Below are 113,973 nucleotides of genomic sequence, written 5' to 3'. Positions count from 1 at the left end.
ACATAATCATCGACGGTGTTTTCGTTGGGCGCCGAAGTAAACCAAAGTTCCCAGAGGCGCCCATCAGCGGCCGCCTCCACCAGCGCCGCCGCATGTTCTTTGCGCAGCGGGATCAGGCTGACGGTTTTGCTTTTCAGCTCGGTTTCGATAAGCCAGGATGAGTCAGACATTTGCCGCTATTTCCCCTTGCGTTCACTTTTCGCCGTTTTCACGCGACCAGTGTTTCATCTCTTCGCCAATAAAATAATTAACCAGGTCGCGATACATTTTTTCTATCACTTCTGGGCTTAAGCCCTGTTCATCGGCCCAGGCTCTTCTTTGTTGCAGCATGGCTTCGAAGCGCTCTTTGGCCCGCACCGCATCGGGACTGGTTTTGAATTTGGCGGCGGCCTTCACGTAGGCAAAGCGCTGGGCGATCAGTTTAATGATGTGTTCGTCCAGCATGTCGATTTCCGCGCGGATATCGCCCATGCCCGCACAGTCTTGCGGAGAAAGTTTATTCTCAATAATCACTCTGGGTTTCCCTTTTTTTAGCGCACATAGCCATTTTGTTGCAGGCGATCCAACGCCGGGCCATCGGCATAGACCATGCCGGTAGTCAGCTCGCGGAAGTGGTACTTTTTATAGAATTCCAGTTTGTCGGGTACCGAATAGATAAACACTTTACCGAGCGGCGCCAAATCCTGCATCACCCGATCCATCAGCAGCCTGCCCAGACCGCGGCCCTGATAGTGGGGATGGATAGCCACGTCGGCCAGGTAAGCGACCGAGGTCATGTCGCTGATGGCGTGGGCGGTGGCCACCAGTTCGCCGTCGAGGTATCCCCAATAGCAAAACTGGCTGTGCTGATAAACGCGCTGCAGCTGATGCGGATCACGCTGGCCCAGCCCGGCGGCGGCCAACAACGCGGCCAATTGCGACCAGTCGATGCGGTAGCGGTTTGGGTCGGTCACCATCTCCATGCTTCTCTCCTAGCCGATGCGGTCCAGATCGGCGGCGTATTGACGGATAGCGCGCTGATAGCTGCTGATGTCGCGATACGAGGAGGTTTCCGCCAACAGAAGCAACAGATCGGCCACCGCCTGTTTGGTTTCCCCCAGGTTGTACAGCGTCATGGCGCGGAACAGGGTGAGCTCTTTGGCCTGCGGGAACTCGGCCAGCCCATTGTCGAAGGCGGCCAGCGATTGCTGATACAGCCCGAGTGCGCGGTAGGTGCTGCCCAGACCAAGCCAGGCCTCCTGCCGCTGGGCCGCCGGCAGAGTGCGAGCCAGTGCGGAGAGGTAGCAGGGGATCGCCTGCTGCTCAAAACCTTGTACGTCGTACAGGCAGGCCAATTGGTAGTGCAGCGCGGCCTCTTCCGGTTTTTGCAGCAACTGTTGCTGTGCCAGTTCGGTCGCTTCCTGATAGCGGCCCAGCTGTTTCAATTGTTCGATAGTCAGCGTAGGGGACATGTTATGGCCTCAGAAAAGTGGAGGATTTTCTCCCCTTGGCACGCTACTACGGAAGAATTCATCCTACAAGAAATATAGGCATCAGAACGTGGTCGGCCCCGTTATCCGGGGCCGGTTTTTTAGGGCAGGACGATCAGAACTCGTGCTTCAGCGTCAGCATCAGATTACGCGGATCGCCATAGTTGCGGGTGCTGTAGAAATTCGCCTGCGAGTAGTATTTCTCGTCAAAAACGTTGTTCAGGTTAAGCTGCACTGAGGTCTGCGGGGTGAGTTTGTAACGTGCCATCGCATCGAACAGGACATAAGATCCTTGCTCGGCCTTGCGGTCCACAAACTCGCCGTTGTTGGCCCCGGTGACGTTGGCGTAAATGCTGCTCTGCCAGCGTGCGCCGCCGCCCAGCGTCAGATCGCGCAGAGCGCCCGTCAGCTGATAGGTGGTGAACAGGTTGATGCGGGTACGTGGCTGCTCGGTGTTGAGATTAACCTTGTCCTTGTCTTTCAGTGAGAAATGGGTGATGCCGAGCTGGGCGTTCCAGCCCTGCGCCAGTTCACCGCTCAGTTCGAACTCAACCCCTTTGCTGGTCGCGCCCTGGCTCTCATGATAGGTCTGTTCCAGCGAGTTCGGATCGCCGGCGTTCTCGTCCTGCACCCCAAGGTTGTCCTGCGTGATGCGGAACGCCGACAGCGAAACGTTGAGCCGGTCATCCAGCAGCGCGGCCTTGATACCCACCTCTTTATTCACCCCTTCAATTGGCGCCAGGTAGTGGCCGCTGCTATCGAGCAGGTTTTGATCCTTGAATATGTCGGTGTAGCTGGCATAGGCGGAAACCTGTTCGGTCAGCTTATAGACGGTTCCCACGAACGGAGTGACCTTGTTCGCGGTGGTGGTCGTGGTGTTTTTAAAGCTGTTGAAACGGGCGCCGAGCACCAGATCCAGCCGATCCGTCAGCGAGAAATCGGCGCTGCCGTAAACGCCGATCTGCCGCGTGCGGTAATCCATTTGCGGCATTTTATCCGACCACTCAGGCTCGCCCTGGCCGCCGTTCCAATCTCGCAGGCTACCGCTGAACTGCTGCGAGTAAGTGGCGCTGCGATAGGTGCTGTAACTGTGCTGCCAGGCGGAAGAGTTACCCACCACAAATTTGTGGCTGCGGCCCAGCAGGGTGAAGTCACCGTTCAACTTCATGTCTATCGCATGTTGATCACGGTAGCCTTCATAGCGCCCGGCATAAGGGTTTGAAGGTTGTACCGCCCAGGTTGCCGGATCGATCAGCCCGCCGAGGCTCATCGCCATTTTGGCATCGAACGCCTGGCGGCTGTGGGTATAGTTGACCACGCCTTTCCAGTCGTTATCGAACTCATGTTCCAGAGTGGCGAACTGAGTGGTCAGGGTGGTATCCCAGCTTGACCAGTCAGAGGCGCCGTTATAGTGCCGATCCCAGTTAATTTCACTGCCGTCGCTGAACCAGCCTGTCGGCAAAGCGCCGCCCCAGGTGGAGGTTTTCGGCCTGTTTTGCTGATAATCGGCCCCCAGGCGCAGCAGGGTATTGCTGCTCAGATCGGCCTCCAGCGTGCCGTAGACGGTGCCTTTGCGCTCCTGATGCCGTTCCATAAAGGATCGGCCGCGTTCGCCGGCCGCGGCGATACGTACTCTGACGGTGCCTTCGTCATTGAGCGGCGTCCCGACATCAACCGTGGTCCGGTAGCGGTCCCAGGAACCTGCGGAAAGTTCGGCTCGGGCAAAAGGTGAAAGGCTGGAGGCTTTCTTTCTGACCAGGTTGATGGCGGCGCCCGGATTACCGTTACCGTTCAGCAAACCCGCAGCGCCCCTGACAATCTCCACGTGATCCAGCGTGATTGCGTCAATCTCCGATTCTCCGCCGGAATAGCCGGAGTCAAAGAAGGTGGGGACGCCATCGTATTGGTAGTTATCAACGCTGAAACCACGGTAGTTGAACGAGGAGCGTTCGCTATCGTAATTGCTTTCGCTGACCCCGGTGGACCAGCGCAGGATTTCCTTCAGCGACGTCGCGTTGAGATCGTCCATTTGCTGGCGAGTTATCACCGAGACCGACTGCGGCGTATCCTTGATGCTCAGCGGCAACCCGGTCGCCGTGGTCATCTGTTTGGTGGTATAGGAGCCGGTGTTCTCGGTGCTGCCGTCATCGCTAAAGGGCGAGGCGACCACCTCAAGGGTATCTTCTTTCTGAGTGCGGGCGGTCCGCTCGGTATCCGCCGCTTGTGCAACCATGACCGGGAGGCACAGCAGCGCTCCCCCGGAAAGGCGAATCATAAAACTAGTCATGGATAAGTCTCACAGTCCGCCAAGGTTGATCTTAATCAGATAGTCCTGCTTCTTCTCCATCTCTTCTTTGGACTGCTTGATGCTGGCGAAGAGCGTATTGCCGTCTGCGGACAGCGCGAGGCTATTGGGCAAGGCGGTGGTAGTGATGCTGTTTTTCACCTGGTAGCTGTTGCTGTCAACGATGCTGATGCGCTTGGCTTCACGGTGGCTGATGTAGATCTCATTGCGCGCCGGGTTGAACAACACCGCCAGGGAATTGATCACGTCAATCTGGTGCAGGATTTTCCCGCTATTCACATCGACAACCAGCACCTTCGGCAGATCGGGATCGGTGATGAAAGCGCGGCCGGTTTTGCTGTCCAGATTGATGTTGAGGAAGAAGTGTTTCTTGGCGGGTTCAACCACCACGCGTTTCAGGATTTTGTGGCTGGCGGTGTCCAGGGTGATCAGTTCGCCACCGCCGTTGACGCAGTAGAGGCGGCCACGTTCGCTGTCCAGCGCCATGCCGGTAGGGTATTCGCCCATGTTGCTCAGGGTGGCGATTTTCTTCCGATTGGCGGTATCGATAACCCACAACACGCCTTTTTTCGCGGTGCCGGAGACATACAAACGCTGGTTTTTCTTATCGAGCACCATCTCGCGCGTTGGCGTGAACTGGTCTTCTTTCACGCTTTCATCGAGCTGAATGGTGGCGAGTTCTTTGCCTATCTGGGTGTCGATCACCGTCACCGATCCGTCCACGGTATTGCCGATATACAGCAGATGCCGTTGTTCATCCAACGCGGTGGCGAAGGCGCGGCGTTGGGTCTGAATATTGGCGTCGGTGGCCAGTGTGGCCGGGTTGACCCGATAGACGATACCGGTGTTTTTCCCTTTGGCGAATGACGGCGTAGAGGCGGCAAACAGGGTGTTGTTTTCGCCGTCAAAAGCCAATTCGTACAGGCCATATCCTACCGGTTTGGTCTGAAAATGACTTTCGGGCAGTTCGGCAGCCAGCGTTGAGCAAGACCACAGCAGCAGGGCAGACGTCAGGGCGCTGAGAGAAAAACCTTTGGTTGGGGCGATCAGGTGCATCGACATAGACATTCCTTTACATCAATTTACGATTTGTTGATGCTAATGATATTGATAATTAATATCAATATCATTTAATTAATCATTGATCTGATTTTGTTTTACTTATTGAAATAAAACGTGTTTATTTAAATGATCGAATTTTTTGTTCTGTTTGTTACGCCTTTTTTCTGCTTGTTTATTCATTGTAATGATTTTCATTTCGTTTTTATTGCTGGCAGATATCCGCTATATTCGCCCGGCTTTTGTTAAGAACTGTAAATAAAAATACAACATTCAGAAGTGGGTACAGCGCCGTGCGCAGTGGCGGTCAAGGCCGCGCCCGCGCTCTACGTTTGCCGCATTGGGCGCTTTGTGAGCTACAACACCAACCGGAAACAGGCTCGATTAGGAACAGTGATGATTTATCAACAATCCATGGGAAAACGCTCCAGCATCGCGACGGTCATTGCTCTGGCATTGATGGGCGCGCCTCAGGTTTACGCGCAGGAAGAGGGGGCCGAGAAGGAAAATAGCGCTTCGCAGGAAGACCAACTGGTGGTTACGGCCTCCGGGTTCAAACAGAACAAGAAATATGCGCCCGCCAGTATCTCGGTTATCGATAAAAAATCTTTCGAAAAGCAAAACAGCCGCGATGTCGCCGAAGCGGTGCAGGATGTCTCTGGGGTGTTCGTCAGCAGCGGTGCCGGCAGCGAGGTTTCAGGGGATATCATGATCCGCGGCATGGACTCGAGTTACACCTCGTTCATGGTGAACAGCATCAAACAAAATACCGGTGAGTCGCGCCCGTATGGCCAGAATATCGGTACCGAAGCCGGCTTTTTGCCGCCCTTGGCCGCCATTGAACGCATTGAGGTGATCCGCGGCCCGATGTCCTCGTTGTATGGCTCCGACTCCATTGGCGGCGTGGTCAACGTGATCACCAAAAAGCCGTTTGGCGTGCGGGAATGGATAGGGTCCATTGCCGGTAACAGTTTCCTGCAGCAACATCAGGATTTCGGCAATACCCAGCAGGCCAACCTGTTCCTGATGGGACCGCTGGTGCCTGACGTGCTGGGACTCAATCTTTCGGCAGATTATCTCGATCGCCGCGAAGATGAAAAACCCAACGCTTTCAGCAAGAACAACAAAAAGTCCCTCGACATGACGTTGGGCTTTGCCGCCAACGAAACCAACCTGTTCGACCTGAACCTCGCCAAAGGGGAGAAAAAGCGCAGTCGCTCGGCCAAAGGCGGCGGCACGCCCTGGGGATGGGACTTCGATCGCGACGCACTCAGCCTGACCCACTCGGGCTGGTATGCGGAAGATACCGTCGCCACCACCAGCTATTTCCAGTATGAGAAAGGCGAATCCACCTACCACAGCGCCCAACTGGCGCCGCAGCATATTCAGACCGAGAATTACGTTCTGAACAGCCAGGCCAAACTGAGTCTCGGCGAGCACAACCTGACTCTCGGCGGCAACTACAGCCGCGAAACGCTCAATGACGACTTCTACGCCGACAACAAACGGGCGCCGGGCATCGACCCGGTGACGAAAATTTCGCGTGACAGTTGGGCGCTGTTCGCCGAAGGGCAGTGGAACATCGATGACTTCTCGCTGACCACCTCGGCGCGCATGGACCGAGATAATTATTTCGGCACCCACATCAGCCCGAAACTTTACGGCAACTGGATGCTGGACGAAGCCTGGGCGCTCAAGGGCGGGGTCTCTTCCGGCTATAAAAAACCGTCGCTGCGGGAAAATTCGGATCAATTCATCACCCCGCGTGGCAGCAACCCGCCTTACCCTTACCTGTCGGTAGGCAACAGCGAGCTGAAGCCAGAAACCAGCCTGAATACCGAACTGGGGCTGTACTGGAATAACAACCGCGATCTGTCTTTGGACGGCACGGTATTTTATACCGATTTCAAGGACAAGATTGCTGAAGTCAATATCTGCGAGGCGAGCGAGAATACCCCTTGCGTGGTTAACGGTTACAGCGCTGAATCCATTGATAAATATTTCAATATCGGCAAGGCCAATGTTTACGGCGTGGAGCTCAATGCGGATTGGCAGGCCACGGATCGGCTGAACTTCAACGCCAACTACACCTTCAACAAAAGCGAGCAGAAAAACGGCGTCAACAAGGGTTATGCGCTGAATGACTTCCCGAAACACATGGCCAACTTATCCGTTAAGTGGGCGGCGGCTTCGGCGCTGGACCTGTGGTCCAAAGTCAATTATCGCAGCCGCAACGAGGATACCGGCGACCATACCCGTTATGGCGCTTATGCTCTGTTGGACGCCGGGGTCATTTACCGCCTGGACAAGCACACTCAGGTGATGGCCGGCGTGTATAACATTTTCGATACCGCCCCTAAGCGCACCACCAGTTGGGGCGAATATCCACAGCTTGAAGGACGCCGCTACAACCTTGGCTTGCGCGTGGACTTCTAAACGCTTTTGAGCGATTGATCTGGCCGCTTGCCGGTAGCGGTCGGTATTTTGCGGCGCAGCACCGGCTTTTATGCTTTCTGCACGCGGTAGCGATGACGCTTATCGCAACGGGGAATATGCCGAAATGCCCTGGGGTAGGATTAATACGAAAATGTGCGCCAACCCCGGTTTCCGTGGCCGGCATCGTTCCCGAAAGGCTTCACTTGCTCAAAAAACAGGCGTAGAATTCGCTTCGTCTAATAATTGAGGTTGTAAAGTATTATGGTTGATCGTGAATTAGGAAACTGGAAAGACTTCATCGATGAGATGTTAGGTAACTGACACTGCGCTGAAACTGAATACCCGTCGCATTTCAAATTGCAGCGTTGTTGGCTGCACTGGCTCACCCCAGTTACTTACCGGAGTAAGCGCCTGGAGATGAGCAAGCTGGCCGCCTAGCCGCAACGTGAAATTCATAGGGTATAGGGTATGGTTTATTTGTCGGTATTTGAAAACACCTTGGGAACGACATTCTCGTTCAAGATAAAAGCAGCATCGGTGTGCCGATGCTGCTTTTTTATGTCTGCTATTCGGCGTTTTCCGCGTTTGCTACCGGCAAGGGTTTACCCGGGAAGCGGCGCCTCACCAGCACAAAGAACAGCGGCACGAAGAAGATCGCCAGCAGGGTGGCGGATATCATGCCGCCCATGACCCCGGTGCCGACCGCATGCTGGCTGCCGGAGCCGGCACCGCTGCTGATGGTCATCGGCAATACGCCGAAGATAAAGGCCAGCGAGGTCATCAAAATCGGCCGCAGGCGCATGCGTGAGGCTTCCAGCGTGGCGGACATCAAATCCTGCCCTTTGTGATTCAGCTCGTTGGCGAATTCGACGATCAGAATGGCGTTCTTCGCCGACAACCCGATGATGGTCAGCAACCCAACCTGGAAGTAAACGTCATTCTCCAGCCCGCGCAGCCAGGTCGCGGCGACGGCGCCAATCACCCCGAGCGGCACCACCAGCATCACCGAGAACGGAATTGACCAACTCTCGTACAGCGCAGCCAGACACAGGAACACCACCAGCAGCGAGATAGCGTACAGCGCAGGTGCCTGCGAGCCGGAGAGCCGTTCCTGATAGGACATGGCGGTCCATTCCAGGCCGAAGCCGGTCGGCAGTTGGCTGACGATTTTCTCCATTTCGGCCATGGCGGTGCCGGTGCTGACGCCTTCCGCCGCCTCGCCGACGATCTCCACCGCCGAGCTGCCGTTGTAACGCTCCAGGCGCGGGGAGCCATATTCCCAATGTGAGGTCGAGAAGGCCGAGAACGGCACCATGCCGCCTGCGCCGTTGCGCACATACCATTTGTCGATATCGCCAGGCAGCATGCGGAACGGCGCGGCGGCCTGCACGTACACCTTTTTCACCCGGCCGCGATCGACAAAGTCGTTGACATAGGTCGAGCCCCAGGCGGTGGACAGCGTGTTGTTGATGTCATCGACGGCCACGCCGAGCGCCTGCGCCTTGCGTTGATCAATATTGATTTGCAACTGCGGGCTGTCGTCCAGGCCGTTATGGCGAACGCGAGCCAGCAGCGGGTTGTCCCCCGCCAGTTGCAGAAGTTGGTCGCGCGCCGCCATCAGCTTGGCGTGGCCCAGCCCGGCGTGGTCTTCCAGCTCCATATCGAAGCCGGCGGAGTTGCCCAGGCCGGTAATCGCCGGTGGGCTGCTGGCAATCACCCGCGCCTCGTTAATCTTGCTGAACGCATGGGTGGCGCGATCGATGATATCGAAAGAGGTATTGGCGCCGGAAGTGCGCAGATCCCAGTCTTTCAAACGGATAAACATGCGCGCCACGTTCTGCCCGTTACCGCCCGGCCCGGCACCGATGGTGGAGAACACCGACAGCACATCCTGCTTTTCTTTGGTCAGGAAGTAGTGCTCGACTTTTTCCACCACCTTGGCGGTCTGTTGCAGAGTTGAACCCGGCGGCAATTGCACCTGTACGGTGAATACCCCGCGGTCTTCCTGCGGCAGAAACGAGCTCGGTAGCTTGATGAACAGCAGCGCCATGCCGGCGAGCAGCAGCAGATAAATCGCCATATAACGCAAGCTGAAATGCAGCACGCGCGCCACGCCGCGCTCGTAGCGATCGGCATTGCGATTGAACATGCGGTTGAACCAGCCGAAGAAGCCGCGCTTGCCGTGGTGATGGCCCTTGGCGAGCGGCTTGAGCAGCGTGGCGCACAGGGCAGGGGTCAGGATCATCGCCACCAGTACCGATAGCACCATGGAGGACACGATGGTGATCGAGAACTGGCGATAAATCGCGCCGGTGGTGCCGCCGAAGAATGCCATCGGGATAAACACCGCCGACAGCACCATGGCGATACCGACCAGCGCACCCTGGATCTGCCCCATGGATTTACGCGTGGCCTCGCGCGGCGGCAGGCCCTCTTCGCTCATCACCCGCTCGACGTTCTCCACCACCACGATGGCGTCATCCACCAGCAGGCCGATCGCCAGCACCATGGCGAACATGGTCAGGGTGTTGATGCTGAATCCGAAGGCGGAAAGAATGGCGAAGGTGCCCAGCAATACGACCGGCACGGCGATAGTGGGGATCAGCGTGGCGCGAAAGTTCTGCAAGAACAGGTACATCACCAGGAACACCAGCACAATGGCTTCCAGCAAGGTTTTCACCACGTCTTTGATGGAGGCCTTAACGAACGGGGTGGTTTCATAGGCAACCTTCGCCTCCAGCCCGTGCGGGAAATACTGCGACAGCTCGGCGATTTTGTCCTTCACCAACTGATCGGTCTGCAGCTCGTTGGCGCCGGAAGCCAGCTTGATGTTCATGCCGGCGGCCTGCATGCCGTTATAACGACTGAGGAAGTCATAGTTTTCGCCGCCCAGCTCGATGGTGGAGACATCGCCCAGCGTCACCAGCGAACCGTCCTGATTGACCCGCAGGGTGATTTGCTTGAACTGTTCCGGCGTCTGCAGTTGCGACTGGGCGTTAATGGTGGCGTTAAGCGCCTGCTTGTCGACGGACGGCGTGCCGCCGAGCTGGCCGACCGCCACCTGGGCATTCTGGGACTTGATGGCAGTGACCACGTCCTCAGTAGTGAGCTGGTAACTGGTCAGCTTGTTGGGATCGAGCCAGATGCGCATGGCGTACTGCGAACCGTAAACGTCCATGCTGCCCACGCCGTTGATGCGGCTGAGCGGATCTTGCAGATTGGACACCAGATAATCGGCGATATCCTGTTTGTCCATGCTGCCGTCGGTCGAAACGAACGCCACCATCATCAGCGTGGTATCACCGGATTTTGATACCGTCACGCCCTGAGTTTGCACCGCCTGCGGCAGCCGTTTAATCGCCGCCTGCAGTTGGTTTTGCACCTGCTGCATCGCCTCGTTGGGATCGGTGCCGGCCTCAAAGGTCAGCGTCACCGTGGCTCGCCCGGTGTTGGTGCTCTGCGACGACATGTACATCATGTTGTCCAGCCCGGTCATGTTCTGTTCGATAATCTGGGTAACGGTGTTTTCCAGCGTTTGCGCAGAGGCGCCAGGGTAAGTGGCGCTAATGCGAACGTTCGGCGGCGCAAGGTCCGGATATTGTTCAACGGGTAGGGAAAAGATCGCCAAAGCGCCGGTCAGGCAAAGAATAATTGCCAAAACCCAGGCGAAAATCGGGCGATCAATAAAAAAATTGGCCATGCAGCGCGAACCTCGTTATGACTTGTTCTATCTTTAAGACGCATCTGGATTGCGTTTACCAGCGGCTGGGAAGGATTCCGGCGTTATTGCACTTTACTCGCGAAGGGGGAGTAAAGCGTGGAGAAAAAAAGGAGATAATGTAAATAACGGTAGTAGAAATCGGCAATGACGTCCCAATGCCAGTGAAAAACGTCATTAAGACAATTTTATGACTATCAAGGGCCTGGCCGATCAAGGTTCCCGGAAAACAATCAGGACTCACCGCAAAGCAGGAGCTTGGCATGGAAATTAACCCGGTATTTGCCCGTCGCCTTTATCTGTGTTGGCTGATCAGCCACAGTGAACGGCCAAACGTCCCGCGTCTGATGGAATTGACCGGCTGGCCGCGCCGTACGCTGCAAGATGTGCTGAAAGCCTTGCCTGGCCTGGGGGTGGAGTTGCAGTTCGTGCAGCAGGGCGTGCGCAATAACGACGGTTTTTACCAGTTGGAAAACTGGGGGCCACTCAACAAGAGCTGGATCCACCAGCATCATCAGGCGCTGTTTGCCGCCATCGAATAGACTTTCCCCGGCATGCCGGGGGAAGCATCATTGACTCTTGTGTTCCAGATACATCACCGTCGCCGCCACGCGTGAACGGACGTCCAGTTTGCGCAGCATGTTGCGGATATGCACTTTCACCGTTTCTTCGGAAATGTGCAGCTGTGCCGCCACCTGTTTGTTTGACATGCCGCGCGCCACTTCCCGCAACACGTCCAGCTCGCGTTCGGTCAGTTCGGCGAAGGGATCGTGCTGTTCGCTGCGGGATGATAGATAGTCCGCCACCGCATCGCTGATCACGTTCTGGCCTTCCGACGCCGCGCGAATATGTTCCAGCAGCTGTTCCGGTTCACTGTCTTTCAGCAGATAGCCGTCGGCACCGGCGTCGATCAGCGCATAGACGTCGCTGCGCGAATCGGAAACCGTCAGCACGATGATGCGCGCATCGACGGCCTCATTGCGCAGCGCTTTCAACGTGTCCAGACCGGACAGCCCTTTCATATTCAGATCGAGCAGGATCACGTCCGGCGTGTGCTGCAACGCGAGGGCAATGGCCTCGTTGCCGTCACTGGCTTCGGCCACCACGGTAAACCACGGGTCCAGCCCCAGCAGCTGTTTGATGCCGCGGCGCATCAGAGGATGGTCGTCGACGATCAATACTCGGTAATTCTTCATCACCATGACATATGCTCCCTGTAGCGAGTAAAGCCACTCAAACACGCTGTGCAGCGCGCTTCACAGTGGGACAGACTCTTGTAAAATAGTGGCAATCAACGTCCTGAAATAGCCTTCATCCCCGCCTAAAACGTAACGGGGGCGAATGGCCCCGATTTATGGCGGAAAAGTCAACCGGACTTCCGTGCCCTTGGGGTTACCTCGCTGGATGAGCAGCGTGCCTCCCAGTCGCGCAGCGCGTTCGCTCATGATGGTCAGCCCATAGTGACCTTCCGGCTCACTCAGGCTGGCGATGCCGCAGCCGTCGTCGACAATGCTGATGGCGTTATCACCGCCCGTGGTGACCTCGCAACGGATCACTATCTCCCGCGCATCGGCATGTTTGATGGCGTTGACCACCGCTTCCCGCACAATCTGCAACGCATGTACCTGTTGTTGGGCATCGAGCGCCTGGGAGGAAAGCCGACAGTGTAACTGAATCCGCGCGCCGGTTAGAACCTTTAATGGTGCCAGCAATTGGTGCAGCGCGGCGTTCAAATCGGCCTCCTGAATGTTCAGGCGGAAGGTGGTCAGCAACTCGCGCAACTGGCGGTAGGCGTCGGCCAGCGCGCGGTCAAAATCGTTAATGATCTCCTGCGCCTGCGGTGAACCGCCCGCCAGCGTGCGTTTAAGCAACGTCAACTGAATGCGCAAAAACGACAGCGCCTGGGCCAATGAATCGTGCAGCTCGCGGGCGATGGTGGCACGTTCGTCCATCAGCAAAAACTGCATGTGCTGTTTCTGCGCGCGATTGAAATAAACGCCGCGGCTCAGCATGTTAGCCACGCTTTGCATCAAATGCGGATGCGGCGGTTGATCCTGGTGTTGCCAACACAGTTCCCCCAGCGGCTTGCCGTCCTGAACGATGGTAAGCCGTTGCCAGGCCTGCGTTGGCGACGGGGTGCCGCTGGTCAGTTGCCATTCGCTGAGGCTGTCCGCCACGTTCAGCCGGATGCAGAGCAACTGCTCGCTCTGGCGCACGATGTGCAGGACCTGCTCAAAGGCCTGCCTGCCAATTTGCCGCACGCTCAGCGCCTGTGAGCAGTTGTAGAGTACTTCGAGCGTCTCGTTCGCCTGTTGCAAACGCTGGGTTTTCTCCTGAACCTTTAACTCAAGAGACTGATACAGCTTGGCCAGATCGTCCGACATGGCGGCAAAGGCCTGCGACAGCACGCCCAACTCGTTCGGCAGCGCAACATCCAACTGCGGGTGGTGAAAATCTCGCTGTTGCACGCGCTGGCTGGCATCCACCAAGTGTTTCAGCGGTGCCACGACCTGGCGGCGCATAAAGCGAATGCAAAACAGCACCAGCCCGATAATGGCGATATAACCCACCACGCTGATGGTCGCCACTATGGCCAGCTTGAGTTCGGAATAGCGTTGCAGCGCTAAAACGAAATGGTCAATCTGGTTAACGTAACCGGCGACGTTGGCCTGATAGTCAGCCGACTGTCCGGCCTGGATCTGCCGCGCCAGCCGTTGCCAGGTTTGCTGCAGCGACAGGTATTTCTCACGGACGTCGGCAGGCACGTAAAAACGATCCAGCTTTTGCAGCGCCGGGGCCTGCAGGGAGTGTTGATATTGCTGCAGATGCTGATCCAGCCCCGCAGCCTGTCGGGTGAGATCGTAAGCCAACCGATAACTCTGCATGCGCAGCGAACCGGCGATATTTACCGCTTCGGCGTCTCGCAGGCTGCCGGCGACGGTGGTCAACGCCAGCCCGGTGGAGATAACGGACAAAATAACGATGCAAAACAGCGCCTTGGCCAGGCTACCGGTCACTGAACGTTTAACAAGCAATCACGGATCCTTTTCTCACGGGCGATGCGCATCGTCAGGTTTCATTCGAAAGCAAAATTATAAGTTTTGCAACTAAAATTCGCCGGGTTTTATCTCAAGATGTAAGCAACGGAAAAAACGTTCGTTGTATAATTAAATAGATAGCGATTGAGTAAAAAGAGGGCGGCTAAATACCCTTAAGCACGGTAATAGATTGATCTGGCGCAAGCTACCCCCGCATTTACCCCTAAAGAGTGATTATATACCCCTTGGACTCCTCTTATGTTACCCCCGTATTTTTCAGGGTTTTAAATCCATAGGCTATAGCCGCTGCCCGCAAACTGGCGTGTGGGTATGTTTGCAACCTCAAGGATAAACAGCATGACCGTATTGTCGCGGCGCAGGCTGCTCGGCGGACAATGGCGTCTCTCTTCGGCGGCGATCCGCCCCCCGTGGTCGCATCAAGAATCCCTTTTTATTGCCGGTTGCACCCGCTGCCAGGCCTGCATTCGCGCCTGTGAAACCGGCGTGCTGATCGGCGGCAGCGGTGGCTTTCCCGAGATTGATTTCCAGCGGGCGGAATGCACGTTTTGCGGGCGTTGCGCACAGGCCTGCGAAGTGCCGCTGTTTCGCCCGCTGGCGGAAACCCCTTGGCGGCAATATGCGGCGTTTGGCGCCGATTGCCTGGCGCGCAGGGGCGTTGAATGCCGCAGTTGCCAGGACAACTGCGAGCCGCAGGCGATCCGCTTTCGGCCGCGGCTGGGCGAGATGGCGCAGCCGATGCTGGATACGGCGGCCTGCAACGGCTGCGGCGCCTGTGTCGCCGGGTGCCCGGCGAATGCCGTCACCCTAATCCGGAGCGAAAACAATGAATAACGAATGGCACGTAAGCGGGTTGGTGGTACAGGCCCGACCGGAAAAAATTCCACGGCTTGTCACGGCGCTGCTGGCGATAGCGGACACGGAAATCCCGGTGCAGGATCGCCCGCAGGGCAAGCTGGTGGTAGTGATGCAGGCGGCTTGCTCCCAGGCGCTGCTGGAAAAAATTGAGTCAGTGCGCAATCTGGACGGCGTGCTGGCGGTATCGCTGGTTTATCACCAGCAGGACTTGCAAGGTGAGGTAACGCCATGAAACTCAGTCGTCGAGACTTCATGAAGGCTAACGCCGCGGTGGCTGCTGCGGCGGCGGCCGGGCTGACAATTCCAACGGTAGCGCAGGCGGTGGCGGGCAGCGCGGATGCCATCAAATGGGACAAGGCGCCCTGTCGCTTCTGCGGCACCGGCTGCGGTGTGCTGGTCGGTACCCAAAATGGCCGTATCGTCGCCTCGCAGGGGGATCCGGATGCGGCGGTCAACCGTGGGTTGAGCTGCATCAAAGGCTATTTCCTGCCGAAAATCATGTACGGCAAAGATCGTCTGACCCAGCCGCTGCTGCGCATGAAAGCCGGCCAGTACCATAAAGAAGGCGAGTTTACCCCCATCAGTTGGGAACAGGCTTTCGACATCATGGCCGAAAAATTCAAACAGGCTTTGAAGGAAAAGGGGCCCGACGCTGTGGGTATGTTCGGCTCCGGCCAGTGGACGGTGTGGGAAGGCTATGCCGCTGCCAAACTGTTCAAAGCCGGGTTGCGCACCAATAACCTGGATCCGAACGCCCGCCATTGCATGGCTTCGGCGGTGGTGGGCTTCATGCGCACCTTCGGCATGGACGAGCCGATGGGCTGCTATGACGATATCGAGCAGGCTGACGCCTTCGTGCTGTGGGGCTCCAACATGGCGGAAATGCACCCGATCCTGTGGTCGCGCATTACCGATCGCCGTTTGAGCAACGAGAAGGTCAACGTGTCGGTGCTGTCGACGTATGAGCACCGCAGCTTCGAACTGGCGGATAACGGCATGGTGTTCACGCCGCAGACCGATCTGGCGATCATGAACTATATCGCCAACTATATCATTCAAAACAACGCGGTAGATCAGGATTTCCTCAATCGGCACGTCAATTTCCGCCGGGGAGCGACGGATATCGGTTACGGCCTGCGTCCGACCCACCCGCTGGAAAAAGCGGCCAGGAATCCGGGCAGCGATGCCTCGGAACCGATGAGCTTTGAGGCGTACAAGGCTTTTGTCGCCGAATATACGCTGGATAAAACGGCGGAAATGAGCGGCGTGTCGAAAGACCAACTGGAAGCGCTGGCGAAGCTGTATGCCGATCCGAACATCAAGGTGGTGTCGTACTGGACCATGGGTTTCAACCAGCATACGCGCGGCGTTTGGGCCAATAACCTGTGTTACAACTTGCATCTGTTGACCGGCAAGATCGCCAAACCGGGCTGCGGGCCGTTCTCTTTGACCGGCCAGCCTTCCGCTTGCGGCACCGCGCGCGAGGTAGGTACCTTTGCCCACCGTCTGCCGGCCGACATGGTGGTCACCAACGAAAAACACCGACAGACAGCCGAACAGAAATGGCAGTTGCCGGCCGGTATCATTCCGGCAAAAGTCGGGCTGCATGCGGTAGCGCAGGACCGTGCGCTGAAAGACGGCACGTTGAACGCTTACTGGGTGATGTGCAACAACAACATGCAGGCCGGGCCGAACATCAATGAGGAACGGATGCCGGGTTGGCGCGATCCGCGCAACTTTGTGGTGGTGTCGGATCCCTATCCGACCGTCAGCGCTCTGGCCGCCGACCTGATCCTGCCGACCGCCATGTGGGTGGAGAAAGAGGGCGCTTACGGCAATGCGGAGCGCCGCACCCAGTTCTGGCGCCAACAGGTGAAAGCGCCGGGCGAGGCCAAATCCGATCTGTGGCAACTGGTGGAGTTCGCCAAGCGATTCACGGTGGAAGAGGTGTGGCCGGCGCAACTGCTGGAACAAAACCCGCAATACCGGGGCAAAACGCTGTACGACGTCCTGTTCGCCAACGGCGAGGTGAATAAATACCCGCTGACGGAAATCCCGGCGGACCAGCTCAACGATGAGGCGCGCGCCTTTGGCTTCTATCTGCAAAAAGGGTTGTTCGAAGAATATGCCGGTTTTGGCCGCGGCCATGGCCACGATCTGGCGGCGTTCGATATGTACCATCAGGCGCGCGGGCTGCGCTGGCCGGTGGTCGACGGCAAAGAGACGCTGTGGCGTTACCGCGAAGGTACCGATCCTTATGTCAAAGCGGGGGAAGCGGTGCGTTTCTACGGCAAACCGGACGGCAAGGCGGTGATCTTCGCGCTGCCGTTTGAACCGGCGGCGGAAAGCCCGGACGGCGAATACGACCTTTGGCTGTCTACCGGCCGCGTGCTGGAACACTGGCATACCGGTTCGATGACCCGGCGGGTGCCGGAGCTGCATCGTGCCTTCCCTGAGGCGGTGCTGTTTATCCATCCTCTGGATGCCAAGAGCCGTAATCTGCGCCGTGGCGATAAGGTCAAAGTGTTGTCGCGCCGTGGCGAGGTGATCAGCACGGTCGAAACCCGTGGTCGCAATCGTCCGCCACGTGGGTTGGTGTATATGCCGTTCTTTGATGCCGCGCAGTTGGTGAACACCCTGACGCTGGACGCCACCGATCCGCTATCGAAAGAGGTCGATTTCAAGAAATGCGCGGTGAAGCTGGAGAAGGTGTGAGTGCGCCTTGGTGCGTTCAACACCCATTTTATTACCCGGGAGCCAAATAAAAATGAAAAGCCCTGTCGTGAAAAAGACGCTTGTCCTGTGGGCGGCGGCGTTGTTGCTGGCATTTGCCGGCCCGGCCTTTGCCGCCGGCGATGTCGATCTCAGCCCGTCGCCGGAGGTCTCCGCCACCGCCGTCGGGCCAATCTCCGCGCCTAAACAGCAGGAACGGATGGCGCTGAACTATGTCAATCAGCCGCCGATGATCCCGCACAGCGTGGACGGTTATCAGGTCAGCAAAAACACCAACCGCTGCCTGCAGTGCCACGGGGTGGAGCATTACCGCACCACAGGCGCGCCGCGTATCAGCCCGACGCACTTTATGGATCGTGATGGCCGGGTGCTGAGCGACGTCGCGCCGCGCCGTTATTTCTGCCTGCAGTGCCACGTGCCGCAAACCGACGCGGCGCCGATTGTCGGCAATGATTTCCAGCCCATGCCGGGCTTTGGGCGCTAAACGGAGGCCTTATGGCAGAACCTGATCACACCCCGACCGAAAAAAAAGCCGGCCCGTTGCTGCGGCTGTGGCGCTGGTGGCGCAGGCCCAGCCGCCTGGCCCTGGGCACGTTGTTGCTGCTGGGTTTTGGTTCCGGGATTATCTTCTGGGGTGGTTTTAATACCGGCATGGAAGCGGCGAATACCGAGCAGTTCTGTATCGGTTGCCACGAAATGCGCGAAAACGTGTATGAGGAATACATGGGCACGGTGCATTACAACAACCGCAGCGGCGTACGCGCCACCTGCCCGGATTGCCACGTACCGCATGAGTGGGCACCGAAAATGCTGCGCAAACTGAAGGCCAGCAAGGAGCTGTACGCCAAGGCGTTCGGCCTGATCGATACGCCGCAGAAGTTTGACCAGCACCGGTTGGCGATGGCCAGCAACGAATGGGCGCGGATGAAGGCCAACGATTCGCAGGAGTGCCGTAACTGCCATAACTTCGAGTATATGGACTTCACCGCGCAGAAAACCGTGGCGGCGAAGATGCATGACAAGGCGATAACCGAAGGCAAAACCTGTATCGATTGCCATAAGGGCATCGCCCACAAACTGCCGGATATGCGCGACGTTCCCAACGGGTTTTAAACCCTTCAAGATCCATAGCCCCGTCGCTCTCCCGGAGCCGCGGGGTTTTTTGTTGCAAATCCGTTGTCGCTTGGGGACTCAATCGCGGTATCATTTTTGCGATCCAGCTAACGGAAAAGAAGAAGGGTTCATGTCGGCGAAAATTGAGAATGTGAAGAAAGAGCTGCTGTCGAATAACTGGTATGTACTGCACAAGTACACCTTTGATTTGAAGCGCAAGGATGGCGGTTCCGTTCAGCAGATGCGCGAGGTGTACGATCGCGGCAATGGCGCCACCATTTTGCTGTATAACCGCGCCAAGGGTACGGTGGTGCTGACCAATCAGTTCCGCATGCCGACCTACGTCAACGGCAACGACAGCGGCATGCTGCTGGAAGCTTGCGCCGGCCTGCTGGATGCCGACTCTCCAGAGCAGTGCGCGCGCCGTGAAGCGGTGGAGGAAACCGGTTTTCAGGTCGGTGACGTGAAGAAGATTTTCGAGGCCTACATGTCGCCGGGCGGCGTGACCGAGATCGTGCATTTCTTTATCGCCGAATACCATGACGATGAGCGCCGTGCCGCCGGCGGCGGTATCGAAGACGAAGATATCGAAGTGGTGGAGTTGCCGTTCACCGAGGCGGTGGCGATGATCGCCGACGGCAGGATCAAAGATGGCAAAACCATTATGCTGTTGCAATACCTGCAAATTCACCGAATTATGGCATAAAAAAGCCCGGCAACTTTGCCGGGCCTGGCGTTGTCATGTTCAGGGCGCGGCCTGTGCCGCCCCCTGCCGTGACTTACTTCAGCAGCGCCTGTGCCCTGGCCACCACGTTGTCCACGGTGAAACCGAACTCTTTGAACAGCTGGTCTGCCGGGGCCGATTCGCCGAAGCTGGTCATGCCCACGATGGCGCCGTTCAGGCCCACATACTTGTACCAGTAATCCGCGATACCCGCTTCCACCGCCACGCGCGCCGAAACTGCCGCCGGCAGCACCGATTCACGGTAGGCAGCATCCTGCTTGTCGAACGCGTCCGTCGACGGCATCGACACCACGCGCACTTTCGTGCCCGCTGCACTCAGCTTGTCTGCCGCTTCCACCGTGATGCCCACTTCCGAACCGGTCGCAATCAAAATCACTTCCGGCGTGCCCGCACAGTCTTTCAGCACGTAGCCGCCGCGGTACACGTTCGCCAGTTGTTCAGCGTTACGCGGCTGCTGGGTCAGGTTCTGGCGTGAGAAAATCAGCGTGGTCGGGCCGTCGTTGCGCTCGATGCCGTACTGCCAGGCAATCGCCGATTCCACCTGGTCACACGGGCGCCAGGTGCTCATGTTCGGGGTCACGCGCAGGCTGGCGATTTGCTCCACCGGCTGGTGCGTCGGGCCGTCTTCGCCCAGACCGATGGAGTCGTGGGTGTAAACGAACACGTTGCGGATTTTCATCAGCGCCGCCATGCGCACCGCGTTACGGGCGTATTCCACGAACATCAGGAAGGTCGCGGAGTACGGCAGGAAACCGCCGTGCAGCGCGATGCCGTTGGTGATGGCGGTCATGCCGAACTCGCGCACGCCGTAGTGAATGTAGTTGCCCGCCAGGTCTTCATTGAGCGGTTTGGAGCCGGACCACATCGTCAGGTTGCTTGGCGCCAGGTCGGCCGAGCCGCCGAGGAATTCCGGCAGTACCTTGCCGAAGGCTTCCAGCGCGTTTTGCGACGCCTTGCGGCTGGCGATGTTGGCCGGGTTGGCCTGCAGCTGCTCGACGAATTTCTGCGCGTCGGCTTTCCAGTTGGCCGGCAGTTCGCCGTTCACGCGGCGGGTGAATTCGGCAGCCAGTTCCGGGAAGGCCTTGGCGTAGGCGGCGAACTTGTCGTTCCAGGCAGACTCTTTGGCCTGGCCGGCTTCTTTGGCGTCCCACTGGGCATAGATGTCCTGCGGGATTTCAAAGGCGGCGTATTTCCAGCCCAGGGCTTCGCGGGTGGCGGCCACTTCGGCGGCGCCCAGCGCAGCGCCGTGCACGTCGTGGGTACCGGCCTTGTTCGGGGAACCGAAACCAATCACGGTTTTGCACATCAGCAGGGACGGCTTGTCGGTGACCTTGTGGGCTTCTTCAATGGCCGCCTTGATGGCGTCCGGGTTGTGGCCGTCGACGTGGCGCACCACGTGCCAGCCGTAGGCTTCGAAGCGCTCGGCGGTGTCGTCGGTGAACCAGCCTTCCACGTGGCCGTCGATGGAGATGCCGTTGTCATCGTAGAACGCGGTCAGTTTGCCGAGCTTGAGGGTACCGGCCAGCGAACAGACTTCGTGGGAGATGCCTTCCATCATGCAACCGTCGCCCATAAAGGCGTAGGTGTGGTGGTCGACGATGTCATGGCCCGGGCGGTTGAACTGCGCGCCCAGGGTACGTTCGGCAATGGCGAACCCGACGGCGTTGGCGATGCCCTGGCCCAGCGGGCCGGTGGTGGTTTCGACGCCAGGGGTGTAGCCGTACTCGGGGTGGCCCGGGGTTTTGGAGTGCAACTGACGGAAGTTTTCCAGCTCGCTCATCGGCAGGTCGTAGCCGGTGAGGTGCAGCAGGCTGTAAATCAACATGGAGCCGTGGCCATTGGACAGCACGAAGCGGTCGCGGTCAGCCCAGTGCGGGTTGGTCGGGTTGTGGTTCATGTAGTCGCGCCACAGGACTTCGGCGATGTCCGCCATGCCCATAGGTGCGCCCGGATGGCCGGAATTTGCTTTTTGGACGGCGTCCATGCTGAGTGCGCGGATGGCGTTGGCGAGTTGCTTACGAGAGGACATTCATAACTCCAAAATAATTACAGTTCAGCGGCCAGCATGTCTTCCAGCTTCTGCTGGTCGACGGCGAACAGGCGGATACCTTCGGCCAGTTTCTCAACTGCCATGGCGTCCTGATTATGCAGCCAGCGGAATTCGGCTTCGGCCAGTGGGGCGGGTTGGTAGAAACCTTCGGTGGACGGCGTCAGTTTACGCTCGACCGGTTGCTCGCTGTGCTTGAGCTGTTCCAGCAGGTTCGGCGCTATGGTCAGACGATCGCAACCGGCCAGGGCCAGGATCTGCTCCACCTTGCGGAAGCTGGCACCCATGATTACCGTCTGGTAGCGGTGCTGTTTGTAGTATTCATAAATGGTGCGCACCGATTTCACGCCCGGATCCTGCTCGGCGTCGTACTCGGCGGCAGGCTGCTTGGCCTGGTACCAGTCATAGATGCGGCCGACGAAAGGTGAAATCAGGAACACGCCGGCTTCGGCACAGGCGCGAGCCTGGGCGAAGGAGAACAGCAGCGTCAGGTTGGTGTTGATGCCTTCTTTTTCCAGTTCCTCGGCGGCTTTGATGCCTTCCCAGGTTGATGCCAGTTTGATCAGGATGCGGGACTTGTCGATGCCCTGTTCCTGATACAGGCCAATCAGTTTGCGTGCTTTGGCTACGCACATGCCGCGATCGAACGACAAACGGGCGTCCACTTCGGTGGAGATACGGCCCGGCACACTTTTCAGGATCTCGACGCCAATGTTGACCGCCAGTTTGTCGCCGGCGTTAATCAGCTGGGTTTCTTTGCTGCCGCCCTGTTGGCGGGCATAGTTCAGCGCTTCGACGATCAGTGGCTTATATTGCGGTAGCGCCGCGGCTTTCAGGATCAGCGAAGGGTTGGTAGTGGCGTCCTGGGGTTCGAACTGGCGGATGGATTCAATATCGCCGCTGTCGGCCACAACCGTCGTCAGCTGCTTGAGTGCATCTAATTGGTTCATTTATACGCTCCTTGATCAGTGCCAAACATGTAGGGAAATGAGAACCTTTTTCATCATAGGGTGAACACACTGCATCATAAGCCTGATGAATAAAATGCGCTTTTTCTGATTGTTGCGATGGATAAGAACAATGGATCCCGTTCCGAACCAGGCCGGCTGCGGGTTGCACCTGCGGAAATGCGGTTTTGGCGTGGGGGAGCGACAAGAAGAAGAGGGGGCAACGGCAATAAAAAGGGTTCAGCCCGGCTGAACCCCAGGGGACTTCCTCCGATTATTTACTCAAATTCACGTCAATCGCCTGATAGAAGGCATTGGCGGTATCTGCTACATCCCACACGGCGAGGATCACATGCGAACCGCTGCGGTCTGCCGGTATGTTGCACTGGTGGGTGACCTGCGCGGCTGGGATCGCGCCGCCGTCGTTGTATTGGCAGAACGGCGTCAGGTCAAAGGAGGCACGGGTCAGCGGCTGCGACGCATCCCAGTTTGGCTTGGTAATGAAATAACGCCAGCCGGTGGTGCTGTGGCGGGCGGTCAGCCTCCAGGTAAAGGAGTTGGCGCCGGTGTGCAGATTGAGTTTGTTCCAGCGGGTTGGCGTTTGCTGATCCAGCTCGAAGAAGGTGCTCTTGTCGGCGCTGGCGATATGGCCGTCCACCGGACCGTTTTGCGGGAAGCCTTTCAGACCTTCGACGCTTTGCGGCTCGTACTGCACGCTGCCGCACTGGGTATTGAGTTGCAGCTTGCACTGGTAAGAACGGCTGGCCGGTGTTTCGACATAGCCGTGGGCGTTAGCCTGTTGGGAAACGCCAAACAGGGCGGCGCTCAGCAGACCGAGGGACAGAAGGGTACGAGAAGTATTGTTCATAAGTCACTCCGGACAGAAGTTATATTGTAAGTTGAGTGTATTTTCACCACTAAAATGAGAGGTCATTAACGAAATTAAAAAACATCATTATTGATGGCTTGTTTTATTTTTATCATTCGTGTCAGAGATTGGGATGGAATGTTTTATAGGCTATTAACTAAAATTATTATGATGAATGTCTTTTATTCTTTGATTGAATTTATTTAAACGTTGCTGTCTAAAAACGCAGCATCATGATGAATTTTACTTAATGGATTGATGAATACTCTTTCAGATGACGCTCTCCGATATGGAGTATATTGCTTGTGGTTTTGTTTACTCTTGTTTGACTTGAACGTTTTTACGCGCCAGTTACCTGGGAATTTAGTGTCAATTTTTCTTATTTTATGTCAAAGAGGAATTAGTATGACTAGATTATCCCTGGATGCGATTAAAATAATCAGCACCATAAAAAGTACCGGCTCTTTCTCGATGGCGGCGGAGGCGCTGCATAAAACACCTTCGGCGATATCCTACCGGGTTTCCAATATTGAAAGTAAACTCTGCGTGAAACTATTTCATCGAAATGGCCCGATGATTACCCTAACGGATGAAGGGGAATTCCTGCTGCAGGAGGGCAGTTGGATTTTAAATGCGGTGCAGGATCTCGAGAGCCGTGTGAGGAATATCCCGAAACTCGATAATAATATCCGCATCGTCGTCGATAAGTTCTTTCCGTTGGAAACGATCACCCAGGATATACGTGACTATATTCAGCACAGCCCGAACGCCAACATTTCGGTGCAGCGGGAAGCGCTGAACGGCACCTGGGATGCGCTGAAGAACAATCGGGCGGATTTGATTATCGCCATCGGCCAGATCCCGGACAGCGTACAGGCCAAGACGCTGATGCTCGGCAAGCTGAATTTCGTGCTGTGCGTTTCGCCTTCGCATCCCTTTGCGGCGCAGAAAAAACCGGTGGATAAAAATCAGCGGTTGAATGACATCGTGGTGGTGATTGCCGACAGCAGCCACGAACTGCCAAAGCGCAACCACGGCACGATGCCGTTGCAGCGCCAATTGGTGGTTTGCGATGTCGAGAGCAAGCTGGCGCTGTTGAAGCGCGGTATCGGCCACGGTTTTTTGCCGCCTTCGCTGATCGAAAAAGAGCTGGCGAGCGGCGAGCTGGTGACGGTGCCTGTCGATATGCAAAAAGGCGACGAAATGATTTGGCTGGCCTGGCACCCGGCCAGCAAGGGGACCGGTTTTACCTGGTGGCATGAACGCCTGACGCGTAAAAGCGACGTTTTCAGCTTGATGGGGCGCGAAGTGATTCGCGATGGGGGTTACCCTTGGTGCAATAACTGAGGGCAGCGATGCGCTAACGGCAAAGGAATGCGATCATTAAACGGTTAACAGAGTAAGAAACCCCGCAGCATCAGGCTACGGGGTTTTTTTATGCCGTTAAGCTACGCGGCCCACTTTCAGCCAGGCGCTGTCGGAGCCTGGTACGGAAGTGATAAAGCCCCACTTGGTCTGCCAGACATAGCCCTGATAAGACACCAGGGCGCCTTGTGGATAGGTGGTGCCCGCCACGTACGCCGGCGCGCTCATGATCGGCAGATTGCCGGGACCGATGCCGGTATAACGCAGGCCGGTACCCATATCCAGCTGGCTGTCGTCATAGTCGGCAGCGTTGAAATAGCGGTCCAGCGAGGCCAGCAGATCGCCGTTGCGGTTGTCCTGCCCCAGGTGCCAGAACATCACGCCGCCCAGTTGCTGCTGCTTGATGTACTTCGCCTTGTATTTGAAGCTTTCGACGTCGTCATAGGTCACGAACAGGCCGTTGGCCGCGTGGTACAGGTACGGTGTTTTGGTTTTGTCGTTCCACAGGCGCTGATAACCGTAGTTGCCGAGTAGCATCTGTTCCAGTTGGCGGTAAGAGGCGATACGCGGGTCCTTGTCGCGGATGCACTCTTCGCAGCCCACCAGCCAGTAATCGGTACCCGGGAACGGATCTTCCCCCGGCGTGCTGTGGCTGCTGTATTGGCCGCCGTTGCTGCCGCTGACGCCCTTGAACGCACGGCCGTAGAACGGCACGCCCATGACGATCTTGTTGCTTGGCACGCCTTCCAGCATCAGGTGTTGCTGTACGGCGGCGTCCACCGTCAGACTGAACGGGCTCGGGAAGGCGCGGGTCAGCTCTTCCCAGCTCCAACCCAGATTGGCTTCGCGCAGTGCGTTATAGAAAGTCGGCCCGGCGCCATCGCCAAACAGTGCAGCCTGATGGTTGGTGATTTTTTCCCATGGGCCGGCCAGATCGTAAGTCATCAGATTGATGTAATCGAGCGAGGCGACGATCTGCGGCAGCTTGCTGTAGTAGCGCGACAGGAAGAACGCGCCGCCGGCGCCGGCAATGGTCAACTGATAAGGCAGCGCCTGACGACCGTCGGTCTGGGTCTGCTGATTCAGCAAAGTGCGGATCTCCTGCAGCGCGGCGACAAAACCGTCCACCTCGCTGCTCTGCGGGTATTCCCAGTCAATGTCCACGCCGTCGAAGCCATAGTCTTTCATGATGCGCACGCAGGATTGCGCGAATTTGGTTCGCGCCGCCGGGGTTTTCACCGCATTCACGTAATTGGCGTGGGATACGCCCAAATCGTTGGAATAATACCAGCCCCCGATGGAGAACATGATGCGCAGGTTGGGGTTGTGCGCTTTCAGCGCGGTCAACCGACCGACCACGTCGCGTGCCTTGGCATCTATCGTTGCCGGATCCCAGGCGCACTCCAGATTGCTGTTAATGTCCAGGAACGAGAAGTTAATGTGGGTCAGCTGTTTGGCCTTGGCCGGCGTGATATTGGATACCGGGAAAGGCACGATTGAGGTATCGGTTTCGGTATAGTTATTAATTTGGTTGGTCGGAATAAAATAATAACCAATTACCGCTTTGCGTGCAGACATAGCATTTCTCCAGAGTTGAGGTTTTGTTATCGAGAGTGATTCTCTCGCCGCTATTAAATGTTTATTTTTCTGGCAAAGAGAAGTCGAAATAAATCACAGTAAAGATGAATTTTTTATCTGGTGTCAGCCATTATTCCTGGAAGCTGTTGTGCCAGTGTTGAGCGTGAATGAATTTGACCATAGACGCTGTTTTTATTCATTTGCTTTGTTATAGCATCCTTAACTAGATTCTGACTGTACCGATGTCCTGCCGGCCGTGATTGGCATTTAATTAAAATTAAAAATAGGAGAGTAGCTATGTCCAGCTTAGAGCCAGACGCTGTTGGCTTAATTATTCAGCGAGCGTGTGAATACCTTCAGCCGGCAATGAATGCCATTTTGGCCGGCATTATGGCGCTTTTGCATGGCGCCTATCGCAACGTAGGGATGCGACGTCGGTTATTAAATGCAGGTATGTGCGCGTTATTGGCCTGGACGGTGCGTGATGCATTGGCGTTGGCAGGCTTGGAATTAAAATGGGCGAATCTTGCCAGCGTGCTGATTGGCTTTCTGGGCGCTGATTATATTAGCGCATTAATTAAAAAAATCATTGGCAAGAAGACGGGGTTAAAAAATGTTAAATGAAATTGAGGAAATGCGCTTTACCGCACGCAGCGAGGAAAATTTAATTGGCGTACATCCGGATCTGGTGCGGGTGATGCGGTTGGCGTTGAATTATTCGCTGGTGCCCTTTTCCATCAGTGAAGGCGTGCGCAGCATGGCTCGGCAGCGTGACATGCTGCGCACCGGCAAAAGCCAGACGCTGAGGAGCCGGCATCTGACCGGTCACGCGGTGGACGTGGTGGCGATGCCGGCGGGCGTGGTGTCCTGGGAGTGGGATTACTACGCGCAAATTGCCGTGGCGGTGCGCCGTGCGGCGCGTGAATGCGCAGTCAGCGTCGAGTGGGGCGGCGAGTGGCGAACGCTGAAGGACGGGCCGCATTTCCAGCTCTCTTTCAAGGATTACCCGGCATGAGCGGTTGGCTGAATAAGCTGATACAGGGCGGGTTGCTGCTGCTGTTGGCGGTGGCGATTTGCCTCGGCGGTTACAGCTCGCTGCTGTCGCACCGGCTGGCGCTGGCGCGGCAGCAGGGGGCCGAACAGCAAAAGACCTTGGCGCAGCAGGCCGGGTTTATTGCCACGCTGCAAACCCAGGATGCGCAGAATCGTGCGCTGATGGCCGCTCAGCAGCAACAGGAACAACAGTTGCGCCGGCAAAGCGACGTTTACCAGAGGAAATACCGTGAAGCGATTAAAAATGATGCCTGCGCTGGGCAGCCTATGCCTGGCGCTGTGCTTGAGCTCCTGCGCCCAACCGCCGACGGCACCGACGCCCGTGATGCTGCTGCCCCCTGAATCCGTCTTCACGCCCTGCGAGCAGCCTCTGCTGCAGGGTGACACCTGGGGTGATGCCGTCAGCTATACGCTGGCATTGCAGACCGCGTTGCAAATTTGCGCGGGTCGGGTGGCGACGCTCAACGGCTGGCGAGCAAAACTGCCGTTGCATTAACGGCTGGTTTGTTATTTCCCGTTCAGGGGATCTGTTTTTTTGCTTTTATAAAACTATTTCGATCAAGGTTATGGCCCGCTTCAAAGTTTGTGACGTTTCTCTCACTATACTGGTCTAGCCTTAAAGGTTTACAAGCCTTACCTCAACATAAAAGCAAAAAGCAAAGGAACCCATAATGGACGAACAGCTCAAACAGAGTGCCCTTGATTTCCATCAGTTTCCGGTCCCAGGGAAGATCCAGGTCTCACCAACCAAACCCTTGGCAACGCAACGCGATCTGGCGCTGGCCTATTCACCGGGTGTTGCTGCCCCTTGCCTGGAAATTGCTGCCGATCCACTGGCGGCCTACAAATACACCGCTCGCGGCAACCTGGTCGCGGTGATTTCCAACGGCACGGCGGTACTGGGGTTGGGTAACATCGGCGCATTGGCCGGTAAGCCGGTAATGGAAGGCAAAGGCGTTCTGTTCAAGAAGTTTTCCGGTATCGACGTGTTCGATATCGAAGTGGATGAACTTAACCCGGACAAGCTGATCGACATCATCGCTTCCCTCGAGCCGACCTTTGGCGGCATCAACCTGGAAGACATCAAGGCGCCGGAGTGTTTCTACATCGAGCAAAAACTGCGTGAGCGCATGAAAATCCCGGTGTTCCATGACGATCAGCATGGCACCGCCATTATTACCACCGCCGCAGTGCTGAACGGCCTGCGGGTAGTGAAAAAGAATATCTCCGACGTGCGACTGGTGGTTTCCGGCGCCGGTGCGGCGTCGATAGCCTGTTTGAACCTGCTGGTGGCGCTGGGTCTACGTCAGCAAAATATCACCGTTTGCGATTCCAAAGGGGTGATCTACAAGGGTCGCGACGCCAACATGGAGCAAACCAAGGCGGCTTATGCCATCGAAGATAACGGCCAGCGCACGCTGGGGGATGCGATCCCCAATGCCGATATTTTCCTCGGTTGTTCCGGCCCGGGCGTGCTGACCCAGGACATGGTGAAAACCATGGCCAGGGATCCGTTGATCATGGCGTTGGCCAACCCGGAACCGGAAATTCTGCCGCCGCTGGCGAAAGCCGTGCGTCCGGACGCCATTATCTGTACCGGCCGTTCCGACTACCCGAACCAGGTGAACAACGTGCTGTGTTTCCCGTTCATCTTCCGCGGGGCGCTGGACGTGGGCGCCACCACCATTAACGAAGAGATGAAGCTGGCCTGCGTGCATGCGATTGCCGATCTGGCGCTGGCGGAACAGAACGACGTGGTGGCTTCTGCCTATGGCGATCAGGACCTGTCGTTTGGCCCTGAATACATCATTCCAAAACCTTTCGACCCGCGCCTGATCGTTAAAATTGCCCCGGCGGTGGCCAGAGCGGCGATGGAGTCCGGCGTGGCGACGCGTCCGATCGAAGACTTCGACGCCTACGTCGAGAAACTGTCCGAGTTCGTCTACAAAACCAACCTGTTCATGAAGCCGATCTTTGCCCTGGCGAAGAAAGAAATGAAGCGTGTGGTGCTGGCGGAAGGCGAAGAGGAAAGGGTGCTGCATGCGACCCAAGAGCTGGTGTCGCAGGGGCTGGCCTATCCGATCCTGGTCGGTCGCCCAAGCGTGATTGAAATGCGGTTGCAAAAACTCGGCCTGCAACTGACGCCGGGCAAAGATTTTGAAGTGGTGAACAACGAGTCCGACCCGCGTTTCAACGAATACTGGGGCGAGTATTACCAGATCATGAAGCGTCGCGGCGTTTCGCAGGAGCAGGCGCGCCGTGCGGTGATCGGCAACCCGACGCTGATTGCCGCCATCATGCTGCATCGCGGCGAGGCGGACGCGATGATCTGCGGCACCATCGGCAGCTACCATGAGCACTACGACGTCGTGAAAAACGTGTTCGGCTTCCGCGAAGGCGCGCACGTCGCCGGGGCGATGAATGCGTTGTTGCTGCCAAGCGGCAACACCTTTATTGCCGACACCTATGTCAACGACGATCCGACGCCGGAACAGCTGGCGGAAATCACCCTGATGGCGGCGGAAACCGTGCGCCGCTTCGGCATTGAGCCGAAAGTCGCGCTGCTGTCCCACTCCAGCTTCGGTTCCTCCGACTGCCCGGCGGCGCGCAAAATGCGCAAAACGCTGGAGCTGGTGAACCAGATGGCGCCGGAACTGGAGATTGACGGCGAGATGCACGGCGACGCCGCGCTGGTTGAAAGTATCCGCCACGATCTGATGCCGGACAGCCCGCTGAAAGGTGCGGCCAACGTGTTGATCATGCCGAATATGGAAGCGGCGCGCATCAGTTATAACCTGCTGCGCGTATCCTCTTCTGAAGGGGTAACCGTGGGGCCGGTGCTGATGGGGGTATCGAAACCGGTACACATCCTGACGCCAATCGCCTCGGTGCGCCGCATCGTCAACATGGTGGCGTTGGCGGTGGTGGAAGCGCAGACCGAACCGCTATAAGTCTTGAGTGACGACAAGCCCCCTGCGTCTGGCGCAGGGGGCTTTTTTTATGCCTTGCAGCGTGCGGCGATCTGGCGGATATCCTGCGGCGTAGTGCGGCAGCAGCCGCCAATCAACCGGGCGCCGATGTTTTGCCATTCCCCAATCTGGTCGATCAGGCTGCCATTCTCGCCCCCGCAGGCATGCCAGGTTTTGGTTACCGCGTCGTAATGCTCGCCGGAGTTCGGATAGACCAGCAGCGGTTTGTCGGTCAGTGTGGCCAACTGCCGCAACGCCGGGGTGACGTTTTCCAGCGCAATGCAGTTGATGCCCATCGCCAACACCTGCGGATTGCCGTGCAGTGCTGCCAGCACCTGCGTCAGCGGCGTGCCGTCGCTGAGATGTTGGCTGTCGCGCAGGGTAAAGGCGAACCAGGCGCCGAGCGTCGGGAACTCCTGCAACAATGTCAGTAACGCCTGCAGCTCGCTGAACGACGGCAGCGTCTCACAGGCCAGCAGATCGACCCCGGCCTCGGCCAGCGCGGCAATGCGCGGACGATGGAAAGCGATCATCTCTTCTTGCGGCAGCGAGTAATCGCCGCGGTATTCGGAACCGTCGGCGAGATAGGCGCCATACGGCCCCACAGAGCCTGCGATCAACAGCGGTGCGGCCTGCGGATGTTGCGCCAGATAGTCGCTGCGCGCCTGTTGCGCCAGTTGCACGCTTTTGGCGATCAGCGCCAGTGATTGCTGTTGGTTCAGACCACGGCGCAGGAAGCCCAGCGGCGTGGCCTGGTAACTGGCGGTGATGGCGCATTGTGCCCCGGCGTTGAAATAGTCGAGGTGAACCTGATAAATCAGCTCGGGATTTTCAATCAGCACTTTTGCCGACCACAGCGGATCGCTGAGGTCGCAGCCGCGTGCCTCCAGTTCGGTGGCCAGCGCACCGTCTAAAATCAGCGTGCGGTTAGCGGCCAATAAGGCGGCGACGGTATTGTTAACGGACATGATTCTCTCCCAACGAAGATTTCTGCCCGGCGCGGCGGGTCAGATAATAGGCGACGTAGCACAGGGCGACAAACGGCAGCCCGCAATAAAGCGCGATGCGCTGCGCCGGATCGAAAGCCAGCCCTACGCAGGCCAGCAGGCACAGGGCGAAACCGAGGATCGGCGTCAAGGGGTAACCCGGCGCACGGTATTTCAGGCCCTCGATCGGCTGACCGCTGCGCAGATAATGGCGGCGGAAGGCGTAATGCGCCGCGCAGATGCTCAGCCAGACCGCCACCACCGCAAAGCCGGAAATGGCAGACAGGGCGACAAACACCGTGTCCGGCGCGATAACGCTGGTCAGCAGCGCCAGTACGCCGCCGAGCATGCTGAAGGTCAATGCATTGACCGGGATGCCGCGTTTATTCACGCGCGAAAAATAGGCCGGCAGGGTGCGCTGATTGGCCAGCGACCACAACATGCGCCCCGAGGCGTACAGACCGGAATTGGCGGCCGACAAGATGGCGGTCAGGATCACGAAGTTAAAGATATCGGCGGCATAAGGTATGCCAATGCGTTCAAACACCAGCACAAACGGGCTTTTCACAATCCCGGCCTGATCCATCGGGATCAGCGCCGCCAGAATAAATACCGTGCCGATAAAGAACAGCATCAGGCGGATCACCGTGGTGCGTATCGCCCAGGGCACCACTTTTTCCGGGTTTTCGGTTTCACCGGCGGCAATGCCGATAAGCTCGGTGCCGGAGAAAGCGAAGTTCACCGCCACCATGGTCATCAGGATCGGCAGCGTTCCGTTCGGCAGCCAGCCGGAGGCGGTCAGGTTATGCAGGAACGGCGCAGGCGTGCCGTCTTTCATCGGCAGCAGGCCGAACATCGCGGCGCCGCCCAGAATGATAAAGGCCAGAATGGTGACGACCTTGATCAGCGAGAACCAGAATTCGCTTTCGGCAAAGAAGCGGGTAGTGATCACGTTGAGCAGGAAAATCGCCGCGCAGAAGATCAAACACCACAGCCACACCGGCGACTGCGGGAACCAATACTGCATGCAAAAACCGGCGGCAGTCAGGCTGGAGCCCAGCGCCACCGTCCAGGTCAGCCAATACAGCCAGGCGACGGTATAGCCGGTAGCCGGGCCAAGATAACGTGAGGCATAGACGTGGAAGGCGCCGGTTTCCGGCATCGCGACGGCCAGTTCACCCAGGCACAGCATCACCAGATAAACCACCAATGCGCCAATCAGATAGGCCAGCAGGGTGCCCAGTGCGCCGGTAGTAGAAATGATATAACCGGTGTTGAAGAACAGCCCGGTACCGATCACGCCACCCAGCGACAGCATCACCAGATGCCGGGCTTTCATGGTGCGTTTGAAGTGCCCTTCGGCGGGTTCAGGTGAGTGCATGATATTTCATCCGTATAGACGTCTAAGCAGCTAAATGGCTATTGGTTATACCCGTAATATTTCATGAAATCAATGTAAGACCAGAAGTCACAAAGTAAAAAATAGTTATCGATGTCTCAGGCGGGGTGTGTGGTCATATGCAAATGATAATTATTATCTATAATGTCGCTACTTTTGTTGCAGGGTAATGTCATGAGATTACTTGTTTTACTGGCCACCTTGGCGCTCGGTGCCTGTAGCCAGCCCCCGGTTTCCGTACCGAAAAACACCCTTGACGGCCTGGGGAAAATTACCGATTTACGCAGTGGCGAAACCCTGTTGCCTGAACAGCTGCTTGCCCGTCTGGCCACCGAGCCAAGAGTGATAGTCGGGGAAAAGCACGACAATCCCTATCATCATCAGATCGAACTGTGGTTGGTGCAACATCTGCCGCAGCGGCGGCCGCAGGGCAGCGTTCTGATGGAGATGATCACCCCGAATCAGCAGGCCAACGTGGATAAGGTCAAGCAGGCACTGCGGGGCAATTCTGCCATGCGTGATGAGCGCGTGGCGCAGTTGATTGACTGGCAGAAAGGCTGGAAATGGTCGCTGTACGGCGAGGTGGTGATGGCGACGATGCGGGCACCGTATCCGCTTTGGTCAGCCAATCTGGATCGCGATGAAATCATGGCGTTTTACCGGCAGCCGGTATTTCCGAAGGGGCAATTGTCGGTAAGCCCGGCAGTGCAGAAGGCGCTGGAAGACACTATACGCACTTCGCACGGCGGAAAAATCGAACCCCAACAGTTGCACGCGATGCTGGCAATCCAACAACAGCGCGATCGGCGTATGGCCGAGCGCCTGTTGGCTGCCCCAACGCCGGCGCTGTTGATTGCCGGTGGTTATCATGCCTCAAAATGGGTGGGTGTGCCGCTGCATCTGCGGGATCTGCAACCGGGCGCGCAGCCGACGGTGTTGATGCTGGCGGAGCAGGGCGCGCAGGTTGATGGCCAGATGGCGGATTACCTGTGGGTCACGCCGCCGGTAAAATGACGGCGTGCCAAGGGAAAGCGGTGCCGTTACTGCGCCCGCTTCGCCTGTTGCAGCCACTTGTCCAATTCGTTGGCGAACTGCTGGCGGTCGCGTTGGTTCAGGGTATTCGGGCCGCCGGTCTGGATACCGCTGGAGCGCAGGGTATCCATAAAATCGCGCATGTTCAGACGCTCGCGGATGGTGTCCGGCGTGTAACGTTCGCCGCGCGGGTTGAGGGCCACTGCGCCTTTTTCTATCACTTCGGCCGCCAGCGGAATATCGGCGGTGATCACCAGATCGCCTTTTTCGCAGCGGCGGACGATTTCGTTATCCGCCACGTCAAAACCGGCCGCCACCTGCAGGGTGTGGATGTGTTTTGACGGCGGCGTTCTCAGCGGTTGGTTGGCCACCAGCGTCACCGACATGGCGGTGCGCTCGGCGGCGCGGAACAGCACGTCTTTGATCACGTTCGGACAGGCGTCCGCATCGACCCAAATCTGCATTACTCAGGCTCCTTCAGCCAGTCGCGCACCGGCAGGAAATCACGGTACAACGCCGCCTCCGGGCTGCCCTCTGCCGGTTGATAGTTGTATTCCCAGCGCACCAGCGGCGGCATCGACATCAGGATGGATTCAGTGCGGCCACCGGTTTGCAGGCCGAACAGCGTGCCCCGATCCCACACCAGGTTGAATTCGACATAGCGGCCGCGGCGATAGAGCTGGAACTGGCGTTCGTTGTCGCCCCAGCTCAGCGCTTTGCGTTTTTCCACGATCGGCAGGTAGGCATCGAGGAAACCTTCGCCCACCGCGCGGGTGAAAGCGAAGCTGCTGTCAAAGCCCGGCGTGTTGAGATCGTCAAAGAACAGGCCGCCGATGCCGCGCGCCTCGTTGCGGTGCTTGATAAAGAAGTAGTCGTCGCACCACTTTTTGTATTTGGGGTAGATCTCGTCACCGAAGGGCGCGCACAGCCGCTCGGCGGTGCGGTGCCAGTGAACGGCGTCTTCTTCGAAACCGTAAAACGGCGTCAGATCAAAGCCGCCGCCAAACCACCATACAGGCTCTTCGCCCGGTTTTTCCGCAATGAAAAAACGCACGTTGGCGTGGCTGGTGGGGATATAAGGGCTGTGCGGGTGGATCACCAGTGACACGCCCATCGCCTGGAAGCTGCGGCCGGCCAGCTCGGGGCGGTGTGCGGTCGCGGAAGCGGGCAGGGTAGCACCGGAGACGTGCGAGAAGTTTACCCCCGCCTGTTCAAACACCGAACCCTGAGTCAATACGCGGCTGCGGCCACCGCCACCTTCTTCGCGCGTCCAGCGGTCCTCGTTGAAAACGGCACCGCCGTCGGCCTGGGCCAGTTGCGCGCAGATACTGTCCTGCAGCGACAGCAGGAAGGATTTTACTTCTGCGATGGTCGGTAAGCTCATACGGATAATTTACGCGTCTGACGAAACAAGGCGCAAAGTATACCCGTATTCGCTGCCGCTTATCAGCCGGTTTTTCGTTGGTGCGCGTCGTAGTAGCTGAAGAAACTGATCACGCCGTCGGCGATGGCGCGGGCGATTTTCTCGCGAAACGCGGTGGTGCCGAGCAGGCGTTCTTCCGCCGGGTTGGTGATGAATGAGGTTTCTACCAGCACCGAGGGAATGGACGGGGATTTGAGTACCGCAAACGCCGCCTGCTCTGTGCTGTCGCTGTGCAGGTGATGCACCGGGCGGATCTGGCCGAGCACGTGGCGGCCGAGTGTCAGGCTGTTATTGATGGTATCGGTCTGCACCAGATCGAACAGCACCTGCTGCAGATAGTTATCCTGATTTTTATATTTGCCGCCGGCCACGTCATCGGCGGCGTTCTCGCGGTTGGAGAGATAGCGCGCCATGGCGCTGCTGGCGCCGCGGTTGGACAGGGCGAATACCGAGGCGCCTGAGGCTTCGGGGCTGGTAAAACCGTCGGCGTGAATCGAAATAAACAGGTCGGCCTGATGCTGGTGGGCAATCTCAACCCGCTGGAACAGGGGGATAAATTCGTCTTCTTCCCGCGTCAGACGGGCTTCGACGTGATCGTGTTCATGCAGCATGCGGCGTACGTGGTTGGCGATCTCCAGCACCACGTGTTTCTCTTGCGAACCTTCGCTGCCGACCGCGCCGGAATCGATGCCGCCATGGCCGGGATCGATCATCACCAGCCGTTTGCTGCCGGTCGGTTTCGGTGTCGGTTTGGCGTGTTGATTGCGCAGCATGCCGCCGGACTCCGCTTTGGCAGGTTGGCTTTTACAGCCGATCAGTGCCAGCGCGAGGCCGGAGAGCAGTAATTGACGTCGCGTGGGGGAGGCGGAGAGCGGTTTAAAATTGAGGAATTGTTTAACCTGCTTTTTCATAACGCGACGCTCCATCGATAAATTCTATTTTGCGACGTTATATCGTATTGATAATCATTAATCGAACGGTTAACTATGTCCATTTATTACGCCAGTTACCGCAGTTTTCTGCCTGTTTGACGCGGGAAATCGCAGTTTGATATTGCTTAAGTGAATAATCCCGCGATAATCAGATAAACATCTTAATTAACAGCGGCGAACATCGATGGAAATTCGCGTATTTCGACAAGACGACTTTGAAGAAGTCATTACCCTGTGGGAGCGCTGCGATCTTCTGCGGCCGTGGAACGATCCCGAGATGGATATTGAGCGCAAACTGAATCACGATCCGGACCTGTTTCTGGTCGCGGAAGTGGGCGGAGAAGTGGTCGGCTCGGTGATGGGCGGCTATGACGGCCACCGTGGTTCGGCGTATTACCTGGGCGTGCACCCGGATTATCGCGGGCGCGGCATCGCCAATGCGTTGATTAGCCGTCTGGAGAAAAAGTTGGTCGCGCGCGGTTGCCCGAAGATCCAACTGATGGTGCGTGAAGACAACGACACGGTGATCGAAATGTACGAAAAACTCGGTTACGAAATCCAGAACATCACCAGCCTGGGCAAACGGCTGATCGAAGACCAGGAATATTGAGTCAATAAGGCGGTGAGCCTTCACCGCCCGTTGCTGAGCGTTACGGCAGCTTTTTGATGTTTTTCACATCGACTTCCACGCTGCTCCAGTCTTTATCCACTTTTCCTTCCAACTGCACTTTATCTTTCGGGGTGATGGTCTGGCCGTTCCAGCGCTTTTTGTCGATCTCCACCGTCAGGGTGCCGCTGGCGTCGCGGAAGGTATAGGTATCGTCGCCGACGCGCTGCTCGATGTTGCCCTGCAGCATCACCCAGGCGTCGTCGCTCATCGATTTTACCTTATCCACAGTGGTCAGTGCGGCGCTGGGGCCGGAGAAGCCGCCCTGCGGAGCGGTTTGCGTCTGCGGAGCGGAAGGGTCCAGGAACCCGCCTTGTTGTGCCAGAACCGGTGCGCTGCACAGGGCAATCAAAGCAGCCAGGGTATATTTTTTCATTTGAAGCTTCCTTATCTCAATCGAGAATCAAAGCCCTGCCAATCAGGACTGCTGGGGTGATGAGGTAAGTAAAACATAAAGATCTTAAGAGCTTCTTAAGCGGGTGCATTGAAAACAATCATTACGGATCCCATTTGATGGAGTAATGACAAAACAGGCAAGGAACCGACGTTGAAGCCACACCCGCACCGATTTTCCCCCGACGATTACGATCATCACGGCGTGCTGCGTCTACCGCTGTGGTTTTGGGGCGTCCTGGTTTTGCAGGCCCGCACCTGGCTCCTGTTTGTGATGGCCGGCGTTTCGCAGCAACAGGGGGAAGGGCTGCTGCAACTGTTTTACCCGGATACCCAAAGGTTCTGGTACGGCATCCTGCTGGGGTTGCCGGCCGCACTGGCATTTTTGATTGCCCCGCGCAGGCATTTGTGGCCACGGTTGTGGCGAGCCTGGCGTTGGGTGCTCAGCGCCTCGGTGCTGGCGGCGCTGGGTGGCTCCCTGTTCAGCCTGTGGCAGCAAGACGGCAATCTGCCGGCGCTGGATGGGGTTTTAGCGCTGCTCGATGCTTTGGCTCTGGCCTACCTGCTGTTGAACGCGCGGCTGAAGGCCTGTTTCACTGCACAGGAAGAGGCCGCTTAAATGCCGCACGCTGCGGCACTTTTCTCATTTTCCGCACTCCAATCTCGCAACCCATGGCGTAGCGCGAGCAGTTGTGAGAGGCTGGCACGCGGCCTGACTGAGCCATGCCTTTGATGTTAAGGAGCTATAAATGAATATTCGCCCACTGTTGTTAGGGCTCCCGCTGTTACTGACCGGCTGTTCGACGATGTCCAACTTCTCCTGGTCGAGCCTGTCTCCGTTTAACTGGTTTGGCAGCAGCCTTGAGGTCAACGCCAAGGGCGTTGGCGATATCAACGCCGGCACCCCGATGTCGGAAAGCGCGATCAACGACGGGCTGCACGGCGATTATCGTCTGCGCGGCGGCATGGCCACCGATAAGGGCCAGATTGTTTCTTACTATCAGGCAATGGACGGCAATGACGTGAAGCTGGTGATCACCGGCGAGCCCAAGGGCAACGTACAGCGTGTGGCCGTGATGGACAGCAAAGTGGCCACCGAGTGGGGCAATAAGCTCGGCACGCCGTTCAGCGACATGTACGGCAAGGCGTTTGGCGCTTGCAAACCGGCCGACGGCGACGACGCGGGCAAGGTGGAGTGCGTGGCGGAGCAGAGCAAGTACGTCACCTACATCTTCAGCGGCAAGTGGGCCGGCCCGCAGGACATCATCCCGCCGGACGACACGCTGAAAAGCTGGACGGTCAGCAAAATCATCTGGCACGCCAAACCGCAGTAAACCTGCCGTTTTCGGGCGCCCGCTTATGGTAGGGGCGCAGCCAACAACGCCGTAGCTTGCAAAGCGACGAGTAACCCTATTTTCTTTGCGTTCCGTTAAGGCAATCTTGCACGCATGCGTTATTATACCGCGCGTTTGTAACAGGAAACCCAAGCCTGTTACCCGATTGCGATACTGAGGATAACGACATGACACAGGTTCAGAGCGGCATTTTGCTGGAGCACTGCCGTTTCGCCATTTTTATGGAAGCTACCGTACAGGGCGAATTCGCTGATTTGCGTCAGGGCTGCAAGCAATTTTGCCAGCGGCTTATTGAGCTGCAGCAGCAGTTCCCGGATGCGCATCTGGGGGCGGTCATCGCCTTTGGCTACGACGTCTGGCACGATCTGTCCAGCGGCCAGGGGGCAAAGGAGCTGAAGCCGTTTACCCCACTGGGCAAAGGGCTGGCGCCGGCCACCCAGCGCGATTTGTTGATCCATATCCAATCCCTGCGTCATGACGTTAACTTCTCGCTGGCGCAGGCGGCGCTGGCAGCGTTCGGCAACGCCATCAAGATTGAAGAGGAAACCCATGGCTTCCGTTGGGTGGAAGAGCGCGATCTGAGCGGCTTTATCGACGGTACCGAAAACCCGCAGGGCGACCAACGCCCGGAAGTGGCGGTGATTGCCGAAGGTGAAGAAGACGCAGGCGGCAGCTACGTGCTGGTACAGCGTTACGAACACAATCTGCGTCAGTGGCAGCGCTTTACCACCGAGCAGCAAGAACAGATTATCGGTCGCACCAAGCACGACAGCGAAGAGCTGCCGTCGGATCAGCGGCCAGAGACGTCGCACGTCAGCCGGGTTGATCTGAAAGAAGACGGCAAGGGCCTGAAAATTCTGCGCCAGAGCCTGCCTTACGGCACCGCCAGCGGCAAGCATGGGCTCTATTTTATCGCCTACTGCGCGCGTCTGCATAATATCGAAAAACAGCTGTTGAGTATGTTTGGCGATCTGGACGGCAAACGCGATGCGATGCTGCGTTTTAGCCGTGCGGTGACCGGCAGTTATTACTTTGCCCCTTCGCTGACGCGCCTGTTGTCACTTTGATGCCCTCACCGGGGTCGGCCATGTCGGCCCCGGTGCGCTTTTCCCGCCCCAGCGAAACCGCTCCGCTCCTGCCTTATAGCGTTTGATGCTTGAAAATCACTAAACGGTATATAAAAGCGTTACAGCTCCGCGCCTAGTTATAAATACACTGGTCATCAATAAGGCGAAAGCCTGAAAGATTGACTCAGTGAGCTAAGGTGCAGAATGAAACAAATCCGGGTTAAAAATATCGTGCTGAAAGGAGGGTTGGCAGCGGCTCTGTTAGCCAGCGGCACCGTCTCGGCAACGGAATTGCTGAACAGCTCTTATGACGTATCCCGTGAATTGTTTTCCGCACTGAACCCTGGTTTTGAACAGCAGTGGAACCAGCAGCATCCGGGCGACAAGCTGACCATCAAGCAGTCCCACGCCGGTTCTTCCAAGCAGGCACTGGCTATCCTGCAAGGGTTACGCGCCGACGTGGTGACTTACAACCAGGTGACCGACGTGCAAATCCTGCATGAACGCGGCCAACTGATCCCGGCCGACTGGCAGGCCCGTTTACCGAACAACAGCTCACCCTTCTATTCCACCATGGCTTTCCTGGTGCGCAAGGACAACCCAAAGGGCATCCACAGCTGGAACGATCTGGTCCGTGACGACGTGAAGCTGGTGTTCCCGAATCCGAAAACTTCCGGCAATGGCCGTTACACCTATTTGGCTGCCTGGGGCGCCGCCAGCCAGGCTGACGGCAACGATCAGGCCAAAACCCGCGCCTTCATGACCCGTTTCCTGAAAAACGTGCTGGTGTTTGACACCGGCGGCCGCGGCGCGACCACCTCCTTTGCGGAACGTGGCCTGGGCGATGTGCTGATCAGCTTTGAGTCGGAAGTCAACAACATCCGCAAGCAGTACGGAGAAGACAAATACCAGGTCATCGTGCCGCCGGTCGATATTCTGGCGGAGTTCCCGGTGGCCTGGGTGGACAAAAACGTGGAGAAGAACGGCACCGCACAGGCAGCCAAAGACTACCTCAATTATCTCTACAGCCCGGCGGCCCAACAGGTGATCACCAGCTTCTACTATCGCGTTTACGACAAAAAGGCGATGGAAGCGGCGAAGGGCCAGTTCCCGGACACCAAGTTGTTCCGGGTGGAAGATCAGTTTGGCGGCTGGCCGCAGGTGATGAAAACGCATTTCTCCACCGGCGGCGAGTTGGATCAACTGTTAGCTGCAGGACATAAGTAATGTTGTCGTTGTCCAGTAAACGGGTTTTGCCCGGATTCGGCCTCAGCCTGGGGAGCAGTCTGTTTTACACCTGCCTGATTTTGCTGCTGCCGCTCAGCGCGCTGGTAATGCAATTGGCGCAGATGAGCCTGGCGCAATACTGGGAAGTGATTTCCAATCCGCAGGTGGTGGCGGCTTATAAGGTGACGCTGCTGTCGGCGGGCGTCGCTAGCCTGTTTAACGCGGTGTTCGGCATGCTGATGGCCTGGATCCTGACCCGCTACCGTTTTCCCGGCCGTACGCTGTTGGACGGCCTGATCGATCTGCCGTTCGCGCTGCCGACGGCGGTAGCCGGCCTGACGCTGGCGGGGCTGTTCTCCACCACCGGCTGGTATGGTCAATGGTTGGCATATTTCGACATCAAGGTGACCTTCACCTGGCTTGGGATCGCGGTGGCGATGGCGTTTACCAGCCTGCCGTTCGTGGTGCGCACCGTTCAACCGGTGCTGGAAGAGTTAGGGCCGGAATATGAAGAAGCGGCCGAAACCCTGGGCGCAACCCGCTGGCAGAGTTTCCGCCGCGTGGTGATCCCTGAGCTTGCACCGGCGCTGCTGGCCGGCACGGCGATTTCCTTTACCCGTAGCCTGGGTGAGTTTGGCGCGGTGATTTTTATCGCCGGCAATATCGCCTGGAAGACCGAAGTGACGTCGCTGATGATCTTTATGCGTTTGCAGGAGTTCGACTATCCGGCGGCCAGCGCGATTGCTTCGGTGATCCTGGCGGCGTCGCTGCTGCTGCTGTTTAGCATTAACGTTCTGCAGAGCCGCTTCGGCCGACGCATCGGGGGGCACTGATGGCTGATATCTCTGAGTTCAATGGCGTCGAACGCCCACGCGTCAACTGGGGAAAATGGACGCTGATCGGCATCGGCGTGCTGTTCTCGGTGCTGCTGCTGGTGGTGCCGATAGTGTCGATTTTCGCCGAGGCCTTTTCTAACGGCGTTGGCGCGATGTGGAACAACCTGATCGATCGCGACATGCTGCACGCCATCTGGCTGACGGTGTTGATCGCGTTGATCACCGTGCCGTTCAACCTGATTTTCGGCACGCTGCTGGCGTGGCTGGTGACGCGTTTCACCTTCCCGGGCCGCCAGTTGCTGCTGACGTTGGTAGACATTCCGTTCGCCGTTTCACCGGTGGTGGCGGGGCTGATTTATCTGCTGTTTTACGGCAGCAATGGCCTGCTGGGCGGTTGGCTGGATACGCACAATATCCAGGTGATGTTCTCCTGGCCGGGCATGGTGCTGGTGACCATTTTCGTGACCTGCCCGTTCGTGGTGCGTGAGCTGGTGCCGATGATGCTCAGCCAGGGCAGCCAGGAAGACGAGGCCGCCATTTTGCTGGGGGCATCCGGTTGGCAGATGTTCCGCCGCGTCACGCTGCCTAACATCCGCTGGGCGCTGTTGTACGGCGTGGTGCTGACCAACGCGCGCGCCATCGGCGAGTTCGGTGCGGTATCTGTAGTGTCCGGCTCTATTCGCGGCGAAACCTTCAGCCTGCCGTTGCAGGTGGAGTTGCTGCAACAAGATTACAACACCGTCGGCTCCTTTACCGCCGCCGGGCTGTTGACCCTGATGGCGATCATTACCCTATTTTTGAAGAGTGGCCTGCAATGGCGTCTGGAACGTCAAAATGCGCGCCTCGAGCGGGAGGAAAATCATGAGCATTGAGATTAGCGGTATCAACAAATTTTTCGGTCGTACCAAGGTATTGAACGATATCTCGCTCGATATTTCCTCCGGTGAGATGGTGGCGCTGCTGGGGCCATCCGGCTCCGGGAAAACCACGCTGCTGCGCATTATCGCCGGGCTGGAAAGCCAGAGCGGCGGCAAGCTGGGCTTCCACGGCACCGACGTCAGCCACGTACATGCACGCGATCGCCGCGTGGGCTTCGTGTTCCAGCATTACGCGCTGTTCCGCCATATGACGGTGTTCGACAATATCGCTTTTGGTCTGAGCGTGCTGCCGCGCCGTGAGCGCCCGAGCGCTGCGGCGATTAAACAGAAAGTGACCCAACTGCTGGAAATGGTGCAGCTTGGTCATTTGGCTAACCGTTACCCGTCGCAGCTTTCCGGCGGCCAGAAGCAGCGTGTGGCGTTGGCGCGCGCGCTTGCGGTAGAGCCGCAAATCCTGCTGCTGGACGAACCCTTCGGCGCGCTGGACGCACAGGTGCGCAAAGAACTGCGCCGCTGGCTGCGTCAGCTGCATGAAGAGCTGAAATTCACCAGCGTGTTCGTGACCCACGATCAGGAAGAGGCGATGGAAGTGGCCGACCGCATCGTGGTGATGAGCCAGGGCAACATTGAACAGGTTGGATCACCGATCGAAATCATGCGTGAACCGGCCAGCCGTTTCGTGCTGGAGTTTATGGGCGAAGTGAACCGTCTGAGTGGCGAAATCCGCGGTTCGCAGCTGTTTGTCGGCGCGCACCAGTGGCCGCTGTCGTTCCAGCCGATGCATCAGGGCAGCGTCGATCTGTTCCTGCGGCCGTGGGAAATGGAAGTGGGAACCGAGAGCAGCGAGCGCTGCCCGTTGCCGGTGCAGGTGCTGGAAGCCAGCCCGCGCGGCCACTTCTGGCAGTTGATCGTACAACCGATCGGCTGGCATCAGGAACCGATAAGCGTGGTGTTGCCAGAGGGCAACCCACCCCCGGTGCGCGGCGGCCGTTACTATGTTGGCAGCCTGAATGCGCGTCTGTACGCCGGCGATCAACTGCTACAACCTGTTGCGTTAGCTAAAAGCGCCTGATAGTTTAGGCTGTTTCCCGTAATAGGTCGTGGCACCGTCGCAGACCTAAAAGCCCGTAATCAAGGCGGAGGGGGCAGGGCATAGAGGTACTACGTCCAAGCCCGACAACGCTGAGTACGGGCTTTTGGGGCGCGACCCGAAGGGCTGGGGCCATTTGAGCGCGCACCTGTGTTACGAACCGCTTATTTGGCCCACCAAACCTCACGGCTCGCGCCTTGCTGCGCGCTAAAATGACCGCCAGCGGTGCTCACGCACTATTGCGGGACACAGCCTTATGGCCAATATTATTTTAAAGGCAACCCCAGGGTTGCCTTTTTACATTCCGCACTCCAACAGACAGGCAAAGATCGTGACAACGCTCGAACAATGCATCGGCAATACCCCGCTGGTAAAAGTACAACGTCTGGCCGCAGGACTGGGCAGCGAGGTCTGGCTCAAACTGGAAGGCAACAACCCGGCGGGCTCGGTAAAGGATCGCGCCGCGCTGGCGATGATCCAACAGGCGGAACTGCGCGGTGAAATAAAACCCGGCGACAAGCTGATCGAAGCCACCAGCGGTAACACCGGCATTGCGCTGGCCATGATCGCAGCGCTGAAAGGCTATTCCCTTAAGCTGCTGATGCCGGAAAACATGAGCCAGGAACGCCAGGCGGCGATGCGCGCCTATGGTGCAGAGCTGATTCTGGTCAGCCGTGAACTGGGGATGGAAGGCGCGCGCGATCTGGCGCTGGAAATGCAGCGTGAAGGGCAGGGCAAAGTGCTGGATCAATTCAATAATCTGGATAACCCTTACGCCCACTTCACAACCACCGGCCCGGAAATCTGGCAACAGACCCACCAGCGCATTACGCACTTCGTCTCCAGCATGGGCACCACCGGCACCATTACTGGCGTGGGCGGTTACCTCAAGAGCCAAAACCCGCAGGTGCAAATCATTGGCCTGCAGCCGGCGGAAGGCAGCAGCATTCCCGGCATCCGCCGTTGGTCACCGGCCTATCTGCCGGGCATATTCCGCCCGGAGCTGGTGGATCAGGTTCTGGATATTCAGCAAACCGACGCCGAGCAGACCATGCGCCAGTTGGCTCAGCGCGAAGGCATTTTCTGCGGCGTCAGCTCCGGTGGCGCGGTAGCCGGCGCATTACGCATTGCTGCGGCGAACCCAGGCAGCGTGATTGTGGCGATTATCTGCGATCGCGGCGATCGTTATCTCTCCACCGGCGTTTTTGACTGAAGGCTATTCCCTTTCCAACGCATGTATCGGATCCATCCCGGCGGCACGTTTCGCCGGGAAAAAGCCGAAAATCACCCCGATCAGCGTCGAACAGACAAATGCGGCGACGATCGAGGCCCCGGAATAGATCATGGTGAAGTTACTGCTGAATTGGCTGAACAGCACGCCGATCCCCAGTGACAGCAGCACCCCCAAAGCGCCGCCCAGCAAGCACACCAGCACCGCCTCGATTAAAAACTGTTGCATGATATCCCCGGCGCGAGCGCCTACCGCCATGCGCACGCCGATTTCGCGTGTGCGCTCGGTGACCGACACCAGCATGATATTCATCACCCCAATACCGCCCACCACCAGCGAGATCAACGCGATCATCGACACCAACAGCGTCAGGGTAGCTGTGGTCTTCTCAATGGTTTGGCGGATGCTGTCGGTGTTCATGACGAAGAAATCCTTGGTGCCGTGGCGCTGGCTCAGCAAACGGGTTACGCCGTCTTCGGCGCTGCCGAGGTCGATATCGTCGTTGACCCGCACGGTGATGCTCTTCAGGTAACTTTGGCCCAGCATGCGTTTCATGACGGTGGTGTAGGGGATCCAGACGTTCAGGTTTTCATCGCTGCCGAAGCCGCTCTGCTTTTTGGCGGCTACGCCGATAATCCGGCACGGCAGCGAACCGAGCAGGATCACTTCGCCGAGCGGATTGGCCCCGTTGGGGAACAGCTTATTGCGGGTATTCTCGTCGATCACCGCTTCCTGCATCAGGTTGTCGACGCTGTGGCGGTTGAACGCCATGCCGCTGTCGATGCTGTAGCCGCGCACCAGAAAATATTGCTCGCCTACGCCATTGACCGTACCGCTGACCGACTGATTGCCATAGCGAAAAGTGGTGCTGCTGGACAGTGTCGGCGTTACGCTGTGGACGTATCCTTGTTGCGCCAGCGCGTCGGCGTCGGTGGCGCGCAGCGTCTGGATCGTCGCAGAGCGCATATCGCCGAAATCCTTGCCCGGGTAGATTTCCAGCGTGCTGGTGCCCATGGCATTGATGTTCGCCAGCACCTGCTGCTGCGAACCTTTGCCCAGCGCCACCACCGACACCACCGAAGCGATGCCGATGATAATGCCGAGCATGGTCAATAGAGTACGCAGACGCTGTGACGTCATCGCCAACACCGCCATTTTGAAGGCTTCGTAAAAGCGGTCGCGCTGCGATTGCCAGCGGCTGCCGGGACTTTCCGGCACCTTCGGCAGCAGCGCGTTGGTCTGGGCGGTTTTTTGCCGATCGGCAACAACTTCGCCGTCGCGCAGCTCAATGATGCGCTGGGCATGTTCGGCGATCTGCATGTCATGGGTGACGATCACCACCGTATGGCCGCGTGCGTGCAGGTCTTTCAGAATGCTCAGCACTTCTTGTCCGCTGTGGCTGTCCAGCGCGCCGGTCGGTTCGTCCGCCAGGATCACTTCCCCGCCGTTCATCAGCGCGCGTGCGATGCTGACGCGTTGCTGCTGGCCGCCGGAGAGCTGGCTGGGCCGGTAGTTCAGACGGTCCGCCAGCCCGAGCCGCTGCAACAGATCTGCGGCACGCTGGCGGCGTGCGGCGCGCTGACGCCCGGCGTAGACCGCCGGCACCTCGACGTTGTCTTGCGCGGTGAGTTCCGCCAGCAGGTGATAGCGCTGGAAGATAAAACCGAAATGCTCGCGGCGCAGTTCGGCCAGGCTGTCGCGATCCAACCGCCCGGTGCTGCGTCCGGCAACCTGGTAATCCCCTTCGCTGGGGCGATCCAGGCAACCAAGAAGGTTCATCAACGTCGATTTACCGGAGCCGGAAGCGCCGACGATCGCCACCATTTCGCCCTGGCCGATGGTGAGATTGATATTGTTCAGCACCGTCACGCGTTGTTCGCCGGCCTGAAAATGGCGGCTGATGCCGCGCAGTTGCAACAGAGGAGGTGGGTTCATCAATCACATCCCCATCGGCGGTGGGCCCATGCGCCGCGTGTCGCTTTGCGTCGCCGCGCTGACCTGGCTGACAATCACTTTTTCGCCGGCCAGCACGCCGCTGATGATCTGCGCGTCGACGTTGTTATTGATGCCGACCTTCACCGGGCGGCGGGCGATATTGCCTTGTTCGTCCATCACCTGCACCCAGTCGCCCTGTAACGCGGTGGCGGGGATCACCACCGCACCTTTCGCCTTGGCCAGCACGATATATACCTGCGCGGTCATGGAAATGCGCAGCGCGCCGTCGGGGTTTGCCACGTCGAACAGGCCGTTATAGTAAATCGCGGTGCTGGAGGTGGAAGAACTGCTGGAACTGGTGCTGCTGGAGCTCGACGTGGTGGTCTCATCATTGATCGAGTCGGGTGCGGGCTCTATCGCCCGCAGCGTGGCGCGGTAGTGTTTGCCCGGTTCGCCGAGAATGGTGAAATAGACCGGCATGCCGGTTTTCACCTTCACCACGTCGGCCTCGGAAATCTGCGCTTCGATGGTCATGGTGTCCAGCCGGGCGACTTTGACGAGGGTCGGGGCACTTTGCACCGCATTCACCGTCTGGCCTTCTTCAACCGGCAGCGCGACGATGGTGCCGTCGATCGGGGAGGTGATTTTGGTATAGCCAAGGTTGACCTGCGCAGTATTCACCGCGATCTGCGCTTGCACGATCTGCGCGTCCAGTGCGTTGATGTCGGCGCGGGTGGCATCCAGCGTGGCTCTGGCGCTGTCAAAATCCGCCTGCACGCCGACGCCGCGCGCCACTAGGGTCTGTTGGCGCTGATAGGCGAGCTGATTGTTGCGCAGCGCCGCCAGTTTTGAGGCGCGCTGCGCCTGTACGTTCTTCAATGCCGCTTCTGCGTCCCTCAGCGAGTTCTGCTGGGTTAAATCGTCGATCTCGGCCACCAGTTGCCCTTTATGCACCTTATCGCCCAACGCCACGCGCAGGGCCTTTATCTGGCCGGAGACCTGCGCGCCGACGCTGACCTGTTTTTGCGCTTCAATGGTGCCATCGGCCAGCACGGTTTGTTCCAGATCGCGCGTTTGCGCTACCGCAGTGATATAACGGGGCGTTTCGGCGGTGCCTTGCGCTCTGAAGTAGAGAAATAAGGCGATAGCAGCCACAATGACAGTGGGCAACAGATAGCGTTTTGAGCGTTGAAACGATGGCATGACGAAGAGGTTCCCTGGCATAAAAGCGCGGCAAAAATCTATTTGCACTAATTTAGCGCGCCGTCGGCCAGGCTGCGGTTAAGTGGCGTTCAGGAATGTGTAAGGATTGAGTAAAACCGGCTGCGAAGCAGGCAAATAGGCGTAAAAATGACGAAAATCCGCGAAGGAGCAAGGCATGAAAATATTATTGGTCGATGACGACCTGGAGCTCGGCACCATGCTGAGCGAATACCTGACCGGCGAAGGGTTTAACGCCACGTTGGTGCTGACCGGCAAGGCGGGGGTGGAAGGCGCGCTATCGGGTGAGTATACCGCGATGATCCTCGACATCATGCTGCCGGATATGAGTGGTATTGATGTGCTGCGCGACGTGCGTAAAAAAAGCCGTATGCCGATCATCATGTTGACGGCCAAAGGCGACAATATCGATCGTGTTATCGGCCTGGAGATGGGCGCCGATGACTATATGCCCAAGCCGTGCTATCCGCGTGAACTGGTGGCGCGCTTGCGCGCAGTGTTGCGCCGTTTCGACGAGCGTCCGGAAGAAGTGGATGACGAGATTGCCATCAGCTTCGGTGAATTGACGCTTAACCCCTCTACCCGCAGCAGCGAATGGCGCGGCAAGGCGTTTGATCTGACCGCTTCGGAGTTCAACCTGCTGGAACTGTTGTTGCGCGCGCCGGAGCGTGTGGTGTCCAAGGACGAGCTGTCGGAAAAAGGATTGGGGCGCCCACGTGAAGCCTATGACCGCAGCGTTGACGTTCATATCAGTAACATCCGCCAGAAGCTGGGCGCGCTGACGGACAACGTGCTCAGTATTGAGACGGTGCGCAGCATCGGCTACCGCATCAGGTAATGCCCATGCGCGGAAGACTATTCTGGAAAATTCTGCTGGGCTTCTGGCTCACGTTTATCATCATGACCCAGGCGTTGTGGGTCGCTTTTTCCCTGTATGGCGATCGCTATGAACCTCCGGAAAATGCCATGACCCGGCGGCTTATCAATTTGCAGTTGGCAACGGCCGGCACTTTGCTGCGCAGCGGCGGCGAGCCCGCCCTGGAAGCCATGATGCAAGACTGGTCGGACGATGACCGGCGCTTTTTGTCGGTAACCCCGATGGCGCATCCGCCTGCGACGGTGGAGGGGCCTTTCGAGGTTCGTCGCATGCCGGAAAATATCACGGCATGGGTGCAAACCGGAGACAACAGCGGCTACCTGTTGAATTATGACGTGCGCACCCTGCGCGAACAATACCGCCCCAACAAGCGTTCGCATTTCTTCAACATTCCCGCGCCGATGCTGTGGGTTGGCGGAGTGGGCGGGCTGTTGTTCAGCGCCGTGCTGGCCTGGAACCTGACCCGGCCGATGCGCAAACTGAGCGCTGGTTTTGATCGCGTGGCGCAGGGGGATTTGTCTGTGCGTCTGTTCCCGGCGATGCGCCGGCGGCACGATGAAATTTCTGAAGTGGCGCGCGATTTCGACACCATGGCCGAAAGGCTGGAACTGCTGGTCAGCGCTCGTGAGCAGTTACTGCACGATGTTTCGCACGAACTGCGCTCACCGCTTGCCCGGCTGCAGTTAGCCATCGGGTTGGCGCGGCAGAATGACGGCAACGTAGAGAACTCGTTGCAGCGTATAGAGCACGAAGCGGGGCGGTTGGACAAGATGATTGGCGAGTTGCTTGCGCTGTCGCGCGCCGAGAGCAACAACCTGCCGGACGAGGAGTATTTCGATCTTTACGGGTTGGTGGATGCGGTGGTCAACGACGCACGCTACGAAGCGCAGATCCCGGGGGTAGAGATCGTGTTGCAGGCCAGTTCTGACGTGGAGTACACCGTCAAAGGCAATGCCGAACTGATGCGGCGTGCGGTGGACAACATCGTGCGTAACGCATTGCGTTTCTCCAGCCACGGGCAGCGGGTAACTGTGGTGCTGACGCGTATCGACCAACTGTTCCAGATCGAGGTCAGCGATCAGGGGCCTGGGGTGGAAGAGGCAAAGCTTTCCAGTATTTTTGATCCGTTCGTTCGGGTGAAATCGGCGATGTCGGGCAAGGGCTATGGGCTGGGGCTGGCGATCACCCGCAAGGTGGTGCTGGCGCACGGCGGCCAGGTTGATGCGCGCAACGGCGAGCAAGAGGGGTTAACCATTACCCTCCGGATCCCTCGCTGGGAGTAAAGCCATGCAGATTGTGTGTAATTATGTTGATTTGGAATTATACTTTGCTATGCTTGGTTAACGCGACATAAAAACTTGGAATATGGTGTTTTTTTGGTTTAAGTTAGCGTGATAATGATGTCGTTATGAGTTGATTTGATCACAGCTTAGCGGAGACAACATGAACCCAACGATTTGGCCAGTAAAACAGCGCGAACAGCAGTGCTACCTTTCTGACTCGAGCATTTGGAATGAGTTTGTTTTTCGTGGTGACGACATCATTATCGCTTCATCACCTAAAGCGGGTACGACGTTGACACAACAAATTGTGGCCCAACTGGTGTTTAATGGTGATGAGAACGTAGCTATTGCCGATATTTCACCTTGGTTGGATTTTCGTCTTCCAGGTCGACAAATCCTGCTTGAGTTATATGCGCAACAGCAACATCGGAGGATCATAAAAACGCATCTTCCGGTCGATGCATTGGTGTATTCGCCGAAGGCCAAATATATCTATGTCGCTCGTGACGGGCGCGATTGCGCCTGGAGTCGGCATAATGTGGAATTAAACCTTAGCGAACAATTTCGTCAAGGGCTCGATAATGCCGAAGGGCAGATCGCCAAGGCTCCGCCACAAGCGGCTGCGGACGTTAAACAGTACTGGCAGCAGTGGTTAAACCTGGAGGGTGAGGCATTTTGGCAGAACATCAAAAGTTGGTGGTCGATTCGTCATCTGCCCAATTTACTGTTGCTGCATTTTAACGATATTAAGCAAGATACGCCCGGTACCATCAGACGAATCGCCAGGTTTTTAGAGATCCCTATTCAAGACACGCATTGGCATGACATTGTACTGCATTGCTCGTTTGACTGGATGAAACAGAATGGGGAAAAGGTTGCACCAATGAACGGGAGTTTGTGGCAGGGCGGTGGCAATACATTTTTCAACAAAGGTGTAAATAAGCGTTGGGCAGAGGTGCTGTCCGCACAGGAATGCGCTGACTATGAGGCGAAAGCGAATCATGAGCTTGGTGAAGCCTGCGCGCATTGGTTGATCAATGGTGGTTGGCAAGCCCGCGAGGAGTGATTTTTCGCGGCAAGAATGACGTAAAAAAACGGCGCACTGGGCGCCGTTTATCTTTCACATTCGCAATTACTTCTTGATGCGGATGATCGGGGTTTCACCAACGATTACGGTACCGGACAGTTTGATCAGTTCTTTGATCTCGTCCATGTTGGAGATAACAACCGGCGTCAGGATAGACTTGGCTTTCTCTTCCAGCAGTGCCAGGTTGAACTCGATAACCACGTCGCCTTTCTTGACGCGCTGGCCTTCTTCAGCGATGCGTTTGAAGCCTTCGCCTTTCAGTTCAACGGTGTCGATACCGAAGTGGACAAACAGCTCGATGCCGCTGTCGGATTCGATAGAGAAAGCATGGTTGGTTTCGAAAATTTTACCGATAGTACCGTCAACCGGGGCAACCATTTTGTTGCCTGTCGGTTTGATGGCAATACCGTCGCCAACGATTTTTTCAGCGAAAACTACGTCAGGTACATCTTCGATGTTAACGATTTCGCCAGAAAGTGGAGCTACGATCTCGATAGTGCCCGTGTCTTTCTTGTCATCAGAAACCAGAGATTTCAGTTTATCGAACAAACCCATGATCTTCTCCTAAGCATTAAATTGGGCGGCGTTCCAGTGTCGTGGAAGTTTAGCAGAGCGTTTTTTCTTCGATGAATTTATTCACGCAATTCATCAGGTCTTGCGCCGTTGGCTGTGCCAAGGCTTGCGCTGCCAACGCCTTCACATCTTCGAAATTCGTATTACGAATAATTTTCTTGATGCGCGGGATTGAAATCGCACTCATGCTGAACTCATCCAGCCCCATGCCCAATAACAACAGTGTAGCACGCTCATCGCCAGCCAGTTCACCGCACATGCCGGTCCACTTGCCTTCTGCGTGAGATGCATCAATGACCTGTTTGATCAGGCCAAGCACTGATGGGGACATCGGGTTATAGAGATGAGAAATCAGCTCATTGCCGCGATCTACCGCCAGAGTATACTGGGTTAGATCGTTTGTCCCAATACTAAAGAAGTCGACTTCTTTCGCCAGATGGTGAGCAATCACCGCCGCAGCCGGTGTTTCCACCATTACGCCCACTTCAATTGTTTCGTCGAACGCCTTGCCTTCTTCACGCAGCTGCGCTTTCAGCGTTTCGAGTTCGCCTTTCAGATCGCGGACTTCTTCGACGGAAATGATCATCGGGAACATGATGCGCAGCTTGCCGAACGCGGAGGCGCGCAAAATGGCGCGCAGCTGGGCGTGCAGGATTTCTCTGCGGTCCATGGCGATACGAATGGCGCGCCAGCCGAGGAACGGGTTCTCTTCTTTCGGCAGGTTCATGTACGGCAGGTCTTTGTCGCCGCCGATGTCCATGGTGCGGACGATCACGGCTTGTGCGCCCACGGCTTCCGCAACGGCTTTATAGGCCTGGAACTGCTCGTCTTCGGTTGGCAGCGAGTCGCGGTCCATGAACAGGAATTCGGTACGATACAGGCCGACACCTTCAGCGCCGTTGCGCTCTGCACCCGCGACGTCGCGCACGGTGCCGATGTTGGCGCAGACTTCAACCTGATGACCGTCCAGCGTAATCGCCGGCAGATCTTTCAGCTTGGCCAGATCGTTTTTCTCGGTAACGTACTGGATCTGTGCGGCTTTCAGCTGATCGATAACGTCAGCAGTTGGGTTAACGTAAATTTTATTGTTAACCGCGTCCAGAATCAGGTAGTCGTCGTTCTTCACCTGCTTGGTTACGTCGCTGGTGCCTACGATTGCCGGCAGTTCCAGGGAGCGAGCCATGATAGAGGTGTGCGAGGTACGGCCGCCGAGATCGGTGATGAAGCCCAGCACTTTGTCCAGGTTCAACTGCGCGGTCTCAGACGGGGTCAAATCGGTTGCAACCAGGATCACTTCGTCCTGGATGGCGCTCAAATCGACGATAGCCAGGCCCAGAATGTTCTGCAGCAGGCGTTTACCGATGTCGCGTACGTCGGCCGCACGTTCTTTCAGGTATTCATCGTCCAGCTCTTCCAGCGCTTTCGCCTGGCCTTCGATGATGGTGTAGGCTGCCGCATCGGCAGAAGCCAGATCGTCTTTGATAAGGGCTATGATTTCCTGCTCAAGCTCTTCGTCTTCCAGCAGCATGATGTGGCCTTCGAAGATGGCTTCTTTTTCTTCGCCGAAGGTTTCGCCAGCTTTGGTCTTGATCGCTTCCAGCTGTTCGGACGCTTTCGCGCGGCCAGCCAGAAAACGCGAGACTTCCTGCTCTACATGGTCTGCAGAGATTTTCTTCCGGTTGATGACAATTTCATCTTCTTTCAGTAGGAGAGCCTTACCAAAAGCGATACCCGGTGATACTAAAATGCCTGAAATCATAACCCTACCTTACTCTTGACTGGTTTTAACTAAAAAGACGGGCCGATTACTCAAGCTCTGCCATCAGTTTTACCAAGTGCTCAACGGCTTTCTGGTCGTCTTCACCTTCAGCAGAGATGGTCACTACGGTCCCTTGAGTCAGCCCCAGAGTTTGCAGTTTGAACAGGCTCTTGGCGCTGGCGCTTTTACCGTTGGAAGTCACGGTGATGTCAGACGTGAAGCCTTTGGCTTCTTTAACGAACTGAGCGGCAGGGCGAGTGTGCAGACCATTCGGAGCGGTAATAGTAACTTCTTGCTGGAACATTGATGTTTCCCCAACTTATTGGTGTGTTGTGGAGCTAAAGTTTAGCCCAAGGGTATTACTTTAGCTTGTCTGGTTAGCGCCTGACTATGGTACAGGGGCGAGTATTGATGCAACAGAAAACGACGAATTTGGCCCTTCAGATCAAAAAAAATTGGCTTCTGCCGTCGTTTCAATCAGCTCTCCATTATGCCGTGTTTAACGCAGCTGCGACAAACGAGTAAATCGATTCAGCTTAAAACATGGGACGGAGGGTGATTAATTTTGTGCATCGAAATAATGCACCGTTAAATACTAAAGCTGGCGGGTAAAATCAATCTTCAACTGCTATAAACTTTGATCCAGTCCACAAAAAAGCACCCCGAAAGGTGCTTTTTTAGCTATTTGTGCACAGCTGGCACTACTGTTGCAATTCTTGCTCGGTGAACAAATCGGCAAACAATGCAGTGCTCAGGTAGCGTTCACCGGAGGACGGCAGAATCACAACGATGGTTTTGTCGGCGAAGTCGGCTTCTTCAGCGATTTTCACCGCCGCCGCCACGGCCGCACCGGAGGAAATGCCCGCCAGAATGCCTTCTTCGTCCATCAGACGGCGCGCCATGCTGATGGCTTCGTCGTTGGTGATTTGTTCTACGCGGTCAACGAGATCGAGATCCAGGTTACCGGGGATAAAGCCGGCGCCGATGCCTTGAATCTTGTGCGGGCCCGGTTTGATTTCTTCACCGGCCAACGCCTGCGTGATCACCGGGGAATCGGTAGGCTCTACCGCCACGGTGGTAATCGCTTTGCCCTTGGTGTTCTTGATATAGCGGCTGACGCCGGTCAGCGTACCGCCGGTGCCGACGCCTGAGATGAAAACGTCGACCTCGCCATCGGTGTCTTCCCAGATTTCCGGGCCAGTGGTTTTCTCATGAATGGCTGGGTTAGCCGGGTTGCTGAACTGCTGCAGAATGAGGTAGCGCTCTGGATCGGTAGCGACAATTTCTTCTGCCTTGGCGATGGCGCCTTTCATGCCTTTTGCGCCTTCGGTCAGCACCAGGTTGGCGCCCAGCGCTTTAAGCAGCTTGCGACGCTCGATGCTCATGGTTTCCGGCATGGTCAGCGTCAGTTTGTAGCCGCGTGCGGCGGCGACGAAGGCCAGAGCGATGCCGGTATTGCCGCTGGTCGGTTCTACCAGTTCTTTGCCGGCGACCAGGATACCGCGTTTTTCTGCGTCCCAAATCATATTGGCACCGATGCGGCATTTAACGCTGAAGCTTGGGTTGCGTGATTCAACCTTGGCCAGAATGCGTCCGTTGCCGATACGGTTCAGACGAACCAGCGGCGTATGGCCGATCGTTAATGAGTTGTCTTCATATATCTTGCTCATAGCCCGTCCTTTAACTCTATGAAAATGTGGGGAACATCGAAAGCATACGCTAACAGTACCGGCAGGGAAGTAAAGAATTGGTATATCGATATGTTATTAGGAAATAAGTTTTAAGCACAATGATAAGGGCGCAAATTGCGCGCCCTGTCGAAGAATTAATCGTAATGCGGGGAATGAAACGGCTCAGTAACGAACGAATTGTGTACGATAGCGGTCGACCCACATGGCGGTGGCGCCGCAAACCGCGACCGGCAGGATCACCAGATTAAGGATGGGGATCATGGTGAACAGGCTGACCATAGCGCCAAACTGCAGGTTGTCGGTTTTATGCTGACGCAGCGCACGACGCATATCGGCAAAGCTCACCTTATGGTTATCGAACGGGTAGTCGCAATACTGGATCGCCAGCATCCAGGCGCTGAACAGAAACCACAGCACCGGCGCCACCGTTTGGCCAATCCCCGGAATGAAATAGAGTATCAACAACAGCAGAGCACGCGGCAGGTAGTACGCCAGTTTGCGCCATTCACGCGCCATGATGCGCGGCAGGTCCTTCACAATGCCGAAGATGCCGGTGTCCGGCAGCGGCTTGCCGGTCAGGCTGCCCTCCAGATGTTCGGCCAGCAGGCCGCAGAACGGCGCGGCAATCAGGTTGGTGAGCGTGCTGAACAAATAGCTGAATACCAGCAGGACGGAAATGACCGCCAGCGGCCACAACAGATAGCTCAGCCACTGCAGCCAGTTGGGCACGTGGCTCATCATGCTGGGGATCCAATCGCCCAACTGGGTGAACAGCCACCAGAAAGCGGAACCCATCAGCAGCACGTTGACCAGCAACGGCAGGACGACATAGCGTTTAATCCCCGGGCGCGAAATCAGGCGCCAACCTTCGGCAAAATAATGAAAGCCGCTGGTGGAGTGAGAAGGTGACTGCGTATAGGACATATCTTAAGTTATCTCGTTGTCTGAACAGGCATCGCTATCATATCGGGATGATTTTCTACTGGCTAGGGTGTCATTGGCTGAAAAAACAGCAAAAAAAGGCAGTATAATCATCTTTATTGGCATAAAGTTCAGCACGGACTTGCACTTGTGTGCTCGGGCAAATAGAGTTAAAGAGTGAATGTTTGCCGCGGTGGCAATGTATTGGAACAACAGAGATAGCAATGATGCAGGATTTGCGTCTGATATTAATCGTTGTTGGCGCGATCGCCATAATAGCGTTGTTATTGCACGGTCTGTGGACCAGTCGCAAAGAACGCTCATCGCTTTTCCGCGATCGCCCAGCCAAGCGTTCTAAAAAAGAACGTGAACAATCCCCGATCGACGATCTCGATGAAGGCGTGGGAGAGGTGCGTGTACGCGCCGTCAACCCGCACGATGAGCCGTCGTTTGGTCATTTTGATGCCGCACGCGAAGAACCCGTGGTTGCGCCGAAGCCTGCTCCGGCGGCCGAACCAACGCCACGTGCCGTTCAACCGGCTGCTCATCAGTCTCCGCCACCGTTGTCTCAGCGGCCGGATTATGATGACATCCTGCTGGACAACTACGCGCGGGATGCAGACGACGACGAGCCGCAGCAGCCTGCGCTGCGCCGTGAACCGCGCGTTGACGATCTGCCGCCTGTGGCGACTGCAGCAGAGCCGGCGTTCCGCGCCGAACCTGTGCATCAGCCGCAGCCGGAAGTGAAACCCGCGGCGGTGGAACCTCAGCCTGCTCCTGCAGCCATTAAACCGGCAAAACTGAAAGAAACCGTACTGGTGCTGCACGTTACCGCACATCAGGGTGGCGTGATCGGCGGCGAAGTTCTGCTGCAGAGCGTGCTGCAAGCGGGCTTCCAGTTTGGCGCAATGGGGATTTTCCATCGCCATATCAGCCCGGCAGGCAGTGGTCCTGTGCTGTTCAGCCTGGCGAATATGGTCAAGCCGGGATCTTTTGATCCTGACATGATGTCCGATTTCTCCACGCCGGGCGTGTCGATGTTCATGATGGTGCCGTCTTATGGCGACGCTAATCAGAACTTCAAGCTGATGCTGCAGTCGGCACAGCGGATCGCCGACGACGTGGGCGGTGTGGTGCTGGACGATGAGCGCCGCATGATGACCCCGCAGAAGCTGGAAACCTACAAAGCGCGCATCCGTGAAGTGTTGGAAAGCAACGCCTGACCGGTAGCGACGCGCACTGAACATCCGTAACAACAAAGCCCCCGCTTGCCGGGGGTTTTTTATCTTTGATGGTGAGCCATGGAATCGATAATCCAACAAATCAATCAACTACGAACCTCACTGCGCCATCACGAATACCAATATCATGTGCTTGATGCGCCGGAAGTGCCGGATGCGGAATATGATCGTCTGATGCATGAGTTGCGTGAGCTGGAAAACGCGCACCCGGAGCTGATCACCGCCGATTCACCGACCCAGCGCGTGGGCGCCGCTCCGCTGGCGGCGTTCGATCAGGTGCGGCATGAAGTGCCGATGCTGTCGCTGGATAACGTATTCGACGAAGAAAGCTTTCTGGCGTTCTACAAACGCGTGCAGGATCGCCTGAAGAGCAGCGATCCGCTCACTTTCTGTTGTGAGCTGAAGCTGGACGGTCTGGCGGTCAGCCTGCTGTACGAAGACGGCGAACTGGTGCGTGCAGCCACGCGCGGCGACGGCACCACCGGCGAGAACATTACCTCCAACGTGCGTACCATCCGCGCCATTCCGTTGCGTCTGAGCGGCGACAATATCCCGCGTCGGCTGGAAGTGCGCGGCGAAGTGTTTATGCCGCAGGCCGGCTTTGAACAGATGAACGATGAGGCGCGTCGCAAGGACGGCAAGATATTTGCCAACCCGCGCAACGCCGCCGCCGGTTCTATCCGTCAGCTCGATCCGCGCATTACCGCCAAACGCCCACTGACCTTTTTCTGCTATGGCGTTGGCCTGCTGGAAGGCGGCGAGCTGCCGCGCAGTCACTGGCAGCGCCTGATGCAGTTTAAAAACTGGGGCTTACCGGTCAGCGATCGCGCCAAATGCTGCACCGGCAGCGACGAAGTATTGGCTTTCTACCGCCAGGTGGAGCAGGACCGCGCACAGCTCGGGTTCGATATCGACGGTGTGGTGGTCAAAATTGATGATATCGATCTGCAGGAAACGCTTGGCTTTGTGGCGCGAGCGCCACGTTGGGCGACGGCATTCAAGTTCCCGGCGCAGGAACAAATTACCGTGGTGCGTGAAGTGGAATTCCAGGTTGGGCGTACCGGGGCGATAACGCCGGTGGCGCGACTGGAACCGGTGCAGGTTGCCGGCGTGATCGTCAGCAACGCCACGCTGCACAATGCCGACGAGATCGAACGTTTGGGCCTGCGTATCGGCGATACGGTGATCGTGCGCCGTGCCGGTGACGTGATCCCGAAGGTGGTCGGGGTGATTGAGGATCGCCGCCCGCAGGACGCGCGTGAAATCGTGTTCCCACTGCATTGCCCGGTCTGTGGTTCCGATGTGGAGCGGGTTGAGGGCGAGGCGGTAACGCGTTGTACCGGTGGGCTGATTTGCGCCGCGCAGCGTAAAGAAGCGCTGAAGCACTTCGTTTCCCGGCGCGCGATGGACGTCGACGGCATGGGCGACAAGATCATCGAGCAACTGGTAGAAAAAGAATATGTGAAGAATCCGGCCGATTTATTCCACTTGTCCGCGGGTATTCTGACCGGGTTGGATCGCATGGGGCCAAAGTCGGCGCAGAACCTGGTCAACGCGCTGGAGAAATCCAAGCGGACCACCTTTGCCCGTTTCCTGTATGCGCTCGGCATCCGCGAAGTGGGCGAGGCCACGGCGGCTAACCTGGCGGCGCACTTCGGCGAACTGCAAAAGCTGTACGACGCCGATATCGACGCGTTGAAACAAGTTCCGGACGTCGGTGAGGTGGTGGCGAAGCATGTGCGTCATTTCCTCGACGAAGAGCTTAACCAGAAGGTGATCGACGAACTGATTGGCGCCGAGATTGGCATCAACTGGCCGGAAGTGGTGGTGGTAGCGGCGGAAGAGATCGACAGCCCGTTTGCCGGTAAAACCGTGGTGTTGACCGGTTCGTTGAGCCAACTTTCACGCGATGAGGCTAAAGATCGTCTGACGGCACTGGGCGCCAAGGTCAGCGGCAGCGTCTCGAAAAAGACTGATTTGGTGATTGCCGGCGAAGCGGCCGGCTCCAAGCTGGTGAAGGCGCAGGAACTGGGCATTGCAGTGATCGACGAAGCGGAAATGATCCGCCTGCTGGGTGTCTGATGGAAAAAGAGAACCTGATCGAGATCGCCAATACGCTGATGCCGTTTGGCAAGTACCAAGGGCGGGCGCTGATTGACCTGCCTGAAGAGTATCTGCTGTGGTTCGCCCGCAAAGGCGAGTTCCCCAACGGTAAACTCGGCATGCTGATGGAAATGACGCTGGCGATTAAAATCGAAGGGCTTGACCACCTGGTCAAGCCGTTAAAAAAGAGTTGAACGGACAGACGGGCGAAAGCCCGTTTTGTTTATCCGCGCGATACCTCTGCGTTAAGCGCCCCTTGTTTTTCCTGCTGTTTCTTCTGATAACGTCTCGCCAACACTGCGCAGGTCATTAATTGCACCTGATGGAACACCATCAGCGGCAAAACCATAATCCCCACGGTTGAAGCCGGGAACAGGATATTGGCCATCGGGATGCCGTTCGCCAGGCTTTTCTTAGAGCCGCAGAACACGATGGTGATTTCGTCGGCTTTGCTAAAGCCCATCCAGCGCGCCATGTAAGTGTTCACCACCAGCACGATCGTCAGCAGGACGATGCTGCCCGCCACGATAAACACCAGCGAACCCATGCCCACCTGATGCCAGATACCGTGCGTGACCGCCTCGCTGAACGCGGCATAGACCACCAGCAGAATCGATGTCTGGTCGGTTTTACCGATAAGTTTGCGGTTGCGTTCGATCCACTTGCCGATCAGCGGCCGTGACAAATGGCCGGCAACGAACGGCACCAACAGTTGCAGCACAATCGAGCCGACCTGTTGCAGGCTGCCGGTTTCACCGTGGACGTTCATCAGCAGCCCGACCAACAGCGGTGAGACGAAGATCCCCAGCAGGCTAGAGGCCGACGCGCTGCACACGGCGGCGGCGACGTTGCCCCCCGCCAGCGAAGTAAAGGCGATGGCCGATTGCACGGTGGCGGGCAGAATACACAGGTAGATAAAGCCGGAATACAGCTCGGGGCTGACGTCGATCGGCGACCACCATTTAAACAGCACGCCGAGCGCCGGAAAAATGATAAAGGTGCTGAACATCACCCACAGATGCAGCCGCCAGTTGTTGCTGCCGGCCAGAATGGCTTCGCGCGACAGCTTGGCGCCGTGCATAAAGAACAGCAGGGCGATGGCGGCGATGGTCAGCACGTTTAGCCAGCCGACAAATTCGCCCCGCGCAGGCAGGAACGACGCCAGCAATACGGTGGCGAGCAGCGTCAGGGTAAAGCGGTCGGGCAGGAATCTCATGGTGGCGTACTCGAATAAAAATGATGCGCTTATTGTGGCGCTGCGGGATATAATAATTAAATTGATTTATTTAATTTATTTATGAAAAAAATACATGAATTACTCCATCAAGCAGCTCAGAGTGTTTGTCGCCATTGCCCGGCACCGCAGCTTCAGCCGGGCCGGTGAGGCCATTGGCCTGACCCAGTCGGCAGTCAGCCACAGCGTGAAAGAACTGGAAGCGGAGATTGGCGTGCGCCTGCTGGACCGTACCACGCGCGAAGTGGTGCTGACCGACGCCGGGCAGCGGTTGGCCAATCGCGTTGAACGGCTGCTGGATGAAATGCAAACCTCGTTGCTGGATGCACGCAGCTTTGGCGTGCAGCGCAGCGGTACGGTGCGCGTGGCTTCCAGCCAGACTATCTCCGCCCACCTGATGCCGCAATGCATCGCCGCCGGGGAGCAGCAGTATCCGGATATTCGCATCATGCTGCGTGACCAGGCGCAACAGCAGGTGCTGCACAGCATTCGTAACGCCGAGGTGGATTTTGGCATCGTGGTGGATCCGATCCAGGCGGTGGATCTGGACTGCGAACCGATTCTGCATGAACCCTTCCTGCTGTTGTGCCGCCGCGATCACCCGTTCGCCGCACTGCCCGAGGTGCACTGGTCGGCATTGAACGGCAGCCGTTTGGTGTTGCAGGATTATGCTTCCGGCAGTCGGCCACTGATTGACAGCGCTCTGCGTCAGCAGGGAGTGGAAGCGCCGGTGGTGCAGGAAATCGGTCACCCGGCGACGCTGTTTCCCATGGTGGCGGCGGGTATCGGCATCAGCATTTTCCCGGCGCTGGCGTTACCGTTACCGGAAGGCGGGCAATTGAAAGTGTGTCGGCTGGTGCCGGAAATTAATCGTGCGCTGATGCTGGTGCGGCGCAAAAACCGCTCGTTGACGCCGGCTGCGGAGGTGATTTGGCAGGTCGTTGGGCAGCAGGCGGCGTTGCTGCAACAGCAACGCCGTCAACAGGTGGATTATTGAATCAGATATACACGTCCACGGCATTCAGCGCGGTGGGGCGATTGACGCCATCGCCTTTGACCGGGGCGCTGCCGGAGGCGGCTTTCGCCATCTGTTCCTGCTGTTGCTTTTCCATTTCTTCTTTCTGAATACGTTCGATTTCGGCCTGCAGCATTTTGATCTGCGCCTGGATCAGCTGTTTCTGTTTTTCGATCTGTTGGGCATCGCCGCCCGAGTCTTTGAGATCCACCAGTTTTTGTTGCAAATCCTGGATCTGTTTATTCAGCGCCTTGATGCGCGCCGAGGCGCTGCTGTCGGAGATATTGACCTGTTCGCCGCTGCCGGCGCCTTCGGTTTCTTTGGGTTTACCGCCTTCGGGCTGCTGGTTGACAGGCTTGGCCATCAGCACCTGGCCCTGTTTGCCGGGGGCGCTGAAGACGTTGCTGACGCCGGGCACGGTGTTTTTTACCGGCACGATCATGGTAATGCTGGTGGACATGATGCTCTCCCTGAGTCTTGATGTTTCTGCTCAAGGTATCGGCAGCGGCGGGTAAAACTTTACCCGCGAACTTGCCGCAGCCGCGGCCAGCGCTGCAGCCAGCCTTTGTCGGCCACCCGTTGGTCGAATGTGTGGATATCGCCGTTTTTGGCATTGAAGGTAATGGTGTCGTCGAACAGTCGCTCGAGGCCGAAAGGCGCCACCAGTTGGATGCTGTCATCGGCGTTCAGACGTGCGCCAACCGCCGTTTCAAGCTCGGTCCAAAAGCTGATGGCATCCTCGCTGTTGAGGTAGGGCGTCCGCCCGCTGCGCAGGTGCATGCGAGCCTGATTTTTCACCGACCACGGCTGCGGCAACCACTGTTGCAGCCGCGCCTCCAGCATCCGATCGCGCTCCGCTTCCGCCCGTTGCGGATCAAAATGAATCACGTCGATGTCGTTGAGCGGTGTCGGGGAGGCATAACCGTGGAGCCGGTCCCACACCAGATTGCGTACAAATCCGGCGCCCAGACACCAGTCGTTCAGGCCGAGCCGCCGTACGGTGCGCAATACGGTCATTCTTTCGTTATCTTGCTGTAACCACTGGATAATTTGCTGCTGCCGGTTCATTACCTCTCCTTTGTTGCGGCTACTGTAACCCGAAGCGCTCGCCGGCGGAATGCAATGCATGATTTTAGTGCAGGCTCAGGCTGCCCGGAGCCTGGCGGTAAACGGCATTAACCGCATGATTTCCGGTAAAAAATAAATTCATCTGTCGACTGACTACACTTGGTACAGGGTTTGCAACTTCCGGTGATCATTCCGGGCAGAACAGGGGAGCGCTATGTATCAGGCAACGCTTAGCCGGCGCAGCTACCGTTTCAATGATTTACGCCAACTGATGGCAAAGGCGTCACCGGCCCGTTCCGGCGACTATCTGGCGGAGGTGGCGGCGGAGAGCGCGGAGGAACGCATGGCGGCGCGCATTGCGCTGGCGGAGGTACCGCTGAAAACGTTTTTGCAGCAGTTGCTGGTGCCTTACGAAGAGGACGAGGTCACGCGGCTGATTATCGACAGCCATGATGCCGTGGCCTTCGCGCCGATCTCCCACCTGACGGTGGGGGATTTCCGCGATTGGTTACTGAGCGAGCAAGCGGACAGCGCAATGCTGGCGCAGGTCGCCGCCGGGATTACGCCTGAAATGGCGGCGGCGGTGAGCAAGCTTATGCGCAATCAGGATCTGATCCTGGTGGCGAAGAAGTGCCGGGTGGTGACGCGATTTCGCAATACTCTCGGCTTGCCAGGCCGCATCAGCGTGCGGTTGCAGCCTAATCATCCGACCGACAGCCTGCAGGGCATCGCCGCCAGCATGCTCGACGGCCTGCTGTACGGCAGCGGCGACGCGGTGGTCGGCATCAACCCGGCCAGCGACAGCCTGCCGCTGCTGGAAAAGCTCAATTACATGCTGGATGACGTGATCCAGCGTTTCGCCATTCCCACACAATCCTGCGTGCTGACGCACGTCACCAACACGCTGCGGCTGATGGAACGCGGTGCGCCGGTGGATCTGGTGTTCCAGTCGATCGCCGGCACACAGGCCGCCAACACCGGCTTTGGCATTAATCTGGCGCTGCTGGCGGAGGCGCAGCAGGCGGCGCTGAGTCTCAATCGCGGCACGCTGGGCAATAACGTGATGTATTTCGAAACCGGGCAGGGTAGTTGCCTGTCGGCCAATGCGCATCACGGTGTCGATCAGCAAACCTGCGAGGCGCGTGCCTATGCGGTGGCGCGCCATTTCTCTCCGTTGTTGATCAATACCGTGGTCGGGTTTATCGGCCCGGAATATCTGTATGACGGTAAACAGATTATTCGCGCCGGGCTGGAGGATCACTTCTGCGGCAAGCTGCTCGGCCTGCCGCTGGGGTGCGACGTGTGCTACACCAATCATGCGGAGGCGGATCAGGATGACATGGACACTTTGCTGACGCTGTTGGCCACCGCCGGATTAACCTTTTTGATTGGCGTGCCGGGAGCGGACGACATCATGCTCAATTATCAGAGCACTTCTTTCCACGACGCGTTGTATATCCGCGAACTGCTGGGGCTCAAACATGCACCGGAGTTTGCCGACTGGTTGGTGAAAATGCATATCACCGACGAACTGGGGCGGCTGCGCGATACGGCCTCCAACCATCCGTTGTTGCTGGCGTTGCAGGGAGAGAGTTGATGAATAAACCGGTTCACGTCAACAGCTGGGATGCGCTGCGCGCCTTTACCGATGCGCGTATCGCGTTGGGGCGCACCGGCGCCAGCCTGCCCACCGGGGAGCTGCTTAAATTCGGCCTGGCGCATGCGCAGGCGCGCGATGCGGTACATCAACCGTTCGACAGCGATACGCTGGCCGGAGCATTGCAGGAGAGTGGCTGGCAGACGCTGACGGTGCACAGTCAGGCCGCTGACCGCACCGCCTACCTGAGCCGGCCGGATCTGGGGCGACGGTTGGCGGCGGACAGCCGCAGTCTGCTGCTGGGCCTGCCGGACAAGGCGGCCGATTTGCTGCTGGTGGTGGCGGACGGTCTGTCCTCCAAGGCGGTGCACCGTCAGGCGTTACCCTTGTTGCAGGCGCTGCGGCCTTATCTTGATCTGTTGGGGCTCTCCGTAGCGCCCGTGGTGCTGGCGCATCAGTCGCGGGTGGCGTTGGGGGATGATATCGGCGAGTGTCTGCGGGCAAAAGCGGTGGCGATATTGATTGGCGAGCGGCCGGGCCTGTCCTCGCCGGACAGCCTGGGAATTTACCTCACCTGGGGGCCGAACACCCGGCGGCGCGAGTCGGAGCGTAACTGTATCTCCAACGTTCGCCCGGAAGGGCTGGATTACCCGCAGGCGGCGTTCAAGCTGGCGTGGCTGCTGGAACAGGCGTTCCAGCGGGGTCTGACCGGGATTGAACTGAAAGATGAAAGCGATAACCCGGCGCTGTATGGCCGGGTCTCGCCGCTTCATTCCCAACTGGGGGGCTGACCGATACTTTGCTGCAGCAGGGTGGTGAATGCGTTTAACCGGGCGGAGATCTTGGCCACCGGCCGCAGCAGGTAGATGCCCTGTTGTTCCTGGCGCGGATCCTCCAGCACGGGTTGCAAGCGGCCGGCCTGGATATCCGGGCCAACCACCCAGTTGGGTAAAAAGGTGATCCCCAGTCCAAGCAGCGCCGCCTGACGCTGGGCGGTAAAGTCGTTGCAGCGCAGTACCATACTGCAACGGTTCAGTAGCTGACCGCTGAGGATTTGCGTCCAGCAGGCCGGTTGCTGTTTGTTATAACGGGCAATCAGCCGATGTTCCGGTAACGCGTTGAGGTCCTCTGGGCAGCCATAGCGGGCGATATAGTCGGGGCTGGCACACATGACCCAACGCTGAGTGGCTATTCGGCTGGCGTACAGCCCGCTGTCTTTCTGTTCGCCGATGCGGATGGCGGCGTCCAGCAATTCCTGCGTCGGATCGGTCTGGCGTTCGGTCAGATCCAGGTCAACAAACAGCTGCGGGTAGCGTTCAGCCAGCGTCGGCAACAGCGGCAGGATGTAGGTCTTGCCAAAGGTCGGCAGGCAACTGATGCGCAACGTTCCCTGCGGCACATCACTTAGCGAGGCCAGTTCTGCGCGGATGTCGGTAATGTCCGACAGCAGCGCCGCCGCCCGCGCCTTCAGCATTTCCCCGGCATCCGTCAGCATCAGGCCACGCGTCGAGCGGATAAACAGCGTGGCGCCAAGAGCGCTTTCCAGCGCGTCGATGTGGCGAACCAGCGAAGAGGGCACCATGCCCAGTTTACGGGCAGCAGCGGAGAAGCTGCCCAACAGGGCCACTTCGAGAAATATCGGCAGATGTTCAACATAGCGGGCGTCATTCATCTTTGCATTATATGCAAAAGCGTTTCTTATGAATACCGGGTTCTCTGCCCAACGCATTGCGGTTACTCTTTTTCTGGGGCTTACGGACGGTAAGAGCGAACCGGGATCCCGCCGCAAAGAGAAAAATAGATAAACCCAGCGGATTTTAGACCTTAAAACAACGCCATTCTCCCAGGCACAGCCATGCGCCTGCGACAATGATTGCTGCTTCAATACCAGAGTAAACGTTCAATTTGACGCTGTGCCAGCCAACAATGATTAGTGAATCTAAATCGTTGTTGAGGTTGAGCGTCGCCGGCCTGCCGTGCCGGTTTTTTTGTCGCCGCTGGCTGAATCGTTCCACCTGAACGCGTCGTCGGCGACATCTTTGCTTACCTTTCAGGTGAGCATTTTTGAACGCGTGGGGGCATTTCGCACCGCGCTGGTGGAGGAGTACGTAATGAACGAAAAGCAGGGTTGTTCCTGTGCGCACCATTTGGTGCAGGGTTTCGCCAGGCAGTCAGTGATTGCCGGGGAGGGCGAAATCTATCAAATCTCGCTGATGAGCGCGTTAATCAGCGGCGTTTACGAAGGGGAAGTGACCATTGCCGAATTGCTTCGGCACGGCAACTTTGGCCTGGGCACCTTCAACCACCTTGATGGCGAATTGATCGCCTTTGATGATGAAATTCACCAACTGCGCGCCGACGGCAGCGCACGGCCGGCCAGGCATGATCAGAAAACCCCCTTTGCCGTTGTCACCTTTTTCCAACCAAGCGTTACCCAAAGCTTCGATCGTCCTATCACCAAAGCGCAGCTGCACCAGTGCATTGATGAGCAGGTGGCTTCGCCGAACCTGTTCTGCGCGGTGCGCGTCGACGGTGAATTCAGCCATGTGGAAACCCGCACCGTGCCGCGTCAGGAGCGGCCCTACCGCCCGATGCTGGAGGCAATCGAGGAGCAACCGACCTTTGCCTTTCTCAAGCGGCAGGGAACCCTGGTTGGCTTCCGTTCGCCGGACTACATGCAGGGAGTCGGCGTAGCCGGCTATCACGAGCACTTCGTTACCGACGATCGCAGCGGCGGCGGCCACGTGCTGGATTACCAGCTCGACCACGGTCGCCTGCAATTTGGGGTGATCACCCGTCTCAATCTTCAATTGCCGCATGATGCGGATTTTCTGCGCGCCGACCTCTGTCCGGAGGATTTGGACCGCGCAATTCGTTCTGCCGAGGGTTAATTCCGCGACAGCCGTGGGTATATTTTCAGGAGGTGTGTTCCATGAACAAGGCAAAAACAGACAATAACTGGGCGTGTGGCGCAGATTTAGTGGTGAAAAATCTGGAAGCGCAGGGCGTCAAATACGTGTTCGGCATTCCGGGGGCGAAAATCGACCGGGTATTCGATTCGCTGGAGGACGCGCCGTCGATAGAAACGGTGGTGGTCCGGCACGAGGCCAATGCGGCGTTTATGGCGGCGGCGGTCGGGCGGTTGACCGGTAAGGCGGGGGTGGCGCTGGTCACCTCCGGGCCTGGCAGTTCCAACCTGATCACCGGGCTGGCGACCGCCACCTCGGAAGGGGATGCGGTGGTGGCGATCGGCGGTGCGGTGAAGCGCGCCGATAACCTCAAACAGACCCACCAGAGCATGGATACCGTCAGCATGTTCCGGCCGGTGACAAAATATTGCGCCGAAGTGCATGCCGGCGTGGCGATTTCCGAAGTGATCGCCAATGCTTTCCGCCATGCCGAGTTCGGCCGGCCTGGGGCGTCGTTCATCAGCTTGCCGATGGACATTGTGAATGAGCCGGTCAGCGCGCCGGTGCTGGCAGGGTGCCGCCTGCCACGCATGGGGGCCGCCGCCGCCGATGACATTCGCACGGCGGTAAAATTGATCCAGCAGGCGAAGTGTCCGGTGATGCTGTTGGGTCTGCAGGCCAGCCGCCCGGAAAACAGCGAGGCGGTGCGTCATCTGCTGCACCGCACCCATATGCCGGTGGTGGGCACCTATCAGGCGGCTGGGGTGATCGACGTTAATCATTTCGCCAGGTTTGCCGGCCGCGTCGGGTTGTTCAACAACCAGCCGGCCGACCAACTGTTGCAGAAAGCCGATCTGGTGGTCAGCGTCGGCTACGGTCCGATCGAATACGATCCCTGCATGTGGAACAGCCAGGGCAAATTGAAGCTGGTGCATATCGACGTGCTGCCGGCGGATATCGATACCTGTTACCGCCCGGACGTGGAACTGGTGGGCAATATCAGCGCGACCCTCGATATGATGACTGAAGCCTTCAGCGCCGTGGTGAGCGTGCCGGCAGAGGTTGAACTGATCCTCAGCGATCTGGGGCGGCAGCGTACCGAACTGGCGGAACGCGCCGCACGCCGTGGCGGCATGCCGATCCATCCGCTGCGTATCGTGAAAGAGCTGCAGGATATCGTCAGCGACGACGTGACGCTGTGCGTGGATATGGGCAGTTTTCACATCTGGATCGCGCGCTATCTCTATAGCTTCCGCGCAAGACAACTGCTGATCTCCAACGGCCAGCAGACTATGGGGGTGGCGTTGCCGTGGGCGATTGGCGCAGCGCTGGTGCGCCCGGGGGACAAAGTGGTGTCAATCTCCGGCGACGGCGGCTTTATGCAGTCGAGCATGGAGCTGGAAACCGCGGTGCGGCTGAAAAATAACATCGTGCACGTGATTTGGGTGGATAACGCCTACAACATGGTGGAAATGCAGGAGGTGAGTAAATACCGACGCAAATCCGGTGTGGAATTTGGCCCGATCGATTTTAAAGCCTATGCGGAATCCTGCGGTGCGGTAGGGTTTGCCGTGCAGTCGGTAGATGACCTGCGGCCGATGCTGCGCAAAGCGATGGACATTCAGGGGCCGGTGGTGGTGGCGATCCCGGTCGACTATGCCGACAACTACAAACTGATGGCACAGATGAACTTCAGCCAGATGATTTAATTTCATTATGTCGGTTAACCACGGGGAGCGGCCTTTGCGGCGCACCCCGTTTTTTATGCTCGAAATTTGTGCTTTACAACCCTAACTGCATGATTTATTGGTATCCGTCGGGTTCGTTTTCTAACCACTGGGGATGGCAGGATGAAAAATAAAACACGCACAATGACGCTGGGATTGTTGGCTCTGGCAATGATGGGCGGCGCACATGCCAGCACGCTGGTTTATTGTTCCGAAAGCTCGCCGGAAGGGTTCAACCCGCAGCTGTTCACCTCGGGCCCCACCGTAGACGCCAGTTCTGCGACAATCTACAACCGGCTGGTGGATTTCAAAACCGGCACCGTCGAGCTGCAACCCAGCCTGGCGGAAAGTTGGGAAGTGAGCGAGGACGGCAAGCAGTACACTTTCCATCTGCGCAAGGGCGTGAAATTCCAGAGTAACAAGTTCTTTACCCCAACCCGCGACTTCAACGCCGACGACGTGATCTTCTCCTTCATGCGGCAAAAAGACGCCAATCATCCGTATCACAAAGTCTCCAACGGCGCTTACACCAACTTCGAATCCATGGAATTCGGCACGCTGATCGACAAGATTGTCAAAGTGGACGACAGCACGGTGCGCTTTGAGCTTTCGCGCGCCGAAGCGCCGTTCGTGGCCGACCTCGGCATGTATTTCGCCACCATTTTATCGGCGGAATATGCCGATGCGATGCTGAAGGCCAGCACGCCGCAACGGGTCGATAACGACCCGATAGGCACCGGGCCGTTCCAACTGGTGCAGTATCAGAAAGACGCGAAGATCCTCTACAAAGCGTTCGACCACTATTGGGAGGGCAAACCGAAGATTGACCGTCTGGTGTTCTCGATAACCCCGGACGCCGCGGTGCGCTATGCCAAACTGCAAAAAAATGAATGCCAGGTGATGCCATTCCCCAACCCGGCGGATTTAGCGCGGATGCGCCAGGACCCGAACATTCAGGTGATGGAGAAATCCGGTTTGAATATCGGTTTCCTGGCGTTTAATACCCAGAAAAAACCGCTGGATAACGTCAAGGTACGCCAGGCGCTGGCGATGGCGGTGAATAAATCGGCAATCATCGAAGCGGTGTTTCACGGCGCGGGGCAGCAGGCGAAGAACCTGCTGCCGCCGACCCAGTGGGGCAGCAACGACAAGATTGAGGATTACCCGTACGCGCCGGAGAAAGCCAGGCAACTGCTGAAGGACGCCGGTTTGGGCCAGGGTTTTGCGATTGATTTGTGGGCGATGCCGGTGCAGCGGCCCTATAACCCGAACGCCAAACGCATGGCGGAGATGATCCAGTCCGATTGGGCGAAGATTGGCGTGAAGGCTAAAATTGTCACTTTCGAGTGGGGCGAATATCTGCAGCGGCTCAAAAATGGCGAACATCAGACCGCGTTGGTGGGGTGGACTACCGCCAATGGCGATCCGGATAACTTCTTCGGCCCGTTGTTTACCTGTGTTTCGGCCAACGGCGGTTCAAACTCGGCCAAATGGTGCTACCCGCCTTTTGATAAGCTGATCCTGCAGGCGCGTGAAGAGAACGATCATGCCAAGCGGGTGGCGTTGTATGAGCAGGCTCAGGTGATGATGCATGAGCAGATGCCGGCGTTGATGATTGCCCACTCGACCATTTTTGAGCCGGTGCGCAAGGAAGTGAAAGGGTACGAAATCGACCCGTTCGGCAAGCACATCTTCAAACAGGTATCGCTGGAGAAATAATAAAAAGGGGGCTGCGTTGGCCAGACTGCTGACACAGCCCGTTATTAGGGAGAGCGTGCCGAAGGGGTCGTAGCGGCTTGCCGCCGGAGCGCCCCTCGGTGCGCTAGGCCCGAGTATCTCGGGCTCAAAGGCAACTTTGTCATCAAACTCGGGGGCGGCAGCCCCCAGTGTTTCTCAACAGGCATCAGAAATGCGTGTTGATGCTCATATAATAAGTGCGGCCCGGTTCGTTGTAGGTTGCAGCACCCGCTCCGGCGATGTTGATGGCACCGGTGTTGGGATCGCCAACGTTTTGCGCGTTGCCGGCGCGGAACTGGCGTTTGTCGAACAGGTTGTCGATGCCGGCGGTGACGCTGACGTTTTTGGTGACGTCATAGGTGGCGCTGGCGCCGACGATGGCGTAAGGGCTGACCTCGCGGGTTTCGCTGCCGGTCGCCGGTTTGCCCTGATAGTTGTACTTCTTCGGCTTCTGGCGGCCGTACCAGGTCAGGGTCGATTGCATTGACAGTTCCTGGGTCGCCTGCCAGCTCAGCGTCGAGTTGATAGTGAATTTAGGGATCACCGACAGATAATCGCCGGTGCTCTTGTTCTTGTTCTCGATCATGTAGGTGGCGTTGTTGCTCCAGGAAAGGGTCTCGCTGACCGGTACGTTCAGTGTACCTTCCAGGCCCTGTACGACCGCTTTCGGCACGTTTTCCCACTGATAAACCGTCGTACCTGTGCTGCTGGTGGCGATTTTGCTGTTGCCCGCTTCGATCTTATTGCGGTAATCGTTGCGGAAGTAGGTCACCCCGGCCAGCCAGCCTTCATTATGGAACTCCAGCCCGATCTCTTTGTTGATGCTGTTTTCCGCCTTCAGATCGTCGTTGCCGAGCAGATAGCAGCCATTTTTGGTATCGCTGGCCGCACAACCTTGCCCCTTGCTGTACAGCAAATAGTTTTGGTTGGTCTGGAACAGCGTCGGCGCTTTGTAGGCGCGGGCGATGCCCATTTTCAGCGTGAAGTTGTCACCCAACTCTTGCGACAGGTTTAGCGCCGGGCTCCAGTTATTGCCGGCCTCGGAATGGTGATCGTAACGCAGGCCGGGAGTCAGCATGGTGCTGTCGGTCAGCTCGATATTGTCTTCGGCGAACAGCGAGAAGATATTCGCCGAAGCGTAAGGGCTACGGGTACCGGTCTCTGTGCCTGGGATGGTACCGCCCATCAGCGTTTGGCTGGTTGACGTGCCATCCTTCATGCGCTGCTGGTTCCACTCGGTGCCCAGAGTGGCGGTTTGCGTGACGCCCAATTCAAACGGCACGCTGACTTCGCTGTGCGCCAGAAAATCGTCCAATTTGGTGGTGCCGAAGCCTTCATTTTTGGTGTCGAAAATACCTTCGGTGCCGCCGGCCAAACCTTCGTTCAGACGCGTATTACGCGTGCGCTCGAACCGAATGTAATTGTTGGTGCCGACGCCGTTGTCCCAGGCGCCGCGATGGTTGAGGCCGAAGGTTTCGCGGTAGATGCGGTTGGTCTCTTTGCCGTAGTTGCTTTGTACCAGCGCGTTGGTGTTGGTGTTTTGCGTATCGCCTGCGTACAGGTTGCCCTGGCGGCCATAGGAATATTCAAACTCCAGCGACTGCAAGTGAGCGAAGTCCCAGTGCAGCAGGGCGTCGATGTTTTTGTCGACCACCCCTTCACGCCCGGAGGGAATGCTGCTGGCATAAGCGCCTACGCGTTCGGATTTGTGCGATTCGTTAATATCCCAGGCGTCGGCCTGCGTTTTGCTGTAGCCGCCGAACAGACGGAAGCTCAACTGGTCGCTCAGCGGGCCGGACAGGCTGAAGTCGGTGCGCTTGGTGGAGCCTTCCTGCTTATGCTGCGGCACGTTGAAATAAGTGTTCAGCGAGCCGTGCAGATCTTTGGTGCTCTTTTTGGTGATGATATTGACCACGCCGCCGGCGGCGCCGTTGCCATAGCGTGCAGCGGCCGGGCCGCGCAACACCTCGATTCGTTCGATCATCTCCGGTGGCACCCAGGCGGTATCGCCGCGGGTGTCACGTTCGCCGCGCCACCCCTGGCGCACCGAGTTGCGGCTGCTGGCAGGAATACCGTCGATCAGAATCAGGGTGTTTTCCGGGCCCATGCCGCGAATATCGATCTGGCGGTTGTTGCCGCGCTGGCCGCTGGTGGAGTTGCCGGTCAGGTTAACGCCGGGCATGGTACGGATCAGTTCGCTGATATCGCGCGCCGGAGGGCGTTTTTTGATTTCGTCGGCGGTGATGGTGGATACCCCCGGAGCCTGCAGGTTCTGTCTGGCAGCGGTGACGACAATGGTGTCCTCGGCGGCTTCTTTTTTGCTTTTGGCGGCGGTATCGGTTTCTGCGGTGGTATCAGTTTGCTGTGCGGCGTGCGCAAAGGCGGACGCGCCTAACCCTAACCCGATGAGTGTGGCTAAAGAATAACGTGAAAGTTTGCGGTTCATTTGAGTGTTCCTACCTTGCTGCCTTTCCCGGGGTACCGAAGACAGGCCTCCGGCAGAGAGAAGGGCGGTTGTAGTTTTTGTGTTTGCGGAAATAAAAATCCAACAGGCCGAGACGCAACGGCATTGGATTCGGCGCTAAAAAGCGGTATCCGTCCCTGTTAAAGAATGCCTGCTCTGTTTACGAGCCTTAACACACTATTGCAAACGCAAATAATTATCAATAGTATTCGGTTTACCGTTTTTAGGCAGCGCCTCGCGCCGCGAATGTGCCGGCGTTCTTGAAGCTGCCAGCTAAAAGTGAATAGGCGTTTTGAAAACAAAATCCGAGTCAGAAAGCAGCAGATTATTATCGAGCAAGCACGCCGGGCGTCATGGATGGTGGCTGAATATCGCCAAACGCGGTACGCCTCTGGTGGAGCTGCAAGGAGATGGGCGAGGGAAGGTCACATTTTTATGGCGTGATCCTCAGGGATGTGAGCTCACTTCAGCCTATCGACGCGTCTGGATCCACATCAACTGCCTCACCGATCATCATCAGCCCTCGCCACCGCAGAGCTTGCAACGGCTGGAAGGGACCGACGTCTGGTATTGGCAAACCGAGCTGAACGCCGACTGGCGTGGCAGTTATTGCTTTATGCCCTGTATGGACGATCGGCCGTTGACGCTCAGTGATAACGATGCGCACGCCAATATGCATTCGGTCCGCCACTGGTGGCATCAGGTGTTCGCCAGCGCCACCCATGATCTGCTTAATCCTCATCGCTCCTGGTCCGGCGCCAACGGTAACGTCTTGTCCGGCCTGCATATGCCGGCGGCTCTGCCGCAACCGGCCTGGCAGGATTTCGATCGCTATGCGTCGGCCTGCGGGCGTTGTACCCCGGCTCCGCCCGCCAGGCTGCAACGCCACAGCTGGCACAGCGCGCGGTTGGGCAATACCCGTAACGTCTGGGTTTACACCACCGGCGACAGCAACCCGGCGCAACGGCCGTTGGCCCTGCTGCTGGATGGCCAGTTCTGGTCGAGCAACATGCCGGTCTGGGATCCGCTGATGCAACTGACCCGTGAAGGCAAACTGCCGGAGGCGGTGTATCTGTTGATCGATGTCATCGATCAAAAACGGCGTGCGCATGAGTTAGCCTGCAATGAGGATTTCTGGTTGGCGGTGCAGGAAGAACTGTTGCCGCAATTGGCTGAATGGGCACCCCACAGCGACAACCCTGCAAGCACGCTGGTGTGTGGCCAGAGCTTCGGCGGCCTGTCTTCGCTGTATGCCGGTCTCCACTGGCCGCAGCGCTTTGGCGGCGTGATTGCTCAGTCCGGCTCTTTCTGGTGGCCGCGTCGCGACATGTACCAGCAACCTGCCGTGCCGGCCGATGCCGGTTGGCTGCTGCGGCAGGCCGAACAGGGCGTTGGCCGCAAGGGTGGATTGAAGGTGTTCATGGAGGCCGGCACCCACGAACAGGTGGCGCGCAGGGTGAATGACCGGATGGCGGATGTGCTGCGTGATGCCGGCCATCGGGTGCAATACCGGGTGGTGGAAGGCGGGCACGATTCTTTGTGCTGGCGCGGCGGGTTGATTGACGGGCTGCAGGCGTTGTGGGCGGATCAGCCCGCGGCGCCATTCGCCAAGCTAACTTTCAAAGTCCAAGGAGTCCGTGATGGAAACTCTGAACCCGTTCGATGATGAACACCAAATCTGCCTGATTCTGCAAAACGATGAGCAGCAATACAGCCTGTGGCCTGATTTCAGCGCAGTACCGGCGGGGTGGACGCCGGTTTTCGGCCCGGCGGTACGCTCGCTGTGCGTGAGTTGGCTGGAACAGCATTGGCAGGATATGCGGCCCGCATCGCTGCGTAAGGCGTGATGGCGCCATTACCGTTAACAGGAGTCAGTCCCTTGTCAGACCCTATTTTATTACCGACCGAAGAGCGGCCTGCCACTGAATTGCCGCTGGTCGCCGCGCAACCTGGCATCTGGGTGGCCGATCAAATATCGCCGTACGCCAATGCCTACGCGGTTTCCCACTATATCGAACTCAGCGGCCCACTGAACGAAGGGCGGCTATTGCAGGCGATTGCGCAGGGGTTGTCCGAAGTCGATACCCTTCAGTTCCGTTTTGAAGAGCGGGACGGGGTGCCGGTACAGTGGCATGACGCCGAACTGGCGATCCTGCCGACGGAATATCTCGATCTGCGCGACTCTCCCGATGCCCTGGCGGCGGCGCAGGCGGTGATGCAGCTGGATATGTCCGGTGATTTGCGCATCGGCAGCGGCAAGACACTTTACCGGCATATGTTGATCCGTCTGTCGGAACGGCGTTGGTTCTGGTATCAGCGTTATCACCATATTCTGGTCGATGGCTTCAGTTTTACCGCCATTGCCCGCAGAATCGCCCACATTTACAGCCGCATGCTGAACGATGAACAGCCCGACCCGACGCCGTTTACCTCCTTCAGCGAGGTGGTAGCGGAATATCAGCGCTACCAGCAGTCGGCAACCTGCCAGCGCGATGCCGCTTTTTGGCTGAACAAGGCGCAGCAGTTGCCTGCGCCGGCCACGCTTTGCCCGCAGCCGCTGGCCGGGCAGACGCCAACCACCCGCATCCACCGGTTATCGCAGCTGTGCGATCGTCAAGATTTTACCCAACTGGTGAACGCCAGCCCGCAGCAGTTCAGCGTGGCGGATATGGCGCTGGCGCTGGTGGCGTTGTGGGTGTCTCGCCTGAGTGGCCACGGCAGCTTCAGCGCCGGTTTCATCTTTATGCGCCGCACCGGTTCTGCTGCGTTATGTGCCAACGGGCCGGTGATCAACGTATTGCCGATCGAAATGCACCTCGATCCCCAGGCCACGCTGTGCGAGGTAGCCGGCGGTATCGGCCGTGAGTTGAAAACCGTCCGCCGTCATCAGCGTTACGAGGCGGAGCAAATCCAGCGTGATTTGGGACGGATTGGCGATGCCCAGCCGCTGTACGGCACCGTTTTTAACTTTAAAATGTTCGACTTCCAGCTGGATTTCGGCGGTATCGAAGGCATTACTCACGAGTTGGCCTCGGGGCCGGTACGGGATCTGGAGATCGCGCTGTATCTCGACGAGACCGGTACGCTGAAGGTGGATCTGCTGGCCAACGCCGAACGTTATCAGCGCGATGAGCTGGCGGCGCATTTACAGCGCCTGCCGCTGTTGTTGCGTCAGTTTGCCGCCCGGCCGCAGATGCCGATTGGCGAAGCCGATTTGCTGACCGAACAGGACCGCCAACTGCTGGCCAGGGTTAACGACACCGCTCATCCGGTGGCGGCGCAAACCCTCAGCGGCCTGCTGGCCGAACAGGCGCAGAAAACCCCGGACGCCCCGGCGTTGCGGGATGCGCAATACCGGTTCAGTTATCGAGAAACCCGTGAACAGGTCACCGCGCTGGCGCGCCAACTGACGGCACAGGGGGTACAGCCCGGCGATATCGTTGCCGTTGCGCTGCCGCGCTCGGTGTTCCTGTCGCTGGCGCTGATGGCGATTGTCGAGGCGGGGGCCGCCTACTTGCCGCTGGACACCGGCTACCCTGACGAACGCCTCGGCATGATGCTGGAAGATGCCGCACCGCGGCTGCTCATCACCGAACCTACCCAGCAGGCGCGTTTTGCCGGCAAGGGAGCGATCCTGCTGTTTGATGCGCCTCTGGCCGCCGACTGCGCGGCAGAGGTGGAGCTCAACGGGCCAACGCCGCATCATCCGGCTTACATCATCTTTACTTCCGGTTCTACCGGGCGGCCGAAAGGCGTGCTGGTGGGGCATCAGGCGATCGTCAACCGTTTACTGTGGATGCAGCATCAGTATCCACTGGCGGCGAACGATGTGGTGCTGCAGAAAACGCCATGCAGCTTTGACGTCTCGGTGTGGGAGTTTTTCTGGCCGTTGATGGTGGGGGCCCAGTTGGTGATGGCACCGCCGGAAGCGCACCGCGATCCGCAACAGCTGTTGGAGTTGATTGACCAGCATCGGGTTACCACGTTGCACTTCGTACCTTCGATGTTGGCGGCCTTTGTCGGCGCGCTGGACAACCCGCCGGCGGTGGCCTGCTGTACGCCGTTGCGGCAGGTATTTTGCAGCGGCGAAGCGCTGCCGGCTGAGCTGTGTCGCCTGTGGCAAAGCCGCACTGGCGTACCCTTGCATAACCTGTACGGTCCGACCGAAGCGGCGGTGGATGTCAGCTGGCATCCGGCCTGGGGCGAGTCGCTGGCGGCAATCACGGGCGCCAATGTGCCGATCGGCCTGCCGGTGTGGAATACCGGGCTGCGCATCCTGGATACGCGTCTGCGGCCGGTGCCGCCGGGCGTGGCCGGCGATTTGTATCTTACCGGCGTGCAGCTGGCGCAGGGCTACCTTGGCCGACCGGAGCTGACCGCCAGCCGCTTTGTGGCCGATCCCGAAGGTAACGGCGGACGGATGTATCGTACCGGCGACGTTGCACGCTGGCTGCCGGGTGGCGAAGTGGAATACCTCGGCCGCAGCGACGATCAGCTAAAAATTCGTGGTCAGCGCATTGAGCTGAGCGAAATCGACCATGCATTGCTGTCGCTGCCGGGCATTAAGCAGGCGGTGACCCATGCGCTGGTGCTGGACAATACGCCGGCAGACACCGGCGGTGGGGATGCCCGCCAACTGGTGGGCTACCTGGTGGCCCAGCCTGGCGTGCGCCTGGATCTCGACGGCCTGCGTGCCGCCTTGGCCGATCGCCTGCCGCCACACATGGTGCCGGTGGCGTTGGTTGAGATGGACTCTTTACCGCTAAGCGCTAACGGCAAGCTGGATCGCAAAGCGTTGCCGCAGCCGCAAAACGGCGTCAGGGCTGCGGGTCGTGAACCTGAACCCGGGCTGGAGACGGCGATCGCTGCGGTATTTGCGCGCTTGCTGCAACGTGAAACCGTATTTGCCGACGATGATTTCTTCGCCCTCGGCGGCCACTCACTGCTGGCCATGCGGCTGGCGGCGGAGCTGCGGCGCGAGTTGGGCAAGGCGGTTTCGGTAGGGCAGGTGATGGTCGCTTCCCGGGTGGAACAGTTGGCGCAACTGCTAATGCAAGAGCGCACGCAGGAAGAAGCCGACCAAGCCGGCTTCGACAGCGTATTGCCGCTGCGCACCACCGATGGCCCGACGCTGTTCTGCCTGCATCCGGCTTCCGGATTCTCCTGGCAGTTCAGCGTGTTGCCGCGCTATATCGACCAACATTGGTCACTGGTGGGTATTCAGTCGCCACGTCCGGATGGCCCGCTGGCGCTAAGTGAGAATATGGATCAGGTTTGCGAGGCGCATCTGGCGACGGTATTGCAGGTTCAGCCACAGGGTCCTTACCACTTTATCGGTTATTCGCTGGGCGGCACGTTGGCGCAGGGGATCGCCGCCAGGTTGCAGGCGCGGGGCGAAGAAGTGGCCTTCCTCGGCCTGCTGGATACCTATCCGCCGGAAACGCAAAACTGGGACGTGATGCTGGATGACAACGTGCTGAAAGAAGTGCAGCGCGAACGCCAGCAGTTCCTGGCGGTATCGGAAGATACGCTGGATCCGGCATTGGGTGAAACCCGGGTGGCGATGTTCGATAATATCGAAGCCAACTATGCCGATTCGGTGCGTCTGCTTTCCGCGACCCATACGGCGAATTTCAGCGGGCAGGCGACGCTGTTTGTCGCGCGTCAGACGTTGCAGGAAGGGATGGATGTGCAGCAAACCTGGGCGGAATATGTGGATGCCTTGCAGGTTCATGAACTGGATTGCGCGCACGTAGATATCGTCTCACCGGCCTCGTTTAAGGTGCTGGGGCCTTTGCTGAACCGCATTCTAAGAGCGCTGTAATACCCGTCGTCTTTCAAGCCGCAGCGTTGTTACTTGCATGACAAGGCCCATGAATGGGCCTTGAGGTTTATGACAAAGTTGCCTTTGAGTCCGAGATACCCGGGCCTGGCGCACCGAGGGGCGCTCCGGCAGCTAAAACTGCTACGACCCCTTCGGCACGCTCTCCCTAATAGCGGGCTTTGTCAGCAGTCTGAAGGCCCATTCATGGGCCTTGTCCTTTTAGGACCGCCGCGAGCCGCGTTCAAATCTGCTAGAAATCACTTCCCCGAGATTTCCCCAGTGGTACCACCAATGGCGTGTGCGAAACCGGATCGTCAATGATCATGCAACGCAGGCCGTACACTTCTTCGATCAACTCCGGCGTCACGATATCCTTAGGTGCACCTTCGGCCACGACTTTGCCATCGCGCATGGCGATCAGATGGGTGGCGTAACGGCAGGCGTGGTTGAGATCGTGCAGCACTACCACCAGCGTGTGGCCGTTTTCACGGTTTAACTGACGCATCAACTCCAGCAGGTCGATCTGATGGCTAATGTCCAACCAAGTGGTCGGTTCATCCAGCAACAGCAGCGGCGTTTGCTGCGCCAGCACCATCGCAATCCAGACCCGCTGACGCTGTCCGCCGGAAAGCGTATCCACCGGCTGTTCAGCCAGTTCAAACACGCCGGTGGAACGCATTGCCTGCTCCACCGCTTGCTGGTCTTCTTCGCGCCAACGGCTGAACAGACGCTGATGCGGGTAGCGGCCACGGGCCACCAGATCAAAGACGGTGATGTCGCCGGGGGCGGTCGAACTTTGCGGCAGCAGGCCTAACTGGCGAGCCACCTCTTTGGTTGCGTATTCGCTGATGTGCTTGCCGTTCAGCCAGACCGTTCCGGCTTGCGGTTGCATCAGGCGGCTGAGGGTGCGCAGCAGGGTAGATTTACCGCAGGCGTTCGGCCCGATAATCACCGTCAGTTCGCCCTGTGGGATAGAGACGCAAAGATCGCTCGCTACGATTTTCTTGTCATAGCTTAGCGTCAGATGTTCAGCGCGCAGCGGCGCGGGCAGCAGGGGTTCAGCATTCATTTTTTTCGTGACTCACGGATTAACAGCCAAATCAGATAAATGCCGCCGAGGCTGACGGTCAGCACGCCTACCGGCAGTTGATAAGGCATAAACAGGCGCTGGGCGGCGACATCGGCGATCAGCAGCAACAACGCGCCGGTCAGGGCGGTCAGCAACAGGACGCTGCGGTTGGCGCACAGGCGGCGGGCAATCTGCGGCGCCACCAGCGCAATAAAGGAGATCGGCCCGGCCACGGCGGTGGCGGCAGCGGTCAGCGTTACGCCGATCAGCAGCAGCAGTACGCGCGAACGTTCCACCGGCACGCCAAGGGCGCAGGCGGTATCGTCACCCATTTCCAGCAGCCGCATGCGGCGTGACAACGTCAGCAACAGCAGGCAACACAGCGCGATCACTGCCAGCACCGGCAGGCTTTTCGCCCAGCTTATGCCGTTAAGAGACCCTGCGCTCCACAGCCCGGCGGTCATGGCGGATTCCAGTGAGGCGCTGATGATAAGCCAGGTATTACCGGCGACCAGCAGGGCGCGCACGGCGATGCCGACGATAATCAAACGGAAAGTCTCGACACCGTTGCGCCATGCCAGCAGATAAACCAGCGCGGCGGTCAGCAGGCCGCCGGCCAGTGCCCCGGAGGTGATGCCGATAACGCCGCCGTTAAACAATACTATGGCTACCAATACGCCGCTGTAGGCGCCGGTATTGAAGCCAATCACGTCCGGGCTGCCGAGCGGGTTGCGCAGCAGAGACTGGAAAATGGCGCCGCTGATCCCGAGTGCGGCACCCAACAGCAACGCCATAGTGACGCGTGGCAGGCGCCACTGGGTGACTATTACCGTCAGGTTTGCCGGGCCTTTGCCGAGGAGAGCGTCGATCACCTGCGTGGCGTCAAGCGAAAGGGAACCGGAACCTAGAGCGTAAATCGCCAGTACCCCGCAGGCAAGCGCCAGTATCGACGCGGTCAGCGCCGGCCGCGACAGGGCACGCAATTTTTGATCGGTCATCAGACGGGCAGCCAACATCGACATTAGCGCTGCCTCCTGAACATATGGCGTTGGCGCACCAGCATGATCAGCAGCGGTGCGCCAATCAGGGCGGTCACGATGGAAACGCGCAGTTCGCCGGCCACCAGGAAGCGGCCAATCAGATCGGCGCTCAGCAGCAGGATGGGGGTCAATACCAGCGTCCACGGCAGCATCCAATGCAGCTCGGATCCCGCCAGCCGGCGGGCAATGTGCGGCATCATCAGGCCGATGAAAGCAATCGGTCCGACGGCGGCGGTGGCGCCCCCGCACAGCAGGGTGATCGCCAGCAGGCCCAGCAATTGGGTGCGGACGATGCCGGTGCCCAGCGCAGTGGCCAATTCGCTGCCCATGCTCAGGCTGTTAAGCGATTTGCTCATCCACAGTGTGATTAGCGTGCCCAGCAGGATCGGCAGGGTGACGGTACGCACCACCTGCATATTTTGAATATCCAGCGAACCGGCCTGCCAAAACCGCAGTTGATCGAACACCAGCGGATTCAGCAGAGAAATCCCTGAGGTCATTCCCTCCAGCACCGCCGCCAGCGCGACACCGGCCAACGTCAGGCGGACCGGGTTCAGGCTGCTGCCGCCAAGAGCGCCGATCAACGCGACCAGCAGTGCAGCGAACATCGCCCCGGCAAAGGCGAACCACAGGTATTGGCTAACCTCGGCGGCCCCAAAGAAGGTGATGCCCAGTACCACGGCAAATCCCGCTCCGGCGTTCACGCCGAGAATGCCCGGATCGGCCAGTGGGTTGCGGGTGAGGGTTTGCATCAATACGCCGGACAGGCCCAGCGCAATGCCGGCCAATACGCCCACCAGCGTGCGCGGCAATCTGGCTTCGGTAATGATGGTGCAATCCGCTCCACGGCATTGACCGTTCAGCGCCTGGACAACCGTATCGAATGGGATGGATTTAGCGCCGAGCGACAGGCTGAGCAGCATCACGGCCAACAGCGCGCAAACGGCAAGCAGCAAACCCGATAGTTTGCGACGAAATGAGTGGGGAGTGCCGCTAATAAGACGATCCCTGGGGGCTGGAATGGACGGTGTGCCATTGCGTGTAGTCCGTAACATAACAATCCGTTATTTAATTGAATATAAATGATATTTATTATCATTATTGATTGCTTTCATCTATGTTACCATGACTCCCTTCGCTATTGCAGCACAGACGCTGTCCCTTTTCCTAAGTTGTGGTGAGAAAGCTGATGAGTAAGCCCTCTATTTTGCTGGATTTTGGCCTGCTTAAGACCAATGGCGCGTTTCGTGCCGTATTTTGCGCGCGTTTTATTTCCATTCTGGCGCTGGGATTGATGGCTATTGCGATCCCGGTTCAGATCCAGGCGTTGACCGGTTCGACCCTGTTGGTCGGGCTGTCCGTGACGCTGGCGGGCAGCGGTATGTTTGCCGGTTTGCTGATGGGGGGCGTGTTGGCCGATCGCTACGAGCGCCGCCGTTTGATCCTGTTTGCTCGCTCCACCTGCGGCATTGGCTTTATCGGGCTGTGCCTGAACGCCGCCTTGCCGACCCCTTCGTTAACGGCGATTTATTTGCTGGCCGTGTGGGACGGTTTCTTCGGTGCGGTCGGGGTGACGGCGCTGCTGGCCGCCACGCCGGCGTTGGTGGGGCGTGAAAACATCGTCCAGGCCGGCGCCATCAGTATGCTGACGGTGCGTTTTGGCTCGATCCTGTCGCCGGCGATAGGAGGCCTGGTGATCGCTCACTCCGGCGTGATGTGGAACTACGGCCTGGCGGCGTTGGGCACTTTACTGACGTTGATCCCCTTGCTGCGTCTGCCGCAGTTGGCACCGCCGCCACAACCGCGCGAACACCCGCTGCGCGCATTGGTCGGTGGTTTCGGCTTCCTGTTCCGCAACCGGGTAATCGGCATGGTGGCGCTGATCGGCGCGCTGCTGACCATGGCCAGTGCGGTGCGGGTGTTATATCCGGCGATGTCCGGCATGTGGCACGTCAGCGCTGCGCAATTGGGCTTTATGTATTCTGCTGTCCCGCTCGGCGCGGCGATTGGCGCTTTCACCAGCGGCCGGGTCGCTCACGTAGCGCGGCCGGGCTGGATGATGTTGATGACGGCGATAGGTGCGTTCGTCGCCATCGGTCTGTTCGGTCTGATGCCGTGGTACGGTTTGGCACTGTTTTTCCTGGTGATTTTTGGTTACCTGAGCGCGGTGAACTCATTGTTGCAGTACGGGCTGATTCAGAACCTGACGCCGGACGCATTCCTGGGGCGCATCAATGGCCTGTGGACGGCGCAAAACGTCGTGGGCGATGCGCTGGGGGCGTTACTGCTGGGGGCAATGGGGGCGTTAATGCTGCCGGCGATGACGTCGACCCGTTTTGGTTTTGGGGTGGCGGTGCTGGGTGTGGTATTGGCTTTCGCCATGCGCGGTTTGCGCCAGGTGGGCAGCGGCGGGCAGGGCGAAAAGCTCCAGCCCGCCAGCGAGACTACCGAGAAATAAACTGTTTTTCCAACAGCGTCAGCAAGTTGCCGGCGCTGTAATAATCCAGCCGGAAGGTATCGTTGCCCAGCGCGTAAACCCGTTTGTGTTGCACCGCCGGCAGGTGAGCGAGAAAAGGATTGGCCAGCAGGCGTTGCGCGTCGGCGTCGCCGTTGGCGAACAGCATCAGCGTCTGGCCGTTCAGGCCTTCCGCCAGGTTCTCGCCGCTCAACTGAATAATGTCTTTACGCACGCCCATGCTGCGGCTGTTGTTCAATTTGGCGGGCGGTACCGCCAGGGTGAAACCGAGCTGTTTAAGCATCTGCCCCTGAGAGGAGTCGGCGGTCCACAGATTGGCGGTTTTGCCGTCCGAACCAAACACCAACGCGGAGACCGGCTGTTCAGGCAGCGTCATGCGCTGTTTCAGCGCTTTTTCACGCGCATCAAAATCGCTAATGACCTTATGCGCCTGGGCTTCATGCCCGGTGGCCTGGCCCAGTTCTGCGGCCAGTTCTTGCCAGCTTTTGTCGTCGTAATTGACCACCAGCACCGGGGCGATGGCAGAGAGCTGATCGTACAGGCGCAGGGCGGAATCGGCGCCGGTGGCCGAGATGATAATCAGGTCGGGCGCAACACCGGCGATGGCTTCCGCATTGGGTTCGCCGATGTACAGGCGTTTAACGCCGCGTTGCGCGGCGATGTCACTCCATTGACGGAAGAATCCCTGTTTGTCCGCCAGACGGCTGCCGGGCGTGGTTGCCCCGCTGGCGACGACCGGTGCGTCGATGGCCAGCAGGGTGCCGGTGACGGTAACGCTGGTAGAAACGATACGGGCAGGAGGCTGATTGAGGGTGATCACGCCGCGTGAGGTTTCAATGTTACGCGGCCAGCTGGCATCGGCGGCGTGAGCGGCGCTGATTGCCGCTAGCCCGAACAGTGCCAGGCCGAAGATCAGGTTCTTCTTCATAAAGAAAGTCCTTAGGTTTTAAATAGTAATACTTATCATTTATATAATTTATGCTGCTGATTTTCTACCACGATGAAGAGGAGAGGAGCTGTTTACAATTATTGACATGGCAAATTTCCAAGGGTACTTTAACGCGGTCAAACATAAATGATAATCATTATTATGTTTGTTATCATTCACGAAGAGAAATGGAGTACCGATGAGCGTGACTGTAAAGGGTGCCGGCCAAAAGAAACCGCAAAGCAAGGAGAGCGAACTGAATACTGCAGGCGTTTCGCCCACCTCGGGCTTCTTCTTTACCTCTCCTTTCCGTAGCCTGAGTACGCAAGGCTGCTTCGCCAAAATCACGCTGCCCGCTGCGGGCGGGGACCAGGTGAATGGGGAGTTTCAGCGAGAAGTACGGCACGCTTTCGCCGAAGCGAAACTGGCCGGCGTGAAGAACCCGGTACTCTGTGGCGCCATTCCTTTTGATACTCATCAACCTTCAGTGTTGTTTATTCCCCAGCAAACTCAGTGGTTTGAACGCGATGCCTTTTTGGCCGGCGTAACGCAGCCGCAGGACACCTTGCCGGAAATTACCCGGCAAACCGAAGTGCCTGCCCAGCAGCCCTTCATGCAGATGGTTGCCGATGCGGTGCAGGCGACCCGTGGCGACCGGTTGGATAAAGTGGTGCTGTCGCGCCTGCTGGAGATTGAAACCCGCGAACCTGTTGATCGCCAGGCGCTGATGGCGCGCATCATCGCCCAGAACCCTAACGGTTTCCACTTCCACGTACCGCTTGAGCAAGGGGCGCTGGTGGGCGCCAGCCCGGAATTGCTGTTGCGTAAATCCGGCGCGCAGTTCCATTCCAATCCGCTGGCCGGCTCTGCCCGCCGCGATGCCGATCCGCAGCGGGACCGTGAAATCAGCCAACAGCTATTGGTGTCGGACAAAGACCTTTATGAGCACAAGTTCGTCACCGAAGGCATGCGCCAGGTATTGGCCGACCGCTGCCGCCACTTGAACATCCCGTCATCCCCTGAATTATTGAGCACCACCACGCTGTGGCACCTGTCTACGCCTATTGATGGCGAAGCCGCCAGCCGGGCGGAAAATGCGCTTTCGCTGGCCTGCCTGTTGCACCCGACTCCGGCTTTGTGCGGCACGCCAACCCAGCTTGCGCATCAGGTGATCAAACAGCTTGAACCCTTTGATCGCGGCCTGTTCGGCGGCATTGTCGGCTGGTGCGATGCCGAAGGCAACGGCGAGTGGGTCGTGACCATTCGTTGCGGCACCGTGCAGGGCAATCAGGTGCGGCTGTTTGCCGGTGCAGGCATCGTGCAAGACTCTTCGCCGGAATCCGAATGGCGTGAAACCGGCACCAAACTCAGTACCATTTCGCGGGCGTTTGGCCTGAACCAAGGATAGGCATACCCATGAGCATTGATTTTACTCCCTGGCCTGAGGCGTTGGCCCGTCGTTATCGTGAACGCGGTTATTGGACCGACCGGCCATTGACCGACATTATTGCCCGCCAGGCCAAAAATGACGCCGTGGCGCTGATCGACCCGCAGCGCAGCCTGAGCTATCGCCGGCTCAATCAACTTTCTGACCGGCTGGCCGCCGCGCTGCAACGTCGGGGCTTGCACAGTGGCGATACCGCTCTGGTGCAGTTGGGCAACGTGGTCGAGTTTTATGTGGCCTTCTTTGCGCTGTTGAAAATTGGCGTGGTGCCGGTGAACGCGCTGTTCAGCCATCAACGCAACGAACTCAAGGCTTATGCCGCACAAATCAAACCTGCGCTGCTGATTGCCGATCGCCAGCATGGCCTGTTCGGCAACGACGAATTCCTCACGACGTTTCGCGACGAAAATCCTTCATTGCGCGTAGTGGGGCTGCGCAGCCAGGCGGAAGGCGAGCAGTCGCTGGCCGCCTGGTTGGAAGAGGATACCGACGATTTTATCGCGACACCGACTCCGGCTGACCAGGTGGCGTTCTTCCAGCTTTCCGGTGGCAGCACCGGCACGCCAAAGCTGATCCCGCGCACCCACAATGATTACTACTACAGCATCCGCCGCAGCGTGGAAATTTGCCATTTCGATGCGCATACCCGCTACCTGTGCGCGCTGCCGGTGGCGCATAACTACCCGATGAGTTCTCCGGGCGTACTCGGCGTGTTTTATGGCGCCGGTCTGGTGGTGTTCGCCAGCGATCCGGATGCCGGGCAATGCTTCCGTTTGATCGAGCAGCACCAGATTAACGTGACGGCGCTGGTGCCGCCGGCGGTGACGCTGTGGCTACAGGCGATTGAAGAGTGGGGCGGTGGTCAACCCTTGGCCAGCCTTAAGCTGTTGCAGGTGGGAGGCGCCAAGCTGAGTGAGACCTTGGCCGCGCGTATTCCGGCGGAAATCGGCTGCCAGTTGCAGCAGGTCTTCGGCATGGCGGAAGGTCTGGTGAATTACACCCGGTTGGACGATGACGATCGGCATATTCTCACCACTCAGGGCTGCCCGATGTCGCCGGACGACGAACTGTGGGTGGCCGATGACGAGGGTAACCGGCTGCCGGTGGGGCAAACCGGGCGCCTGATGACCCGGGGCCCTTACACCTTCCGCGGTTATTACCAAAGCCCCGAACATAACGCCGCCGCCTTTGATAAAGACGGTTTTTACTGTTCCGGGGATCTGATCAGCCTGACTGAAGACGGCTATGTGAAGGTGGAAGGGCGTCAGAAAGATCAGATCAACCGCGGTGGGGAGAAGATCGCCGCCGAGGAGATCGAAAACCTGCTGTTGCGCCACCCGGAGGTGATCAATGCGGCGCTGGTTTCCATGCCGGATGAGCTGATGGGCGAGAAGAGCTGCGCCTTTATTATCGCCGCCAGCGCGTTGAAGCCGGTGGTGCTGCGCCGCCATTTGCGTGCAGAGGGCGTGGCCGAATTTAAATTACCTGACCGCTTTATACAGGTCGATACGCTGCCGCTCACCCCGGTAGGAAAAGTGGATAAAAAACGGTTGCGTCAACGCCTGGAGACGCAATCACTGACTCAGGCCCAGGGAGAATAAGTCATGGCCATACCTAAACTTAATGATTACGCACTGCCGACGCAGGCTGAACTGCCGACCAACAAAGTGAGTTGGACGGTAGAACCGCAGCGGGCTGCGTTACTGATCCACGATATGCAGCAGTATTTCCTGAATTTCTGGGGTGAAGGCAGCCCATTGATTAAACAGCTGGTAGAGAACATTGCCAATCTGCGCCGCTACTGCAAATCACAGGGTATTCCGGTGTTTTATACCGCGCAGCCTAATCAGCAAAGCGACGAAGACCGTGCATTGCTGAACGATATGTGGGGGCCAGGGCTGAATAAACACCCGGAGCAGCAGGCGGTGGTTCAGGCTCTGGCACCGGAAGATGACGATACGGTTCTGGTGAAGTGGCGTTACAGCGCCTTCCACCGTTCGCCGCTGCAGGAAATCCTGCAGGAGTCGGGGCGCGATCAGCTGATCATTTGCGGCGTGTATGCCCATATCGGCTGCATGACTACCGCCATCGATGCCTTTATGCGCAATATCCAGCCGTTTATGGTGGCTGACGGTCTGGCGGATTTCTCCCGCGACGAACATCTGATGGCGCTGCGTTACACCGCAGGCCGCTGTGGCCGCGTGGTGACTACCGCCGAGCTGCTGCCGGGCATCGCCAGCAAAGCTGCGTTGCGCCTGCAAATTATGCCGTTCCTCGATGAAGACAGCGAAGACATGGGCGACGATGAGAACCTGATCGACTACGGTCTGGACTCGGTGCGTATCATGGAGTTGGCCGCGCGCTGGCGTAAAATCCGCAGCGATATTGATTTTATCGCGTTGGCCAAAAACCCGACCATTGACAGCTGGTGGGCAATGTTGTCGCAGGGGAAATCCTGATGGATAAAGACGGGGATTTTGCCGGTAAGCGGGTCTGGGTTACCGGCGCGGGTGCCGGTATTGGCCTGGAGACGGCGTTGGCGTTTGTTAGGGCCGGTGCCGAGGTAATTGGCTTCGACCTGCGTTTCGACGAACCGGAATACCCGTTCCGCACCGAAGTGCTGGATGTCGCCGATAGCGATGCGGTAGACAGTTTGTGCGGGCGTTTGCTGGCAGCACAGCCAGCACTGGACGTGCTGGTGAACGGCGCCGGTATTCTGCGGATGGGGCTGGCAGATGAAACCAGCACTGCAGACTGGCTGGCCTGTATGGCGGTCAATGCCGGCGGGGCGTTCAATATGTTCCGCCATGCCTTGCCGGTGTTCCGTCGCCAGCGGCGTGGCGCGATTGTCAGCGTAGCCTCTAACGCGGCGCATGTGCCGCGCGTCGGCATGGCGGCCTATTGCGCTTCCAAGGCGGCGTTGCGCAGCCTGTGCCAAACCGTGGGGTTGGAAGTGGCGCCTTATGGCGTGCGTTGCAATCTGGTTTCGCCCGGTTCGACCAACACGCCGATGCAGCGTGGCATGTGGCAGGACGAAAGCGGTGAACAGAACACCATTAACGGTTTTCCGGAGCAGTTCAAGCTGGGTATCCCACTGGGCAAGATCGCCCAACCGCAGGAAATTGCCGATGCCATTTTGTTCCTGGCTTCCGATCGCGCCAGCCATATTACCCTGCAGGATATCGTGATTGACGGCGGAGCGACGCTGGCGGCCTGATATACCCGTCATACTTCAAGTTGCGTGTGTGTTGACGGCAACTTAAATTAGGGGATTGGGTGACTTGTTATTTATGACTAGAGAGCGCTGCTTGCAGCGCCTTTTTTATGGGCGGTAAAAGGGGGGATCAGGTAATAGAGGTTATGGTGATTTCCGGGCTACAGATGCGAAAAAAGCGCCGTAAGGCGCTTTTTTCTGTATTGGTGGGTCGTGCGGGATTCGAACCTGCGACCAATTGATTAAAAGTCAACTGCTCTACCAACTGAGCTAACGACCCGCAGAAGTGGTGGGTGATGACGGGCTCGAACCGCCGACCCCCTCCGTGTAAAGGAGATGCTCTACCAACTGAGCTAATCACCCACTTCAGAACTTCCGGGTACTGCTAAACAAGAGAATGAGTGGTGGGTGATGACGGGCTCGAACCGCCGACCCCCTCCGTGTAAAGGAGATGCTCTACCAACTGAGCTAATCACCCTCATTCTTCTCATTTCTTACTGCTTTACTGCTCAACAAGATGGTGGGCGATGACGGGCTCGAACCGCCGACCCCCTCCGTGTAAAGGAGATGCTCTACCAACTGAGCTAATCGCCCCGTCTTGTTGGAGTCGCATTATAGGGATAGTTCAAAGTGAGTCAACGGTTTTTAAAATGATTTCAATCGTTCGCCGCAAATTTAAACAGGATGCGATATTTATCACCGCCAATGATGATTCTTTGCACATTGTTATGCGAAATGCGCCGCAGCGATAACGAAAACAGGTGCGGCAATATCGTGTCGGCGTTGAGGAATTAGCGGGGGGTGGTACAATGTTGCCCACTTTTTTCAATTCCGAGCAATCGTCGGCAACCGCCGACCCGCGTTGCGTAATAAGGCAGTGAAACCAATGAAAATCAAAACCCGTTTTGCACCGAGCCCAACCGGCTATCTTCACGTCGGTGGCGCCCGTACTGCGCTTTACTCCTGGTTGTTCAGCCGCCATTCGGGCGGTGAGTTCGTTCTGCGTATCGAAGATACCGATCTGGAACGTTCCTCGCAGGACGCTATCGACGCAATTATGGATGGCATGAACTGGTTAAACCTGGATTGGAACGAAGGTCCGTACTTCCAGACCAAGCGTTTTGACCGTTATAACGCGGTGATTGACGACATGCTGGTGCAGGATACCGCCTATAAATGCTATTGCTCGAAGGAGCGTCTGGAAGCGCTGCGTGAAACGCAGATGGAAAACGGTGAAAAACCGCGTTACGACGGCCACTGCCGCGACAGCCAGGACAGCCACACCGATGATGAGCCGTGCGTGGTGCGTTTCCGTAACCCGCAGGAAGGCTCGGTTATCTTCGATGACAAGATCCGCGGCCCTATCGAATTCAGCAACCAGGAGCTGGACGATCTGATCATCCGCCGTACCGACGGTTCGCCAACCTACAACTTCTGCGTCGTGGTGGACGACTGGGATATGGAAATCAGCCACGTGATCCGCGGCGAAGACCACATCAACAACACCCCTCGCCAGATCAACATTCTGAAAGCGCTGGGTGCGCCGGTACCGGAATATGCGCACGTTTCCATGATCCTGGGCGATGACGGCAAAAAACTGTCAAAACGCCATGGCGCGGTGGGCGTGATGCAGTACCGCGATGACGGTTACCTGCCGCAGGCGTTGCTGAACTATTTGGTGCGCCTGGGTTGGTCTCACGGTGACCAGGAAATCTTCTCTATTGATGAGATGAAAGAGTTCTTTACCCTGGAAGCGATCAACAAATCCGCCAGCGCTTTCAATACCGAGAAGTTGCAGTGGCTGAATCACCATTACATTAACCATATGCCGGCGGAAGAAGTTGCGGTGTATCTGGCGTGGCATGTTGAGCAGCTTGGCATTGAGACTCGTAACGGCCCTGAGCTGAAAGATATCGTCAAGCTGTTGGGCGAGCGCTGCAAGACGCTGAAGGAAATGGCCGAGTCCTGCCGCTACTTCTATGAAGACTTCAGCGAATTCGACGCTGACGCCGCCAAGAAGCACCTGCGCCCGGTGGCACGTCAGCCGCTGGAAGCGGTACGCGCCAAACTGGCTGCTGTCAGTGCCTGGACGCCGGAGAACGTGCATGACGCCATTCAGGGCACCGCTGATGAGCTGGGCGTAGGTATGGGCAAGGTGGGCATGCCGCTGCGCGTAGCGGTAACCGGCGCCGGTCAGTCACCGGGTATGGATGTGACCGTGCATGCAATCGGCCAGGCGCGTTCTTTGCAGCGTATCGACCTGGCGCTGGCCTACATCGCCGGGCGCGAAGCTCAGGCCTGATAGGTTGACCCCGTGCCGCCAGGTTGTAAGCCGGTGGCAAGATGACGCGATAACAGATAAAGCTTTGTGGAGCGTTCCGCAGGGCTTTTTTTATGTCTGGCTGATTTTTATCCGCAATGGCTATTTTTTAGCGCTAAACGCGCTGATTTGGCGGCTTTTTCAGCGCTTGATCGAGTAATTCAATTTAGCCGTTGACAGTGTTTCGGGGGTTTCATATTATGCGCCCCGTTCACAGGATTTTGTGTTTGTGGATTGGGGCTATAGCTCAGCTGGGAGAGCGCTTGCATGGCATGCAAGAGGTCGACGGTTCGATCCCGTCTAGCTCCACCAACCTTTATCTCAGAAAGGTTGGGGAATACCGTAACGCCGGTCAAAGCGTACCACTTTTGTGGGGCTATAGCTCAGCTGGGAGAGCGCTTGCATGGCATGCAAGAGGTCGACGGTTCGATCCCGTCTAGCTCCACCACTCTTTAAAAAGCCGACCTCAGGGTCGGCTTTTTGCTTTCTGTCTTTGCTGCTTTCTAAACTGTGGGCAATAAAAAAGGCCGCCGAAGCGACCTTTCCGTTGTTGCCGTTTCGGCTTAGCCCAGAACCAGGCCCGCGATGGACGCAGACAGGAGGCTGACCAGCGTAGAACCGTAAACCAGCTTCAGACCAAAGCGGGAAACTACGTTGCCCTGATGCTCATTCAGCCCTTTAATCGCACCGGCCACAATACCGATGGAAGAGAAGTTGGCGAAGGAAACCAGGAACACCGACAGAATGCCCATGCTGCGTGGCGACAGCTCGGCAGAGACTTTCTGCAGCTCCATCATGGCCACGAACTCATTGGAGACCAATTTGGTCGCCATGATGCTGCCCACCTGCAGGGCTTCGTGCTTAGGAATCCCCATGATCCAGGCGAATGGATAGAAGAAGTAGCCCAGGATTTCCTGGAAGCTCAGACCGAAGATGGCGCTGAACAGACCGTTGAGCGCAGCGATCAGGGCGATAAAGCCGATCAGCATGGCAGCAACGATAATAGCTACTTTGAAGCCTGCCAGAATGTATTCACCCAGCATTTCGAAGAAGCTCTGGCCTTCGTGCAGATTGCCCAGATGCAGTTCTTCTTCTTTACTGGTGTCATACGGGTTGACCAATGACAGCACGATAAAGGTGCTGAACATGTTCAGTACCAGCGCCGCAACCACAAACTTGGCGTCCAGCATGGTCATGTAAGCACCCACGATGGACATGGAAACCGTAGACATCGCGGTTGCCGCCATGGTGTACATGCGTTTTTCCGACATCTTGCCCAAGATATCTTTATAGGCAATGAAGTTTTCAGATTGGCCCAGGATCAGCGAGCTGACGGCGTTAAACGACTCCAGCTTGCCCATTCCGTTTACTTTTGACAGCACGGTACCAATAATCCGGATGATAAACGGCAACACTTTGATGTATTGCAGAATACCGATCAGCGCAGAGATGAAGACGATTGGGCACAGTACCTTCAGGAAGAAGAAGGCCAGACCTTTATCACCCATACCGCCGAATACAAAATCAGTCCCTTGCCCCGCAAACCCGAGCAGCTTGTCGAACAGCGCCGCGAATCCTTTTACAAAGCCTAAACCCGCTTCCGAATGCAGGAAAAAATAGGCCAGCAGTACTTCAATAACCAACAGTTGAATAACGTAGCGAATGCGGATGCTTTTACGATCGCGGCACACTAACAGTGCCAGGATCGCAACCACCACCAACGCTAACGCAAAGTGCGCAATATGGGACATGTTTGCTCCAAACTTGAGGCAGGCTGAATTTCGGATGTCATTTTATGTAACGCCACGTTTAAAAACGAGAGGTCCATTGCAAATATGGAAAGTCGTAATGGGAAATGTCTTAAATTATTACACTAAAACATAAAAAATCAATGGGTTACTGAATCCATATGAAATTCCTATTCTTGTGCTAATTTGATTATCAGGCGTATTTCGTTTGGAATATGCCTCGCTGAAGGGCAGAAAAGTGTAACCTGCACGTTACACCCTTCGTTAAAACCTGAGTTATCCCCGATTACAGAGATAAGTTTTACCGTCACAAATGCGCTTGATAATTATTCTCATTTACATAAAATAACCCTTAGTTTATCAGACTAAGGGTTCAGGGTATGCCAAACAGTCGCGTGGTTGAGAACACCCGTCGCCCGTCCAGAAAAATCAAACTGTCGCTGATGGGGCCCGCATTTATCGCGGCCATCGGTTATATCGATCCCGGCAACTTCGCCACCAATATCCAGTCTGGCGCCTCTTTGGGTTACAGCCTGCTGTGGGTTGTGGTCTGGGCCAACGTCATGGCGATGCTTATCCAGTTGTTGTCCGCCAAACTCGGTATCGCCACGGGCAAAAACCTGGCGGAACACATCCGCGATCGCTTTCCACGCCCGGCCGTATGGGCTTATTGGGTGCAGGCGGAAATCATTGCGATGGCCACTGACCTGGCGGAGTTTATCGGCGCGGCGATAGGTTTCAAACTGCTGTTGGGCGTTACGCTGCTTGAGGGCGCCATCCTGACGGGTATCGCCACTTTTCTGATCCTGATGTTGCAAAAACGCGGCCAAAAACCGCTGGAGATGGCGATCGGCGGGCTGCTGCTGTTTGTTGCCGCTGCCTATATGGTGGAACTGGCGTTTTCCCAACCGCAGCTTGGCCCGCTGTTAAAAGGCATGGCGATCCCGGATCTGCCGAATGGCGATGCGGTATATCTGGCCGCCGGTGTGCTGGGGGCTACCATCATGCCACACGTGATTTATCTGCATTCGTCGCTAACCCAGGCTGCCGGCGAGAATTCAAAGGCGGATCGGTATGCGTCCACCAAGGTCGATGTCGCCATCGCCATGACCATCGCCGGTTTTGTTAACCTGGCAATGATGGCAACCGCCGCTGCGACCTTCCACTTCAATGGGCACAGCGGTGTGGCCGATCTTGATCTGGCCTATCTGACACTGCAGCCGGTGTTGGGCCAGGCGGCGGCGACGCTCTTCGGGCTGAGCCTGGTGGCCGCCGGTCTGTCCTCCACCGTCGTGGGGACGCTGGCGGGGCAGGTGGTGATGCAGGGATTCGTACGCTTTTACATTCCGCTGTGGGTGCGCCGGGTGGTCACTATGCTGCCGTCGTTTATCGTCATTATGCTGGGGATGGATGCCACGCGCATTCTGGTGTTGAGCCAGGTGCTGCTGAGCTTCGGCATTGCGTTGGCGCTGGTGCCGCTGCTCGCCTTTACCGGTAACCGGGAACTGATGGGGGAGATGGTGAACAGCCGGAGCATACAGACGCTGGGTAAACTGATTGTGTTGGTGGTCGTCGGCCTGAACGGCTATCTGCTGGTCAGCAGCGTGCTGTGATCGAAAAGGCCAGCGTTACGCTGGCCTTTTGGCATCAATCATCGTCGTGATGGCGACGACCGCGATCGTCATCATGGTGATTTTTTTTCCAATGATGTTTTTCGTGATGCTTGTAGTAATGCTTATCGAATTTGCGATAGCGGCCATCATGATAGTAATAATTTTTGCGCCAGTAATCGTTATCGCGCCAGCGATAACCATCCCAGTAATAGCCCCGGCGGCTGCGATCGCCCAGGTAGCGGCCCTGATGGCCTTGCCACCAGTCGCGGTCGCGCCAGTCGTAGCCGTCCCAATAACGGCCGCGATTATCTTCCTCGCCAATGCGCAGCGATACGCCCGGCATCAGATTGATACTGAGGCCTTCTGCATGCGCCTGCTGGATGGCAGGTACCGTCGACGCCACCAATAAGGCGGCCAATAACAGAGGTTTAAACATGGCTTCTCCTTTCCGCCGCAGCGGGTTGGCCGGTTAATGAAGCGCGTTCATCATTAACCGGCCTTATAATTTTTTTACTGCAATATCGGTATATTAGCGCCTGCGGATAGGGTTGAATCTTAGTGGGATTCTGAAAAGCGGCGATGAGATGAGGATTTAAGATTTGTCTGGCACTGCGGAGGTTATCGCCGGCCATGCGCCCGGCGATAATTGTAAGCGATTACATTAATATCCGTTCGATTTGGGCGATTTCGTCGCTGCTGAAAGTGCGGTTAGCCAGCATGCCGACGGCATCTTCAATCTGGCTGGTCTTGCTGGCGCCAATCAGCACCGAAGTCACGCGATCGCCGCGCAATACCCAGGCCAGCGCCATCTGCGACAGCTTCTGCCCACGCTGTTGCGCCAGGGCATTAAGCTGGCGCACCTTTTCCAGTTTTGCGTCGGTGAGCTGATCGGGTTGCAGGAACTGGCTGCCGCTGGCGACACGTGAATCTTGCGGAATGCCGTGCAGGTAACGATCGGTCAGCAGGCCGCCGGCCAGCGGGGAGAATGCAATGGAACCGACGCCATGTTCTTCGAGCGTATCCAGCAACTCCGGTTCAACCCAGCGCTCGAACAGGGAGTATTTCGGCTGATGGATCACGCAAGGCGTGCCGAGCCGGTGCAGAATCTCGAATGCCTGGCGCGCGCGGTCGGCTGGGTAGTTGGACAACCCGACGTACAGCGCCTTGCCCTGGCGTACCAGCAGATCCAGCGCGCCCATGGTTTCCTCCAGCGGCGTATCCGGATCCGGGCGGTGGTGATAGAAGATATCCACATATTCCAGCCCCATGCGTTGCAGGCTTTGGTCCAGGCTGGCGACCAGATACTTCTTCGAACCCCAGTCGCCGTAAGGGCCTGGCCACATGGTATAACCGGCCTTCGAGGCGATGATCAGCTCATCGCGCCAGGGTTTCAGATCTGCACTGAGGATGCGGCCAAAGTTCTCCTCGGCGGAGCCGGGTGGCGGTCCATAGTTATTGGCCAGATCGAAGTGGGTGATGCCGCGATCTAACGCGCAATGAATCAGTTTGCGCGCATTGTCATACAAGGTGGTGTCGCCAAAGTTGTGCCATAAGCCGAGCGAAACCGCGGGCAATTTCAGCCCGCTGCGTCCGCAGCGGCGATATTCCATATTTTGATAACGCGAAGAATCAGCCTGGTAAAGCATACAAACCCTTTTCGGCAGAGGTGAGAGTGAATTTTAGTGTATGCGTTTTCACTCCCGTTGTCAGAGCCCGCGATCACGCTAAATCACCGTCAAGTTTTTAAATACGGCCCATGAAGCAGGTAAATGCTCGTGGCGAATGCGGGGATGTAACGCAGGGTTGCCATTCGCTTTTTAAACACAAAACTCGACATTTTTACAACATATTTGATACTTAAAACTAACAATTGTAACCTTTGGCAGGTGATGATCATGAGTAAAAGCTATACGGTGGCCGATTACCTACTCGATCGTTTAGCCCAGATCGGCATCCGGCACTTCTTTGGTGTGCCCGGAGACTACAACCTGCAGTTTCTCGATCACGTGATTGCTCACCCGCAGATCACCTGGGTGGGGTGTGCCAACGAACTCAATGCCGCCTATGCCGCAGACGGTTATGCACGCTGCAAACCGGCAGCCGCTTTACTCACCACCTTTGGCGTGGGCGAACTGAGCGCGGTAAATGGTATTGCCGGCAGCTATGCCGAATATTTACCGGTGATCCACGTGGTTGGGGCACCGGCGCTGCGCGCGCAGCGGGCCGGCGATTTACTGCACCACTCGCTGGGGGACGGGGATTTTGGCCACTTTGCCCGCATGGCCAAAGAAGTGACCGTCGCCCAGGCCAGCCTCACCGCCGCCAACGCCGAGGCGGAAATAGATCGCCTGCTGACCACCGCGCTGTTTGAACGCCGCCCGGTTTACCTGATGTTGCCGAGCGACGTGGCGGAGGCGCCGCTGGCGTCACGGCCGGCGCCGCTGATGCTGCGACAGGCCCATCTTTCACAGGCGTCGTTGCAGGCGTTTATCGCCGCAGCGCGAGAAATGCTGCTGCCGGCACGGCGGGTTTCTCTGTTGGCCGATTTCCTGGCTGAACGTTTTGGCGCCGAAAGGGTGCTGGAACAGTGGATGAATGAGGTAGACATGCCGCATTCGACGCTGTTGCTCGGCAAGAGCGTATTGGATGAAACCCATGCCTGCTTTACCGGCACTTATGCCGGTGCGGCCAGCGATCCGCAGGTGAAGCAGCTGATTGAGAATGCCGATGCGGTGATTACCGTCGGCGTGCGCTTTACCGATACCATTACCGCCGGTTTCAGCCATCACTTGCCCGCGGAGAAGTGTATCGATATCCAACCTTTTGAAGCGCGGGTCGGGCAGCAGGTATTCAGCCAGATCCCGATGTGTGACGCGGTAAAAGCGTTGCACCAGTTGACGCTGTCGTTGGCGAAACAATGGCAGTTGCCGGTGATCAAACGGCCGGCATTGCCGGAGCCGAACGGCAGCGGTCTGGACCAGCATGGCTTCTGGCAACAGATACAGGACTTCTTGCGGCCGGACGACATTGTGATCGCCGAGCAAGGCACCGCCTGTTTTGGCGCTGCGGCGTTGAGCCTGCCGCAGGGTTGCCGGTTTATCGTTCAGTCGCTGTGGGGGTCTATCGGTTACACCTTGCCGGCGGCGTTTGGCGCGCAGACGGCGGAGCCGGCTCGCCGGGTGGTGTTGCTGATCGGTGACGGATCGGCGCAACTCACTGCGCAGGAGATTGGCTCGATGCTGCGCGACGGGCTGAAACCGGTGATTTTCCTGCTGAATAATGAGGGGTATACCGTCGAGCGGGCGATTCATGGGCCGGAGCAGCGCTACAACGACATCGCTCAGTGGAACTGGACGCAACTGCCGCAGGCGCTGGCCGGCGAGCATCAGGTGAAAACGCTGCGGGTCACCGAACCGGAGCAACTGCGCCAGGCATTGCGCGAAGTGGGCGACAGCCAGCAGTTGGCCTTCGTGGAAGTGGTGCTGCCGAAGATGGACATTCCCGAATTGCTGGATACCGTTTCGCGCGCCATTCAATCACGCAACGCGGCGGCCTGATCTTCCGCGCTTTCCAGCAAGCGCTCCAGCAACCAGTACCCCGCCGGCCCCGGCGGGGACAACTTCGACCACACCGCATCCACGGAAATCAGCTTCGGCCAACCGCGCGGCTTCAACTCGGTTAATTTGTCGTGGCCGTACTGTTTCACCAGCCAGTTTGGCAACGTGGCCCAGCCAAAACCTTGTTCCGCCATTTCCAGCAGCATCAGATAGCTCGGCGCGGACCACACCAACCCCTGGGGCCGTGCCGCGCTTGCGCCAGTGTAGGTATTCAAATACAGCTGGCGCGTGCTGGATAACTGTTCATGCGTTGGCGAGGCCGTTTGTGCCAGCGGGTGCGATCGGGCGACGAACAGCCCCATTTCGGTTTGCTCCGGCAGCCGCGCGAAGGCGATATCCGGCGGATAACTGGGCTGAACTTCTACCATGCCAAGGTGTGCACGACCGCTTTGCAGCAGATCGAGCACGTCGCCGTCCTCGGCAATCATGCATTCCAGTTCAATATCCTGATAGCGCCGCTCAAAGTGCAGCATCAGCCGGTCGTGGTGGTTCGGCTGGTAGGTATCGGAAAATACGATGGTTAACCGGGGTTCTGTCTTGTCCGCCAGGCGGATGCTCAGCGCGTCAAGCCGTTCGCTGGCGGCGAGGATCTCCTGAACATGGCCGAGCACCTTACGGCCGGCGGGGGTCAATACCGGTTGCCGCGCCTGGCGATCGAACAAGAGCAAACCGAGATCCGCCTCCAGGTTAGCGATGGCGGTGCTGATGGTTGACTGGCTTTTGCGTAGCTTGCGTGCGGCGGCAGAAAAAGAGCCGAGGGCGGCGGCTTCGACAAATGCCTGCAGGGCTTCGGGTGAATAGCGCATGACGTATCTACTTTATCGATGGAATCTATCTTTAACTTACCCAAAAAACCGATGATAATCACCTGGCTTTAGTAGGGAGCGAGTCAATTAGCGCCGATTAAGGCGGGCGCGACTTGCTGCGCCCTCAAAGATTCATAGGGTAAAAAAACAGGTGATGTATGCAACTGCAAAACAAGTCTTTCATTGAACGTATCGTCCATGCCGTTGGTTTTGAAGCCATTGCCGTGATGATTTGCGCCCCGCTGGGTGCCTGGTTGCTCAACCGTTCTATGGTACAGATCGGTGCGTTGGCGGTGATGTTGTCGACCGTCGCTATGCTTTGGAACATGATTTATAACACGGTGTTTGACCGCCTGTGGCCGGTGGGCCGTGTGGTGCGTAATCTTAAAGTGCGGGGGTTCCACGCTCTGGGTTTTGAGGCCGGGTTTGTCCTGATCGGTGTGCCGATTGCTGCCTGGATGCTGAATATTTCCTTCGCGCAGGCCTTTATGCTGGAGATCGGTTTCTTCCTGTTCTTCCTGCCGTACACCATGATTTATAACTGGGTGTACGACACGCTGCGTCAACGCTGGTTCGAAGCGCGTCAACCGGCCAGTTCCGGCGTGAAATAAGGCATCGTCATCACTGCGATTCTCCGGTAGTGTCGGGGAGATACGGCAACGAGGTGGGGAAAAAACGATGAAAGTGTTGGGTTTGTTGGGCGGTATGAGCTGGGAATCGACCCTCCCTTACTACCGCATGATCAATGAACAGGTGAAGGCGCGTCTTGGCGGCCTGCATTCGGCCAAGATCGTTCTCTACAGCGTCGATTTTCACGAGATTGAACGCCTGCAGCATCAAGGGGATTGGGACGGCGCGGGGCGTCTGCTGGCCGCAGCAGCCGCGTCGTTACGGGCCGCAGGCGCGGAGGCCATCGTCATCTGCACCAACACCATGCACAAGGTGGCGGATGCGGTTGAACAGGCCAGCGGCCTGCCCCTGATTCATATCGCCGACGCCACGGCGTTGCAGGTGCGTCAACAGGGGATCCGCCGCATCGGGCTGCTTGGCACGCGTTTTACCATGGAGCAGGATTTTTATCGCGGGCGGTTGCAAGAGCGGCACGGCATCGAGGTCGTCACCCCAACCGCAGCCGATCGCGATATCGTGCATCGCATTATTTATGAAGAGCTGTGTCTGGGGATAATCCGTGACGCATCACGCGATGAGTATCGCCGCATTATCGGTGACCTGGAACAGCGGGGCGCGCAGGGCATTATTTTCGGCTGTACCGAGATTGGCCTGCTGGTCAGCGCGCAGGATGCTTCGGTGCCGGTGTTCGACACTACCGCTATCCATGCGCGCGCCGCTGCGGAATACGCGCTGGCTTAATCGTCGTGCGGCGGTTGGCGTTTGCCCACCAACATCAAGGGTTTGCCCGCCAGAACCAGCCAGGCGGGCAGCATCACAATGCACAGCACCGGCAGCAGGTGCAGCTCCGGCACCACCGCGACGGCCATAAACAGGCTGAGCCAGCCATCACGCGTGACCACCAGCACCAGCCCCATAATGGCACAGGAGACGGTGATGGCCGCCGGTACAGCCGGGACGTGCTGATGCAGCATCAGGCCCAGCGCCACCCCGACAAACACCGCCGGGAAGATACGCCCGCCGCGAAAACCGCTGGCAGCGGCAATCACCAACGCCGCCAGCTTGGTCAGGGTAATCAGCAGCAGCTCCGTGACCGAGAAGTTCTCCCCGGCAGCCAGCCGCTTCATTTCGTCCAACCCTTTAAATAGCGTGATCTCCCCGCCGATGAGCGCCAGTACACCGAGCGCAAAACCGCCCAGGCCCAGCATCAGCACCGGGTTTTTCAGTGAATGGAACAGGCGATGGAGATGGGGAAAGCTCCACAGCGCTACCATACCCAGCGCGATGGCGATCAGGGCGACGATGGATCCACTGAAAATATCCGTCAGCCGGGTGGCGGCATAGGCGTCAATTTGCAGCGCGAAGTTCGGTGTGAAAAACAGCTGAGTGGTCACCGCGCCCGCCGCTGCCGCCATCAGCGGGGCAAACAACCGATCCCACAGCGGTACGTCGTTATTGCCGGCCAGCGTTTGCGAAAAGATCAGCGCGGCTGCAACCGGGGTGCCAAACAGCGCGCCGATGGTGCCGGCGGCGGCGAGAATAATCCAGTCCATGCGCGGCACTCTCGGCAACAGCCGCGAACCTACAGCGACCACCAACGCAATATTGATGGCGGTGATGGGGTTTTCCGGCCCCAGGCTCACGCCGCCCGCCAGACCAATGATTAACGCCAGCCCGAGGCCGGGCACGGCAGAAAGCGGCAACGGCATGCCGATCAGCGATTCGGTAGCCGGATCCGGTCCCGCATGGCCTGGCATATAACGGATAATCAGCCCGACGGCGATACCGGCCAGCGTCAGAATGCTGAGCAGCCACCAGGGCGAGTGGGTATCGATATTCAAGGCTGCGGGAATGTTCACCCAAAGCAGCCGTTGCAGCGCGTCGGCGAATTTCATCACCAGAATAAGCACCAGGCTTGAGGCTGAACCGATAACGAGAGCGGGCAGGGCGAAAGCCAACATGGTATTGGCGCGCGGGTGCAGCATGCAAGGATCCCTTGTCAATGGCCCCCTGAGCGGCAGGGAGAATGGGTGATTGGGTTGTGCCCCGGCTTGCCAGACAAAAAGGGACGTCGGCATGTAAAGCAATGGCCGACAGGCAAAGGGCGCCAGCTGATTAATAGTGCCTCTCTGTTATGACGGTTAACAGCCGCCACGGCACGTTTTTTTGCCGCAATTTGTTTCAAACTGCGGCATAACCGCCAAGCTGAAACGTTTTTTGTGATCTGGATCGCTAATGGATGGCAGCGCGAAGGATGGTGATTGTTGTTTTTGCGGCGGGATTTTACAGTGTGGGCAGCTTTCTATTATTCATTTTGCGGAGAAGATACTGATGACCTATGCCCTCGTAGGTGATGTTGGCGGGACGAATGCCCGCCTGGCGTTGTGCACTGTGGCGACGGGTGAAATTACCCAGGCAAAAACCTATTCCGGCCTGGAGTTTGACAGCCTGGAGGCGGTGATCCGCCACTATCTGAAGGAGCAGGATATTCAGGTGCAGGACGCCTGCATCGCGATTGCCTGTCCGGTCACCGAAGATTGGGTGGCGATGACCAACCACACCTGGGCGTTCTCGATCAAAGAGATGCAAGCCAATCTGGGGCTTAGCCATCTGGAAGTGATCAACGACTTTACCGCCGTCTCGATGGCGATCCCGATGTTGACGCCAGACGATGTGTTGCAGTTCGGCGGCGGCAGCGCGCAGAAAGACAGGCCGATTGCGGTGTACGGCGCAGGCACCGGCCTGGGGGTGGCGCACCTGGTGCACGTTAACCGCCGCTGGGTGAGCTTGCCGGGGGAAGGCGGCCACGTTGATTTTGCGCCGAACAGCGAAGAGGAAGATAGCATTCTTGAGGTGCTGCGGGCAGAAGTGGGGCACGTCTCCGCCGAGCGCGTGTTGTCCGGCCCGGGGTTGGTCAATCTCTACCGCGCTATCGTCAAGTCCGATCAACGCCTGCCGGAAAAGCTCGAGCCAAAGGACATCACCGAGCGCGCGCTGGCCGACAGTTGCATTGACTGCCGCCGTGCCTTGTCGCTGTTCTGCGTTATTTTAGGGCGCTTTGGCGGCAACCTGGCGTTGAATCTCGGCACTTTCGGCGGCGTTTACATCGCCGGCGGCATCGTGCCGCGCTTTATGGAGTTCTTCAAGGCATCCGGTTTCCGCGCGGCGTTTGAAGATAAAGGGCGTTTCAAGGATTATGTGCATGATATCCCGGTCTTTATGATCACCCATGCACAACCGGGCTTGTTGGGCGCCGGTGCCCATCTGCGCCAGACGCTGGGTATGCATTTGTAACCTGCATCAGCGATAAAAAAAGGGGCGCAACCCGTCGGATTGCGCCCCTTTTTGCTATTTAAAAATCAGGCTTTGACCAACTCTGCCGGCTCGCGGCTGTCTTCTTCCTGCTCCACCGCTTTTGGCGCCTTGATGAACAGGGTAATCAGCAGGGAAGCGATGGACAGTACGCCAATGACCATGAAAGTGGCATGGAAACCGCCGAAGTATTTGGCGACGAACGAGCCGGCCAGCGCGCCCAGACCGAAGCCTTGATAAATGATGCCGTAGTTTTTGCTGTGGTTTTTCAGGCCGAAGAAGTCGCCGACAATCGCCGGGAACACGGTAATGTTGCCACCGAAGCAGAAGGCGACTGCGCCGACGCAAATAAAGAACAGCGTATGGTTCAGGGTGAGGAAGCTCAGCGAAACAATCGCCAGCACGGTAACCAGCATGGTGAAGCTGATGACGCGCATGCGGCCTACTTTATCCGACAGCGTACCCAGAATGATGCGGCCTGCGGTGTTGAAAATCGCTACGGCGGAAACGGTGTTGGCGGCGGTGGCTAAATCCATCCCGGCCAGCTGTACGCCCATGTCCTTCACGATGCCAATCAGGTACAGGCCACTCATGCAGGCGGCGAAGAAAATGATGAACAACAGGTAGGCCTCTTTGGTCGCCAGCATCTGGCGCACGCTGAAGTCGTTACCCAAAGTACCGGCCTTTTGCTGTGCAGACTGGCTGGTGAGCACCGGTTCTTTCAACAGCAGAGAACCCAGCACAATCAACGCCATCACAATCGCACCCCAGTAGAAGAAGGCGGCGGACACGCCGACGTCGGCAATCAGCGCGGCGTTAACGTATTTGAACAGCAGGCTGCCGCTGCCGAATGCGCCAACGGAGATGCCGGAGATCAGTCCTTTATTGGCCGGGAACCACTTGATCAGGTTGGACAGGGTGGAGATGTAGGCGATACCCACCGCGAACCCAACCACTACGCCGGCCAACAGATAGATCATATCCAATGAGCTGACGTGGGCGCTGGCGATAAGGCCCAGGCCGACCAGGATACCGGAGCACAGCGTCAGGTTGCGGATGCCGAAGCGTTCCTGCAGCTTGCCGGCGAACAGCGTGGCGAAGGCCAGAAAGAAGCTGGTGATGGAGAAGGTGGTGGCGACGTCGCCGAGGCCCCAATGGAATTTGTCGACCAGCGGCTGGTTGAACAGGCTCCAGGTATAGATAGTGCCGAGCCCCATCTGGCAGATGATGGTGCCCAGAACGATTAAGCTGCGATTTGCCGGTTTGGTAGTCATGGCCGGTCTCCTTCTGTGTGTGCGTTGCCGGGCGGTCAGCCGTTGGCGGAAATTTGCGGAGAACCTCAGAGGCCCCGCGGTATGGGCATATTATAAGGCTGGTAATACCACTCGGCGGCGGATCGGGAATGAGTTGCACGGAGGAAGGAATGAAATGCCTCTGGTGGCGCATGAGTTGCCGTTTTAGCGGTTAAAAGGGGATGAAATGCCGCTTGCGTCACGTGATCTACATCAAAGATAGCCACGATTTATTGTCGGCCAGGTGCCCAGGATTGTGCTCAAATTGTGAAGGAAACGTCTGGAATGGGTAAATGGGCATTATTCCTATAGAGCGGCGATAGCGGGGGGCCTATGTTATCGGTGAACGGACGGGTTCCGCTCTGCAGGAGTCATTAGATGAAAAAAACACTGTTGTTGTTGGCCGCGCTGCTGTCGTTGCCGTTGGTCAGCCAGGCGGACGTATCCATTGGCGTGAACGTTCCGGGTATTTCATTGCACATTGGCGACCGCGACGATCGCGGCCATTACTGGGACGGCGACCGCTGGCGCGATCCGCGCTGGTGGTCTGAACACCGCGTCTATGAGCGTCCGCGCGAGTATTACTACGGGCCGCCGCCACGCGTGATCTATTACGAGGAGCCACGACACGAATGGCGCGATCGCCCGCATTATCGTCGCATGCCGCCACCTCCACCGCCGGGGTATTACTACGGCCCCGGGCCGCGCTGGTAACGCGCGCGGTTATAAACGCATCAATTTGCGGAACTCTTTAACCTTGCTGCGGCTGACTGGCACTTCAAACTCCAGGTCGCTCAGCCGCAGAATATAGGTGTTGTTGAACCAGGGCACGATCTCGCGGATTTTCGACAGATTGACGCAGTAAGACCGGTGGCAGCGGAAGAAATGCTCCTCCGGCAGGCGGCCGTAAAACTCGGTGAGGTTCATCGACATCACGAACTCTTCGCGGCGGGTATAGACCCGCGTCACTTTTTCATCGGCAGCGGCATAATAGATGTCGTTGATATCGGTGACGATAATCCGCTCGTCTTTGATCAGGTTAATGCTGTGGCTGCTGCGGTTTGGCGCGCTGGCTTGTTCCGGAGCGTTAGCGGGCCGGTTATGCAGCGCCTCCAGTTTTTGCAACATGGTGACGATGCGCGCTTCGTGATAGGGCTTGAGGATGTAGTCAAACGCTTCGATTTCGAACGCTTCCACCGCATGTTCTTTATAGGCGGTGATGAAAATAATCGAAGGCCGGTGCGCGAACTTGCTGATGTTCTGCGCCAGCAGCACGCCGTCCAACGACGGGATGTTGATATCGAGAAAAATGGCGTCGACCTGATGATTCTGCAGGTATTTCAGCACGTCCAGCCCGTCGTCGAAGGTGGCTTCAATAACGATGTTGCTGTGTTTTTTGATCAGGTAACTGAGCTCCTCTTGGGCGAGGAATTCGTCTTCAACGATAATGGCTTTCATGATGGCTCCCCGGCCGGCAGTGCGCTGTTTTCCATCTGCAGTTTGCCGCCGTTTTTGCTGATGTAAAAGGCAATTTCGGTCCCTGGCTCCAGCCGACGGATGCGCAACCCTTCGCCATACAGCAGCGACACCCGGTGATGCACGTTCAGCAGACCGATATTGTGGCCCGGCATTTCGTTACGCGCCACCCGGTCGATGACCTCCTGATTGATGCCGTTACCGGTGTCTTTTACCGAAATCTTGACCCGAGCGCCCTGATCCTTCACCGCAATCACGACCACACCTTTGCCTTTGCACGGCTGAATGCCGTGTACGATGGCGTTTTCTACCAGCGGTTGGATCAGCAGGCTGGGGATACGCACCGAGATATCGTCGTCGATGTCGTAAATTACCGTCAGTTTGGCACCAAATCGCGCCTGTTCGATGGCGATATAATCCTGGATTTGGTGCAGCTCCTTGCGGATATCGATCAGTTCGTCGTTCAGCTCCAGGTTATAGCGCAGGTAGCGTGACAGGTTGATAATCAGCTGGCGTGCGGTGTCCGGATTGATGCGGATCGACGAGGAAATGGCATTCAGGGCATTGAACAGGAAGTGCGGGTTGATCTTGCTCTGCAGCGCGCGCATTTCGGCTTTGTCCGCCATCTGGCGCAGGTGCTCAATGCGCGAGACTTCCATTTGGGTGGAGATAATCTGCGACAGGCCCACCGCCATGACCTTTAGCGTATTGGTGATCTGATGGGCATGGCAGTAGTAAATTTTCAGCGCGCCGGTCACTTCGCCTTTTTCCCACAGCGGGATCACCAACTGCGAGTGAATTTGCGGCGTGGCCGGGTTTTCCAGGTTGTTTTTGATGATGATCTTGCCGTGGCGGATGCTTTCGCGGGTCACGCGGCTCAAGCCTTCGCGGCCAATCGGATAAGCCTCTTCCCCCACGCCGACGTAGGCCATTACCTGGTGAGTATCGGTGATCGCCACCGCGTCGGCCTTGATGTCCTGACGGATGATGTCGCAAATGGTCGCCAGGGTTTCGCTGTTGATATTGCGAAAGTAGGGCAGGGTTTTACGGGCAATATCCAGTGCCAGCTTGGCCTGCCGGGCGGCGATCACCTCTTTTTCGTCTTCCACGCTTTGCACCAGCAGCACAATCAGGCCGATACAGACCGTGCCGAGGATCATCGGCAGCGCAATTTTGGAGACGATATCCAGCCCCAACTCGGTTGGCTTGGCCCACAGTACGATCAGCAGCATGGTCAGGGATTCGCACAGCATGCCGCCGAGGATCCCGGCGCGCCAGCGTTGCTCTTTTTTCACTTTAAGATTGATATAACCGGCGCTGATGCCGGCAATGATGCTGGTGATCAGGCAGGGAACGGAGGTGATGCCATCGATATCAATCAGGTAGCGGTGCACCCCGGCGATGATGCCGGTGATGATACCCACCCAGGGGCCGAACAGGATGCCGCCGGCCATAATGGCAATGACCCGCACGTTGACCAGCGAACCTTCAACGTTGATGCCGGAATAGGTACTGAACAGCGCGAACAGCGAGAAGATCGCCGTGACCATGCCCAGTTCAAGCGGCGTGTGGTCCTCTTTTTGCAGCAGTTGGCGGAACAACCGGGTACGGGTGAGGAAGAACAGGCAGATTAACATCAGTGCGGCGCGATCAAACACCGCTAACAGCATTTCAAAAAAAGGGTGCACGACGGGCTCTCGCTGCGGCGGACAGATGCGCAGGAGTATATCACAGCACAGTGGCCCCGTGGCGGCCGGGCGGCGCACCACGGGGCTCCGGGTTATTTAATGCCGAGCTGTTCCTTGCCGAGTGGTGTCAGCAGATCGACAGTGGCGCGGCCGTTGAAATCCACTTCGAAATCGTCGGGCGCGAAATCCGGTGGCGTTTTGCCGGCGATAAAACTGGGCAGTTGGCGTTGCAGATAGGCATCGTTTTTCTCGCAGCCCGGCGCGGCGGCGATATACATCACGTTGCTGTCGAACTCGCCGTTATGTTCGTTTTCTACCGCGTGAATCACATCACAGTGCCAGAACACCGTGTCGCCCGGTTCTAAATCGGGAATAGGGGAAATCCCGCTGATTAAAAGGGGATGCCATTTTTCCGAGATTGACAGCGCGCGTCCTGGGGCGGCATCGCACAAATCGTCTTCGGCGACGTCATCTTGCAATGCGCGCAACAAAACGTAGGCCATGGCGTTGGCTATCGGCACCAGATTCAACGTGCCGGCATTGGTGCGTTGCGGCGTCAGCGCCGTCCAACCCTGGAAGGTGCGGAACATTGAGCAGACGGCCGGTGAAGCGATTTCGCGCACTTCGGTGCGGCCATCGGCGGCGAACGGATCGTAAGCTTGCCAGTCGCCGGAGAACACGTGGCGGTAGACATAGCGGAAATTTTCATCCAGCCAGCGTTCAATGGTTCCGCTGTCCACGTGCGGCGACAGGCCCAGAGAAGACGAGTTCGGCGGGCGACGGCGGGTGCGGTCGGCATAGGTGGCGACCCGAGTCGGGTCAAAATGCTGTTTGCCGTTGCTTTCGGTTTCCCACAGGCTGTTGAGAAACACCTGCACGGCGTGCATGCGGGCGTCCTGACGGGCTTCCACCTGCGGTTTTGACCAGTAAATGCCGTAGATTTGCGGTTTGCCGGCGGCCAGTTTGCCGAAATAGTTGTCTTCGGCGGCATTTTTCAGGCGTTCGACAAAGTTGTTGCGCTCAAGATAGCTGCCGATTTCCCGGTTCCAGGCTTCGGCCTTGCTGCGGGGGAACACGCCACGGATAGCGCAGGCGCCGCGCTGTTTGATCAAAGCCTTTTGCTGCTCGCTGACCCGCTGCTGCAAAATATCCTCCGCATCGATTTGCGGCACCGGGTTTTGGCCGGCGGCCAACTCCTGGCGGATTTGTTCGACCTGTTGGCGAATGTGGTCTTCCAGCGCCAGAAACACCTCGCGGTAGTTGGGCAGAGCCTGACGCAGTTGCTGTTTTACGGTTTTAATGGCGGTGGGGATGTCGTCAATGCGTAATGAAGCCATGGTGTTCTCCTCACGCTGCCTGTGGGCAACGATAGACGGTTGTAGAGGACGGAGTAAGACGTTATGGTTTTGTTGTTTTTACGTTAACGATTATCTGGATTTAATAGAGGAAAATAAAGGGATGCCTTTCATTCGTAACTTCCTTGTTTTCGTTTTTCGGAGATTAGTGCAATGAAATTGGTCACTGAGCGTTTGAACCTGCAGTCGATAACCACCGACGATTGGCCACTGTTTCTGCGTCTGTATCAGGACCCTGACGTGATTCGCTATATCGCCGATCCTCTGACCGAAGCGGAAATACGCACGCGCTTTGAGACGCGGCTGCCGGCCTGGGACAAGCATGGGGAACAATGGTTGTGCCTGGTGATGCGCGAAAAGGCAAGTGGTGAGGCGGTGGGCATTACGGGTTTTCGTCCGATGTGGTTGCCTTGCCAACAGGCGGAAGTGGGATACGGCATTTTGCCGTCCGGACACGGCAAGGGCTACGGCAAGGAGTCGCTGTGGGCGGTGCTGGATTTTGGCTTCAACGCTTGCGGCTTCCACAAGCTGACGGCTACCGTCACCGCAGGCAATATCGCTTCGCGCCGCTTGCTGGAGTCGTGCGGTTTTCAGCTTGAAGGCACATTGCGCGATAATTTCCGCCTGGCCGGGCAGTGGCACGCAGACTGGATGTTCGGGCTGTTGGCGGCGGAGTTTCAGGCGGAAAAATAAAAATATCGCGGCGGGTATCGACAATCCCGTCGCCGCTGCGATATGTTCGATATCCGACCACAAGCTGGTCAGCGTCGCTCGGACGGTCCGGGCGCTAACGTCTCTTCGAGGAATCTATGGCTGATAACAGTCCACAACGCCGCTTTACGCGTATTGAACGTCTTCCCCCTTACGTATTCAACATCACCGCCGAACTGAAGATGGCTGCTCGCCGCCGCGGCGAAGATATTATCGATTTCAGCATGGGTAACCCGGACGGCCCGACGCCGCCGCACATTGTGGAAAAACTCTGTGCCGTTGCGCAGCGTGACGATACCCACGGCTACTCTACCTCGCGCGGCATCCCGCGTTTGCGCCGCGCCATTTCACGCTGGTACGCCGATCGCTACCAGGTGGAGATTGATCCCGAAAGCGAAGCCATTGTCACCATAGGGTCGAAAGAAGGGCTGGCGCACCTGATGCTGGCGACGCTCGATCACGGCGACACCGTGCTGGTGCCGAACCCAAGCTATCCCATCCATATTTACGGTGCGGTGATTGCCGGCGCGCAAGTGCGTTCAGTGCCGCTGGTGGACGGCGTGGATTTCTTTGGTGAGCTGGAGCGCGCCATTCGTGAAACCATCCCGCGTCCGAAAATGATGATCCTCGGCTTCCCTTCCAACCCGACAGCCCAATGTGTTGAGTTGGATTTCTTCGAGCGGGTAGTGGCGCTGGCCAAACAGTACAACGTGCTGGTGATCCACGATCTGGCCTATGCCGACATCGTGTATGACGGCTGGAAAGCGCCGTCGATTATGCAGGTGCCGGGTGCCAAGGATATCGCGGTGGAGTTTTTCACCCTGTCGAAAAGCTACAACATGGCGGGTTGGCGTATCGGTTTTATGGTCGGTAATGCGGAGCTGGTCAGCGCGCTGGCGCGCATCAAGAGCTATCACGATTACGGCACCTTCACTCCGTTGCAGGTGGCGGCTATCGCCGCGCTGGAAGGCGACCAGCAGTGCGTGCGCGATATTGCAGAGCAGTACCGTCAGCGCCGCAATGTGCTGGTGAAAGGGCTGCACGAAGCCGGCTGGATGGTCGATAACCCGAAAGCGGCGATGTACGTATGGGCAAAAATACCTGAGCCTTATGCGCATCTCGGCTCGCTGGAGTTTGCCAAACGCCTGTTGGCGGAAGCCAAGGTCTGCGTATCGCCGGGCATTGGTTTTGGCGACTACGGCGACACCCACGTGCGTTTTGCACTGATAGAAAATCAGGATCGCATCCGTCAGGCGGTGCGCGGCATCAAAGCCATGTTCCGTGCCGACGGGTTGATCAAACCAGCCAAGAGCACTCCCCCCGCCGTAAAATAATCGCTTCAGGCCGGCACATTCGCGCCGGCCTTTTTTCTCAACGCTAAGGTTTTCTTCATCATTTCCCCACTATGCTCGACTAATCTTTTTTAATTAATCAGGAAGAGTGTATGGGCAACCGCTACGCGAGATCGCAAATTATTTTACACTGGCTGACGCTGTTGATGGTGATCCTGACCTATGCGGCAATGCTGCTGAAGGATTCGGTGCCGGATGACAAGGCGTCACTGGTGAAAAATCTGCATTTTAACTTTGGCCTGGCGGTATTTTTGCTGATGTTTATCCGGCTGGGGCTGCGTCATCGTTATGCCACTCCGGCCACCACTCCGCCGCTGGAAGAATGGCAGGAGTTGGGTGCCAAGATTTTCCACGTGCTGCTCTATGTCATGTTTCTGGCGTTGCCGGTGCTGGGAGTACTGACGCTGGCCTACGGGGGAAAGGAGTGGGTGTTGCTGGGCTGGCAGGTGCCGCAATGGGTCACGCCGGACCCGGCGCTGCGCCGCATTATCAAGAGTACACATGAAACGCTCGCCAATACCGGTTACTTTATCATCGGCGCTCACACGCTGGCGGCGTTGTATCACCATTATCTGCGCAAGGATGACACCTTGCGCCGCATGATGCCGGGCAAATAACCGCATTCAGAAACAACAAAGGGGCGCTTCTGCGCCCCTTTATCTATGTTCCCGGCCATGCTGAAGATTATGCAACCATCAGCATAAAGGTGCCAATCCACGCTACCAGCATGAACGAAACGCCCATAACAAAATATTTCATTGAACAACTCCCATCTGGAGTTTCTCGCAAGCCAATGATCCCGATTGTTGTGCTGAGTATTTTGTGGATAACCTGCGGTTTATTGGCGGGTTCTTCAATCAGGAAGAACAACGTCCTTGACCACGAGTTACCCGGTTGTCGTGCTTCAAAGTCCGTGAGGTAAAGCATGAACCACGACAGGATCGGCGCTAATGTACTCCCAATGCCAGCCTGATTACAATACTGTGTTTTTGATCACACTTTTTGGCGATTTTTTACTCAGCCCTGACTGTTTTTAAACGAGTTTTATTTACGTTTTTAGCGGGGCAAAAAAGAGGAATAGCCCGCTGGTGCGGGCTTTATAATTATGTTTGCTGTGATGTTATGAAAAGGGATCAGGCGACGGCGTTTGCACCCGTCAGCAGGATAGCCCAGAAGACAAGGCACGACAGCAGAATAACGGTCCAGATATTACGGCGACTCCACTCCATTTTTAGCCTTCACTTTTTGCTCTTGGTGATTCGGTAACGAACACATCGGCAAAAAAGGGAGAATATTTAGTCCCCGGCGATAATATTTTTCTTACTGTTGCCGAATCTCTGCTACCGAGACCTGCACCTCATATCCCTGCAGGTAAAGAGCCTGTTCCAGCGCTTCCACTTTTGAGGCATAGGCAACGTCGAGCAGACGATCCATTTGGCCGCCGTTAAAGCCCAGTTTGCGTGCCAGATCGGCTTTGGACGTCGCGCCGGCCAGCATGATGTTATGCAACTCGAGCTTCAGTTTGACCAGCACCGGTACGTGGATCATCAGGTCTTCCGGCTGGGCGCGGGATGGGGGCGGCACCGGGCGGCCTTCTTCCATTTCCGTGGCGATGGCGATCAGCAGGCTTTCCTGCGCTTCCAGTTCGATATCTTCACGTTTATAGCAGGCGGCCTGCTGTTCAGGAAAATCGCGAAAATGAATCTGCCAGGCGTCGCTTTCGTTATCAAAGGCGTAATGGGCGGGGTAGTGGCAAGACATGATGTTTCCTGTATGGCGCGTGGATTATGCGGCATTGTGACCGCTTGGCCTGCAGATAGCCAGTACCGGGTTTCGCTAGCCGGCCGGCTCGGGTTTACCTGCCCGGGGGGCAGAAGGCAGCACCAGTGCGCACAGGACGCCAATCAGGCTGATGACGATCAGCCAGCGTTCAACCGGACCGGGGTGGTAGTTATTCACCACGCTGAGCGCATACAGCGCTAACGCCAGCGGCCAACCGGGCGTACCGACGTCATTGAGTCGGAATGCGGTGCGGGCGACAAACCACAGCGTCAGGCCGATCCAAAACAGCGACCACAGCATGATGCACAGCAGGTAGATGAAAACCGAAAGAAACGCGGCGATGTCGCTGTGCGCGTAGGCGCGGAACAGGTTTTTATCCAGATAGGGGGACAGGAATGACAGCAATGTCAGGCCGGTGGCGAAAATAACCAGGGAGAAAACATAGTTTTTACGCGTAATGCGGCGTTTAAAGACGTTTCTAGCGATCTGTCCGAGGGAGTCCAAAGTCACATTCCGTTGTAGCAATCAGCGCTGGCCGGGTCGTCAGCCAAGGGGGGCGTATTTTAGTGGCATTCGACGGTGAGTCAATATGATAATCTTTCTCATTTAGTTAAGGTTTAGGATCCTGCCTTCCTACCCTAAGTGGTTTTGGTTTTCTGTGCGATTTATCACGATTTGCAAGATTTTAGCTTCCGGTACTGAGATGAGCGGCATAATCCAGTTTGTTCGCACCGGACAATGGATTAACATAACGCTCACTTATCACTGGCCTGGCTTATATGGATATCCGATGCGTCATTTAGTTGCCCTTCTTCCTCTGCTTACCTTACTTGCAGCCTGTAGCAGCGGGCCGAAGCCTATCCCAGCAGCTCCTCAGGCTAACGCCATAAAAGGCGGTTTCCTGCTGACGCCGGCGCATAGCGGCCAGCCGTTGGGCGGTGATTTTGCCAATAATCCAAACACTGCCCGCTTTATCGATAAAATGGTGCAGGAACACGG

At 57.5% G+C, this 113,973-nt stretch carries 103 protein-coding genes and 6 tRNA genes (2 of these 109 only partly in view); 58 read left to right on the top strand and 51 right to left on the bottom strand.

Translation table 11 applies throughout. From position 1 onward, the window contains the following. From SERAS12_RS18440 to SERAS12_RS18415, 6 genes are all read right to left on the bottom strand, one after another. Positions 1–170, bottom strand: the start of a protein-coding gene (locus tag SERAS12_RS18440; protein WP_013814046.1) for a GNAT family N-acetyltransferase. It extends 436 nt beyond the left edge of the window; the window shows 170 of its 606 coding nt (coding positions 1–170); it begins with the start codon at positions 168–170; its stop codon lies beyond the left edge, outside the window. A gap of 22 nt (positions 171–192) precedes the next feature. Continuing rightward, entirely contained in the window at positions 193–513 is a 321-nt protein-coding gene (locus tag SERAS12_RS18435) for an isochorismate lyase (protein WP_013814045.1), read from the bottom strand. A 17-nt stretch (positions 514–530) separates the two neighbouring features. Further along, complete coding sequence (locus tag SERAS12_RS18430) at positions 531–962, bottom strand: GNAT family N-acetyltransferase (RefSeq protein WP_013814044.1); 432 nt, start codon at positions 960–962, stop codon at positions 531–533. A gap of 9 nt (positions 963–971) precedes the next feature. Continuing rightward, positions 972–1,451, bottom strand: a complete 480-nt coding sequence (locus SERAS12_RS18425; RefSeq protein WP_013814043.1) for a tetratricopeptide repeat protein — start codon at positions 1,449–1,451, stop codon at positions 972–974. 133 nt (positions 1,452–1,584) lie between these two features. Continuing rightward, the gene (locus SERAS12_RS18420) at positions 1,585–3,756 is read right to left on the bottom strand and encodes a TonB-dependent siderophore receptor (protein ID WP_013814042.1); all 2,172 of its coding nucleotides are present in this window, start codon (positions 3,754–3,756) and stop codon (positions 1,585–1,587) included. A gap of 9 nt (positions 3,757–3,765) precedes the next feature. After that, the gene (locus SERAS12_RS18415; protein WP_013814041.1) at positions 3,766–4,836 is read right to left on the bottom strand and encodes a YncE family protein; all 1,071 of its coding nucleotides are present in this window, start codon (positions 4,834–4,836) and stop codon (positions 3,766–3,768) included. A 393-nt stretch (positions 4,837–5,229) separates the two neighbouring features. On the opposite strand from SERAS12_RS18415, the gene SERAS12_RS18410 reads away from it, so the two are divergent. Next, positions 5,230–7,269: a TonB-dependent receptor domain-containing protein gene (locus SERAS12_RS18410; RefSeq protein ID WP_013814040.1), complete on the top strand. Its 2,040-nt coding sequence runs from the start codon at positions 5,230–5,232 to the stop codon at positions 7,267–7,269. Positions 7,270–7,530: 261 nt separating this feature from the next. Further along, entirely contained in the window at positions 7,531–7,590 is a 60-nt protein-coding gene (gene ypfM / locus SERAS12_RS26700) for a protein YpfM (RefSeq protein ID WP_100396732.1), read from the top strand. Between the two features lie 244 nt (positions 7,591–7,834). Here the strand turns inward: ypfM and acrD are convergent, their stop codons facing one another. Continuing rightward, a complete protein-coding gene (gene acrD / locus SERAS12_RS18405) occupies positions 7,835–10,969 on the bottom strand; it encodes a multidrug efflux RND transporter permease AcrD (protein WP_013814039.1) in 3,135 nt (1,044 codons plus the stop codon). Between the two features lie 281 nt (positions 10,970–11,250). Here acrD and SERAS12_RS18400 point away from each other — a divergent pair, with 281 nt between their 5' ends. Continuing rightward, a complete protein-coding gene (locus SERAS12_RS18400; protein ID WP_013814038.1) occupies positions 11,251–11,529 on the top strand; it encodes a helix-turn-helix domain-containing protein in 279 nt (92 codons plus the stop codon). 27 nt (positions 11,530–11,556) lie between these two features. Here the strand turns inward: SERAS12_RS18400 and narL are convergent, their stop codons facing one another. Continuing rightward, on the bottom strand, positions 11,557–12,189 hold the full coding sequence (gene narL, locus SERAS12_RS18395) for a two-component system response regulator NarL (protein ID WP_013814037.1): 633 nt from the start codon (positions 12,187–12,189) through the stop codon (positions 11,557–11,559). A gap of 150 nt (positions 12,190–12,339) precedes the next feature. Beyond that, on the bottom strand, positions 12,340–14,022 hold the full coding sequence (narQ, locus tag SERAS12_RS18390) for a nitrate/nitrite two-component system sensor histidine kinase NarQ (RefSeq protein ID WP_013814036.1): 1,683 nt from the start codon (positions 14,020–14,022) through the stop codon (positions 12,340–12,342). 360 nt (positions 14,023–14,382) lie between these two features. Here narQ and napF point away from each other — a divergent pair, with 360 nt between their 5' ends. The 6 genes from napF (at position 14,383) to nudK (ending at position 19,453) form a co-directional block, all read left to right on the top strand. Continuing rightward, positions 14,383–14,877 carry a ferredoxin-type protein NapF gene (gene napF / locus SERAS12_RS18385; RefSeq protein ID WP_013814035.1) on the top strand — a complete coding sequence of 165 codons (495 nt, stop codon included), beginning with the start codon at positions 14,383–14,385 and terminating at the stop codon, positions 14,875–14,877. Beyond that, complete coding sequence (gene napD, locus SERAS12_RS18380; protein ID WP_013814034.1) at positions 14,870–15,133, top strand: chaperone NapD; 264 nt, start codon at positions 14,870–14,872, stop codon at positions 15,131–15,133. Before napF ends, napD begins: the two co-directional genes overlap by 8 nt. Further along, entirely contained in the window at positions 15,130–17,616 is a 2,487-nt protein-coding gene (napA, locus tag SERAS12_RS18375) for a nitrate reductase catalytic subunit NapA (protein ID WP_013814033.1), read from the top strand. Before napD ends, napA begins: the two co-directional genes overlap by 4 nt. Before the next feature lie 52 nt (positions 17,617–17,668). Further along, entirely contained in the window at positions 17,669–18,118 is a 450-nt protein-coding gene (gene napB, locus SERAS12_RS18370) for a nitrate reductase cytochrome c-type subunit (protein ID WP_013814032.1), read from the top strand. Positions 18,119–18,129: 11 nt separating this feature from the next. Further along, entirely contained in the window at positions 18,130–18,747 is a 618-nt protein-coding gene (gene napC, locus SERAS12_RS18365; RefSeq protein ID WP_013814031.1) for a cytochrome c-type protein NapC, read from the top strand. 130 nt (positions 18,748–18,877) lie between these two features. Next, a complete protein-coding gene (gene nudK / locus SERAS12_RS18360) occupies positions 18,878–19,453 on the top strand; it encodes a GDP-mannose pyrophosphatase NudK (protein WP_006327138.1) in 576 nt (191 codons plus the stop codon). Positions 19,454–19,526: 73 nt separating this feature from the next. On the opposite strand, the gene tkt is transcribed toward nudK, so the two are convergent. From tkt to SERAS12_RS18345, 3 genes are all read right to left on the bottom strand, one after another. Continuing rightward, positions 19,527–21,521, bottom strand: a complete 1,995-nt coding sequence (gene tkt / locus SERAS12_RS18355) for a transketolase (RefSeq protein ID WP_013814030.1) — start codon at positions 21,519–21,521, stop codon at positions 19,527–19,529. 17 nt (positions 21,522–21,538) lie between these two features. Further along, on the bottom strand, positions 21,539–22,489 hold the full coding sequence (tal, locus tag SERAS12_RS18350; RefSeq protein ID WP_004947767.1) for a transaldolase: 951 nt from the start codon (positions 22,487–22,489) through the stop codon (positions 21,539–21,541). 271 nt (positions 22,490–22,760) lie between these two features. Beyond that, positions 22,761–23,354, bottom strand: coding sequence for a lytic polysaccharide monooxygenase (locus tag SERAS12_RS18345; protein WP_013814029.1), 594 nt, complete (start codon positions 23,352–23,354; stop codon positions 22,761–22,763). A gap of 405 nt (positions 23,355–23,759) precedes the next feature. Between SERAS12_RS18345 and SERAS12_RS18340 the strand changes: the two genes are divergently transcribed. After that, positions 23,760–24,701 (top strand): LysR family transcriptional regulator, encoded by a 942-nt coding sequence (locus SERAS12_RS18340; RefSeq protein ID WP_004947759.1) that lies wholly within the window; start codon positions 23,760–23,762, stop codon positions 24,699–24,701. A 96-nt stretch (positions 24,702–24,797) separates the two neighbouring features. Here the strand turns inward: SERAS12_RS18340 and SERAS12_RS18335 are convergent, their stop codons facing one another. After that, a complete protein-coding gene (locus tag SERAS12_RS18335; RefSeq protein ID WP_013814028.1) occupies positions 24,798–26,297 on the bottom strand; it encodes a glycosyl hydrolase family 18 protein in 1,500 nt (499 codons plus the stop codon). A gap of 297 nt (positions 26,298–26,594) precedes the next feature. On the opposite strand from SERAS12_RS18335, the gene SERAS12_RS18330 reads away from it, so the two are divergent. From SERAS12_RS18330 to maeB, 5 genes are all read left to right on the top strand, one after another. Then, the gene (locus tag SERAS12_RS18330) at positions 26,595–26,921 is read left to right on the top strand and encodes a phage holin, lambda family (protein ID WP_013814027.1); all 327 of its coding nucleotides are present in this window, start codon (positions 26,595–26,597) and stop codon (positions 26,919–26,921) included. Beyond that, positions 26,911–27,312, top strand: a complete 402-nt coding sequence (locus SERAS12_RS18325) for a M15 family metallopeptidase (RefSeq protein WP_013814026.1) — start codon at positions 26,911–26,913, stop codon at positions 27,310–27,312. The genes SERAS12_RS18330 and SERAS12_RS18325 overlap by 11 nt, the downstream gene beginning before the upstream one ends. Continuing rightward, on the top strand, positions 27,309–27,692 hold the full coding sequence (locus SERAS12_RS18320; protein ID WP_013814025.1) for a DUF2570 family protein: 384 nt from the start codon (positions 27,309–27,311) through the stop codon (positions 27,690–27,692). Before SERAS12_RS18325 ends, SERAS12_RS18320 begins: the two co-directional genes overlap by 4 nt. Further along, positions 27,676–27,846 (top strand): hypothetical protein, encoded by a 171-nt coding sequence (locus SERAS12_RS26485; RefSeq protein WP_162470425.1) that lies wholly within the window; start codon positions 27,676–27,678, stop codon positions 27,844–27,846. The genes SERAS12_RS18320 and SERAS12_RS26485 overlap by 17 nt, the downstream gene beginning before the upstream one ends. A 175-nt stretch (positions 27,847–28,021) precedes the next feature. After that, complete coding sequence (maeB, locus tag SERAS12_RS18310; protein WP_006327110.1) at positions 28,022–30,301, top strand: NADP-dependent oxaloacetate-decarboxylating malate dehydrogenase; 2,280 nt, start codon at positions 28,022–28,024, stop codon at positions 30,299–30,301. 47 nt (positions 30,302–30,348) lie between these two features. On the opposite strand, the gene mmuM is transcribed toward maeB, so the two are convergent. Next, complete coding sequence (mmuM, locus tag SERAS12_RS18305; protein ID WP_013814024.1) at positions 30,349–31,287, bottom strand: homocysteine S-methyltransferase; 939 nt, start codon at positions 31,285–31,287, stop codon at positions 30,349–30,351. Continuing rightward, positions 31,277–32,686: an S-methylmethionine permease gene (gene mmuP, locus SERAS12_RS18300; protein WP_013814023.1), complete on the bottom strand. Its 1,410-nt coding sequence runs from the start codon at positions 32,684–32,686 to the stop codon at positions 31,277–31,279. Before mmuP ends, mmuM begins: the two co-directional genes overlap by 11 nt. A gap of 192 nt (positions 32,687–32,878) precedes the next feature. On the opposite strand from mmuP, the gene SERAS12_RS18295 reads away from it, so the two are divergent. Further along, positions 32,879–33,718 (top strand): ChaN family lipoprotein, encoded by an 840-nt coding sequence (locus SERAS12_RS18295; protein ID WP_013814022.1) that lies wholly within the window; start codon positions 32,879–32,881, stop codon positions 33,716–33,718. Positions 33,719–33,744: 26 nt separating this feature from the next. On the opposite strand, the gene SERAS12_RS18290 is transcribed toward SERAS12_RS18295, so the two are convergent. The 3 genes from SERAS12_RS18290 to amiA form a co-directional block, all read right to left on the bottom strand. Beyond that, positions 33,745–34,200 carry a YaiI/YqxD family protein gene (locus tag SERAS12_RS18290; RefSeq protein WP_013814021.1) on the bottom strand — a complete coding sequence of 152 codons (456 nt, stop codon included), beginning with the start codon at positions 34,198–34,200 and terminating at the stop codon, positions 33,745–33,747. Beyond that, positions 34,200–35,120, bottom strand: coding sequence for an oxygen-dependent coproporphyrinogen oxidase (hemF, locus tag SERAS12_RS18285; RefSeq protein WP_013814020.1), 921 nt, complete (start codon positions 35,118–35,120; stop codon positions 34,200–34,202). The genes SERAS12_RS18290 and hemF overlap by 1 nt, the downstream gene beginning before the upstream one ends. 62 nt (positions 35,121–35,182) lie before the next feature. Continuing rightward, entirely contained in the window at positions 35,183–36,070 is an 888-nt protein-coding gene (gene amiA / locus SERAS12_RS18280; protein WP_013814019.1) for an N-acetylmuramoyl-L-alanine amidase AmiA, read from the bottom strand. Between the two features lie 205 nt (positions 36,071–36,275). Between amiA and SERAS12_RS18275 the strand changes: the two genes are divergently transcribed. Next, on the top strand, positions 36,276–36,701 hold the full coding sequence (locus SERAS12_RS18275; RefSeq protein ID WP_004947724.1) for a GNAT family acetyltransferase: 426 nt from the start codon (positions 36,276–36,278) through the stop codon (positions 36,699–36,701). Positions 36,702–36,741: 40 nt separating this feature from the next. Here the strand turns inward: SERAS12_RS18275 and SERAS12_RS18270 are convergent, their stop codons facing one another. Next, entirely contained in the window at positions 36,742–37,134 is a 393-nt protein-coding gene (locus SERAS12_RS18270; RefSeq protein ID WP_006317164.1) for a YgiW/YdeI family stress tolerance OB fold protein, read from the bottom strand. Between the two features lie 171 nt (positions 37,135–37,305). Between SERAS12_RS18270 and SERAS12_RS18265 the strand changes: the two genes are divergently transcribed. The 8 genes from SERAS12_RS18265 to cysM all read left to right on the top strand — a co-directional run bounded on the left by SERAS12_RS18265 (position 37,306) and on the right by cysM (position 44,817). Beyond that, positions 37,306–37,770 (top strand): DUF2919 domain-containing protein, encoded by a 465-nt coding sequence (locus tag SERAS12_RS18265; RefSeq protein ID WP_013814018.1) that lies wholly within the window; start codon positions 37,306–37,308, stop codon positions 37,768–37,770. A gap of 130 nt (positions 37,771–37,900) precedes the next feature. Further along, positions 37,901–38,485 carry an RpoE-regulated lipoprotein gene (locus tag SERAS12_RS18260; RefSeq protein ID WP_013814017.1) on the top strand — a complete coding sequence of 195 codons (585 nt, stop codon included), beginning with the start codon at positions 37,901–37,903 and terminating at the stop codon, positions 38,483–38,485. Between the two features lie 188 nt (positions 38,486–38,673). Further along, positions 38,674–39,573 (top strand): Dyp-type peroxidase, encoded by a 900-nt coding sequence (locus tag SERAS12_RS18255; protein WP_004947716.1) that lies wholly within the window; start codon positions 38,674–38,676, stop codon positions 39,571–39,573. Between the two features lie 204 nt (positions 39,574–39,777). Further along, complete coding sequence (locus tag SERAS12_RS18250; protein WP_013814016.1) at positions 39,778–40,800, top strand: sulfate ABC transporter substrate-binding protein; 1,023 nt, start codon at positions 39,778–39,780, stop codon at positions 40,798–40,800. After that, complete coding sequence (gene cysT, locus SERAS12_RS18245; RefSeq protein ID WP_013814015.1) at positions 40,800–41,633, top strand: sulfate/thiosulfate ABC transporter permease CysT; 834 nt, start codon at positions 40,800–40,802, stop codon at positions 41,631–41,633. The genes SERAS12_RS18250 and cysT overlap by 1 nt, the downstream gene beginning before the upstream one ends. After that, the gene (cysW, locus tag SERAS12_RS18240; RefSeq protein WP_013814014.1) at positions 41,633–42,508 is read left to right on the top strand and encodes a sulfate/thiosulfate ABC transporter permease CysW; all 876 of its coding nucleotides are present in this window, start codon (positions 41,633–41,635) and stop codon (positions 42,506–42,508) included. Before cysT ends, cysW begins: the two co-directional genes overlap by 1 nt. After that, the gene (gene cysA / locus SERAS12_RS18235; RefSeq protein ID WP_013814013.1) at positions 42,498–43,586 is read left to right on the top strand and encodes a sulfate/thiosulfate ABC transporter ATP-binding protein CysA; all 1,089 of its coding nucleotides are present in this window, start codon (positions 42,498–42,500) and stop codon (positions 43,584–43,586) included. The genes cysW and cysA overlap by 11 nt, the downstream gene beginning before the upstream one ends. A 349-nt stretch (positions 43,587–43,935) precedes the next feature. Further along, the gene (gene cysM / locus SERAS12_RS18230) at positions 43,936–44,817 is read left to right on the top strand and encodes a cysteine synthase CysM (protein WP_006317176.1); all 882 of its coding nucleotides are present in this window, start codon (positions 43,936–43,938) and stop codon (positions 44,815–44,817) included. A gap of 3 nt (positions 44,818–44,820) precedes the next feature. Here cysM and SERAS12_RS18225 read toward each other — a convergent pair whose 3' ends face one another. After that, positions 44,821–46,770: a MacB family efflux pump subunit gene (locus SERAS12_RS18225; protein ID WP_013814011.1), complete on the bottom strand. Its 1,950-nt coding sequence runs from the start codon at positions 46,768–46,770 to the stop codon at positions 44,821–44,823. Positions 46,771–46,773: 3 nt separating this feature from the next. Continuing rightward, positions 46,774–47,973 (bottom strand): efflux RND transporter periplasmic adaptor subunit, encoded by a 1,200-nt coding sequence (locus SERAS12_RS18220; protein WP_013814010.1) that lies wholly within the window; start codon positions 47,971–47,973, stop codon positions 46,774–46,776. Between the two features lie 175 nt (positions 47,974–48,148). On the opposite strand from SERAS12_RS18220, the gene SERAS12_RS18215 reads away from it, so the two are divergent. From SERAS12_RS18215 to SERAS12_RS18205, 3 genes are all read left to right on the top strand, one after another. Beyond that, positions 48,149–48,829: a response regulator transcription factor gene (locus SERAS12_RS18215; protein ID WP_013814009.1), complete on the top strand. Its 681-nt coding sequence runs from the start codon at positions 48,149–48,151 to the stop codon at positions 48,827–48,829. A 5-nt stretch (positions 48,830–48,834) separates the two neighbouring features. Beyond that, positions 48,835–50,151, top strand: a complete 1,317-nt coding sequence (locus tag SERAS12_RS18210; protein WP_013814008.1) for an ATP-binding protein — start codon at positions 48,835–48,837, stop codon at positions 50,149–50,151. 160 nt (positions 50,152–50,311) lie between these two features. After that, positions 50,312–51,217: a sulfotransferase domain-containing protein gene (locus SERAS12_RS18205; protein ID WP_013814007.1), complete on the top strand. Its 906-nt coding sequence runs from the start codon at positions 50,312–50,314 to the stop codon at positions 51,215–51,217. Positions 51,218–51,283: 66 nt separating this feature from the next. On the opposite strand, the gene crr is transcribed toward SERAS12_RS18205, so the two are convergent. The 5 genes from crr to cysZ all read right to left on the bottom strand — a co-directional run bounded on the left by crr (position 51,284) and on the right by cysZ (position 56,185). Continuing rightward, positions 51,284–51,793, bottom strand: coding sequence for a PTS glucose transporter subunit IIA (gene crr, locus SERAS12_RS18200; protein ID WP_004947686.1), 510 nt, complete (start codon positions 51,791–51,793; stop codon positions 51,284–51,286). A 49-nt stretch (positions 51,794–51,842) separates the two neighbouring features. Continuing rightward, positions 51,843–53,570, bottom strand: coding sequence for a phosphoenolpyruvate-protein phosphotransferase PtsI (gene ptsI, locus SERAS12_RS18195; protein WP_013814006.1), 1,728 nt, complete (start codon positions 53,568–53,570; stop codon positions 51,843–51,845). A 46-nt stretch (positions 53,571–53,616) separates the two neighbouring features. Then, the gene (ptsH, locus tag SERAS12_RS18190) at positions 53,617–53,874 is read right to left on the bottom strand and encodes a phosphocarrier protein Hpr (protein WP_004947679.1); all 258 of its coding nucleotides are present in this window, start codon (positions 53,872–53,874) and stop codon (positions 53,617–53,619) included. Positions 53,875–54,271: 397 nt separating this feature from the next. Continuing rightward, positions 54,272–55,240, bottom strand: coding sequence for a cysteine synthase A (cysK, locus tag SERAS12_RS18185; protein ID WP_004947678.1), 969 nt, complete (start codon positions 55,238–55,240; stop codon positions 54,272–54,274). Between the two features lie 183 nt (positions 55,241–55,423). After that, the gene (gene cysZ / locus SERAS12_RS18180; protein ID WP_013814005.1) at positions 55,424–56,185 is read right to left on the bottom strand and encodes a sulfate transporter CysZ; all 762 of its coding nucleotides are present in this window, start codon (positions 56,183–56,185) and stop codon (positions 55,424–55,426) included. Between the two features lie 221 nt (positions 56,186–56,406). Here cysZ and zipA point away from each other — a divergent pair, with 221 nt between their 5' ends. From zipA to SERAS12_RS18165, 3 genes are all read left to right on the top strand, one after another. Beyond that, on the top strand, positions 56,407–57,405 hold the full coding sequence (zipA, locus tag SERAS12_RS18175; protein ID WP_013814004.1) for a cell division protein ZipA: 999 nt from the start codon (positions 56,407–56,409) through the stop codon (positions 57,403–57,405). A 78-nt stretch (positions 57,406–57,483) separates the two neighbouring features. Next, a complete protein-coding gene (gene ligA / locus SERAS12_RS18170) occupies positions 57,484–59,505 on the top strand; it encodes an NAD-dependent DNA ligase LigA (protein WP_013814003.1) in 2,022 nt (673 codons plus the stop codon). Continuing rightward, the gene (locus SERAS12_RS18165; RefSeq protein WP_004947672.1) at positions 59,505–59,720 is read left to right on the top strand and encodes a DUF3820 family protein; all 216 of its coding nucleotides are present in this window, start codon (positions 59,505–59,507) and stop codon (positions 59,718–59,720) included. The genes ligA and SERAS12_RS18165 overlap by 1 nt, the downstream gene beginning before the upstream one ends. A 29-nt stretch (positions 59,721–59,749) precedes the next feature. Here the strand turns inward: SERAS12_RS18165 and SERAS12_RS18160 are convergent, their stop codons facing one another. Further along, complete coding sequence (locus SERAS12_RS18160; protein ID WP_013814002.1) at positions 59,750–60,742, bottom strand: bile acid:sodium symporter family protein; 993 nt, start codon at positions 60,740–60,742, stop codon at positions 59,750–59,752. Between the two features lie 94 nt (positions 60,743–60,836). Here SERAS12_RS18160 and SERAS12_RS18155 point away from each other — a divergent pair, with 94 nt between their 5' ends. Next, on the top strand, positions 60,837–61,757 hold the full coding sequence (locus SERAS12_RS18155; protein ID WP_013814001.1) for a LysR family transcriptional regulator: 921 nt from the start codon (positions 60,837–60,839) through the stop codon (positions 61,755–61,757). A 1-nt stretch (position 61,758) separates the two neighbouring features. On the opposite strand, the gene SERAS12_RS18150 is transcribed toward SERAS12_RS18155, so the two are convergent. Beyond that, positions 61,759–62,235 carry a FlxA-like family protein gene (locus SERAS12_RS18150; RefSeq protein WP_013814000.1) on the bottom strand — a complete coding sequence of 159 codons (477 nt, stop codon included), beginning with the start codon at positions 62,233–62,235 and terminating at the stop codon, positions 61,759–61,761. A gap of 59 nt (positions 62,236–62,294) precedes the next feature. Beyond that, positions 62,295–62,843, bottom strand: a complete 549-nt coding sequence (locus tag SERAS12_RS18145) for a nucleotidyltransferase family protein (RefSeq protein WP_013813999.1) — start codon at positions 62,841–62,843, stop codon at positions 62,295–62,297. Between the two features lie 214 nt (positions 62,844–63,057). On the opposite strand from SERAS12_RS18145, the gene SERAS12_RS18140 reads away from it, so the two are divergent. Both SERAS12_RS18140 and eutC read left to right on the top strand, forming a co-directional pair. Beyond that, positions 63,058–64,440: an ethanolamine ammonia-lyase subunit EutB gene (locus SERAS12_RS18140; RefSeq protein ID WP_013813998.1), complete on the top strand. Its 1,383-nt coding sequence runs from the start codon at positions 63,058–63,060 to the stop codon at positions 64,438–64,440. Beyond that, positions 64,440–65,231: an ethanolamine ammonia-lyase subunit EutC gene (gene eutC / locus SERAS12_RS18135; RefSeq protein WP_013813997.1), complete on the top strand. Its 792-nt coding sequence runs from the start codon at positions 64,440–64,442 to the stop codon at positions 65,229–65,231. The genes SERAS12_RS18140 and eutC overlap by 1 nt, the downstream gene beginning before the upstream one ends. Here the strand turns inward: eutC and SERAS12_RS18130 are convergent. Then, positions 65,210–66,169, bottom strand: a complete 960-nt coding sequence (locus tag SERAS12_RS18130) for a LysR family transcriptional regulator (RefSeq protein ID WP_013813996.1) — start codon at positions 66,167–66,169, stop codon at positions 65,210–65,212. The genes eutC and SERAS12_RS18130 overlap by 22 nt on opposite strands. A 382-nt stretch (positions 66,170–66,551) precedes the next feature. Between SERAS12_RS18130 and budA the strand changes: the two genes are divergently transcribed. From budA to SERAS12_RS18115, 3 genes are all read left to right on the top strand, one after another. Next, positions 66,552–67,331 (top strand): acetolactate decarboxylase, encoded by a 780-nt coding sequence (budA, locus tag SERAS12_RS18125; RefSeq protein WP_004947651.1) that lies wholly within the window; start codon positions 66,552–66,554, stop codon positions 67,329–67,331. 41 nt (positions 67,332–67,372) lie between these two features. After that, entirely contained in the window at positions 67,373–69,058 is a 1,686-nt protein-coding gene (gene alsS, locus SERAS12_RS18120; protein ID WP_004947648.1) for an acetolactate synthase AlsS, read from the top strand. 162 nt (positions 69,059–69,220) lie between these two features. Next, positions 69,221–70,795: an ABC transporter substrate-binding protein gene (locus SERAS12_RS18115; protein WP_239441013.1), complete on the top strand. Its 1,575-nt coding sequence runs from the start codon at positions 69,221–69,223 to the stop codon at positions 70,793–70,795. A 184-nt stretch (positions 70,796–70,979) separates the two neighbouring features. Here SERAS12_RS18115 and SERAS12_RS18110 read toward each other — a convergent pair whose 3' ends face one another. Next, positions 70,980–73,259, bottom strand: a complete 2,280-nt coding sequence (locus SERAS12_RS18110) for a TonB-dependent siderophore receptor (RefSeq protein ID WP_013813994.1) — start codon at positions 73,257–73,259, stop codon at positions 70,980–70,982. A gap of 310 nt (positions 73,260–73,569) precedes the next feature. Here SERAS12_RS18110 and fes point away from each other — a divergent pair, with 310 nt between their 5' ends. The 3 genes from fes to SERAS12_RS18095 are packed head-to-tail and all read left to right on the top strand — an operon-like array spanning position 73,570 to position 79,101. Next, entirely contained in the window at positions 73,570–74,943 is a 1,374-nt protein-coding gene (gene fes / locus SERAS12_RS18105; RefSeq protein WP_013813993.1) for an enterochelin esterase, read from the top strand. Next, complete coding sequence (locus SERAS12_RS18100) at positions 74,918–75,124, top strand: MbtH family protein (RefSeq protein WP_013813992.1); 207 nt, start codon at positions 74,918–74,920, stop codon at positions 75,122–75,124. The genes fes and SERAS12_RS18100 overlap by 26 nt, the downstream gene beginning before the upstream one ends. 32 nt (positions 75,125–75,156) lie before the next feature. After that, on the top strand, positions 75,157–79,101 hold the full coding sequence (locus SERAS12_RS18095; RefSeq protein ID WP_013813991.1) for an enterobactin synthase subunit F: 3,945 nt from the start codon (positions 75,157–75,159) through the stop codon (positions 79,099–79,101). Positions 79,102–79,351: 250 nt separating this feature from the next. On the opposite strand, the gene SERAS12_RS18090 is transcribed toward SERAS12_RS18095, so the two are convergent. Genes SERAS12_RS18090 through fepD form a run of 3 tightly spaced genes read right to left on the bottom strand, consistent with a single transcriptional unit; the run spans position 79,352 to position 82,265 of the window. Beyond that, positions 79,352–80,170 carry an ATP-binding cassette domain-containing protein gene (locus tag SERAS12_RS18090; RefSeq protein WP_013813990.1) on the bottom strand — a complete coding sequence of 273 codons (819 nt, stop codon included), beginning with the start codon at positions 80,168–80,170 and terminating at the stop codon, positions 79,352–79,354. Continuing rightward, on the bottom strand, positions 80,167–81,192 hold the full coding sequence (fepG, locus tag SERAS12_RS18085; protein WP_013813989.1) for an iron-enterobactin ABC transporter permease: 1,026 nt from the start codon (positions 81,190–81,192) through the stop codon (positions 80,167–80,169). The genes SERAS12_RS18090 and fepG overlap by 4 nt, the downstream gene beginning before the upstream one ends. After that, positions 81,192–82,265 carry a Fe(3+)-siderophore ABC transporter permease gene (gene fepD, locus SERAS12_RS18080; protein WP_013813988.1) on the bottom strand — a complete coding sequence of 358 codons (1,074 nt, stop codon included), beginning with the start codon at positions 82,263–82,265 and terminating at the stop codon, positions 81,192–81,194. The genes fepG and fepD overlap by 1 nt, the downstream gene beginning before the upstream one ends. A gap of 134 nt (positions 82,266–82,399) precedes the next feature. On the opposite strand from fepD, the gene entS reads away from it, so the two are divergent. Next, entirely contained in the window at positions 82,400–83,668 is a 1,269-nt protein-coding gene (gene entS / locus SERAS12_RS18075; RefSeq protein WP_013813987.1) for an enterobactin transporter EntS, read from the top strand. Here entS and fepB read toward each other — a convergent pair. After that, positions 83,655–84,614, bottom strand: coding sequence for a Fe2+-enterobactin ABC transporter substrate-binding protein (gene fepB, locus SERAS12_RS18070; RefSeq protein WP_013813986.1), 960 nt, complete (start codon positions 84,612–84,614; stop codon positions 83,655–83,657). The two genes, entS and fepB, sit on opposite strands and share 14 nt — an antisense overlap. A 199-nt stretch (positions 84,615–84,813) precedes the next feature. Between fepB and SERAS12_RS18065 the strand changes: the two genes are divergently transcribed. The 4 genes from SERAS12_RS18065 to dhbA are packed head-to-tail and all read left to right on the top strand — an operon-like array spanning position 84,814 to position 89,275. Then, entirely contained in the window at positions 84,814–86,022 is a 1,209-nt protein-coding gene (locus SERAS12_RS18065) for an isochorismate synthase (RefSeq protein WP_013813985.1), read from the top strand. An 8-nt stretch (positions 86,023–86,030) separates the two neighbouring features. Then, on the top strand, positions 86,031–87,659 hold the full coding sequence (locus SERAS12_RS18060; protein WP_013813984.1) for a (2,3-dihydroxybenzoyl)adenylate synthase: 1,629 nt from the start codon (positions 86,031–86,033) through the stop codon (positions 87,657–87,659). 3 nt (positions 87,660–87,662) lie between these two features. Next, on the top strand, positions 87,663–88,517 hold the full coding sequence (locus SERAS12_RS18055; RefSeq protein ID WP_013813983.1) for an isochorismatase: 855 nt from the start codon (positions 87,663–87,665) through the stop codon (positions 88,515–88,517). Further along, positions 88,517–89,275 carry a 2,3-dihydro-2,3-dihydroxybenzoate dehydrogenase gene (gene dhbA / locus SERAS12_RS18050; protein WP_013813982.1) on the top strand — a complete coding sequence of 253 codons (759 nt, stop codon included), beginning with the start codon at positions 88,517–88,519 and terminating at the stop codon, positions 89,273–89,275. The genes SERAS12_RS18055 and dhbA overlap by 1 nt, the downstream gene beginning before the upstream one ends. A 201-nt stretch (positions 89,276–89,476) precedes the next feature. Here dhbA and SERAS12_RS18045 read toward each other — a convergent pair. The 4 genes from SERAS12_RS18045 to SERAS12_RS18030 all read right to left on the bottom strand — a co-directional run bounded on the left by SERAS12_RS18045 (position 89,477) and on the right by SERAS12_RS18030 (position 89,866). Beyond that, positions 89,477–89,552: transfer RNA gene (locus SERAS12_RS18045), tRNA-Lys, on the bottom strand. 7 nt (positions 89,553–89,559) lie between these two features. Continuing rightward, positions 89,560–89,635, bottom strand: a tRNA-Val gene (locus tag SERAS12_RS18040). Between the two features lie 39 nt (positions 89,636–89,674). Beyond that, a tRNA-Val gene (locus SERAS12_RS18035) sits at positions 89,675–89,750 on the bottom strand. A 40-nt stretch (positions 89,751–89,790) separates the two neighbouring features. Beyond that, positions 89,791–89,866: transfer RNA gene (locus SERAS12_RS18030), tRNA-Val, on the bottom strand. A 292-nt stretch (positions 89,867–90,158) separates the two neighbouring features. Between SERAS12_RS18030 and gltX the strand changes: the two genes are divergently transcribed. The 3 genes from gltX (at position 90,159) to SERAS12_RS18015 (ending at position 92,040) form a co-directional block, all read left to right on the top strand. After that, on the top strand, positions 90,159–91,574 hold the full coding sequence (gene gltX, locus SERAS12_RS18025) for a glutamate--tRNA ligase (protein WP_004947608.1): 1,416 nt from the start codon (positions 90,159–90,161) through the stop codon (positions 91,572–91,574). Between the two features lie 254 nt (positions 91,575–91,828). Continuing rightward, positions 91,829–91,904: transfer RNA gene (locus SERAS12_RS18020), tRNA-Ala, on the top strand. Positions 91,905–91,964: 60 nt separating this feature from the next. Beyond that, positions 91,965–92,040: transfer RNA gene (locus SERAS12_RS18015), tRNA-Ala, on the top strand. A 115-nt stretch (positions 92,041–92,155) separates the two neighbouring features. Here SERAS12_RS18015 and SERAS12_RS18010 read toward each other — a convergent pair. Beyond that, entirely contained in the window at positions 92,156–93,343 is a 1,188-nt protein-coding gene (locus SERAS12_RS18010) for a NupC/NupG family nucleoside CNT transporter (RefSeq protein WP_013813981.1), read from the bottom strand. Between the two features lie 377 nt (positions 93,344–93,720). Here SERAS12_RS18010 and SERAS12_RS18005 point away from each other — a divergent pair, with 377 nt between their 5' ends. Further along, positions 93,721–94,953, top strand: a complete 1,233-nt coding sequence (locus SERAS12_RS18005; protein WP_013813980.1) for an Nramp family divalent metal transporter — start codon at positions 93,721–93,723, stop codon at positions 94,951–94,953. Between the two features lie 34 nt (positions 94,954–94,987). On the opposite strand, the gene SERAS12_RS18000 is transcribed toward SERAS12_RS18005, so the two are convergent. Then, positions 94,988–95,389 (bottom strand): DUF2502 domain-containing protein, encoded by a 402-nt coding sequence (locus SERAS12_RS18000; RefSeq protein WP_013813979.1) that lies wholly within the window; start codon positions 95,387–95,389, stop codon positions 94,988–94,990. Between the two features lie 220 nt (positions 95,390–95,609). Beyond that, positions 95,610–96,599 carry an L-glyceraldehyde 3-phosphate reductase gene (gene mgrA, locus SERAS12_RS17995; protein WP_013813978.1) on the bottom strand — a complete coding sequence of 330 codons (990 nt, stop codon included), beginning with the start codon at positions 96,597–96,599 and terminating at the stop codon, positions 95,610–95,612. Between the two features lie 249 nt (positions 96,600–96,848). Between mgrA and SERAS12_RS17990 the strand changes: the two genes are divergently transcribed. After that, positions 96,849–98,510: an alpha-keto acid decarboxylase family protein gene (locus tag SERAS12_RS17990; protein ID WP_013813977.1), complete on the top strand. Its 1,662-nt coding sequence runs from the start codon at positions 96,849–96,851 to the stop codon at positions 98,508–98,510. On the opposite strand, the gene SERAS12_RS17985 is transcribed toward SERAS12_RS17990, so the two are convergent. Continuing rightward, the gene (locus SERAS12_RS17985; protein WP_013813976.1) at positions 98,486–99,376 is read right to left on the bottom strand and encodes a LysR family transcriptional regulator; all 891 of its coding nucleotides are present in this window, start codon (positions 99,374–99,376) and stop codon (positions 98,486–98,488) included. The genes SERAS12_RS17990 and SERAS12_RS17985 overlap by 25 nt on opposite strands. 158 nt (positions 99,377–99,534) lie before the next feature. Between SERAS12_RS17985 and SERAS12_RS17980 the strand changes: the two genes are divergently transcribed. After that, positions 99,535–99,987 carry a multidrug/biocide efflux PACE transporter gene (locus tag SERAS12_RS17980; protein WP_013813975.1) on the top strand — a complete coding sequence of 151 codons (453 nt, stop codon included), beginning with the start codon at positions 99,535–99,537 and terminating at the stop codon, positions 99,985–99,987. Positions 99,988–100,054: 67 nt separating this feature from the next. Next, complete coding sequence (locus SERAS12_RS17975; protein WP_013813974.1) at positions 100,055–100,747, top strand: aspartate/glutamate racemase family protein; 693 nt, start codon at positions 100,055–100,057, stop codon at positions 100,745–100,747. Here the strand turns inward: SERAS12_RS17975 and SERAS12_RS17970 are convergent. Next, positions 100,744–101,991 (bottom strand): ion channel protein, encoded by a 1,248-nt coding sequence (locus tag SERAS12_RS17970; RefSeq protein ID WP_013813973.1) that lies wholly within the window; start codon positions 101,989–101,991, stop codon positions 100,744–100,746. The two genes, SERAS12_RS17975 and SERAS12_RS17970, sit on opposite strands and share 4 nt — an antisense overlap. Positions 101,992–102,334: 343 nt before the next feature. Here SERAS12_RS17970 and glk point away from each other — a divergent pair, with 343 nt between their 5' ends. After that, complete coding sequence (gene glk / locus SERAS12_RS17965; RefSeq protein ID WP_143760067.1) at positions 102,335–103,300, top strand: glucokinase; 966 nt, start codon at positions 102,335–102,337, stop codon at positions 103,298–103,300. 65 nt (positions 103,301–103,365) lie between these two features. Here glk and SERAS12_RS17960 read toward each other — a convergent pair whose 3' ends face one another. Then, on the bottom strand, positions 103,366–104,592 hold the full coding sequence (locus tag SERAS12_RS17960; protein WP_013813971.1) for an OFA family MFS transporter: 1,227 nt from the start codon (positions 104,590–104,592) through the stop codon (positions 103,366–103,368). Between the two features lie 396 nt (positions 104,593–104,988). On the opposite strand from SERAS12_RS17960, the gene SERAS12_RS17955 reads away from it, so the two are divergent. Further along, a complete protein-coding gene (locus SERAS12_RS17955) occupies positions 104,989–105,324 on the top strand; it encodes a DUF2502 domain-containing protein (RefSeq protein WP_004947571.1) in 336 nt (111 codons plus the stop codon). Positions 105,325–105,333: 9 nt separating this feature from the next. Here SERAS12_RS17955 and SERAS12_RS17950 read toward each other — a convergent pair whose 3' ends face one another. From SERAS12_RS17950 to SERAS12_RS17940, 3 genes are all read right to left on the bottom strand, one after another. Further along, positions 105,334–106,068, bottom strand: coding sequence for a LytTR family DNA-binding domain-containing protein (locus SERAS12_RS17950; protein WP_013813970.1), 735 nt, complete (start codon positions 106,066–106,068; stop codon positions 105,334–105,336). Then, the gene (locus tag SERAS12_RS17945; RefSeq protein ID WP_004947566.1) at positions 106,065–107,756 is read right to left on the bottom strand and encodes a sensor histidine kinase; all 1,692 of its coding nucleotides are present in this window, start codon (positions 107,754–107,756) and stop codon (positions 106,065–106,067) included. The genes SERAS12_RS17950 and SERAS12_RS17945 overlap by 4 nt, the downstream gene beginning before the upstream one ends. A gap of 110 nt (positions 107,757–107,866) precedes the next feature. Continuing rightward, positions 107,867–109,111: a DUF1479 domain-containing protein gene (locus SERAS12_RS17940; RefSeq protein WP_013813968.1), complete on the bottom strand. Its 1,245-nt coding sequence runs from the start codon at positions 109,109–109,111 to the stop codon at positions 107,867–107,869. 171 nt (positions 109,112–109,282) lie between these two features. Here SERAS12_RS17940 and SERAS12_RS17935 point away from each other — a divergent pair, with 171 nt between their 5' ends. The 3 genes from SERAS12_RS17935 (at position 109,283) to SERAS12_RS17925 (ending at position 111,809) form a co-directional block, all read left to right on the top strand. After that, the gene (locus tag SERAS12_RS17935; protein WP_013813967.1) at positions 109,283–109,822 is read left to right on the top strand and encodes a GNAT family N-acetyltransferase; all 540 of its coding nucleotides are present in this window, start codon (positions 109,283–109,285) and stop codon (positions 109,820–109,822) included. A gap of 116 nt (positions 109,823–109,938) precedes the next feature. Continuing rightward, a complete protein-coding gene (gene alaC, locus SERAS12_RS17930; protein WP_013813966.1) occupies positions 109,939–111,174 on the top strand; it encodes an alanine transaminase in 1,236 nt (411 codons plus the stop codon). A gap of 110 nt (positions 111,175–111,284) precedes the next feature. Then, complete coding sequence (locus SERAS12_RS17925) at positions 111,285–111,809, top strand: cytochrome b (protein ID WP_013813965.1); 525 nt, start codon at positions 111,285–111,287, stop codon at positions 111,807–111,809. A gap of 67 nt (positions 111,810–111,876) precedes the next feature. On the opposite strand, the gene ypdK is transcribed toward SERAS12_RS17925, so the two are convergent. The 3 genes from ypdK to SERAS12_RS17910 all read right to left on the bottom strand — a co-directional run bounded on the left by ypdK (position 111,877) and on the right by SERAS12_RS17910 (position 113,478). After that, positions 111,877–111,951 carry a membrane protein YpdK gene (gene ypdK, locus SERAS12_RS26300; protein ID WP_086012885.1) on the bottom strand — a complete coding sequence of 25 codons (75 nt, stop codon included), beginning with the start codon at positions 111,949–111,951 and terminating at the stop codon, positions 111,877–111,879. A 561-nt stretch (positions 111,952–112,512) separates the two neighbouring features. After that, positions 112,513–112,953: an antitoxin HicB gene (locus SERAS12_RS17915; RefSeq protein WP_013813963.1), complete on the bottom strand. Its 441-nt coding sequence runs from the start codon at positions 112,951–112,953 to the stop codon at positions 112,513–112,515. Positions 112,954–113,028: 75 nt separating this feature from the next. Next, positions 113,029–113,478: a DUF805 domain-containing protein gene (locus SERAS12_RS17910; protein WP_013813962.1), complete on the bottom strand. Its 450-nt coding sequence runs from the start codon at positions 113,476–113,478 to the stop codon at positions 113,029–113,031. Between the two features lie 286 nt (positions 113,479–113,764). Between SERAS12_RS17910 and mltB the strand changes: the two genes are divergently transcribed. After that, a protein-coding gene (mltB, locus tag SERAS12_RS17905; protein ID WP_013813961.1) for a lytic murein transglycosylase B crosses the window boundary here: on the top strand, positions 113,765–113,973 show its 5' portion. It continues 880 nt past the right edge of the window; only the first 209 of its 1,089 coding nucleotides appear in the window; its start codon is at positions 113,765–113,767; its stop codon lies off the right edge, out of view.

It is taken from the genome of Serratia sp. AS12 (genome assembly GCF_000214195.1).
In the GTDB taxonomy this organism is placed as follows: domain Bacteria; phylum Pseudomonadota; class Gammaproteobacteria; order Enterobacterales; family Enterobacteriaceae; genus Serratia; species Serratia plymuthica.
This window is presented reverse-complemented; position numbering and strand designations above follow the sequence as displayed.

Excerpts from the sequence above, each read along its gene's own strand:
- SERAS12_RS18090 (WP_013813990.1), bottom strand. The coding sequence starts at position 80,170 with ATGAATGCTGAACCCCTGCTGCCCGCGCCGCTGCGCGCTGAACATCTG.
- SERAS12_RS18115 (WP_239441013.1), top strand. The coding sequence starts at position 69,221 with ATGACGCTGGGATTGTTGGCTCTGGCAATGATGGGCGGCGCACATGCC.
- napF (WP_013814035.1), top strand. The coding sequence starts at position 14,383 with ATGACCGTATTGTCGCGGCGCAGGCTGCTCGGCGGACAATGGCGTCTC.
- SERAS12_RS18255 (WP_004947716.1), top strand. The coding sequence starts at position 38,674 with ATGACACAGGTTCAGAGCGGCATTTTGCTGGAGCACTGCCGTTTCGCC.
- SERAS12_RS18430 (WP_013814044.1), bottom strand. The coding sequence starts at position 962 with ATGGAGATGGTGACCGACCCAAACCGCTACCGCATCGACTGGTCGCAA.
- SERAS12_RS18005 (WP_013813980.1), top strand. The coding sequence starts at position 93,721 with ATGCCAAACAGTCGCGTGGTTGAGAACACCCGTCGCCCGTCCAGAAAA.
- SERAS12_RS18250 (WP_013814016.1), top strand. The coding sequence starts at position 39,778 with ATGAAACAAATCCGGGTTAAAAATATCGTGCTGAAAGGAGGGTTGGCA.
- SERAS12_RS18410 (WP_013814040.1), top strand. The coding sequence starts at position 5,230 with ATGATTTATCAACAATCCATGGGAAAACGCTCCAGCATCGCGACGGTC.
- ptsH (WP_004947679.1), bottom strand. The coding sequence starts at position 53,874 with ATGTTCCAGCAAGAAGTTACTATTACCGCTCCGAATGGTCTGCACACT.
- ptsI (WP_013814006.1), bottom strand. The coding sequence starts at position 53,570 with ATGATTTCAGGCATTTTAGTATCACCGGGTATCGCTTTTGGTAAGGCT.
- SERAS12_RS17970 (WP_013813973.1), bottom strand. The coding sequence starts at position 101,991 with ATGCTGCACCCGCGCGCCAATACCATGTTGGCTTTCGCCCTGCCCGCT.
- SERAS12_RS18055 (WP_013813983.1), top strand. The coding sequence starts at position 87,663 with ATGGCCATACCTAAACTTAATGATTACGCACTGCCGACGCAGGCTGAA.
- SERAS12_RS18415 (WP_013814041.1), bottom strand. The coding sequence starts at position 4,836 with ATGTCGATGCACCTGATCGCCCCAACCAAAGGTTTTTCTCTCAGCGCC.
- SERAS12_RS17985 (WP_013813976.1), bottom strand. The coding sequence starts at position 99,376 with ATGCGCTATTCACCCGAAGCCCTGCAGGCATTTGTCGAAGCCGCCGCC.
- SERAS12_RS18270 (WP_006317164.1), bottom strand. The coding sequence starts at position 37,134 with ATGAAAAAATATACCCTGGCTGCTTTGATTGCCCTGTGCAGCGCACCG.
- SERAS12_RS18110 (WP_013813994.1), bottom strand. The coding sequence starts at position 73,259 with ATGAACCGCAAACTTTCACGTTATTCTTTAGCCACACTCATCGGGTTA.
- cysT (WP_013814015.1), top strand. The coding sequence starts at position 40,800 with ATGTTGTCGTTGTCCAGTAAACGGGTTTTGCCCGGATTCGGCCTCAGC.
- mgrA (WP_013813978.1), bottom strand. The coding sequence starts at position 96,599 with ATGCTTTACCAGGCTGATTCTTCGCGTTATCAAAATATGGAATATCGC.
- SERAS12_RS18290 (WP_013814021.1), bottom strand. The coding sequence starts at position 34,200 with ATGCAGATTTGGGTCGATGCGGACGCCTGTCCGAACGTGATCAAAGAC.
- acrD (WP_013814039.1), bottom strand. The coding sequence starts at position 10,969 with ATGGCCAATTTTTTTATTGATCGCCCGATTTTCGCCTGGGTTTTGGCA.
- SERAS12_RS17980 (WP_013813975.1), top strand. The coding sequence starts at position 99,535 with ATGCAACTGCAAAACAAGTCTTTCATTGAACGTATCGTCCATGCCGTT.
- SERAS12_RS17915 (WP_013813963.1), bottom strand. The coding sequence starts at position 112,953 with ATGTCTTGCCACTACCCCGCCCATTACGCCTTTGATAACGAAAGCGAC.
- entS (WP_013813987.1), top strand. The coding sequence starts at position 82,400 with ATGAGTAAGCCCTCTATTTTGCTGGATTTTGGCCTGCTTAAGACCAAT.
- SERAS12_RS18060 (WP_013813984.1), top strand. The coding sequence starts at position 86,031 with ATGAGCATTGATTTTACTCCCTGGCCTGAGGCGTTGGCCCGTCGTTAT.
- SERAS12_RS18100 (WP_013813992.1), top strand. The coding sequence starts at position 74,918 with ATGGAAACTCTGAACCCGTTCGATGATGAACACCAAATCTGCCTGATT.
- napB (WP_013814032.1), top strand. The coding sequence starts at position 17,669 with ATGAAAAGCCCTGTCGTGAAAAAGACGCTTGTCCTGTGGGCGGCGGCG.
- alsS (WP_004947648.1), top strand. The coding sequence starts at position 67,373 with ATGAACAAGGCAAAAACAGACAATAACTGGGCGTGTGGCGCAGATTTA.
- SERAS12_RS18420 (WP_013814042.1), bottom strand. The coding sequence starts at position 3,756 with ATGACTAGTTTTATGATTCGCCTTTCCGGGGGAGCGCTGCTGTGCCTC.
- hemF (WP_013814020.1), bottom strand. The coding sequence starts at position 35,120 with ATGAGCTTACCGACCATCGCAGAAGTAAAATCCTTCCTGCTGTCGCTG.
- SERAS12_RS18010 (WP_013813981.1), bottom strand. The coding sequence starts at position 93,343 with ATGTCCCATATTGCGCACTTTGCGTTAGCGTTGGTGGTGGTTGCGATC.
- napC (WP_013814031.1), top strand. The coding sequence starts at position 18,130 with ATGGCAGAACCTGATCACACCCCGACCGAAAAAAAAGCCGGCCCGTTG.
- SERAS12_RS17950 (WP_013813970.1), bottom strand. The coding sequence starts at position 106,068 with ATGAAAGCCATTATCGTTGAAGACGAATTCCTCGCCCAAGAGGAGCTC.
- SERAS12_RS18400 (WP_013814038.1), top strand. The coding sequence starts at position 11,251 with ATGGAAATTAACCCGGTATTTGCCCGTCGCCTTTATCTGTGTTGGCTG.
- tkt (WP_013814030.1), bottom strand. The coding sequence starts at position 21,521 with ATGTCCTCTCGTAAGCAACTCGCCAACGCCATCCGCGCACTCAGCATG.
- SERAS12_RS17990 (WP_013813977.1), top strand. The coding sequence starts at position 96,849 with ATGAGTAAAAGCTATACGGTGGCCGATTACCTACTCGATCGTTTAGCC.
- cysK (WP_004947678.1), bottom strand. The coding sequence starts at position 55,240 with ATGAGCAAGATATATGAAGACAACTCATTAACGATCGGCCATACGCCG.
- SERAS12_RS18205 (WP_013814007.1), top strand. The coding sequence starts at position 50,312 with ATGAACCCAACGATTTGGCCAGTAAAACAGCGCGAACAGCAGTGCTAC.
- ligA (WP_013814003.1), top strand. The coding sequence starts at position 57,484 with ATGGAATCGATAATCCAACAAATCAATCAACTACGAACCTCACTGCGC.
- SERAS12_RS18425 (WP_013814043.1), bottom strand. The coding sequence starts at position 1,451 with ATGTCCCCTACGCTGACTATCGAACAATTGAAACAGCTGGGCCGCTAT.
- cysA (WP_013814013.1), top strand. The coding sequence starts at position 42,498 with ATGAGCATTGAGATTAGCGGTATCAACAAATTTTTCGGTCGTACCAAG.
- maeB (WP_006327110.1), top strand. The coding sequence starts at position 28,022 with ATGGACGAACAGCTCAAACAGAGTGCCCTTGATTTCCATCAGTTTCCG.
- SERAS12_RS18150 (WP_013814000.1), bottom strand. The coding sequence starts at position 62,235 with ATGTCCACCAGCATTACCATGATCGTGCCGGTAAAAAACACCGTGCCC.
- SERAS12_RS18340 (WP_004947759.1), top strand. The coding sequence starts at position 23,760 with ATGACTAGATTATCCCTGGATGCGATTAAAATAATCAGCACCATAAAA.
- fepD (WP_013813988.1), bottom strand. The coding sequence starts at position 82,265 with ATGTTACGGACTACACGCAATGGCACACCGTCCATTCCAGCCCCCAGG.
- mmuP (WP_013814023.1), bottom strand. The coding sequence starts at position 32,686 with ATGCACTCACCTGAACCCGCCGAAGGGCACTTCAAACGCACCATGAAA.
- SERAS12_RS18320 (WP_013814025.1), top strand. The coding sequence starts at position 27,309 with ATGAGCGGTTGGCTGAATAAGCTGATACAGGGCGGGTTGCTGCTGCTG.
- SERAS12_RS18065 (WP_013813985.1), top strand. The coding sequence starts at position 84,814 with ATGAGCGTGACTGTAAAGGGTGCCGGCCAAAAGAAACCGCAAAGCAAG.
- narL (WP_013814037.1), bottom strand. The coding sequence starts at position 12,189 with ATGGTGATGAAGAATTACCGAGTATTGATCGTCGACGACCATCCTCTG.
- SERAS12_RS18220 (WP_013814010.1), bottom strand. The coding sequence starts at position 47,973 with ATGCCATCGTTTCAACGCTCAAAACGCTATCTGTTGCCCACTGTCATT.
- SERAS12_RS18140 (WP_013813998.1), top strand. The coding sequence starts at position 63,058 with ATGTATCAGGCAACGCTTAGCCGGCGCAGCTACCGTTTCAATGATTTA.
- dhbA (WP_013813982.1), top strand. The coding sequence starts at position 88,517 with ATGGATAAAGACGGGGATTTTGCCGGTAAGCGGGTCTGGGTTACCGGC.
- SERAS12_RS17935 (WP_013813967.1), top strand. The coding sequence starts at position 109,283 with ATGAAATTGGTCACTGAGCGTTTGAACCTGCAGTCGATAACCACCGAC.
- SERAS12_RS18225 (WP_013814011.1), bottom strand. The coding sequence starts at position 46,770 with ATGAACCCACCTCCTCTGTTGCAACTGCGCGGCATCAGCCGCCATTTT.
- SERAS12_RS18295 (WP_013814022.1), top strand. The coding sequence starts at position 32,879 with ATGAGATTACTTGTTTTACTGGCCACCTTGGCGCTCGGTGCCTGTAGC.
- SERAS12_RS17945 (WP_004947566.1), bottom strand. The coding sequence starts at position 107,756 with ATGCTGTTAGCGGTGTTTGATCGCGCCGCACTGATGTTAATCTGCCTG.
- cysW (WP_013814014.1), top strand. The coding sequence starts at position 41,633 with ATGGCTGATATCTCTGAGTTCAATGGCGTCGAACGCCCACGCGTCAAC.
- zipA (WP_013814004.1), top strand. The coding sequence starts at position 56,407 with ATGATGCAGGATTTGCGTCTGATATTAATCGTTGTTGGCGCGATCGCC.
- SERAS12_RS18000 (WP_013813979.1), bottom strand. The coding sequence starts at position 95,389 with ATGTTTAAACCTCTGTTATTGGCCGCCTTATTGGTGGCGTCGACGGTA.
- fepB (WP_013813986.1), bottom strand. The coding sequence starts at position 84,614 with ATGAAGAAGAACCTGATCTTCGGCCTGGCACTGTTCGGGCTAGCGGCA.
- alaC (WP_013813966.1), top strand. The coding sequence starts at position 109,939 with ATGGCTGATAACAGTCCACAACGCCGCTTTACGCGTATTGAACGTCTT.
- SERAS12_RS18330 (WP_013814027.1), top strand. The coding sequence starts at position 26,595 with ATGTCCAGCTTAGAGCCAGACGCTGTTGGCTTAATTATTCAGCGAGCG.
- SERAS12_RS26485 (WP_162470425.1), top strand. The coding sequence starts at position 27,676 with ATGCTGCTGCCCCCTGAATCCGTCTTCACGCCCTGCGAGCAGCCTCTG.
- nudK (WP_006327138.1), top strand. The coding sequence starts at position 18,878 with ATGTCGGCGAAAATTGAGAATGTGAAGAAAGAGCTGCTGTCGAATAAC.
- mmuM (WP_013814024.1), bottom strand. The coding sequence starts at position 31,287 with ATGTCCGTTAACAATACCGTCGCCGCCTTATTGGCCGCTAACCGCACG.
- SERAS12_RS17960 (WP_013813971.1), bottom strand. The coding sequence starts at position 104,592 with ATGACTACCAAACCGGCAAATCGCAGCTTAATCGTTCTGGGCACCATC.
- SERAS12_RS18345 (WP_013814029.1), bottom strand. The coding sequence starts at position 23,354 with ATGAACAATACTTCTCGTACCCTTCTGTCCCTCGGTCTGCTGAGCGCC.
- fepG (WP_013813989.1), bottom strand. The coding sequence starts at position 81,192 with ATGTCGATGTTGGCTGCCCGTCTGATGACCGATCAAAAATTGCGTGCC.
- SERAS12_RS18210 (WP_013814008.1), top strand. The coding sequence starts at position 48,835 with ATGCGCGGAAGACTATTCTGGAAAATTCTGCTGGGCTTCTGGCTCACG.
- SERAS12_RS18215 (WP_013814009.1), top strand. The coding sequence starts at position 48,149 with ATGAAAATATTATTGGTCGATGACGACCTGGAGCTCGGCACCATGCTG.
- SERAS12_RS17925 (WP_013813965.1), top strand. The coding sequence starts at position 111,285 with ATGGGCAACCGCTACGCGAGATCGCAAATTATTTTACACTGGCTGACG.
- SERAS12_RS18130 (WP_013813996.1), bottom strand. The coding sequence starts at position 66,169 with ATGCGTTGGGCAGAGAACCCGGTATTCATAAGAAACGCTTTTGCATAT.
- eutC (WP_013813997.1), top strand. The coding sequence starts at position 64,440 with ATGAATAAACCGGTTCACGTCAACAGCTGGGATGCGCTGCGCGCCTTT.
- SERAS12_RS17955 (WP_004947571.1), top strand. The coding sequence starts at position 104,989 with ATGAAAAAAACACTGTTGTTGTTGGCCGCGCTGCTGTCGTTGCCGTTG.
- SERAS12_RS18160 (WP_013814002.1), bottom strand. The coding sequence starts at position 60,742 with ATGAGATTCCTGCCCGACCGCTTTACCCTGACGCTGCTCGCCACCGTA.
- gltX (WP_004947608.1), top strand. The coding sequence starts at position 90,159 with ATGAAAATCAAAACCCGTTTTGCACCGAGCCCAACCGGCTATCTTCAC.
- cysZ (WP_013814005.1), bottom strand. The coding sequence starts at position 56,185 with ATGTCCTATACGCAGTCACCTTCTCACTCCACCAGCGGCTTTCATTAT.
- napD (WP_013814034.1), top strand. The coding sequence starts at position 14,870 with ATGAATAACGAATGGCACGTAAGCGGGTTGGTGGTACAGGCCCGACCG.
- amiA (WP_013814019.1), bottom strand. The coding sequence starts at position 36,070 with ATGAAAAAGCAGGTTAAACAATTCCTCAATTTTAAACCGCTCTCCGCC.
- SERAS12_RS18260 (WP_013814017.1), top strand. The coding sequence starts at position 37,901 with ATGAATATTCGCCCACTGTTGTTAGGGCTCCCGCTGTTACTGACCGGC.
- SERAS12_RS18145 (WP_013813999.1), bottom strand. The coding sequence starts at position 62,843 with ATGAACCGGCAGCAGCAAATTATCCAGTGGTTACAGCAAGATAACGAA.
- SERAS12_RS18155 (WP_013814001.1), top strand. The coding sequence starts at position 60,837 with ATGAATTACTCCATCAAGCAGCTCAGAGTGTTTGTCGCCATTGCCCGG.
- SERAS12_RS18325 (WP_013814026.1), top strand. The coding sequence starts at position 26,911 with ATGTTAAATGAAATTGAGGAAATGCGCTTTACCGCACGCAGCGAGGAA.
- SERAS12_RS17940 (WP_013813968.1), bottom strand. The coding sequence starts at position 109,111 with ATGGCTTCATTACGCATTGACGACATCCCCACCGCCATTAAAACCGTA.
- SERAS12_RS18335 (WP_013814028.1), bottom strand. The coding sequence starts at position 26,297 with ATGTCTGCACGCAAAGCGGTAATTGGTTATTATTTTATTCCGACCAAC.
- SERAS12_RS18165 (WP_004947672.1), top strand. The coding sequence starts at position 59,505 with ATGGAAAAAGAGAACCTGATCGAGATCGCCAATACGCTGATGCCGTTT.
- SERAS12_RS18275 (WP_004947724.1), top strand. The coding sequence starts at position 36,276 with ATGGAAATTCGCGTATTTCGACAAGACGACTTTGAAGAAGTCATTACC.
- SERAS12_RS17975 (WP_013813974.1), top strand. The coding sequence starts at position 100,055 with ATGAAAGTGTTGGGTTTGTTGGGCGGTATGAGCTGGGAATCGACCCTC.
- budA (WP_004947651.1), top strand. The coding sequence starts at position 66,552 with ATGAACGAAAAGCAGGGTTGTTCCTGTGCGCACCATTTGGTGCAGGGT.
- napA (WP_013814033.1), top strand. The coding sequence starts at position 15,130 with ATGAAACTCAGTCGTCGAGACTTCATGAAGGCTAACGCCGCGGTGGCT.
- crr (WP_004947686.1), bottom strand. The coding sequence starts at position 51,793 with ATGGGTTTGTTCGATAAACTGAAATCTCTGGTTTCTGATGACAAGAAA.
- tal (WP_004947767.1), bottom strand. The coding sequence starts at position 22,489 with ATGAACCAATTAGATGCACTCAAGCAGCTGACGACGGTTGTGGCCGAC.